Origin of the sequence: Variovorax sp. RO1 (assembly GCF_002849325.1) — a bacterium.
In the GTDB taxonomy this organism is placed as follows: Bacteria; Pseudomonadota; Gammaproteobacteria; order Burkholderiales; family Burkholderiaceae_C; genus Variovorax.
In genome coordinates this window covers 114566-225882 of sequence record NZ_PKMT01000006.1, presented here as the reverse complement: position 1 = coordinate 225882, position 111317 = coordinate 114566, and the positions used below count along the sequence as shown (strand labels likewise).

The following is a 111317-nucleotide window of genomic DNA, read 5'->3' as shown; positions in this document are numbered from 1 at the left end:
GTGCAGGGCCTGCCGGCCGGCGCCTTCGGCTACATCTGGCTGCCCGCGCTCGTGGTGATCGCGGCCTGCAGCGTGTTCACCGCGCCGCTGGGCGCCAAGGCCGCGCACAACCTGCCGGTGAAAAAGCTCAAGCGCGTGTTCGCGAGCATCCTGTACCTGCTGGCCGCCTACATGCTCTGGAAGGGCCTGCGGGGCTGAGGCATATCAAACGTTCACCGGCGTTCCTGTGCCATCCTATGCAGCTGTTGTTCATAGTCGTAAAAGGAAAGCCATGAAAATCCTCATCGCCGTCGACGGCAGCGCCTACACGCAAAAAGCCCTCAACTACCTGCTGACCCACCGCGCCATGTTCGTGGACGGCCATGAGCTGGTGGTGGTGAACGTCTGCACCGGCATCTCCGGCCACGTGGCGCGGCACCTCAGCAAGGAAATCGTCACCGATTACTACGCCGAGGAAAACGCCAAGGTGCTCGACCCGGTGAAGGCCTGGTTCGCCGACAAGGGCGTGACCAACTACAAAGCCGACGCACGCCACGGCCACGCGGCCGAAGAAATCCTCAAGTCGGCCAGCGAATCGAAGGCCGAAATGATCGTGCTCGGCACGCACGGCCACGGCATCCTGGGCCGCGCGCTGATGGGTTCGGTGGCGACCAAGGTCGTGGCCGAGACCGACATCTCGGTGCTGCTGGTTCAGTAAAAGGACCCGTCAACCCGGCAACGGCCGATGCGCCGTTGCCGCGGTCATGGCTGCGAGCGCTGCCGCCGCCATTCGCGCGGCGAACATCCGAAGCGCTCGCGAAACGCGCGGCTGAAATGCGCCGCGTCGTTGAAGCCCCTCCCGTACGCAATTTCTCCCACCGGCCGCCCTGCCAGGCGCGGCTCCAGCAGGTCGCGGCTGCACGCGTCGAGCCGGCGCTCCCAGATGTACTGCGAGGGCGTCAGCGGCTCGCTCTTGAACACGCGGTGGATGTGGCTCACCGACATGCCCAGCTGCGCCGCCAGCGTGCCCACCGACAGCGTCGGGTCGGCCAGCTGCTCGTCGATGCGCTGCTTCACGCGCCCCAGGTGGTACGCCGTGAGGTTGCTGAGCGCCGGTGCGTGCGCCGCGGGCAGCGTCTGCAGGCCGGCCACGAGGATGTTCTGCACGCCATGCGCCACCGCCAGCGCCGAGGCCGGCTGCAGCGCGTCGAAGTCCTCGCGCAGCGTGCGGATCATGCCCAGCAGCAGGTGCCCCGCGCCCTCGCGCCCTGACACCGTGGTGGCCGTGAGCGCCTCGGTGTCGCGCAATTCGCTGCGCAGCCGCTCGCCGGGCAGCTTGAGCACGATCTGCTCGAAGGGCTGGTCGAAGAGCAGCTCGTAAGGCCGCGTGCTGTCGTACAGCGCGAAGTCGCCGGCACCGAGCACGGCGTCGCGCCCGTCCTGGCGCACCACGCCCTGCCCGCGCGCCTGGATGCTGACAAGAAAGCAGTCGTCGCTCGACGCCGCGATGTGGCGCGGCGTGCGCACCACCTTCTGCGCCCGCGAGGTCACGACCGACATGCCGAGGCCGGGCAGCGCGTGCTGGCGGATGCTGCCCTCGAAGTCGCCGCCGTCACCGGGGCGCACCGCATCGCATTCGAGCTGCACGTAGACGTTGCAGATCATGTCGGTCCAGTACGCGAGCCGCTGGTCGCGAGAAACGGCATCGGTGCTGAGCAGATGGGTCATCGGGGTCCTCGGAAGGCCTTCGCAAAGGCACATGCAACGCTGGAACAAGAACGCCGCCAATCCGGGTCAAGGCGTTCCGGCGGCGCGAATCTACGCTTCATGCAACCCGCATGCCACCGCGCAAACCCGGTGCGCACGGCGGGGATTTCGTTACGTTCATTGCCCCTGGAGAACACCTTATGCCGACCACCGTCCACCCCAAGCTGCGCGTCGCCGCCGTGCAGGCCGCCCCCGTGTTCCTCGACCTCGACGCCACCATCGACAAGACCATCGACCTGATGGCGCAGGCCGCGAAACAGGGCGTGCAGCTCATCGCCTTTCCCGAGACCTGGGTGCCCGGCTATCCGTGGTGGGTCTGGCTCGATTCCCCGGCCTGGGGCATGCAGTTCGTGCAGCGCTACCACGACAACTCGCTGGTCATCGGCTCGCCCGAGTTCGAGCGCCTGCAGGCGGCGGCGCGCCAGCACAAGATCTGGCTCTCGCTCGGCTACAGCGAGAAAGCGGCGGGCAGCCTCTACATCGCGCAGGCGCTGATCGACGACCAGGGCCGCACGGTGCAGACGCGCCGCAAGCTCAAGCCCACGCACGTGGAACGCACCGTGTTCGGCGAAGGCGACGGCGCCGACCTGCACGTGGTCGAGACGCCGCTGGGCAACATCGGCTCGCTGTGCTGCTGGGAGCACCTGCAGCCGCTCAGCAAGTACGCGATGTATGCGCAGAACGAGCAGATCCACTGCGGCGCGTGGCCGAGCTTTTCGCTCTACCGCGGCGCGGCCTATGCGCTGGGCCACGAGGTCAACAACGCCGCGAGCCAGGTGTATGCGGTCGAGGGCGGCTGCTTCGTCATTGCGCCCTGCGCCACGGTGTCGAAGGCCATGAGCGAGCTGATGTGCACCGACGACGGCAAGCGGCAAATGCTGGGCGTCGGCGGCGGGCATGCGCGCATCTACGGGCCGGACGGTTCGCCACTGGGCACGCCGCTGGCCGAGGACGCCGAAGGCCTGGTGATCGCAGACATCGACCTCGGCATGATCGCGCTCGCCAAGGCGGCGGCCGACCCGAGCGGCCACTATTCGCGGCCCGACGTCACGCAGCTGCTGCTGAACAAGACGCGCCGCACGCCCGTGGTGGTGCAGCTCACGCCGGAGCCCGAGGGCAGCGTGCCCGAGCCGATCGTGGCCTGAACCGACGACGGAGCCGCACCATGGAATCCGCCATTGCCGAGCATCTGAAATGCCCCCGCACGCGGCACCGCCGCGTCGAGGACGACTACACGCCGCCCTACCCCGTCTGGTCGGCCCGCGCGCCCACCTCGGTCACGCAGGTGGTCATGGGCTGCTTCGGCGTGCAGTCGCGCGGCCCCGACATGCAGGGCCGCGCCTGCGCCGCGCTGCAGAAGATCGTGCGCAGCTTCGCGCTGCCCGACGGGCCGGGCCACCACGACCTGACGCACTTCGTCGATGCCGACGGCTTCGACAACATGATCGCCATCGCGTACTGGCACGATGCGGCCGCCCACGCACGCTGGCTCGCAACGCCCGAGATCGACGCATGGTGGCGTGCCGACGAACGCCTGACGGAAGGCCTGGGCTACTTCCGCGAAATCGCATCGCCGCGCGTCGAGCACTTCGAGACGATGTTCAACACGCCGGATCGCATGGAAGGCATCGGCGTGGTCATGGGCGACGTCAGCGGCGAGTTGCAGGAGCACGGCTACTGGGGTTCGATGCGCGACCGCATTCCACTGTCGCAGACCGATGCGCTGGCGCCCTCGGGCATGCGCGCCGTCGTCGCGGGCACGCCGGCATGGGGGCAACGCGTGCGCATTGCCGGCCACGAGAACATCGCGATGATCCGCTCGGGCCAGGAATGGACCGACACCACGGGCCAGGAACGCACGCTCTACCTCGAAGACATGGAGCCGGTGCTGCGCGAAGGCATGGACTTCCTGCGCGACCAGGGCCTGGCCATCGGCTGCTACAGCAACCGCTACATGCACCACCTCGACGCGGCCGGCGCGCCGCTGCAGAAGTCCTTTGGCCTGAGCTACTGGCGCTCGCTCGCCGACATGGAACGCTGGGCCGAGTCGCACCCCACACACGTCGCGATCTTCGGCAGCTTCATGCGCTACGTGCAGGCACTGAACTTCCAGCTGCAGCTGCGCGTGTACCACGAGGTCTCGGTGCTGAAAGCCGACGAGCAGAGCTACGAGTACATCAACTGCCACGCACGCAGCGGGCTCATGAACGGGCTTGCCATGACCTAGGCACATGCACTGTCGGGCGGTCGGGATGCCGTAGGATGCGCGACCCTATCCCAGGCAACCAAGGCAAGGAGCCCCACCCATGTGGAACGATCTCGACAGCCTCGTCGAAGCCTCGATGAAGGAATGGAAAGTCCCCGGGCTCGCGCTGGCCGTCATCCAGGACGGCGAAATTGCCGTGCTGAAAGGCTACGGCGTGCGAGACACCGACACGGACCTGCCCGTGACCCCCGACACGCAGTTTCTGCTGTGCTCCCTCACCAAGTCGTTCACCGCGGCCGGACTCGGCCTGCTGGTCGACGAACGCAAGCTCGACTGGGACCAGCCCGTGCGCGAGGTGCTTCCCGAATTCCGCCTGCGCGATCCGGTGGTGACCGGGCGCCTGACCGTGCGCGACCTGCTGTGCCACCACAGCGGGCTGCCGCGCCACGACTGGATCCACATGCCCGGCGACCTGAGCAACGCGCAGATGCTGGCGGCGCTCAGGCACCTCGCGCCGAACAAGGACCTGCGCGACACCTTCCAGTACTCGAACCTCGGCTACCTCGTCGCGGGCATGGTCACCGAACGGATCAGCGGCCAGAGCTACCAGGACTTCACCACCGAGCACCTGATGCGGCCGCTGGGCTTCAAGCACTTCGGCTTTTCCATCGAAGCGCTCGGTGCGGCCGAAGACGGCGCGCGCCCGCACGCGATGGACGGCAACGAACGCCACCGCACGCCGCTGTCGCCCATTCGCGCCACACCCGCTGGCGGCATCAACGCGTCGGTCTCGGACATGGCGAAATGGGCGCGATTTCTGCTCGACGGCAAGGCGGGCGAACGGCAACTGCTGTCGGCGCAGGCGCTGCGCGAAATGACCACGCCGCGCGTGCACATGGCGCGCTCCGAGTTCACCGAGATCGGCGACTCGCACTACGGCCTCGGCCTGTTCTGCGAGCACTACCGCGGGGAGCGCACCATCGCGCACTCGGGCTCCTGGGCCGGCTGGGGCACGCTCATGACAATACAGCCCGAGCGCCGCGCCGGCGTGGTGGTGCTCACCAACCGCGCGCCGGGCAGCACCAACGCCATCCTCACCTACGCGGTGCTCGACCGCATCTGCGGCCGCGACCCGATCGACTGGTTCGGCCGGCTGGCGCCCCGGCGCAAGCAGGCCCTCGATCAGATCGAGATCGACAAGAAAGCCAAGGCCGACGTGCGCCAGAGCGGCACGCGGCCGAGCCATGCGCTGGAAGACTACGCAGGCGATTACGACCACCCGGCCTACGGACGGGTCCGCATCGAACAGCAGGCGGACGGGCTCGCGTGGCGGTGGCGCGGTGTCGAAGACACGCTCGAACACCGCCACTACGACGTGTTCGTCACGCCCGACCGGCCGACGCTGCTGCACCCCAGCGACCGCACCGTCACCTTCCGCTACGACCGGCAAGGACGCATCGACCGCCTCGAGATTCCGTTCGAACAGATGGTCGACGACATCGTGTTCCGCCGCGTCGCGGCCGGCGATGTGCTCGATGCGGCCTTCCGCAAGCTCTGCGCCGGCGACTACCTGCACAGCGGCCGCGTGATCGAGATCAGGCTCGACGCCATGGGCCAGCTCGCCATGACGATTCCGGGCCAGCCGACCCACCGGTTGCTGCCGGCCAACGGGCGCAACTTCAAGGTCGACACGCTGGAAGGTTTCGGCGTCGAGTTCCGCCGGCCTTCACCGGGCGAAGTGGACGCGCTGATCTTTCACGAGCCGCGCATCACGGCCCTCGCGCCCAGGATCGCGAAGGCCTAGGCGAACAGCCCCTTGTGCTCGGCGCGCAGCAGCGCCTTCTGCACCTTGCCCATCGTGTTGCGCGGCAGCTCCGGCACGACGAAGCAGCGCTTCGGGATCTTGAAGTTCGCGAGCTTGGCCTTGAGCTCGGCCACGATGGCGTCGGCGTCGATCGTGGCGCCGGCCTTGGGGATCACGATGGCCACGCCCACCTCACCGAAGTCGGGGTGCGGCACGCCGATGACGGCGCTTTCGGCCACGCCGGCCATCTCGTTGATGTAGCCCTCGATCTCGGCGGGGTACACGTTGTAGCCGCCGCTGATGATCAGGTCCTTGCTGCGCCCGACGATGGTGATGTAGCCGCGCGCATCGATCTTGCCCACGTCGCCGGTCTTGAAGAAACCGTCTGCGGTGAACTCTTCCTTGGTCTTCTCGGGCATGCGCCAGTAGCCAGCGAACACGTTGGGGCCCTTCACCTGGATGCCGCCGATTTCGTCGACCGGCAGGTCCTTGCCCTCGTCGTCGCGCACGCGCAGTTGCACGCCCGGCAGCGCAAAGCCGACGGTGCCGCCGCGGCGTTCGCCCTTCTTCGCGTCATACGGGTTGGACGTGAGCATCGCGGTCTCGCTCATGCCGTAGCGCTCGAGGATCGTGTGGCCGGTGCGCTCGCGCCATTCGTCAAACGTCTCGATGAGCAGCGGCGCCGAGCCCGCGACGAACAGGCGCATGGTGCGCACCGCCTCGCGCGTGAGGCCCGGCTCGGCCAGCAGGCGCACGTAGAGCGTGGGCACGCCCATGAACACGGTGGCTTCGGGCAGCTTGGCGACGATGCGCTTGGGGTCGAACTTCGAGAACCAGATGATCTTGCTGCCGTTCAGCAGCGCACCGTGCAGCGCCACGAACAGGCCGTGCACGTGGAAGATCGGCAGCGCGTGGATGAGCACGTCGCCCTTCTTCCAGCCCCAATAGGTCTTGAGCACTTCGGCGTTCGACAGCAGGTTGCGGTGCGTGAGCATCGCGCCCTTGCTGCGGCCCGTGGTGCCGCTGGTGTACAGGATGGCGGCGAGGTCGTCGGGCTTCTTGACCGCCACGGCGTGGCGGTCGCTGCAGCGCGCCGCGGCGTCGAGCAGCGTGCCGGTGCGGTCGTCGTCCAGCGTGAACACATGGCGCGTGCCGGCCGCCTCGGCGATCGGGCGCACCCAGGCCGCATTGCGGCCCGTGCACACGACCACGGCGGGTTCGGCGTTGCCGATGAAGTACTCGATCTCGGCGCTCTGGTAGGCCGTGTTGAGCGGCAAAAACACGTAGCCCGCGCGCAGGGTCGCGAGATACAGCAGCATGGCTTCGACCGATTTCTCGACCTGCACGGCGACGCGCGCGCCCTTCTCGAGCTTCAGGCCGTCGAGCAGGTTGGCGATCATCGCGCTGGCGCGGTCGAGGTCGCGCCACGAATAGTGCAGGCCGTTGTCGGTCTCGACCGCGATGGCGTCGAGGTCGGCGGGAAAGGCCGCGCGCAAGGCGGCGAACAGGTTGGCGTTGGGGGAGGACTTCGTCTTCATCATCTTCGTCATCATCGAACGGCAGGCTCAGGAAGAGCGGAAATTCGGAGGGCGCTTGGCCAGGAAGGCATCGATGCCTTCGCGGTGCTCGGCGGTGTCGGCGTAGTCATACGCGGTGGCCAGCAGCTGCTGTGCCGCCGCGCCACCGCGCTTCAGTGCGGTGAAGGTGGCCTTGTGCAGGCGCGCGGCCTGCGGCGAGAGCGCCGCGATGCGTGCGGCATGCGCCTGCGCGGCAGCCGGCACTTCGGTGTCGGGCAACACGTGCAGCAGAAAGCCGGCGTCGTACAGCCGCTGCGCGCCGTGCACGCCGGCGGCCAGCAACATGTCGCGCGCCAGCACGTCGCCGATGGCGCCATGCACCAATGCGGCTTCGCGCGGCGCCATCGGGAAGCCCAGCTTCGCGATGGGCGCGCCGAACTTCGACGACGCGCCGGCCAGGCGGATGTCGCAGCAGCTGGCAATTTCGACACCGGCGCCCATGCAGGCGCCTTCGATTTGCGCCACCAGCGGCAACGGGCAATCGAGCATCGCCTGCAGCGCGGCCCAGACTTCGTTCTCGTGGAATTCGCGCAGGCTCGCTTCGTCGAAGCGGAACGAGGGGTACTCGGAGATGTCGCCGCCCGCGCAGAAGGCACCGCCCTCCCCGCGCACGACGACGCAGCGCAGCGCGGCGTCACCGTGCAAGCCGCCGAACACCGCACGCAGCTCGCGCCACATGGCGCGCGTCATCGCATTGAGGCGCCCCGGGTTCGACAGCGTGACGACCGCCACGGCGCCTTCGCGGCGCAGCGAGACCTGCCGATCGCTCATTCGAGCTTGGCGCCCGAGGCCTTCACGACGGTCGCCCATCGCTTGATCTCGGCGTTGACGAAGCGGCCGTAGGCGGCGTTCGTGACGTTCGGAATCTCGGAGCCGTTCTGGGCCCAGATGGCTTTGAGCTCGTCGGTGCCAAGCGCCTTCTTCATCGTGTCGATGATCTGCGTCTGCGCTTCGGCCGGCGTGCCCTTGGGCGCCCACAGGCCGTACCAGGTGGTGACGGTGTAGTCGGGCAGGCCCACTTCGGCGGCGCAGGGCACGTCGGGGAAGGCGGGGTTGCGCTTGGCACCGGCGACCATGAGCGCCTTGATGCGGCCGCCCTTGATGTGCTGCGCCGAAGAACCCAGGCCGTCGAACATCAGGTCGACGTTGCCGGCGATCAGGTCGGACAGCGCCGGGCCCGCGCCGCGGTACGGAATGTGGGTAATGAAGGTGCCGGTCTGCAGCTTGAACAGCTCGCCCGCGAGGTGGTGCGACGTGCCCGAGCCGGCCGAGCCGTAGTTGAGCTTGCCGGGGTTGCGCTTGACCGTGGCGATGAGTTCCTGGATGGTCGCGGCCTGCACCCGCTTCGGGTTGACCACCACCACCTGCGGCACGTTGGCCAGCAGCATCAGGGGCACGAAGTCTTTCTCGAGGTCGTAGTCGAGCTTGGGGTAGATCGACGGTGCGATGGCGTGGTGCACGGCGCCCATGAAGAGCGAGTAGCCATCGGCCGGCAGCTTGGCCGCGATGCTCGCGCCCACGGTGCCGCCGGCGCCGCCGCGGTTGTCGATGACCAGCGTCTGGCCTGCCGCGCGGGAGAACTGGGCCGACAGCGGGCGCGCGAAGGCGTCGGTGCCTCCGCCGGCCGGGAACGGCACCACCATGGTCACCGGCTTGGTCGGCCAGCCTTGGGCGCGCGCACCACCGCAAAGGGCCACGGCCCCGGCAGCGGCGGCGACGCGCAGCACATCGCGTCGTTGAAAACTCTGTTGCGTCATCTGTCTTGTCTCCTGTCGTCGTCGTTGTGAAAGTTGCCGCCCTCCGGCGGTCAAGGTGCGGGCCGCAGCGCTGCCGCGGCGAAGCGAACGGACTCAGCCTTTTTTGAGAAACAGGCCTTCGATGTCTCCCGAAACCGCGATCTTGCCTTCGGCCAGCCAGGTGCGATGGCGGTCCAGGCGCTTGAGGTCGTACAGGTAATTGACCATGAGGCCGTACGACTGCTTGAGCCCCTTGGCCGACGGGTCGCCGGCCCAGTTGAGCCGCTCGACGCGTGCGCCGTTGCCCAGGTGGAAGCGCGCCACCGGATCGGCCGGCGTGCCGTCGACCAGCGTGCGGCCCAGGTACTCGGCGGCGACCTGCAGCAGCCACTGGCGCAGCGGCGATTTCGCGTCGAGTTCTGCGGCCGCATCAACTGCTGCGAGCAGGCGCTCGGCCGTCGGCGGCACCGAGCCGACGAGGCGGCCGAGTTCGGCTTCGCGCTTCTCGTCCAGGCGCGGCAGCAGTTCGGCGGCATTCTTGGCGAGCCACGTGCGCAGGCCCGGAATGGGCGACAGCGTGGCAAAGGTCTTCAGGCGCGGCAGCTCGTCCTGCAGGGTCTCGACCACGCGCTTGATGAGCGAGTCGCCAAAGCTCACGCCGCGCAGGCCGGTTTGCGTGTTGCTGATCGAATAGAAGATCGCGGTGGTCGCCTTGGCCGGCTGCACGGGCACGGCGGCCTCGTCGAGCAGCGGCACGATGCCTTCGCTGATGCGGTCGACCAGCGCCACCTCGACAAAGATGAGCGGCTCGTTCGGCAGGCGCGGATGGAAGAAGCCGTAGCAGCGGCGGTCGCTGTCGTCGAGCCGGTTCTTCACGTCAGACCAGCTCTTGATGTCGTGCACCGCTTCGTAGCGGATGAGCTTCTCGATCAGCGAGGCCGGCGAGTTCCAGTCGATACGGCGCAGCTCGAGAAAAGCCACGTCGAACCAGGTGGAAAACAGGTGCTCCAGCTCGGCCTCGAGCGCGAGCAGGCGCTTGTCGGACTTCAGGCACGGCAGCAGATCGGCGCGCAGGTCGACCAGGAAGCGCATGCCACCGGGCTCGACCGCGAAGCGCTGCAGCAGCCGCATGCGCGGCGACACCAGCGCGCGGCGCAGGCGCAGCTCGGCCTGCCCTTCGTCGGGCGTGCCGACGGCGGTCTGGTGCTGGTCGCGCGCGCTGTTGAGCTTGCCCGCGTCGGCGGCGAAATGCTCGCTCATGAGCGCCCAGTAGTCGCGGCGCTCTTCCGGCGAAGCGCCGGCGTAGGCCTGCGCGATGGCATGGGCGCGGCGGCCGCCCTCGACCTCGCTCACGCGCGGATCGATCACGGCCTGCAACTCGGCCAGCACGCGGCGCAGCGTGCGCGGCGACAGCGCCTCGTCGGCCTTGCGCAGCGTGGCCTGCAGCCGCTCGGCGGTGGTGCGGGCGCTGGGCTTGGGCGTGTGGCGGGCCGAGCCCTTCGTGGCGCCGTTGCTCGCCACGGGGACCTTGGACGATTCGCCCATGCGCAGGCGCGCCTGGAACCACTCGGTCGCACTCATCGATCTGCTCCTGTGCCGTTGGTTGCAAGGGTGGTGCGTGTCACGGCATCACCCGGGATTTCTGCTGTTGCATCACTTCGCGCAATGCTTCGCGCTGGCGCGTCATGTGGGTGCGCATGGCGGCGTCGGCGCCTTCGCTGTCGCGGGCCTTGAGCGCCGCGAACACGGCCAGGTGCTCCGACAGGCTCTGGTCGAGCCGCCCCGGCGCGTGCAGCTGCTGCAGCCGCGCGAGCTTCAAGATCTTGCGCAGGTCGCCGATCACCTGGGCCAGCCACTTGTTGTCGGCGAGCTTGATGATCGCCTCGTGAATGATGTGGTTGGTGGCGTAGTAGTCGTTGATGCGACGCGCCTTGGCGTGGCGCACCAGGCGCTCGTGCAATGCGTCGAGCTCGTTCAGCTCGGCGTCGCTGGCGTTGCGCGCAGCCTCGTAGGCGCAACGCCCTTCGAGCAGCGCAATGACCGGAAAGATCTCGTCGAGGTCGCGCTCGGTCACCTCGTTCACGAAGCAGCCGCGGCGCGGCTCGTGGCGCAGCAGGCCTTCGGCGGTGAGCACCTTCAGCGCCTCGCGCAGCGGCGTGCGCGAAATCGACAGCCGCTCGCACAGGGCCGCCTCGTCCACGAAGCTGCCGGGCGCCAGCGTGCCGTCGAAGATCTGCTCGCGCAGCGTGGCGGCGACTTCGTCGTGGAGGGAGTTGGGGACCAGGCGCATGCGTTGAAGACTCGGAAAGTCGGTGGGCGTTTCGCGTAATTTCCTGTAATTACGCATAATTGTGAGTGGACAGTTAACGCAATGCAAGGGCCACGCCCTGCCCTTGCGGCCCGGAATTACCCTGAGACGGACGAAAAAAAGCGGCGCGCACCCGAAGGTGCTGCGCCGCTTTTCGCGGGTGTCTCGCGGGTGTGTGGAGCGTCAGGCGCGCGCGGTGCTGCCGGTCTTGCCGGCCCGGCCGAACCAGATCCACAGCGCGATGCCGCCGATCACCATCGGCACGCTGAGCCACTGGCCCTGGCTCAGGCTCAACGCGCGCAGGCCCAGGAAATCGTCGGGCTCGCGGAAGTACTCGGCCACGAAGCGCAGCACGCCATAGCCGATGAGGAACACGGCGGCCACCTGCCCCTGCTTGCGCTCCTTGCGCGCGTAGAGCCACATCACGACGAACAGCAACAGGCCTTCGAGCAGGAACTGATAAACCTGCGACGGATGGCGCGGCAGCGTCGAACCGCTTTGCGGAAACACCATGCCCCACGGCAGGTCGGGGCTGCTGAAGCGGCCCCACAGCTCGCCGTTGATGAAGTTGCCCACGCGGCCTGCGGCCAGGCCGGTCGGCACGCAGGGCGCAACGAAGTCCATCACCTGCCAGAACGGCCGCGCACGCGAGCGCGCAAACCACACCATGGCGCCGACCACGCCGAGCAGGCCGCCGTGGAAGCTCATGCCGCCCTGCCACACATACAGGATCTCGAGCGGGTGCGTGAGGTAGTACTCGGGCTTGTAGAACAGGCAGTAGCCGAGCCGGCCACCGACGATCACGCCCATGACGCCGAGGAACAGGATGTCCTCGATGTCCTTGCGTTGCCACACGCCGGCCGTGGCCAGCGAGCGGAACGGCTCGTGGCGCAGGCGGCGCGTGCCAAGAAAGTAGAACAGCGCGAAGGCCGCCAGGTAGGTCAGGCCGTACCAGTGAATGGCCACCGGCCCCAGCTGCAAGGCGACGGGATTGATCTGCGGATACATGAGCATCCGACGATTGTGCCGTGGCGCCATGACGCCGCCGGCACGGGGGCATTCAGGGCAATGTCAGCGCCCGAACTTCCACCACAGCAACCCCGCCACCAAAGCGGGCACCGCGAAGATGAACAAGAAGATCGGCAGCTCCTCGGCCACCGAGTACCCGGCCTTGAGCACGCCCACGGCCATGTTGATGCCCGCGCCGACGAACCACGCCGGAATGAACCACTTGGCCGCCGCGGCCAGCGCCATCGACGAGCCGTCGCCCATGAAGCGGCCGGCCAGAAGAAACACCACCAGCAGCGCGAAGCCGCCGCCCATCACCATGACTGTGTGCATCTGCGTTGTCCTCCTGGATCGATCGTGCCCGATGTTGCCGGATCAGCGCGTGGTGTAGCCACCGTTGGCGAAGATCGTCTGGCCCGTGATCCACCAGCCCTCGGTGACCAGGAAGCGCACGATGGGCGCGATGTCCTCGATGTCGGTGAGCCCCTTCTTCGAGTACTTGCTGAGTGCGGCGGCCGTACTGTGGTACGCCACGGCCTCGGGGCTTTCCTGGCCGTAGAAGAACGGCGTGTCCATCGGGCCCGGGCCGATGGCATTCACCGAGATGCCGCGCTCGCCGAACTCCTTGGAGGCCGCGCGCGTGAAGTGCTCCACTGCTGCCTTGGCCGCCGGGTAGATCGCATAGAACGGCGTGTAGGCCGCGAGCAGCGAGCTCACCAGCGTCACGATGCTGCCGCCGTCGGCCATGGTGCGGCCGGCCTGCTGAATGAAGAAGAAGGCGGCCTTGGAATTGGCATCGAAGCTCTTGTCGTAGTCGGCCTCGGTGATGTCGAGGATCGGCTTCTTGATCACCACGCCCGCCGTGTTGATCGCCAGGTCGACCTGGCCGAAGTGCTTCACGGCCTGATCGAACAGCTTCACGTTGTTCTCGACCACGGCGAGGTCGCCCTGTACCAGCAGCGTGTCGGCGCCCTTGGCCTTCAGCGCGGCGGCGGTCTGCTCGGCCTCGCCGCGCGAGCTGTCGCTGTTGTAGTGGATGGCGATGCCGCGGGCGCCGCCGTCGACCAGCAGATGGGCGATAAGCGCACCGAGGTTCTTGCCACCGCCGGCGATGACGGCGACCTTGTTCGTGAGCGTGCGTGCGGACATGGATGAACTCCTCTGGATGAATGAAGAAAACCCGGGACGGGATGTGTGACGAGCCGCCAGTCTATTGATCGCCAAGTTGCAGATAAATCATTCATTCAAGGCTAGACTGTTCTTAAAACAACAAACAATCAGCCACGCCGCCATGGACCGCATCGAACTCCTCCAGGTCTTCCTGCGCGTGGCCGAAACCGGCAGCTTCACGCGCGCCGCCGACCGGCTGGCGCTGCCGCGCGCCACCATCTCGACCGCCATCCAGCAGCTCGAGGCCCGCCTGGGCTCGCGCCTGCTGCACCGCACCACCCGCCGCGTGGGCCTCACGCCCGACGGCGAGGTGCTGCTCGAGCGGGCCCGCGCGCTGGTGGCCGACATGGAAGACATGGAGCAGCAGTTCCAGCCCGCGCACAGCAGCGTGAGCGGACGGCTCAAGGTCGATGTGCCGAGCCGCATCGCGCGCCTGCTGATCGCGCCGGCGCTGCCGGACTTCTTTGCGCGCCACCCGGCGGTCGAACTGGAACTCGGTTCCAGCGACCGCGCGGTCGACCTCGTGCTCGAAGGCGTGGACTGCGCCGTGCGCGTCGGCCCGCTCGCCAGCAGCAGCCTCGTCGCCCGGCCGCTGGGGCATTTCACGCTCATCAACTGCGCGAGCCCGGCCTACCTCGCGCAGCACGGCACGCCGCGCACACCGGCCGACCTGCCGCAGCACTTCGCGATCAACTACGCCTCGCCCACCAGCGGCCGTGCCGCGCCCTGGGAATGGCGGCTGCGCGATGGCGAGACCCAGACGCTGCGGCTGCGCAGCCGCGTGGCGGCGAACAACGCCGAGACCTACATCGCGTGCGCGCTGGCGGGGCTGGGACTGATCCAGATTCCGGCCTACGACGTGCGCGCGCACCTGGCAGCCGGCGAGCTGGTCGAGGTGCTGCCCGACGCGCGCGCCGAGCCGCTGCCGGTGCACCTCGTCTACCCGCACCGGCGCAATCTGTCGCGGCGGGTGCAGGCCTTCGCGGGCTGGCTCGACGGGTTACTAGCGGCCTCGCTCGATGCGCCCTTGCCCTCACCCGCCGGTCGGGCGTCGCGCAGCCCCTGAGCCTTAGGCCGGCACGCGCCCGGCCCGCTCGCGCACGAAGGCCACGAAGCGCGCCAGCGCCGGATGCGACGCCTGCGCGGGCCACACGAGGCTGGTCTCGCACACCGGCAAGGTCACGCGGCGGCGGCCCACGCCCTTGAACTCGTGGACCTGCCGGTAGACCACGCCCGCGCGCCGGAACTGCATCACGCTGTGCGGCACCCAGGCCGCGCCGATGCCGCCCGACACGAGGTTGACGATGGTCTGCATCTGGATTGCCTCCTGCGCCACCTGCGGCGTGCGCCCGGCCGCGTGGTACAGGTCGAAGATCGCGTCGTGCAGCGAGGGCACGATGCGGCGCGGAAAGATCACCAGCGGCTCGTCCAGCACCTCGGCCAGCGGCACGGGCCGCGCCTCGGCCAGTCGGTGCTGCGCGGGCAGCGCGAGCACCAGCGGCTCCACCTCGACCGGCAAGCAGGCCAGCCCCGGCGGCGCGGCGCCCGGCGAATGCAGCATCAGGCCAGCGTCGATCTCGCCGCGCGCAAAGGCTTCGAGCTGCACGTCGCCGGTGGCTTCCACCAGTTCGAGCGCCACTTCGGGGCACAGCACGCGGAACTCGCGCACCCAGGCCGGCAGCTGCTCGAAGCCGACCGTCGAGACAAAGGCGATGCGCACGCGCCCCACCTGCCCCGCCGCCGCCGCACGCGCCCGCGCCGGCAGCGCCTGGGCGCGCGCCAGCAGCTCGCGCACGTCGGGCAGCAGCGCCTCGCCGGCCGGCGTGAGCGCCACGCGCCTTCGCGTGCGATCGAACAGCACCACGCCCAGCGTTTTCTCGAGCTGGGCGATGGCCTGCGTCACGGGCGGCTGCGTCATGTGCAGGCGCAGGGCGGCGCGGCCGAAGTGCAGTTCTTCGGCCACGGCCACGAACTGGCGCCAGGCGCGCAGGTCGATGAGGGCTTCGTTCATATGCCGAGCATATCAATCCTCGCTTCAAATTGGATTGGAACCAATCAATCAGAAGTCCGATACTTGGCGCTTCCCCCTCACGATCTCCCCACGACAGAAGAGACACCATGGACACCAAGACCATCCAGATCAATCGCCGCAGCGCGAACATCACCGAAGGCAAGAGCCGCGCCCCCAACCGCTCGATGTTCTACGCCATGGGCTACGAGGAAGGCGACTTCAAGAAGCCGATGGTCGGCGTCGCCAACGGCCACAGCACCATCACGCCCTGCAACTCGGGCCTGCAGAAGCTGGCCGACGCGGCCATCGAAGGCATCGAGGAAGCCGGCGGCAATGCGCAGGTGTTCGGCACCCCCACCATCTCCGACGGCATGGCCATGGGCACCGAAGGCATGAAGTACTCGCTGGTGAGCCGCGAAGTCATCTCCGACTGCATCGAGACCTGCGTCGGCGGCCAGTGGATGGACGGCGTGCTGGTGGTCGGCGGCTGCGACAAGAACATGCCCGGCGGCCTCATGGGCATGCTGCGCGCCAACGTGCCCGCCATCTACGTCTACGGCGGCACCATCCTGCCGGGCCGCTACAAGGGCCAGGACCTGAACATCGTGAGCGTGTTCGAAGCCGTGGGCCAGAACGCCGCCGGCAACATGAGCGACGAAGACCTGCACGAGATCGAGAAGCGCGCCATTCCCGGCACGGGCTCGTGCGGCGGCATGTACACGGCCAACACCATGTCCAGCGCGTTCGAGGCGTTGGGCATTTCGCTGCCCTACTCGTCCACCATGGCGAATCCGCACGACGAGAAGGCCAACTCGGCCAAGGAATCGGCCAAGGTGCTGATCGAGGCGATCAAGAAAGACCTGAAGCCACGTGACATCGTGACCAAGAAGGCCATCGAGAACGCCGTGGCGGTCATCATGGCCACCGGCGGTTCGACCAACGCGGTGCTGCACTTCCTGGCCATTGCGCACGCGGCCGAGGTCGAATGGACCATCGACGACTTCGAGCGCATGCGCAAGAAGGTGCCAGTGCTGTGCGACCTGAAGCCCTCGGGCAAGTACCTCGCGGTCGACCTGCACCAGGCCGGCGGCATTCCACAAGTGATGAAGGTGCTGCTGAAGGCCGGCCTGCTGCACGGCGACTGCATCACCATCAGCGGCCAGACCATCGAAGAAGTGCTGAAGGACGTGCCCGACGTGCCGCGCGCCGACCAGGACGTGATCCGCCCGATCGACAAGCCGATGTACGACGAAGGCCACCTGGCCATCCTGAAGGGCAACCTGTCGCCCGAAGGCGCGGTCGCCAAGATCACCGGCCTGAAGAACCCCGTCATCACCGGCCCGGCCCGCGTGTTCGACGACGAGCAATCGGCGCTGCAGGCCATCCTGGCCGGCAAGATCGTCGCCGGCGACGTGATGGTGCTGCGCTACCTCGGCCCCAAGGGCGGCCCGGGCATGCCGGAAATGCTGGCGCCCACGGGCGCGCTGATCGGCGCGGGCCTGGGCGAAAGCGTGGGCCTCATCACCGACGGTCGTTTCTCGGGCGGCACCTGGGGCATGGTGGTCGGCCACGTCGCGCCGGAAGCGGCAGCGGGCGGCACCATTGCGTTCGTCAACGAAGGCGACTCGATCACCATCGACGCGCACAAGCTGGTGCTCGAACTGAACGTGCCCGAAGCCGAGATCGCCAAGCGCCGCGAAGGCTGGAAGGCCCCGGCCCCGCGCTACACGCGCGGTGTGCAGGCCAAGTTCGCGTTCAACGCCTCGAGCGCGAGCTCGGGCGCGGTGCTCGACAAGTTCTAAGACGAACTCAGCCCATCATCCACGCGCCGTAGCCGAAGGCCACGAAGCCTAAACCTACGATCGCGAAGATGGCCCGGGCTTCGAAATCCATCGCCGGGGGAAAGCTCTGCACGACGAAGTGCAGCAGCGCCCCCGCGCCGATGGTGAGAAAACCCGCACCGAACTGCTTCATCGCGCTCGCGTCGGGATAGAGAAACACCAGCGCAAAGCCGGCAAGGAACACCACGTTGGCCAGCACCGTGCCGCGTGTGCGCCATCTCTTCTGCAGGGGCGTCGGCTCGCGCACCGGTGCCGGCTGGCCCCTGCGGCCTTCCTTGAGTGCCATGCCGGTGAAGAACAAGCCGAACATCGTCGGAAAGCCGCCGAAGAGGCCAAGCCCCCAGACGATGCCCCACATGTTCTGGAAGTCGGCCACCAGGGCCTTGGCGGGGTCGGCGGTGCTGTAGCGCACCTCGACCGCATCGCCCCACTCTTTCTCGGACAGGCTGCCACCGAGCCCCTTGACGCGGCGCTTCTGGCCATCGGCCGCGGTGTATTCGACGACGGGCGCACGCGTGGTGGTGACGTAACCCTTGCTGTCCTTGCTGCGCTCTTCCACGAATTCGACCAAGGTGCCTTGCGTGGGGGCCGTGCCCGCAATCGACTGGTAGCGCTGCCAACCCACCGTGACCGCGCCATACAGGCCGGCGCAGCCGATCAGCAGTGCGCCGACGCCGGCGCCCCAGAAGAAGGTCTTGAAGCGCCCGACCAAGGCGCCGACGGCCGGCCCGACCAGCAGCGAGAACCCGAAGACGAGCAAGGCGTGGGTGGCGGCTTCGTCGTCCATGGCGCGCGTCCGGTTGGCATGCGGCGCGGGTGACGAGGCCGCGTGGTCAGCGGCGCGGGCGCTGTTGCCCGTTGCTGGTGCGAAGGCCCATGTTGGTCTTCTGGCGGTCGATGCGCGCCTGCTTGCGGCGCTCTTCGCGCTCGATGACCTTGCGCTTGGTGTAGCCCGACGAATCGGCCCAGGCCCACCATGCCAGGGCCAGCGCGAACGGACTCAGCACGATCCACCAGCTCCAGCCGGCGACCATGCCCACTTCGAAATATTTGAGGGCTATGCCAAGCAGGCCCAAGAGCAGAAACCACATCGCGAATACCCTCCGAGTTGGTCGGTATCGCCGCCAGTGCGTGTGCACCGCGCTACCTACAATCGCGTTGGATCGAATGTAACTCAGCCCTTACGAAAACAGTCCCCATGAAAAGAACGATGTTGATGGCAGCCCTGGGCCTCGGCCTCGCGGCGCCCGCCTTTGCCGACCTGGCCCTCGCCACGTCGAAAAACTGCATGAGCTGCCACGCGGTCGAACGCAAGGTGCTCGGGCCGTCGTTCAAGGACATCGCGGCCAAGTACAAGGACGACAAGGGCGCCGCCAACACGCTGGCCACCAAGATCATCAAGGGTGGCTCCGGCGTGTGGGGCCCGGTGCCGATGCCGGCCAACAACCAGGTCAGCGAAGCCGATGCGAAGAAGCTCGCAGCCTGGGTGTTGTCGACGAAGTAATCAGAAGAAGAAACGAAGCGCGCGGCGCGCCCGATCAGATGCTCGGGTTGATGTCGCTGGGCACCGGACGGCGCTCGATGCGGTCCTCGAGTTGCCCGATGTGCGCCGCCACCGTGTTGTCGGTCTGGTCCGAACGCGCCTTGACCGCGCGTTCCAGCTGCTCCATCCGCGCCAGCAGCGCGGTGTGCCGGTCGGCGTTGTGCGACATGTGCTGCTTCTCCTGCGCTTCCAGGAAGTTGCGCAGTTCGGTGAAGCGCGAAGCCTCGGCCTTGTCGGCGAGGTCGCGCTGGGTCTGCATTTCCTTCGTGTGGCGCTTGGTCTCCAGCAGCACCGAGCTGTGCAGGTACAGCACATACACGAGGAAGAAGGCCGCGAGCACGGCCGTGAGCCCCAGCATGATCAGCCCCAGCGGCGCCGACACGCTCATGAAGCCGAGCCACACGTCGGTGGGGGCCGACAACGTGCCCCAGTTCAGCGCGGCAAGCCCCGCGATGAGCAGCACGATGACAAAAAGAAAAGCGGATCTCACGCCCATGTGGCGCCTCCTTGCAAAAGACCGACAAAAGCCGCGCGCCGGTCAGGGCGCACGGTGACGACATCGGTTTTACCTCAGCAAGGAGGCCACTTTGGTGCACATGGCCGCACAAACGGCCATGTCCTACACCTCTCTACAGCCAGTTCGTGACAACTGTTCCGAATCGGTAGGCGCAGATCGCTTTTCGACTCAGTTCGTCTCCGACAACTGATCGAGGATCGCCGGATTTTCGAGCGTCGAGGTGTCCTGCGTGATCGCCTCGCCCTTGGCGATGCTGCGCAGCAGGCGTCGCATGATCTTGCCGCTGCGCGTCTTGGGCAGGTTGTCGCCGAAGCGGATGTCCTTGGGCTTGGCGATGGGGCCGATTTCCTTGGCGACCCAGGCACGCAGTTCGTTGGCGATCTGCTTGGCCTCTTCGCCGGTCGGGCGCGAGCGCTTGAGCACGACGAAGGCGCACACGGCCTCGCCGGTCACATCGTCGGGACGGCCCACCACCGCGGCTTCGGCCACGAGGTCGGTCTTGGACACCAGCGCCGATTCGATTTCCATCGTGCCCAGGCGGTGGCCCGACACGTTGAGCACGTCGTCGATGCGGCCCGTGATGCGGAAGTAGCCACGGTCGGCACTGCGCACCGCGCCGTCGCCGGCCAGGTAGATGGTGCCGCCCATTTCCTCAGGGAAGTAGCTCTTCTTGAAGCGCTCGGGATCGTTCCAGATGGTGCGGATCATCGAGGGCCACGGCCGCTTGATGACCAGCATGCCGCCCGCGCCGTTGGGCAGGTCTTTGCCGGTCTCGTCGACGATGGCGGCCATGATGCCCGGCAGCGGCAAAGTGCACGAACCCGGCACCAGCGGCGTGGCGCCCGGCAGCGGCGTGATGACGTGGCCGCCCGTTTCGGTCTGCCAGAAGGTGTCGACGATCGGGCAGCGCTCGCCGCCGATGTTCCGGTGGTACCACATCCACGCCTCGGGATTGATCGGCTCGCCGACCGAACCGAGGATGCGCAGGCTGGTCAGGTCCCAGTTCTTCGGGTGCACTTTTTCGTCGCCTTCGGCCGCCTTGATGAGCGAGCGGATCGCGGTGGGCGCGGTATAGAAGATCGAGACCTTGTGCTTCTCGATCATTTCCCAGAAGCGGCCTGCGTGCGGGAAGGTCGGGATGCCCTCGAACACGACCTGCGTGGCGCCGGCCGCGAGCGGGCCGTAGGCGACGTAGGTGTGACCAGTGATCCAGCCGATGTCGGCGGTGCACCAGAACACGTCTTCGGGGCGGATGTCGAAGGTCCAGTCCATCGTGAGCTTGGCCCACAGCAGGTAGCCGCCGGTGGCGTGCTGCACGCCCTTGGGCTTGCCGGTGGAGCCCGAGGTGTAGAGGATGAACAGCGGGTGCTCGGCATTGACCGGCACGGGCGCGCACTCGGTGCTCTGCCCTGCCTGCGCTTCGGTGAAGGTCTTGTCGCGGCCCTCGACGCGGTTCCACGCGGTGGGCGTGCGCTCGTACACGAGCACGGTCTTGAGCGTGTCGCAGCCCCCCAGCGCGATGCCGTCGTCCACGATGGCCTTCAGCGGCAGTTCCTTGCCGCCGCGCAGCTGGTAGTTGGCGGTGATGACGGCCACGGCGCCCGCGTCGATGATGCGTTCCTGCAGCGCCTTGGCCGAGAAGCCGCCGAACACCACACTGTGGGTGGCGCCGATGCGCGCGCAGGCCTGCATGGCGACCACGCCTTCGATGGTCATCGGCATGTAGATGATGACGCGGTCGCCCTTCTGGATGCCCTGCGCCTTGAGCGCGTTGGCGAACTGGCTCACGCGGGCCAGCAGTTCCTTGTAGGTGACGCGGGTGACGGTGCCGTCGTCGGCTTCGAAGACGATGGCGGTCTTGTTCTCGACGGGGGTGCCGATGTGCTTGTCCAGGCAGTTGGCGCTGGCATTGAGCTCGCCGTCACCGAACCATTCGTAGAACGGCGCCTTCGATTCGTCGAGGGTGCGGGTGAATGGCTTGGTCCACTGGAGGTTGTCCTTGGCCAGCCGGGTCCAGAAGCCTTCGAAGTCCTGTTCGGCTTCCTTGCACAACGCTTCATAGGCGGCCATGCTGGCAATGCGGGCGCCTTCGGTGGCGCGGGCGTCGGGCGGGAACACACGGTTCTCGACGAGGACGGATTCAATGTTCTTCGATGCGCTGCTCATGCTCTTGTCTCCTGATTGAATGCGGCCGTAATGTCGGGGCACGCACTTACGGGCCACTGACGGGGTCGATGTTAGTTCGCAGGGTTATCACGAGTGCGTCACTGGGAGACCCCTAGAATCGCCCGACTTTTTACATCTGTCTTCTTACTTCATGTCCGCCCCCGATCCTTTCGACGCCCGGAACGCGCCCGTACCAGCGCGCAGTTCCCCGCTGAAGCCCCTGCCCCGGCTCATCTTCGCGAGCCGCTGGCTGCAACTGCCGCTGTACCTGGGGCTGATCGTGGCCCAGGGCGTGTACGTGGTGCACTTCCTGGTCGAGCTGCTGCACCTGGTCGAAGCCGCCTTCGGCAACAAGGATGCGCTGCAGGCCCTCATCGCGAGCATCGGCTACAAGACCACCGCACCGGTCAGCGCGCTCAACGAGACGGTGATCATGCTGGTGGTGCTGGCGCTGATCGACGTGGTGATGATCTCCAACCTGTTGATCATGGTGATCGTGGGCGGCTACGAGACCTTCGTGAGCCGCATGGACCTCGAAGGCCACCAGGACCAGCCCGAGTGGCTGAGCCACGTGAACGCCTCGGTGCTCAAGGTGAAGCTGGCCACCGCCATCATCGGCATCAGCTCGATCCACCTGCTCAAGACCTTCATCAACGCGGACAACTACACCGACAAGGTGCTGATCGCGCAGACCGTGATCCACATCGCGTTCCTGTTCTCGGCCATGGCCATCGCCTACACCGACAAGCTGATGAACGAGGCGGCCGCCGCCAACCCGCGTCACTGAGCCCCGCTAGGGCGCATCCCAGGCCGGCACTTCGGTGAAGCGCTCGGCCAGAAAATCGAGCAAGGTGCGCAGCGCAGACGGCATGTGCTTGCGCGAGGCGTACACCGCGTACACCCCCAGCACCTGCGGCTCGTGATCGGGAAAGAGCGACACCAGCTCGCCCGACTGCAGCAACCCCGACGTCAGATAGGTGGGCAGCATCGCGATGCCCGCTCCGGCCTGCGCCAGCGCCATCAGGCTGGCCGCGTCGTTGGTCGAGAGGTTGCCCGCCACGGCCACCGAAACCGGCAAGCCGTCGGCCTTGCGCGTGAAGTTCCAGAGGCTGCGGCCGAAATACGAATGCGTGAGGCAGTTGCGCTGCGCCAGTTCTTCCACGCGCTGCGGCTGGCCGTGCGCCTTCAGGTAATCGGGCGTCGCGCAGACCACCGAGCGGCACACCGAGAGGCGGCGCGCAATGAGGTTCGGATCGATCTCGGCTGACACGCGGATCGCGAGGTCGATGCGCTCGTCCACCAGGTTCACCGCGCGATCGAGCAGCACCAGGTCGACCGCCACGCCCGGGTAGCGCCGCACGTAGTCGGCCACCGCGCGGGCCAGCTGCGCCTGCGCGAACGAGGTGCTGGCGGTGATGCGCAGCTGCCCGCTCGGCGCCTCGGCCGGATGGCGCACCGCCGCCTGCATGTCGCCCGCGAGCTCCAGCACCTGGCGGCAGCGCGGCAGCAGCTCTTCGCCCGCCGCCGTGAGGCTCAGGCGGCGCGTCGTGCGGTGCAGCAGGCGTGCGCCGGTCCATTGCTCCAGCTCGGCCACGTAGCGCGTGACCACCGGGCGGGACATGTCGAGCTTGTCGGCCGCAGCCGAAAGGCTGCCCGCATCCACCACGGTGACGAACACCCGCATTGCATTCAATCGGTCCATTCGAACGATTTTAGGAATAAAGAAGCGCGGAATTCGAGGTATTTCTTTCGAAACCAGAAACCTAAGATGAGGTTCATCCCCTTCCCAACCTTTTGACTGGAGTCCCTCATGAGCCACATCGCCATCATCGGAGCCACTGGACGCGCCGGCAGCCGCCTTCTCGAAGAAGCGCTGCGCCGCGGCCACACCGTCACCGCCATCGCGCGCAAGGCCAGCGAAAAGCTGTCGGGCCGCGCCAACGTGAAGGCCGTGGATGTCGACGCACTCGACGCCGCCGCCCTCGAAAAGGCCGTGGCCGGCCATGACGCCGTGTTCAGCGCCGCGCACTTCGCCACCGTGCCGCCCGCGGCCGTCATCGAACCGGTCAAGCGCGCGGGCGTGAAGCGCCTGCTCGTGGTCGGCGGTGCCGGCAGCCTGTTCGCGGCGCCCGGCCTGAAGGTGATCGACACGCCGAACTTCCCCGATGCCTACCGCGCCGAAGCCACGGCCGGCGGCGTGTTCCTGGACGCACTGCGCAACGAGAAGGACCTCGACTGGACCTTCCTGTCGCCCTCCGCCGAGTTCGTCGAAGGCGAGCGCACGGGCAAGTTCCGCCTTGGCACCGACGATCTGCTGGTGAGCGCCGAAGGCCGCAGCTGGATCACGTTCGAGGACTACGCGATCGCGTTTATCGACGAACTCGAGAAGCCCGCGCATTCGCGCCAGCGCTACACGATCGGCTACTGATTGATCGATTGCCCGCCAACGAAAAAGGACCCTCGCGGGTCCTTTTTTCATGGGGGCTGCCGAACGGATCAGCGACCGGTCATGTTCTCCGGCACCACCCACGCATCGAACTGCTCGGCCGTCAGATGCCCCGACGCAATCGCCGCTTCACGCAGGCTCGTGCCTTCCTTGTGCGCCTTCTTCGCGATGTAGGCCGACTTGTCGTAACCGATGTGCGTGTTCAGCGCCGTCACCAGCATCAGCGAACGCTGCACCAGCTCCGTGATGCGCTCGCGGTTCGGCTCGATGCCCACCGCGCAGTGGTCGTTGAAGCTCACCATGCCGTCGGCCAAGAGGCGCACGCTCTGCAGGAAGTTGTGCGCCACCATCGGACGGAACACGTTCAGCTCGAAGTTGCCCGAGGCGCCGCCGATGTTGATGGCCACGTCGTTGCCGAACACCTGCGCGGCCAGCATCGTGACGGCTTCGCTCTGCGTCGGGTTGACCTTGCCCGGCATGATCGACGAGCCGGGTTCGTTCTCGGGAATGCTCAGTTCGCCGATGCCGCTGCGCGGGCCGCTGGCGAGCCAGCGCACGTCGTTGGCGATCTTGTTCATGCTGGCTGCCAGCGTCTTCAGTGCGCCGTGGGCATGCACCAGCGCATCGACGCTGGCCATGGCTTCGAACTTGTTCGGTGCGGTGACGAACGGCAGGCTCGTGAGCTTCGCCAGTTCGGCCGCGACCTGTTCCGCATAGCCCTTGGGCGCATTGAGCCCGGTGCCGACGGCCGTGCCGCCCAGCGCTAGTTCGCACAGGTGCGGCAGCGCGGCGCGCACATGCGCCTCGCCGTGCGCGAGCTGCGCCACGTAGCCCGAGAACTCCTGGCCCAGCGTGAGCGGCGTCGCATCTTGCAGGTGGGTGCGGCCGATCTTCACGATGTCGGCAAAGTCTTCGGCCTTCTTGGCCAGCGTGCCGCGCAGCTTGGCGATAGCGGGCAGCAGCTTGTGCGTGATGGCCTCGACGGCCGCAACGTGCATGGCGGTCGGGAACACGTCGTTGCTCGACTGGCTGCGGTTCACGTCGTCGTTCGGGTGCACCAGGCGCCCTTCCCCGCGCTCGCCGCCGAGGATTTCGCTGGCACGGTTGGCCAGCACCTCGTTCACGTTCATGTTGCTCTGCGTGCCCGAGCCGGTCTGCCAGACCACGAGCGGGAACTCGCACGGGTGCTTGCCGGCAATGACCTCGTCGGCCGCGGCCACGATGGCCTGGGTCTTCTTTTCGTCCTGCAGGCCCAGCGCGTGATTGACCACGGCCGATGCGCGCTTGACCTGGGCCAGCGCCTTGATGATTTCGCGCGGCTGCTGCTCGCCGGAGATGTCGAAGTTCTGCAGCGAGCGCTGCGTTTGCGCGCCCCACAGCTTGTCGGCCGGCACGTCGATCGGGCCGAAGGTGTCGCGCTCGGCACGGGTCTTGGGAGAAGTCGTCATGAGAAAAATGGCTCCGCAGTCTTGGATGGTTGCGCCCGCTCACCGGACGCGATGCCGAGTATCGGACCAATAAGAATGGCTCGCATCTGTCGAGGCCATTCGGTCGGGTCCCACAGACACGATACGCCCGTGGGTTGACTCGCGTCATGCCAAAAAGTTATAATCATGGGCTTCCGACGACCAACAAGTCATGTTGGTCACCCTTGCACTACTCGCGGATCTGTGAATCCCGTCGCGGTGCAAGGCCCTCCACGCCGGGCCCAGCCCGGCAAACCGGCCGGATCTTTTTCCGGCCCCATTGCCACGTCACGCTCATCCAGGCGGCGCCCCTCGACCAGGCCCGTTGTCTGCGAATGAAGCATCCGGCGGGCACTGGCTTCGTCGCCACGTCGTTTTCAGTGCCTGTCGGCAGCCCTCGGGGCTCGCCGGGCCATTGCATGCGCATGCGCAATCTTCATGCGCGCTGTCGGGCAGCTCCCTCATCGGGCTGATGGCGTGGCCGTTGCCGTCCTCCGGGGCGGTGCTGTGTCCACCCTTCACTCAAGGAGCCCCGGCATATGGCCAAAGGAATTCTCATCGACCATGTCTTCAAGGTGTTCGGCGATTCGCCCGAACAAGCCCTGGAGCTGGTCCGCCAAGGTTTTTCGAAAAAGGAAATCCTGGCGCAAACCGGCCAGTCGATCGGCGTGTTCGATGCCACCTTCGAGATCCAGGCCGGCGAGATCTTCGTGATCATGGGCCTGTCGGGCTCGGGCAAGTCGACGCTGGTGCGGCTGCTCAACCGGCTGATCGAGCCGACCGCCGGGCGCATCGTGATCGACGGCGCCGACATCAACGAGCACTCCGACAGCAAGCTGCGCGCGCTGCGCCGCAAGGACATCAGCATGGTGTTCCAGTCGTTCGCGCTGATGCCGCACATGACGGTGCGCGAGAACACCGCCTTCGGCCTCGAGCTGTCGGGCACGCGCAAGAAAGACCGCCTCGCGCAGGCCGACCTCGCGCTGGCGCAGGTGGGCCTTTCGGGCTGGGGCGACAGCTACCCCGACGAACTCTCGGGCGGCATGCAGCAGCGCGTGGGCCTGGCGCGCGCGCTGGCGTCCGATCCGTCGATCCTGCTGATGGACGAGGCCTTTTCGGCGCTCGACCCGATCATCCGCACCGAGATGCAGTCGGAGCTGCTGCGGCTGCAGCAGGTGCAGCGCCGCACCATCGTGTTCATCTCGCACGACCTGGACGAAGCCATGCGCATCGGCGACCGCATCGCGATCATGAAGGACGGCCACGTGATCCAGGTCGGCACGCCCGACGAGATTCTGCGCAGGCCGGCCGACGACTACGTGCGCAGCTTCGTGCGCGGCGTGGACGCGGCGGCGGTGTTCAAGGCGGCGGACATCGCACGCAAGTCGCTCACCGTGGTGTGCGAGCACCCCGAGCGCGGCGCGCACGCGGCGCTCAAGCTGCTCGAAGACCAGGACCGTGACTTCGCCTACGTGACCAGCCCGACCAAGCGCTTTCTGGGCGTGGTCTCGGCCGACACGCTGCGCGGTGCGCTCGACGGGCATTCGGGCCCGCTCGGACTGCACCACGCCTTCCTCGACGAGCTGCCGCGCATCGACGCCGAAGCCCCCGTGGCCGGCCTCATCGGCCAGCTCGCGCAGGCGCCGTGCGCCCTGCCGGTGGTGGCCAGCGATGGCCGCTTCTGCGGTGCGATCAGCAAGACGACGCTGCTCAAGTTCCTCGACCGCGACACGCCGCCGATCGAACCCGTCTCGCCGCACGCCGCCCCCGCACTCGCCGCCGAGCCGCACTGAATTCACGAAGGACCTTGAACGATGAACGACACCACATTGCCTTCCGACCTGAACGCGCCCCTGATGGACGCACCCGTCCTGAACACGCCCGCCGCGCCCCCCGCCCTCGACCCGTGGGAAGCGATCTCGGCCGCGCCTGACACCTCGACCGCCAGCGCCTGGCTCGATGCGCCGGCGAACACCGCACACGCCCTCGCCGGGCAGGCCGACACCGCCACCGGCGGCTTCGCATTGCACCGTCTGTGGGACGGCTCGCTGCCCGTCGAGGCCTGGATCAACCAGGGCCTGGGCTGGGTGGTCGAGCATTTCCGCCCCTTCTTCCAGACCGTGCGCCTGCCCATCGACAGCACGCTCAACTCGGTGCAGGGCCTGCTCACCGCCCTGCCCGCGCTGCCGATGATTGCGATCATCGGCCTGCTCGCCTGGCAGTTCGCCGGCCGCGCGCTGGCCATCGGCACCGTCGTGTCGCTGATGCTGGTGACCATGCTCGGCATCTGGCCCGAGGCCATGGTCACGCTGTCGCTGGTGCTGACCTCGCTGGTGTTCTGCATGGTCATCGGCCTGCCGCTGGGCGTGCTGCTGGCCAGCAACGACCGCGCCCAGCGCGTGATGCGCCCGGTGCTCGACGCGATGCAGACCACGCCGGCCTTCGTGTACCTCGTGCCGGTGGTGATGCTGTTCGGCATCGGCAACGTGCCGGGCGTGATCGTGACGATCGTCTTCGCACTCGCCCCGCTGGTGCGCCTGACCAACCTCGGCCTGCGCCAGGTGCGGCCCGACCTCATCGAAGCCGCGCGTGCCTACGGTGCCTCGCCCTGGCAGATGCTGCTGAAGGTGAAGCTGCCGCTGGCCATGCCATCGATCATGGCGGGCATCAACCAGGCGCTGATGCTGTCGCTGTCGATGGTGGTGATCGCCTCGATGATCGCCGTGGGCGGCCTGGGCCAGATGGTGTTGCGCGGCATCGGCCGGCTCGACATGGGCCTGGCCACCGTCGGCGGCCTGGGCATCGTGCTGCTGGCGATCACGCTGGACCGCCTGACGCAGGCCATGGGCAAGTCGCGCCGCAGCGCCGGCCATCGCTGGTGGTACACGGGGCCGGCCGGCCTTGCGCTGCGCACGCTGCAGCGCCTCGTGGGTACGCCCTCGCGCGGCTCGTACGCCGACGACGCCGTGCCTACCCTTTCCACGCAAGCGCACTGACCGTCACGGAGGACATCCACGCATGAAGACCACCCGCCTCTTCTTCGCCCGCAGCCTCCTGGCGCTGGGCTTCGTCGCCTTCGGTTCGGTTGCGCAGGCCGCCAACGACCTGCCCGGCCAGGGCGTCACCGTGCAGCCGCTGAAAAGTTCGCTCGCCGAGGAAGCCTTTCAGACGCTGCTGGTGATGCGCGCGCTCGAGAAGCTCGGCTACAAGGTCGAGCCGATGAAAGACCTCGAGCCCGCCACCGAGCACCTGGCGATTGCCAACGGCGACGCCACCTTCATGGCCAACCACTGGAGCCTGCTGCACGCCGACTTCTACAAGAACAGCGGCGGCGACGCCAAGCTGTGGCACCAGGGCGTGTACTCCGACGGCGCGGTGCAGGGCTACCTGATCGACCGCAAGACCGCCGAGCAATACAACATCACCAACCTCGCGCAGCTGAAGGACCCGGCCATCGCGAAGCTGTTCGATGCCGACGGCGACGGCAAGGCCGACCTCACCGGCTGCAACCCCGGCTGGGGCTGCGAGCTGGCCATCGAGGGCCACCTGAGCGCCTACCAGCTGCGCGACAGCATGACCCACAAGCAGGGCAGCTATGCCGCGCTCATGGCCGACACCATCGCGCGCTTCAAGCAGGACAAGCCGATCCTGTACTACACGTGGACGCCCTACTGGGTCAGCGCCGTGCTCCGTCCGGGCGCCGACGTGGTCTGGCTGCAGGTGCCCTTCTCGCCCACGCAGGCTGGTGCCCAGGTCGACACCCGGCTGCCCAACGGCCGCAACTACGGCTTCCTGGCCAACCAGCAGCGCATCGTCGCCAACCGGGCCTTCATCGAGAAGAACCCCGCCGCCGGCCGCCTGTTCGAAGTGATGAAGCTGCCGATCGCCGACATCAACGCGCAGAACCTGCGCATGAGCGAAGGCGCGAACAGCATGCAGGACGTGACACGCCACACCGACGGGTGGATTCGGGTGCACCAGGCAACGTTCGACGGATGGATTGCCGAGGCGCGCGCCGCCGCCCGGTAACACCGACTCACACCCGCGCCGGCGCCCTTTCGCCCGGCGCCGGCCTGCGGTATTGGTGGCTGAGATAATCGAGGGCGTTCCCCCTCCAATAAGACTCCCCACCATGACGACCACGATCCAGCAGGCCGACCTGATCGAATCGATCAGCGCCGCGCTCCAGTACATCAGCTACTACCACCCCGCGGACTACATTGCCCACCTGGCCAAGGCCTACGAGCGCGAGCAGAGTCCCGCCGCCAAGGACGCCATTGCGCAGATCCTGACCAACAGCAAGATGAGCGCCACGGGCCACCGCCCGATCTGCCAGGACACCGGCATCGTCAACGTGTTCCTCAAGGTCGGCATGGACGTGCGCTGGGGCGGCTTCACCGGTTCGCTGGACGACGCCATCAACGAAGGCGTGCGCCGCGGCTACAACCACCCCGACAACACGCTGCGCGCCTCGGTCGTGGGCGACCCGCAGTTCGATCGCAAGAACACCAAGGACAACACGCCCGCGGTGATCTTCACCGAGATCGTGCCCGGCAACACCGTCGAAGTGACGGTGGCCGCCAAGGGCGGCGGCAGCGAGAACAAGAGCAAGCTGGTCATGCTGAACCCCGGCGACAGCGTGGTCGACTGGGTGCTCAAGACCGTGCCGACCATGGGCGCCGGCTGGTGCCCGCCCGGCATGCTGGGCATCGGCATCGGCGGCACCGCCGAGAAGGCCGCGCTCATGGCCAAGGAAAGCCTGATGGACGACCTGGACATGCACGAGCTGCAGGCCAAGGCCGCCTCGGGCGCCGAGCTGAGCAAGGTCGAGGCGCTGCGCCTGGAGCTGTTCGAGAAGGTCAATGCCCTGGGCATCGGCGCGCAGGGCCTGGGCGGCCTGGCCACCGTGCTCGACGTCAAGATCAAGATGTACCCGACGCACGCGGCCAGCAAGCCCGTGGCAATGATCCCCAACTGCGCCGCCACGCGCCACGCGCACTTCGTGATGGACGGCAGCGGCCCGGTCTACCTCGATCCGCCGTCGCTCGACCTGTGGCCCGACGTGAACTGGGCACCCGACGAAAAGAAGAGCAAGCGCGTCGACCTGAACAAGCTCACGCCCGCCGAAGTCGCGAGCTGGAAGCCGGGCGACACGATCCTGCTGAACGGCAAGATGCTCACCGGCCGCGACGCCGCGCACAAGCGCATCCAGGACATGCTGGCCAAGGGCGAGAAGCTGCCGGTCGATTTCACGAACCGCGTCATCTACTACGTCGGCCCGGTCGATCCGGTCGGCAACGAAGCCGTGGGCCCCGCCGGCCCGACCACCGCCACGCGCATGGACGGCTTCACCGAGATGATGCTGGCCCAGACCGGCCTGATCGCCATGATCGGCAAGGCCGAGCGCGGCCCGGTCGCCATCGAGGCGATCAAGAAGCACAAGAGCGCCTACCTCATGGCCGTGGGCGGCGCCGCCTACCTCGTGAGCAAGGCCATCAAGACCGCCAAGGTCGTGGGCTTTGCGGACCTGGGCATGGAAGCCATCTACGAATTCGACGTGGTCGACATGCCCGTGACGGTGGCGGTCGATGCCGGCGGCACCAGCGCGCACATCACCGGCCCGGCCGAGTGGCAAAAGCGCATTGCCAGCGGCGAGTTCAAGACCATTCCGCTGGAAGTCGCTTGAACCCGGTCGGCGTGTTCGACAGCGGCGTCGGGGGGCTGAGCACGCTCGCCGCGCTGCAGGCCGAGCTGCCGACCGAACGCTTCGTCTACTTCGCCGACACCGCGAATGCGCCGTATGGCGAGCGCGGCGACGCCTACGTCATCGCGCACTCGCGTCAGGTGGTCGAACACCTGCTGCGCGCGCACGGCATCAAGGCGCTGGTGGTGGCCTGCAACACGGCCACCACGGCGGCGATCCATGTGCTGCGCGCCGAATTCCCCGCCCTGCCCATCGTGGGTCTGGAGCCGGCGCTCAAGCCCGCCGTGGCGACGAGCCGCACCGGCCACATCGCGGTGCTGGCCACGCGCGGCACGCTGGCCAGCGCCCGGTATGCGGCGCTGCGCGATTCCTTTGCAGGCACGACGACCGTGCGGCCCGTGCCGTGCGACGGCCTCGTGAAGGCCATCGAAGGCTTCGACAGCCCCACCATCGCCGTGCTGTGCGCGCGCTACATGGCGGAGGCCGGCCCCTTCGGTGACGGCCCGGGCCAGGTCGACACCGTGGTGCTCGGTTGCACGCACTACCCGCTCGTGAAAGACGAACTGCAGCGCCACGCACCGTCGACGCTGCGCTTCATCGACACCGGTGCACCGGTCGCGCAGCAGACCCGCCGCGTGCTGACGTCGCTCAGCCGATTGGCAGATGACAACAGCGAAGGCGGGCTGGTCCTCGAGAGCAGCGGCGTCCTGGCGGTGCTCGAAGCCGCCGCCACGCGTTGGCTCCCCGCACGCACGCAAAGCGCCGCGGTGCCTGCGGCGAACGCCGCCGCCTGACCTCACGACCGGCAATGCGCGCCCTCTTCTTCCTGCGTCATGCACTGCTCCTTCTGGGCCTGGCTTCGGCCGTCGGCCTGAGCCACGCCGCCTGCGAAAGCGGGCTGGCCGAGCGCATGCATGCCAAGCTCTATCCCAGGCAACCGCTCGACGAACGGCTTGCCGCGTGCAAGGTCTGGCCGGCGTTTCCCGGCCGCAGCATCGTGGTGCTGCCGATGCCGCGCGAGACCACCGACAAGGGCGCCAAGGTCTTCGATCTGGCGCTGCTGCTGATCCAGCGGCCCGACAACGGCAACACCGACCGCGACACGGTGATCGGGCGGATCTTCCTGCCCGAGGCGCTCGACGAAGACGCCACCAACGCGATCCAGGAGATCCGCGTCGACACCTCGCGCTACGTGCTGTCGCCCGACACGCGCGCCTTCGGCCTGCGCGTGCGCTACCGCGGCAACAGCCCGAGCTCAGGCCCGCAGGCCAGCGAGACCGTGCGCCTGTACGTGCAGCGCGGCAACAAGCTGCAGCAGGTGCTGCAGGAGGTCGAGCTCGACCACGACAACGGCGGCTGGGACGCCACCTGCACCGGCCACTTCGAGAAGCTGCGCACCATGCTGTCGGTCGCCCGCACGACGAGCAACGGCTTTGCCGACCTGCAGCTGTCGCGCACGCTGGTGCAAAGCCGCGCGCAGGAACAGGAAGACCAGGGCTGCGTCGAGAAGGCGCTGCCCGCGAAGTTCAGCACCGTGACGCTGCGCTACGACGGCGAGCGCTACAAGGTGCCGAAGTCGCTACAGCAGATGCCCTGACGGGCACTTGAAACCCGGCGGGGCTTTCACGGACCCGTCATACGAAAGTAACAGCATGCGCGGTTTGTTCCCAAGAACGGCTACGCACCATGAGTTCGCTTTCCCTCCCGTCCCGCATTCCCTTCCAACCCATGCTGCTCGCCGGCGCCCTCTCGTTGTTGCTCGCTGCCTGCGGCGGCGGCGGCAGTGACGGTGGCGGCTTCAACGGGTTCTTCCCGCCCACGGCCAACCCGCCGACCACGCCCGCCGTGGTGCAGCCCGAACCCGACCAACTCGTCTCGAAGGCCCAGTTCGCGCCCAAGGCAGACAGCACCGAGGGCTCCTCCGACGCATCGACCGCCATCGCCCTGCCCGACGGCTTCATGCTCGTGGCAGACGACGAAGCGAACGTGCTGCGTGTGTACCCGCGCGCCGGCGGCGCCGCAGTGAAGGAATGGAGCTACAAGGACGAAGGCCCCAAGCTCGCCAAGGAACTCGACCTCGAAGCCGGCACACGCATCGGCGACACGCTGTACTTCACCGGCTCCAACAGCAACAAGAAAGACGGCGGCGACGCGGCGGCTGACCGTTCGCACCTCTTCGCAGTGAAGGTCGGCGGGACGGGCGCGGCCACCACGTTCGACTATGTGGGCCAGTTCTCGCTGCTCGAAGCGCAGCTCATCGCCTGGGACAAGAACAACGCCCACGGGCTCGGCGCCAACCACTTCGGCTTTGCCGTGTCGGCCGCTGCCGGCATCGTGCCGGAGCGCATCGACGGCTTCTCGATCGAAGGCCTGACCAGCGCGCCGGGCGACACCGCCCTGTGGCTGGGTTTCCGCGCGCCGCAGACCGGCGCCTCGGTGCGCGCCAAGGCGCTGATCGTGCCGCTGCAGAACCACACCGCGCTGATGGCCGGCACCGCCACGCAAGCCGTCTTCGGCGCACCCATCGAACTGGAGCTGGGAGGCCGCGGCATTCGCTCGATCGACAAGGGCACCGACGGCAACTACCTGATCGTTGCAGGCCCGGCAGGCGCCGCGGTGCCGGAGGTCGACCGCAACTTCGCGCTGTTCACCTGGGACGGCAACCCGAACAACGCGCCGGTCGAACTGTCGAACGACCTCGACGCGCTGCGCAAGGAAACGGGCGGCAGCTTCGAGTCCATCGTGGAAGTGCCGGGCCCGGTGAAGGCCGGCACGCAAGTGCAGCTGCTGCTGGACAACGGCGACACGAAGTGGGACGGTAAGACAGCCTCGAAGGACCTGCCCGCCGCCGAGCAGAAGTTCGACGGCTTCGTCGTGCGCCTGAGCGCCCCATGGGCCGACACCGCCGCACCGAAGCTGAAGAAGGCGTCGCCGCCGGCCGGCCGCGTGGGCGTCAACCTCGACACCTCGATCATCCTGTCGTTCAACGAGGCCGTGCGCCTCGGGTCCGGGCGCATCGTGCTGCACGCGGCCGACGGCACCGTGGTCGAGACCTTCCACGCCAACAGCCCCGCCGCGCGCGTGCAGGTGGCGTTCAACGTGCTGACGCTGGTGCCGACGGCCAAGCTCGCGATGAACGCCGGCTACTACGTCACGGTCGATGCCAACGCCATCACCGACGCCGCCGGCAACGCCTTCGCGGGCATCAACGACACGACGACGCTGGGCTTCACGACGGCCGGCGTGCCCACGCCGCTGGCAGCCGGCGACCTGCTCTTCATGGCCGCCAACGCCGAAGCACCCGACGCCTATGCGTTCGTGCTGCTGAAGGCGGTGAATGGCGGCACGCAGGTGCTGTTCACCGACCGCGACCGCCGGAAAGAGGCAGATGAAAAGCGCGAGTTCACCGACATCACCAACGAAACGGCCTACTTCTGGACCGCGAACCAGAACCTGCCGGCCGGCACCATCGTGACGATCCAGACCGACGTCGTGGGCAGCCCGATCGCGGACCAGGGCTTCACGCTCGGCTCCCCGGGCGGCATCGGCAAGGCGGAGACGGTCTACGCGATCGCGGGCGGCACCATCGAGGGCCTGGGCGAAGGCAAGGCCGGAAAGATCACGGCGGTCGGCAACTACCTCGCGAGCATCACGCTCGGCGGCGCCGCGGGCAGCATTCCCGATGCGCTCACGACGGCGGGCACGGCGTTCAGCTTCACGGTCGATCCGCTCAACCAGACCAACACGATCTACATCGGCTCGCTGGATCGCTCGGACCTGGCGGCCTTCGCGGCACGCGTGAAAAATCCGGCCAACTGGGTCCAGAGCTACGCACCGGCAGCCGGCTACCCGCTCACGCGCGACAGCCTGTTCGGCGACAAGCTGCCTTGAACGTTGACTAGCGCGCCTGCAGTGCGGCCTTGCGGCCGCGCTGCATGTCGATCGGCAGCAGCAGCAACAGCCCGCCGATGAACAGCACGGCGGTCGAGAGGATGGCGATGCGCTGGTTGCCGCCGGTGGCCCAGGTGATGGCACCGAAGCTCAGCGGGCCGATGATGCTGGCCAGGCGCGTGGCGAAGGTCCAGAGCCCGAAGAACTCGGCGAGTTGCTGCGGCGGCGCCAGGTAGCCCGTCATCGCGCGCCCGGCCGACTGGCTCGAGCCCATCGCCAGCCCCGCGATGGCGGCGGCCCACCAAAAGCCGCCCTTGGTCGTGACCCACGCGGCGATCACGCACACCGCGATCCACGCGAGCAGCGTCGCAGCCAGCGACACCTTGTGGCCGATGCGGTCCTGCACGTAGCCGAAGCTGAAGGCGCCAAGCGCGGCCGCGAGGTTGAGCACGAAGATGAGCACCATCGTCTCGCTCGCGACGAAGCCGATCACCTGCTCCGCGTAGATCGCGGCCAGCGTGATCGCCACCGCCACGCCGCCCTGGTAGCAGACGGTGCAGACCAGCAGCCACATGAAGTCGCGGTAGGCGCGGGCCTGCTGGAAGGTGGCGCGCAGCTGCTTCCAGGCGCTGTCCTGGCCACGGCTCGCCTGCGGCACGGCGCGTTCGGGCAGCAGCGCGAAGGTCGCGCAGGCGGCGGCGCCGTAGATGGCCGCCGTGATCAGCATCGTGACCGGCACGAAGTGCGCCGCCGGCAGCCCGCGGGCCTGCGACCACAGCACGTAGGCCAGGCACAGCCCCAGCGCCAGCATGCCGCCGACATAGCCAAAGGCCCAGCCCCAGCCGCTCACCTTGCCCATGCCTTCGGCTGTCGCCAGCTCAGGCAGGAAGGCGCCGGTCAGCGACTCGCCGTAGGAATAGAAAGCGTTGGAGACGATCACCAGGGCCATCGCGAGCGCAACGCCCATCGCGCCGCCCGCAAAGCCCGGCGTGAGCGCGAGCGCCGCGGTGGCGAGCACGCAGCCTGTGGTCGTCATGACCAGCACGCGCTTCTTGGCGCCGTGCAGGTCGGCCCAGGCGCCGATGGCGGGCATCGTGAGCATCACGATGGCGTACGAGGTGCTCAGGGCCGCAGTCCACGCAAAGGTGGCCCATGGCGCGCCCTTGGCGATGCCACCGACGAAGTAGGCGGCGAACACCGCCGTGATCACGACCGTGGTGTAGCCCGAGTTCGCGAAGTCGTACATCGCCCAGCCGAACACCTCACGCTTGCGCACGCCGGGGCGCAACGCGGAGGCTGGGAACAGGGCCATGCGGCCTTAAAACTGGGCGGGAAGTGAGCGGATCAGTGCAGGTGGCGCGGACGACGGCCACCGCCGTGACCACCACCGCCGCTGCCGCCGCCCGCGCCACCGGCACCGCGCGGACGCTTGCCGATTTCGAGCGAGTTCACGAGTGCGTCGAAACGGTCGCTGAAGAGGCGATCGATTTCGGAGACCACGCCGCCCAGCTCGGCGCCGTCGAAGTGGCGTTCCATGAGGTTGACCACGTCTTCGACCAGCAGGTCGCGCTGCACCTGCATGATCGCGGCCGGGTTGGGACCCACGAACAGCATCAGGAAGTCGTCGCGCGACTCTTCGTCGGGGTCGCCCTCTTCTTCATCGAAATCGGTGTCGTAGAAGGTGACTTCGATCGCGGCGCCGCGTTCGGAGAGTTCGTTCAGGGCCATGCACATCTCGTCGAGCGCCTGGCGGAAGTCTTCGTCGCCCGGCACGGTCCAGCAGATCTGCAGCGTGTGGTCTTTTTGCTCGAAGCGGATGCCCGGCTCTTCTTCGTAGGTGCTGGTGGCACCGTCGGCCAGCGATTTGGCGCCCGCGTATTTCCAGAGCGGCTTCAAAGCCTCCTGGATTTGCTCGAAGCTCGCGTCCGAGCGCAGCGGCACATCGCCATGCACATGGATCTCAAATGGAGCGTTGTAGCGAGGCATCAAATACTCCCTTGTAAATATGGTGGTACCCGGAACGGGGGTCGAACCCGTATGCCCCGATCAAGGAAGCGGCGGATTTTAAGTCCGATGTGTCTACCAATTTCACCATCCGGGCCACAGGTTGAACATCGACGATAACCCAAATGAAACAAGCCCCGGCAACGTCGGTTGGCGGGGCTTGTGTATCGGAGCCGATCGGTCTGACGAGAGGGTGGAGGCGCGACCCGGAGTCGAACCGGGCTACACGGATTTGCAATCCGTTGCATAACCGCTTTGCTATCGCGCCACGCTGAATAACGAAATCGAACTGCGAAAAAAAGGGAAGCTGGTTGCTTCCCTTTTTCAAAAACTGGAGCGGGAAAAGAGTCTCGAACTCTCGACCTCAACCTTGGCAAGGTTGCGCTCTACCAACTGAGCTATTCCCGCGTTTCGAGCCTCAAATTATATACCAGTTTTTTGAGGCTTCACAAGTTCTGCAATCAATCGATCAATGCTTGACCGAGCCTTCGGAAGCCGGCGCCCCGGCACGCTGCTTGGCCAGTTCGGCAACCGCAGCAGCCGATGCGGCCACTTCTTCGTCGGACAGCGGCTCGGGCATCTTCTCAAGTGCGATCTCGAGCACCTTGTCGATCCACTTCACCGGGACGATCTCGAGGCCGTTCTTCACGTTCTCGGGAATGTCCTGCAGGTCCTTGGCGTTCTCTTCGGGGATCAGCACGGTCTTGATGCCGCCGCGCAATGCGGCCAGCAGCTTTTCCTTCAGGCCGCCGATGGCCGTGACCTCGCCGCGCAGCGTGATCTCGCCGGTCATCGCGACGTCGGCACGCACCGGGATGCCCGTGAGCGCCGACACGAAGGCCGTCGTCATCGCCGCGCCCGCGCTCGGGCCGTCCTTGGGCGTCGCGCCATCGGGCACGTGGATGTGGATGTCGCGCTTCTCGAACACCTCGTCCTTGATGCCCAGGCGGCGCGAGCGGCTGCGCACCACGGTGCGTGCGGCCTCGACCGATTCCTTCATCACGTCGCCGAGCGAACCCGTGCGGCTGATCACGCCCTTGCCGGGCATGGTGACCGCCTCGATCGTCAGCAGGTCGCCGCCGACCTCGGTCCACGCGAGGCCGACCACCTGGCCGACCTGGTTCTGCTTCTCGGCCAGGCCGAAGCTGTACTTGCGCACGCCGAGGAACTCGTTGAGGTTCTCACCGTCGACCGTGACCTTGGGCGTCAGTTGCTTGAGCAGCAGGCCCTTCACCACCTTGCGGCAGATCTTGGAGAGCTCGCGCTCGAGCGAACGCACGCCGGCTTCACGCGTGTAGTAGCGCACGATGTCGCGCACGGCGGATTCGGTGACGGCCAGTTCGTCGTCCTTCACGCCGTTGTTCTTCAGCTGCTTGGGCAGCAGGTACTTGATCGCGATGTTGGTCTTCTCGTCCTCGGTGTAGCCCGAGAGGCGGATGACTTCCATGCGGTCCAGCAGCGCCGGCGGAATGTTCATCGAGTTCGACGTGGCGACGAACATGACGTCGCTCAGGTCGAAGTCGACTTCCACGTAGTGGTCGCCGAAGGTGTGGTTCTGCTCGGGGTCGAGCACTTCGAGCAGCGCGCTCGAAGGATCGCCACGGAAGTCCGTGCCCAGCTTGTCGATTTCGTCGAGCAGGAACAGCGGATTGCGCGTGCCGATCTTGCTCAGGCCTTGCAGCACCTTGCCCGGCAGCGCGCCGATGTAGGTGCGGCGGTGGCCGCGGATCTCGGCTTCGTCGCGCATGCCGCCCAGCGCCATGCGCGTGTACTTGCGGCCGGTCGCCTTGGCGATCGACTGCCCCAGCGAGGTCTTGCCGACACCCGGTGGACCCACGAGGCACAGGATGGGTGCCTTCACCTTGTCGACGCGCTGCTGCACCGCAAGATATTCAAGGATGCGGTCCTTGACCTTCTCGAGGCCGTAGTGGTCGGCATTGAGTACGGCCTCGGCATTGGCCAGGTCGTGCTTGATCTTGGTCTTCTTGCTCCACGGCAGGGCGATGAGCACGTCGATGTAGTTGCGCACCACCGTGGCTTCGGCCGACATGGGCGACATGAGCTTGAGCTTCTTGAGCTCGCCCTCGGCCTTCTTGAGGCCTTCCTTGGACATCTTGGCGAGCTTGATCTTCTTCTCGATCTCCTCGATGTCCGCGCCCTCTTCGCCTTCGCCGAGCTCCTTCTGGATGGCCTTGACCTGCTCATTGAGGTAGAAGTCGCGCTGGTTCTTCTCCATCTGGCGCTTCACGCGGCCACGGATCTTCTTGTCGACGTTCAGGATGTCGACTTCGCGCTCGAGCTGACCGAACAGGTTTTCCAGGCGCGCCTTGACGTCGTCGAGGTCGAGCACCGCCTGCTTGTTGTCGAGCTTGAGCGGCAGATGGGCGGCGATGGTGTCGGCCAGGCGGCCGGCGTCGTCGATGCTCGAGATCGAGGTCAGGATCTCGGGCGGGATTTTCTTGTTCAGTTTGACGTACTGGTCGAACTGCTGCATCACGGCGCGGCGCAGCGCCTCGACCTCGGTGCCCTTCTCGCCGCCTTCGAGCGCCTCGACGGGCGTCACGTTGGCCGAGAAATGGGTTTCGCCGTCATCGATGCGGTTGACGCGGGCGCGCTGTTGGCCTTCGACCAGCACCTTCACGGTGCCGTCGGGCAGCTTGAGCATCTGCAGGATGGTCGAGACGCAGCCGACCTCGAACATGTCCTCGACCGAGGGCTCGTCCTTGGCGGCGGCCTTCTGGGCTACCAGCATGATGCGGCGTTCGGCTTCCATCGCCAGCTCGAGCGCCTTGATGCTCTTCGGGCGACCCACGAAGAGCGGGATCACCATGTGGGGAAACACCACGACGTCGCGCAGCGGCAGCAGCGGCAGGTCGAGGGCTTCGGGGGGCAATGGGGTATGACCAGACATGAGCGTCCTTGTCCTTTAGGCCTTTTTCGCCGTTTCGCGGTACACGAGCAGCGGGGGCTTGTTTTCGTCGATGGTCGATTCCTCGACCACCACCTTGTCGACATTGGTCGCGTTCGGCAATTCGAACATGGTGTCGATCAGCGACTGTTCAAGGATCGAGCGCAGGCCGCGCGCGCCGGTCTTGCGGGCCAGCGCCTTGCGTGCGATCGCCTTGAGCGCCGCGGGACGGATTTCGAGGTCCACGCCTTCCATTTGCAGCAGCTTGGTGAACTGCTTCACCACCGCATTCTTGGGCTCGGTCAGGATCTGCACCAGCGCGTCTTCGCTCAGCTCGGCCAGCGACGCCACCACGGGCATGCGGCCCACGAGTTCGGGGATCAGGCCGAACTTGATCAGGTCTTCAGGCTCAACTTCGCGGAACACCTCGGTGATGCTGCGCTGGGCCTTGCTCTTGACCGCGGCGCCGAAGCCGATACCCGAGGCCTCGGTGCGGTTTTCGATGACCTTCTCGAGGCCCGAAAAGGCGCCGCCGCAGATGAACAGGATGTTGGTCGTGTCGATCTGCAAAAAGTCTTGATTCGGGTGCTTGCGTCCGCCCTGCGGCGGCACGCTGGCCATGGTGCCTTCGATGAGCTTCAGCAGGGCCTGCTGCACGCCCTCGCCCGACACGTCGCGCGTGATCGAGGGGTTGTCGGACTTGCGCGAGATCTTGTCGATTTCGTCGATGTAGACGATGCCGCGCTGGGCGCGCTCGACCTCGTAGTTGCAGCTTTGCAGCAGCTTCTGAATGATGTTCTCGACGTCCTCGCCCACGTAGCCGGCTTCGGTCAGCGTGGTGGCGTCGGCCATCACGAAGGGAACGTCGAGCATGCGCGCAAGCGTTTGCGCCAGCAGCGTCTTGCCCGAACCCGTGGGGCCGATCAGCAGGATGTTGCTCTTGCTGAGCTCGACCTCGTCGCCCTTGGTGTTCTTTTCCTTGTGGCGCAGGCGCTTGTAGTGGTTGTAGACGGCCACCGACAGCATGCGCTTGGCCGGCTCCTGGCCGATCACGTAGTTGTCGAGGTTGGTCTTGATCTCCAGCGGCGTGGGCAGGTCGCTGCGCGCGTCGCGCGCTTCCTCACCGGCCGGCAGCTCGTCACGGATGATCTCGTTGCACAGGTCGATGCATTCGTCGCAGATGAAGACCGAAGGGCCCGCGATCAGCTTCTTGACCTCATGCTGGCTCTTGCCGCAGAACGAGCAATAAAGCGTTTTTTCGCTGGAGGTGCCTTTTTTTTCGGCCATGGACTTTTGCCTCGTGACAGGGTATGGACAATGATAACTAAACAAAAACGGCGTTTCCCGTGTGGAAAACGCCGTTTTTGCCTTTTGGGCGCCCGAGGCGCCGGGCGGCTTTAACCGCGCTGGGCGACGACCTGGTCGACCAGGCCGTAATCCTTGGCCTCGTCGGCCGTGAGGAAATAGTCTCGCTCGGTGTCCGACTTGACCTTTTCTAGCGGCTGGCCGGTGCGTTCGGCCAGGATCCGGTTCATCTGGTCCTTGGTGCGCAGGATGTCGCGCGCATGGATTTCGATGTCGGTGGCCTGGCCGCGTGCGCCGCCCAGCACCTGGTGGATCATGATCTTCGAGTTGGGCAGCGAGAAACGCTTGCCCTTCTCGCCGGCCGCCAGCAGGAAGGCGCCCATGCTGGCCGCGAAGCCCAGGCACATCGTCGACACCGATGGCTTGATGAACTGCATGGTGTCGTAGATCGCCATGCCGGCGCTCACGCTGCCGCCCGGGGAGTTGATGTAGAACGAAATGTCCTTGTCCGGGTTCTCGCTCTCGAGAAACAGCAGCTGGGCCACCACGAGGTTGGCGGTCTGGTCGTTGACCTCGCCCACCAGGAAGATGATGCGCTCCTTGAGAAGACGCGAGTAGATGTCATACGACCGCTCGCCGCGGCCCGACTGCTCGACGACCATCGGGATCATGCCGAGGCCTTGAATTTCCTGTGCGCTCATGAATTTGCTCTCCGGAAAATGGATTCGTTCGCTCTGATTGAACTGTACGCCTGAGTGAAATGGGGCTCGTGCCGCAAAGCACAAGCCCCATCGGCGTTGCTGCATGCAGCGACGGAAACCAGCTTACTGCTGCTGCGCCATCAGTTCGTCGAACGACACCGACTTTTCGTTGACCTTGGCCTTGGCCAGCACGAAGTCGGTCACGTTGTTCTCGATGACCACGGCTTCGACTTCCGCCAGGCGGTTGTTGTCGCTGAAGTACCAACGCACGACGTCTTGCGGCTTCTCGTAGCTGGCGGCCAGCTCGTCGATGTGGGCCTTGATCTGCTCGGGCTTGGCCTGCAGTTCGTTGGCACGCACCAGCTCGGCCACCACGAGGCCCAGGCGCACGCGGCGCTCGGCTTGCGGGCGGAACACTTCTTCGGGGATCGGGGCCTTGTCGGCGTCCTTGATGCCGCGCTGCTTGAGCTCGGCGCGGGCGCCTTCGATCATGCGGGCGACTTCCGACTGCACGCTGGCGTTCGGCAGGTCGAGTTCGGCGTTGGCCACCAGCGCGTCCATGACGGCGTTCTTGTTGCGGGCCAGCAGGCGGAACTTCACTTCGCGTTCGAGGTTGCGCTTGATGTCGGCGCGCAGGCCTTCCACGGTGGCTTCGGCGATGCCGAGCGACTTGGCGAGCTGTTCGTTGACTTCGGGCAGGTGCGACGCTTCGATCTTCTTCACGGTGACCATGAAGTCGGCTTGCTTGCCGGCCACGTCCTTGCCGTGGTAATCGGCCGGGAACGACAGCGGGAAGGTGCGGCTGTCGCCGGACTTCATGCCGCGCACGGCGTCTTCGAATTCCTTGAGCATCTGGCCTTCGCCGACGACGAACTGGAAGTCTTCGGCCTTGCCGCCCTGGAAGGGCTCGCCGTCGATCTTGCCTTCGAAGTCGACCGTCACGCGGTCGTTGTCTTCGGCCACGGCGTCTTGGGCGCGCTGGGCGAAGGTACGGCGCTGCTTGCGCAGGATGTCCAGGGTCTTGTCGATGGCTTCGTCGCCGACTTCGGCCGACAGCTTCTCGACTTCAGCGCCCGACAGGTCGTTGATCTTGACTTCGGGGAACACTTCGAAGACCGCGTCGAAGGCGAGCTGGCCTTCGGGCGACTCTTCCTTCTCGGTGATGCGGGGCTGGCCGGCGACGCGCAGCTTGGCTTCGTTCGCGGCTTGCGAGAAGGCCTCACCGACCTTGTCGTTCATGACTTCGTAGTGCACCGAGTAGCCGTAGCGCTGGGCCACGACGTTCATCGGCACCTTGCCGGGACGGAAGCCGTCCATCTTGACGGTGCGCGCGAGCTTCTTGAGGCGCGAATCGACTTCGTTCTGGATGGTGCCGACCGGCAGGGTCAGCGTGATCTTGCGTTCGAGCTTCTCGAGAGTTTCAACGTTCACGGTCATGGTGTCTTCCTTGTGAGGGGTGTGGCTGGTGCGCGGGGCCGGACTCGAACCGGCACGTTCTTGCGAACGTCAGGACCTAAACCTGGTGCGTCTACCAATTTCGCCACCCGCGCGATGCCAAATTTCAGGTGAATGCAAAGGCGGACGGCCTCGGCGCTGCAGGAAAACCCGCTGGCCCAAGACCGTCCGCCTGAAATCGGTCAACCGCGCATTTTAAACGCAAGAATGGGGGCCTTCCGGCTTCCCCCTTTCGGGGATTTCACCCACGCTCGCGCAAGGGCTACGGACCGCGCGAAAACGGCCCGTGGAAAGCGCCTTTTCAGGCCGCTTGCGGCTCCCGCTTGATGCGGAAGGCCGCGGCATACATCGCCGGCAGCGCCAGCAGCGTCAGCACGGTGGCCACGATCAGCCCGCCCATGATGGCCACGGCCATCGGCCCCCAGAACACGCTGCGCGACAGCGGAATCATCGCCAGCACCGCCGCCGCAGCGGTCAGCACGATGGGCCGCAGGCGCCGCACGGCCGATTCGACGATCGCGTCCCAGGCCGGCACGCCGGCCGCGCGGTCGCTCTCGATCTGGTCGATCAGGATCACGGCGTTGCGCTGGATCATGCCCATCAGCGCGATCACACCGAGCAGCGCCACGAAGCCGAAAGGCCGGTTCAGCAGCAGCAGCGCGGCGGCCACGCCGGCGATGCCCATCGGGCCGGTGATGAACACCAGCAGCGAGCGGCTGAAGCTGTGCAGCTGCAGCATCAGCAGCGTGAACACCAGGAACAGCATGATCGGCACGCCCGCCACGATGGAGGCCGAGCCCTTGCTGCTTTCCTCGACCGCGCCCGCCACCTCGATGCGGTAGCCGCCCTGCCCGGCTGCATGCCAGCCGGCTTCGAGCTCTCGCAGCTTGGGCAGCAGCTGTTCGGTCACGGTGGCGCCCTGCAGGCCTTCCACCACGTCGCCCTGCACGGTGATCGCGTAGTCGCGGTTCTCGCGCCACATCACACCGGGCTCCCAGGTGAACACCGGCCGGGCGATCTGTGTGAGCGGGATCGAACGGCCCGTGGTCGTCGGGATGTAGGCGTTGCCGATGTCCGAGATGGCCTCGCGCTCGTCGGCCGACTGGCGCAGCACGATGTCGATCAGCTGGTCGTTCTCGCGGTACTGGCCGACCGTGGTGCCACTGAACATGGTGCGCGAGGCCTGCGCGATGGCCTGGCTGGTCACGCCGAGCGCACGCGCCTTGGCCTGGTCGATCTCGAGGCGGATCACCTTGACCGACTCGTTCCAGTTGTCGTTCACGCCGCGCATGTTGGCGCTCCCGCGCAGCACGGCCTTCACCTCGTCGGCGCGGGCGCGCAGCTGGGCGGGCTCGGTGCCGATCACGCGGAACTGCACCGGGTACGGCACCGGCGGGCCGTTGGGCAACAGCTTCACGCGGCCGCGCACCTCGGGGAATTCTTCGGCCAGCAGTGCGGGCAGGCGCAGGCGCAGTCGCTCGCGCACCTTCAGGTCCTGCGCCAGCACGATGAGCTGCGACACGTTCGTCTGCGGAAAGACCTGGTCGAGCGGCAGGTAGAAGCGCGGCACGCCCGATCCGATCCAGGTGCTGACGGTCTTCACGCCCTCTTCCTTCATCACGCGCTGCTCGACGCGCTTGGCCACCTCTTCGTTGGCCGCGAACGAGGTGCCTTCGGGGAACCAGAGGTCCACCATGATCTCGGGCCGGCTCGAATCGGGGAAGAACTGCTGCTGCACCTTGCCCATGCCGAAGATGCCGAGCGCGAAGATCAGCACGGTGGCGCCGATGGTCAGCCAGCGGTGCTGCACGCACCAGTTCACCGCGCGGCGAAAGCCGTTGTAGAACGGGGTGTCGAACAGCTCGTGCGGCGGCGCGTCGGGGTCGTGCGGCTTCACCTTGAGCAGCAGCGTGCCCAGGTACGGCACGAAGTACACCGACACGATCCACGACAGCACCAGCGCGATCACCGTCACCGCAAAAATCGCGAAGGTGTACTCGCCCGTCACCGACTTGGCGATGCCGATCGGCAAAAAGCCTGCCGCCGTGATGAGCGTGCCCGTGAGCATCGGCTTGGCCGTCACGTCGTAGGCGAAGGTGGCGGCGCGCACCTTGTCGTAGCCCTCTTCCATCTTCCGCACCATCATCTCGACCGCGATGATCGCGTCGTCGACCAAAAGGCCGAGCGCGATGATCAGCGACCCCAGCGATATCTTGTGCAGCCCGATGCCGAAGTAGTTCATGGCCAGGAAGGTCACGGCCAGCACCAGCGGAATGGTGATCGCCACCACCAGGCCCGGGCGCATGTCGATGTACCAGCCGAAGCGCCCGCCCTTGTGCAGGCCGAGCGCGATGATGCTCACGGCCAGCACGATGGCCACGGCCTCGATGAGCACGCCGACGAATTCGTTGACCGAGCTGGCCACCGACACCGGCTGGTCCTGCACCTGCGCCAGCTTCACGCCGGCCGGCAGGCGCTGGCCGATGGTGGCGGTGGTGGCCTTCAGCGCCTTGCCCAGCGCGATGATGTCGCCGCCCTTGGTCATCGACACGCCGAGCGCGATCACTTCCTTGCCCTGGTGGTGCACCTTGACGGCCGGCGGATCGACATAGCCGCGGCGAATCTCGGCGATGTCGCCGAGCTTGATCTGGTTGCCCGAGCTGCCGCGGATCGGCATCTCGCGCAGCTGCTCGACACTGGTGAACTGGCCGCCCACGCGCACCTGCACCACGTCGAGCGGTGACTGGATCGTGCCGGCGCTTTCCACCGCGTTCTGCGAGCCGAGCTGTGCCAGCACGGCGTTGAAGTCGAGGCCCAACTGGGCCAGGCGCTTCTGCGAAATCTCGATGAAGACTTTTTCGTCCTGCACGCCGAACTGGTCGACCTTGGCCACGTCCTTCACGCGCAGCAATTGCTGGCGCACGTCGTCGGCCAGCGTCTTGAGTTCGGCGTAACTGAAGCCTTCGCTCTCCAGCGCGTAGATCACGCCGTAGACGTCGCCGAAATCGTCATTGAAGAACGGCCCCTGCACACCCGCGGGCAAGGTGCCGCGCATGTCGCCGACCTTCTTGCGCACCGTGTACCAGACGTTGGCCACCTCGGCGGCCTTCGACGAATCCTTGATCTGGAAAATGATCTGCGACTCACCGGGCTTCGAATAGCTGCGGATCTTGTCGGCGTACGGCGCTTCCTGCAGCGTGCGCTCGATCTTGTCGGTGACCTGCTCGGCCACCTGCTGCGCGGTCGCGCCGGGCCAGTAGGTGCGCACGACCATCGCGCGGAAGGTGAACGGCGGGTCTTCGTCCTGGCCGAGCTGGAAGTACGCGAAGGCGCCCAGCACCATCAACACCACCATCAGGTAGCGCGTGAGCGGCCCGTGGTCCAGCGCCCATTTGGAAAGATTGAAGCCGGCGGGTTTGTGTCCGGGAGTTTCAGGGTTCTCGGGGGTCGCAGGGCCTTCCGTCATTTGGCGGCACCCGTTGCGATCTCCTTCTTCGTCGCGGCCACGGCCTCGACGGCCTGCTGCTGCGCCTGCGCCTGCTGCTGGCCGTTGGCGGCGGCCGCCATGGCCTCCTTCGACTGGTAGACCGTGACCTTCTGCCCCGGCGACAGCACGTGCACGCCCGCGGCCACGACCATCATGCCGGGCGCCAGGCCCGAGCCGATCACCGCTTCGTTGCCGTCGGCCGTGACCACCTGCACCGGCTGCGAGCGCACGGTCATGCTGTCCTTGTCGAGCACCCATACTGCCGAGCCCTTGCCTTCCTGGCGCAACGCGCTGGTCGGCAGCTTGATCACCGCAACGTCGGTGCGCGCCAGGGCCTGCGGCCTTGCGTAGACCGTGGCGCCGAGTGCCGGCGAGGTCGCGGCATCGATCGACACCTTGACCGAGTAGGTGCGCGTGACCGCGTCGGCACTGGCCGCCACCTCACGCACCTTGCCCTGCAGCACCTCGCCGCCGGACCAGCCGCGCACCGCGACCGGCGAGCCGGGCTTGATCAGCGCGGCGCGGTCTTCGGGCACCGCGAACACCACATCGCGCGCGCCGTCCTGGGCGATGCGCACGACCGGCGTGCCGGCCTGCACCACCTGGCCCGGCTCGGCCTCGATGGCGGTGATGACACCCGCCACATCGGCCACCAGCGTCGTGTAGCTGGCCTGGTTGCCTTGCGAAGCGAGCTGCGCCTGCGCCTGTTCGAGCTGCGCCTGCGCGGCCTTCCAGGTGGTTTCGCGACGTTCCAGTTCGGCGCCGCTGATGAAGTTCTGCGAGCGCAGTTCGGTGTAGCGCTTCAGGTCGGCAGCCGCGAGGTCGCGGTTGGTCTGCGCGGCGGCCTGCTGGGCGCGGGCGGCGTCGGCGGCCAGGCGGTAGTCCTGCGGATCGAGCTGCGCCAGCACTTGGCCGGCCTGCACGTGCTGGCCGAGCTCGGCCTGGCGCTTGGTGATTTTTCCGGCGACGCGGAAGCCCAGACGCGACTCCACGCGCGCCCGCACCTCGGCCGAGAACTCGGGCTGGGCGTCGTAGTCGCTGGTGCCGACGGTCACAAACTTGACCGCCCTCACGGGCTCCTGGGCAGGTGGTTTCGGCGAACAGCCGGCCAGAAATATGGCGGGAAGCAGCAGCCAGGCGGCGCTGCGGGCACGGAGTGAGGCGGCGGAGGCGGTCATGAGACACCCAAGAAGAGAGGAACCGGGCCATTAATGACCCACCGGTTAGTAATCTAGGGTAAACGTTAAACAGTGTCAATGACCCGCGGGTCAGTTGAGCAAATGTTTGCTTTGCGCTACGTCCGCTGCCCCATCTCGACCAGCCGGTTGTCGGGAAGCTCGAAGTAATCGGATGCCCGGCCCGCGTTGCGCTGCAGCCAGCCGAACAGCACCCGTCGCACCGGGTTCATGCCCGGCAGGTTCTCCTCACCCACCGAGGCGCGGGAGACAAAGTACGAGGTCTTCATCGAGTCGATGGCCAGCGTCTTCTGGTAGGCCAGGATGCGGATGAACTCGGGCACGTCGGGCCGCTCCATGAAGCCGTGCCGCGCGGTGACCACCCAGATGCCGTCCATCAGCTGGTCGGCCTCGATGCGCAGGCGCGCGTCCACGCGCGGCGTGTCGCACGAGAGCACGCGCAGCACGATCACCTGCTCGTGCAGCACCTGGTTGTGCTTGAGGTTGTGCAGCAGCGCGTGCGGCACCGCCGTGGCGTCGGGGTTCAGGAACACCGCCGTGCCGCTCACCCGGTGCGGCAGGTGGCGCGCCAGCGACTCGACGAACGGGCGCAGCGGCAGGCTGTCGGCCGCCGCCGCTTCCAGGCCCAGGCGCCGGCCCTTGGCCCAGGTCGTGAACAGCACCATCACCCCGGCCGCCACCGCCAGCGTGAGCCAGCCACCCTCGGCCACCTTCAGGCTGTTGGACACCACGAAAGTCAGGTCGACCACCGCGAAGGCCAGCACGCCGACCACCACCGCCACCTTGTTCCAGCGCCAGAGGCCCCAGGCGACGATGCCGGCCAGCAGCGTGGTCGTCACCATCGTGATCGACACGGCAATGCCGTACGCCGCCGACAGCGCGCCCGAACTGCGGAAGCCCAACACCAGCAGCAGCACGCCCACCATCAGCAGCCAATTGACGGCCGGCACGTAGATCTGCCCGATGGCCGTGCCCGAGGTCTGCACCACGCGCATGCGCGGCAGGTAGCCCATGCGCATCGCCTGCGCAGTAAGCGAGAAGGCGCCCGAGATCACCGCCTGCGAAGCGATCACCGTGGCCATCGCGGCGAGCACCACCATCGGCAGCACGCCCCACGACGGAAAGAGCCGAAAGAACGGGTTGTCGATGGCCGCCGGGTTCGCCAGCACCAGCGCGCCCTGCCCGAAATAGTTGAGCACCAGTCCCGGCAGCGCGATGAAGATCCACGCCAGCCGGATCGGCCTGGCGCCGAAGTGCCCCATGTCGGCATACAGCGCCTCGCCGCCCGTGAACGCCAGGAACACCGCGCCCAGCACCGCGAGCGACTGCGCCCGGTGCTCGACCAGAAAGCCCACCGCCCGGCGTGGGTCGAGCGCCGCCAGCACCTGCGGCTGCTGCAGCACCTGCCAGAGGCCGGCCAGGCCCAGCACCAGGAACCACAGCAGCATCACCGGCCCGAAGATCTTGCCGACCACGCCCGTGCCTTTTTTCTGCACCATGAACAGCCCGATGAGGATGGCCACCGTGATCGGGATCACCGCGCGCTGCAGCACCGGCGCCTGCACCTCCAGGCCCTCGACCGCCGACAGCACCGAGATCGCCGGCGTGATCAGGCTGTCGCCGTAGAACATGGCCGCGCCCACCAGGCCCAGCAGCCCGATCCCGCGCCACACCCAGGGCCGGGTCTTCGAGCCCGACACCGCGTTTCGCGCCAGCGCCTGCAGCGCCAGGATGCCGCCTTCGCCGTCATGGTCGGCGCGCAGCACGAACACCACGTACTTGAGCGTCACCACGAACATCAGGCCCCAGAAGATCAGCGAGAGCAGGCCCAGCACCGCATCGGGCGAGAACGGCACGCCGTGCTCGGGGTTCATCGTCTCCTTGAAGGCGTACAGCGGCGAGGTGCCGATGTCGCCGAAGACGACGCCCAGCGCCGCGATCATCAGCCCCGGCCCGGCCGGATGTGCGGTGTCGCCCGAAGCGGGAAGCGAGGTCCCGGAAGCCGCGGCAGTTGCTTTCATCGTCATGGGCGAAAGAGAGATGGAAAGTGGCGACGCCGCCAGCATAGTGCCCGGACATGACGTCGCCGACAATCGTGGCGTGTCCGCCACTCCCCCCCACGCCGCTGCGCCGGCCCATTACGAAAACTTCCCCGTGGCCTCGTGGCTGTGCCCGCCGCACCTGCGCCCGCCGATCGCCGCGATCTATCACTTTGCCCGCACCGCCGACGACATCGCCGACGAGGGCGACGCCTCGCCCGATGCGCGCGTGGCCGAGCTGCGCGCCTACCGCGAGGAACTGGCCGCCGCCGCGCGCGGCGAAGCATTGCCCGACTCGCGCTGGCCCCATGTGTTCGGCCCGTTGGCCTGGGCCATCACCGAGTACCGCCTGCCCGAAGACCTGCTCGCCGACCTGCTCAGCGCCTTCATGCAGGACATCGAGAAGACCCGCGACCGCGGCACGTATGCCGACCGCGCCGAGCTGCTCGACTACTGCCGCCGCTCCGCCAACCCGGTCGGCCGGCTGCTGCTGCACCTGTACGGCGTGACCGATGCGCAGGCGCTGGCCCAGAGCGACGCCATCTGCAGCGCGCTGCAGCTCATCAACTTCTGGCAAGACCCGAGCGTCGACCTGCCGCGCGGGCGCTTCTACTTTCCGCGCACCGACTGCGCGCGGCGCGGCCTGACGTCGGAGCATTTCAAGGTCTTCGAACCGCTGTCGCCGGCCCCGCCGCCGCAGGAGGCGATCAACCTGATCGCCGTGGTGGCCTTCTGGGCCCGCGAACTCATGACCGAGGGCGCCCCGCTCGTGCACCGCCTGCCAGGCCGCGTGGGCTGGGAGCTGCGCCTCGTCGTGCAGGGCGGCCTGCGCATCCTCGACAAGATCGAGGACCTGGGCTTCGACACCTTCACGCAGCGCCCCACCGTCGGCAAGGCCGATGCGCCGGTGCTGCTCTGGAAGGCATGGCGGATGCGGAGACAATCACGCCCCATGAAAGCAGCGCCTCCCCGATGAATCCCGAGCAATACGTGCAAGACAAGGCCGCCGCTTCGGGCAGCAGTTTCTATTACGCCTTCCTGTTCCTGCCCAAGCCGCGGCGCGCCGCGATCACGGCTTTTTATGCCTTCTGCCGCGAGGTCGACGACGTGGTCGACGAAGTGACCGACCCCGGCGTGGCCGCCACCAAGCTCGCCTGGTGGCGCACCGAGGTCGCCCAGGCCTTTGCCGGCACGCCGCGCCACCCGGTCATGCAGGCGCTCATGCCGCATGTTGCGGCCTACGGCATCGAGGCACGCCAGCTCCACGAGGTGATCGACGGCTGCCAGATGGACCTGGACCAGACCCGGTATCTCGACTTTCCCGGCCTCGTGCGCTACTGCCACCTGGTGGCCGGTGTGGTGGGCGAAGTCGCGGCGCGCATCTTCGGCCAGACCGATCCGCAGACCACCGCCTACGCCCACAAGCTCGGCCTGGCGCTGCAGCTCACCAACATCCTGCGCGACGTCGGCGAAGACGCGCTGCGCGGTCGCATCTACCTGCCGGTCAACGAGCTGCAGCAGTTCGACGTGAAGGCGCACGAGATCCTCAACCGCATCCATTCCGACCGTTTTGTCGCGCTCATGAAGTTCCAGGCCCAGCGCGCCCACGCCGCCTACGACGAAGCGCTGGCCCTGCTCCCGCTGGCCGATCGCCGCACGCAGAAGCCCGGCCTGATGATGGCCAGCATCTACCGCACGCTGCTGCGCGAGATCGAAGGCGACGACTTCCAGGTGCTGAACCAGCGCGTCAGCCTGACACCCGTGCGCAAGCTGTGGCTGGCATGGAAAGTCCAGGCGCTGGGCCGGATATGACGCCCCACCCTTCGTGCCCATGAGGCTCGCCGTCATCGGCGCCGGCTGGGCCGGCCTCGCCTGCGCCGTCGAGGCCACGCGCCTCGGCCACGCCGTCACCTTGTTCGAAGCCGCGCCGATGGCCGGCGGGCGGGCGCGGCGGGTCGATCACATGCATGGCATGGCGCTCGACAACGGCCAGCACATCCTGATCGGCGCCTACACCGCCACGCTGGCGCTCATGCGCGACGTGGGTGTGGATGTTGACACCGCCCTCCAGCGCCTGCCGCTCTCGCTGCGCTTTGCCGACGGCGGCGGGCTGCAGCTGCCCGCGGGCCGGCCGCCCCCGCTCGATCTGCTGATCGGCATCTTCACGGCACGCGGCTGGCGCTGGCGCGACAAGGCCGCGCTGCTGTCCACCGCCGTGCGCTGGCGCCTCGCGGGCTTTCGCTGCGCGCCCGGCACCAGCGTCGCCGCGCTCTGCACCGGGCTCACGCCGCGCGTCATGCAGGAGCTGATCGAGCCGCTGTGCGTCTCGGCGCTGAACACGCCCGTGTCGCAGTCGAGCGGTCAGGTGTTCCTGCGCGTGCTGCACGACGCGCTGTTCAGCGGGCGCGGCGGTGCCGACCTGCTGCTGCCGCGCGTCGACCTCGGCGCGCTGCTGCCCGACGCCGCGCTGGCGTGGCTCGCCCAGCACGGCGCCACCACGCGCATCGGGCACCGCGTGCGCGCCATCGCGCCCGAAGGCGGCCAGTGGCGCGTCGATGACGAACTCTTCGACCAGGCCGTGCTCGCCGGCGCCCCCTGGGACGCCGCACGGCTCGCGCGCGCCACCGGCCTGCCCGCTGCGTCGCGCTGGTGCAACGTCACCGAGTCGCTGCGCTTCGAGGCGATTGCCACGGTCTACGTGCGCGGCGCCGCGCCACTGGCCGAACCGATGCTCGCGCTGCGCAGCCAGCCGGGCAGCGCACCGGCCCAGTTCGTGTTCGATCGCGGCCAGCTCGGCGGACCTGCGGGCGTGCTCGCTTTCGTCGTGAGCGCCAACGAAACGCCGCGCGAGACGCTCGAAAAACAGGTGCTCGCCCAGGCCGGCGCGCAGCTCGGGCAACCAGGCCTGACGCCGATCCAGACCGTGGTCGAAAAACGCGCCACCTTCGCCTGCACGCCCGGCCTGGCGCGCCCGCCAGCCATCATTGCGCCGGGGCTGCAGGCTTGCGGCGACTACACCGAAGGCCCCTACCCCGCCACGCTCGAAGGCGCCGTCCTCAACGGACTGGCCGTCGCGCGCGCGCTGGCCACGCCGTGACCCCATGACCACGACCCTGCGTTACCTCGATTTCGACTACAGCGAAGACACCGAAGACCACGGCACCTTCGACGCCATGGCCTCGACCCCGCCCGAGCGCACGCCCGAGGTGGAAGCCGAGATTGATTTGGTGCTGGCCTGGGCCGAGGGCACCTTCCCGGGGGCGCGCGGCGCGCTCGATGAAGGCGCGATGTGGGACTGCGACGTGCAGCGCACGCAGGAAGAGAACCCGCGCCTGGACACCCTCACGCTCTCGCTCAGCGGCACCGCCGACTTCTGCGCGGCGCTGCGCGAGCGCTTCGGGCTCGACTGAAAAGCGACGGCCGACTCAGGCCGTCTTGTTGCGCAGGCGCAGCAGGCTCAACCCCAGCAGCACGAAGGCACCGCCCGACACGCGGTTGAAGAGCTGCGCTCGCTTCGGGTTCGCGAACTGCTTCTTCAGCAGGCGCGCCAGCAGCACGTACGAGCCGTGCGCCAGCACCGAGCCGGCCGCGAAGGTCGTGGTGAGCACGGCGAACTGCGTGAGGATCGGCGCGTCGTGCGTGAGGAACTGCGGGAACAGCGCCGAGAAGAACAGGATGCCCTTGGGGTTGGTCAGCGCCACCGTCACGCCATGCCCGAACAGCCGGCGTGCGGAACGCGAAGGTGCCGGTGCACCCGAAGGCTGCAGCTCGGCGAACACGCTCGTGCGGCTGCGCCACTGCCGGATGCCCAGGTACACGAGGTAGCCCGCGCCCGCCACCTTCAGCACCATGAAGGCCGTGGCCGAGGTGTTGAGCACCACGCCCAGCCCGCCCATCGCGGCGGCCGACACCAGGAAGAGCCCGCAGGCGTTGCCCAGCGAACTGATCATCGCGCGGCGCGGGCCGACGGTGATGGCATTGGAGACCGCGAGCAGCACGGCCGGACCGGGCGTGAAGGCGACGAGCAGGGTCACGCCGCAAAAGAGGAGCCAGGTGGAGAGATGCATGGGAGGAAATTCGCGCGGACGCGATGAAGAAAGCAGTGAAAGGAGGCAGCCGCAAAACTATAGTCCGGGCAGCCGCGTGCCGCTCGGGCCGCGCCGATAGTCCCTAGACCCCCGTCACCCATGATCACCTGCTACCTGCGCTACATCGTCGATCCCTTCAAGCTCAAGGAATTCGAGCACTACGGCAAGCTCTGGATTCCGCTGGTCGAGAAGTTCGGCGGCCAGCACCACGGCTACTTCCTGCCGTCCGAAGGCGCGAACAACGTGGCGCTGGCGATGTTCAGCTTCCCCAGCCTCGCCGCGTACGAAACCTACCGTGCCGACTCGATGCAGGACGCCGACTGCCAGGCCGCCTTCCGCTACGCGGAGGAAACGCGCTGCATCGTCAGCTACGAACGCAGTTTCTTTCGACCCGTGTTCCGCTGACCCGAAGAAAGCTCAAGCGCCCAGCGCGATGCACAGCGCGTGCAGGTTCGGCACGATCAGCTGCGGCCGCGCGCCGTGCTCCCACGGGCGCTCGTCGCGCACCAGCCACGCCGCCTGCATGCCGGCGTTGAGCGCGCCCACCACATCGAGCGCGGCATCGTCGCCCACGTGCAGCACGTCTTTGGGCAGCAGGCCGACCGAGGCCGCCGCGGCGCGGAAGATCGGCGCGTGCGGCTTGCCGCTGCCGAAGGCGCGCGCATTGAAGGCAGTGCGGAACCACCGGCCGACGCCGGTCTTGTGGATGTCGGCGTTGCCGTTCGACACCGCCACCAGCGGGTAGCGCTCGCTGAGCCACTTGAGCGCCGGCAGCGCGTCGTCGTACAGCGTGACGCGCTGGCGCTCTTCGAAGAAGGCGTCGAAGGCCGGGTCGGCCAGCGCCGGGTCTTCGCCCGCGCGCGTGAGCGCCGTGCGGATCGACTCGCGGCGCAGCGCACTCAGGTCGTGCGCGAGGTCGGAACGCTCCTTGGCGGTGGCTTCACGCAGCTCGCGCAGCACGCCCGGCGTGAGCAGCAGCGAGGCCGTCTTGGGCGCCTCGCGCAGCAGCCACTCGTGCAGCACGCGCTCGGCGCGTTCGATGGTCGGCCAGATCGGCCACAGCGTGTCGTCGAGGTCGAGCGTGATCGCCGAAATGCGCGAGATGTCGAGCTGCGTGGCGCCGCCGGGCGCCGGGGAAGCGGAAGTCATGCCTGAGAATATCGCATGCCTCTCGCCCCCCAAGACAGTCAGAACAGCAAGAACGACCGCACCGCCGTGCTCTGGTGCAACCTCGGTTCGCCCGATGCGCCCACCGCCGCCGCGGTGCGCCCCTACCTCGCCGACTTCCTGGGCGACCCGCGCGTGGTCGAGATTCCCAGGGTGCTTTGGGCGCTGATCCTGCACGGCATCATCCTGCGCACGCGGCCCGCGAAGTCGGCTGCGAAGTACGCGAGCATCTGGCTGCCCGAGGGCTCGCCGCTCAAGGTCTGGACGCAGAAGCAGGCCACCCTGCTGGCCGGCTGGCTCGGCGAACGCGGCCACCGCGTGACGGTGCATGACGCGATGCGCTACGCCAACCCGTCGATCGCCTCGCGGCTCGACGCATTGCAGGCCGAGGGCGCCACGCGCGTGCTGGTGCTGCAGGCCTATCCGCAGTACTCGGCGACCACCACGGCCAGCGTGATCGACGCGGTGAACGCGTGGAGCCGCCGCCAGCGCCGCGTGCCCGAATTCCGCTTCGTCAACCAGTACCACGACGACCCCGCCTACATCGAGGCGCTGGCCCAGGGCATCGAGAAGCACTGGAAGACCGAAGGCCGCGGCGAGCTGCTGGTGATGAGCTTCCACGGCATTCCCGCGCGCAACATCGCGCTCGGCGATCCCTACGAGGCGCAGTGCCTCGAAACCGCGCGCCTGCTCGCGGCGCGGCTGGGCCTGGCGTCCACGCAGTACCGCACGACCTTCCAGTCGCGCTTCGGCCGCGCCAAGTGGCTGGAGCCCTACACCGAGCCGACGCTGCGCGAACTCGGCGCCAGCGGCGTGAAGCACGTCGACGTGGTGTGCCCGGGCTTTCCGGCCGACTGCCTCGAAACGCTCGAAGAGATTGCGATGGAAGGTCGCGAAGCCTTCCTGCACGCGGGTGGTGAACGCTTCGGCTACATCCCCTGCCTCAACGACAGCCCGGCGTGGATCACCGCACTCACGGGCATTGCCGAACGCCATCTGGCGGGCTGGCCGACCCGACCAGACACGACAACACCATGAAGAAAGACCTGCACGAAGCCAACCGCCAGTCGTGGAACGCAGCCACGGTCGCGCACAACAGCCACAAGGGTGACCAGGCCGCCTTCTTCCGCGCGGGCGGCTCCACGCTGTTCCCCGAGGAAAGCACCCTGCTCGGAGACGTGAACGGCCTCTCGGTGCTGCACCTGCAGTGCAACGCGGGACAAGACAGCCTGAGCATCGCGCGCCGCGGTGCACACGTGACCGGCGTCGACATCTCCGACGAAGCCATCGACTTCGCCACCAAGCTTTCAACCGACTCGGGCGTTGCGGCGCGCTTCGAACGCGCGGACGTCTACGACTACTTCGAGGCCGCCGCCGCGCGCGGCGAGCGCCACGACCTCGTGTTCTGTTCGTACGGCACGCTGTGCTGGCTGTCCGACCTCGGCGCGTGGGCGCGCGGCGTGGCACAGCTGCTGAAGCCCGGCGGTCGCTTCGTGATCGTCGAGTTCCACCCGTTCGCGCTGGTGTTCGATCCGCAGTGGAAGTTTCACTACGACTACTTCAACGACGCGCCCGTGCCCGAGGAAGGCGTGGGCGACTACGTGGCCGAATCGGGCGACGGCCTCGTGCCGGACGACCGACCGATGCCCGGCGTGCAGGGCTTTCGCAACCCGCACCCGAGCTTCGAGTTCACCTGGGGCGTGGGCCAGGTGACGACCGCGCTCGCGCAGGCGGGCCTGGTCATCGAGCGTTTCGAGGAGTACCCGTACACCAACGGCTGGAAGCCCTTCGAGGGCATGCGTGACATGGGCGGACGGCGCATGGCGCCGCCCGAAGGCATGCCGCGCATTCCGCTGATGTACGCGCTGGCGGCGCGCCGCGTCTGAACAAACTCAGAAGCGGCCGAGGTAATCCATCTTGCCGACGGGCACGCCCTTGTGGCGCAGCACGTCGTAGGCGGTGGTCACGTGGAAGAAGAAGTTCGGCAGTGCGAACTGCAGCAGGTAGCGCTGCGCGGTGAAGTGCGCTTCGCCTTCGCGCGCCTTGATGGTCACGGGGCGTTCTTCCTGGCCGTCGATGAGCGCGCGGTCCACGGTCGCCAGAAAGTCCTGCGTCTTCACGATGCGCGCCAGCAGGTCGTCCCAGGTCTTTTCTTCGTCGGGAAAGCTCGGAGCGGTGATGCCCGCGATGCGCGCCGTGCCCAGCTTCGAGGCGTCGCTCGCGCGCTGGATCTGGCCGGCCAGCGTGAGCATGTCGGGCGCGAGCCGCGCGTCGACCAGCGTCGCCGGATCGATGCCCTGGGCCTTCGCATGCGCGAGGCCCTTGTCGAGCAGGTGGGTGAGTTGGCCGAGTCCGCGCGTGAAAACCGGCACGGACAGGTCGTACATCGAGAGGGCCATGGCGAGGTGGTCTTGGAGTTGAAGTCGGCCGGATTGTGATCCGGCCGTGCCTTCAACGACCGGCCGCGCGAATAAACCCTTCGATCGGGTCCAGTTGCTCCGCCACGTTGAGCGCGGGCGCGTGACCGCAGCCCGCAACCTCGATCACCTGCAGGCGCCCGGCCGCGCCCGGCCCGCGCCGGTGCATCTCGTCGATCACCTCGGGCAGCACCAGGTCGGACTCGGCGCCGCGCAGGCACAGCACCGGCGCCTCGATCACGTCGTAGTGCGGCCAGATCAGGTAGTCGTTGTCGTGCGCGCTGAACTGTTTGACCATCGCCGGGTCGTAGTGCGGCGTGACGCGGCCGTCGGCCAGCCGGCGCGTGGAGCTTTCGGTCAGGCGGCGCCACTGCGCATCACTGAGCCAGCCGTAGGGCTTGTAGACCGTGCGGAAGAACGCCTCGAGTTCGGCCACCGTGTCGAAGGCCGGCGGATCACCGGCATAGGCGCGGATGCGCTCGATGGCGGCCTGCGCGAGCTGCGGCGCGTTGTCGTTGAGCGTGAGGCTGGCGATGCGCGCCTTCATGCGCGGCTCGAACAGGCCCGACGCGCAGACCGTGCCGATCGCGCCGCCCATCGAGGTGCCCACCCAGTGCACGCGGCCCAGCCGCAGCTCGTCGCACAGCGCATTGGCCAGGCGCGCGTAGAACGCGAGCGTGTATTCGTCGTCGGGCGCCGGGCTCCACTGGCTCAGGCCGCGCCCCAGCGTGTCGGGGCAGATCACGCGAAAGCCGCGCGCCGCGAAGTGCTGCGCCAGCTCGTCCATGTCGCGGCTGGTGCGCGCCAGGCCGTGCCAGGCGATGACGACGGGCGCGTTGGCGGCGCCCCAATCGAGCCAGTGAATTTCACGGCCGCAGAGCTGGGCGTAGTGCGATGACGGCGTCATGGTGCTGTTGTTGTTGCCGTCATTCATTTCGCCGCCCTCGCCCTCAACTTGCCAACGATGCCCGTGGGGAAGTAGTAGACCGACAGCACGAACAGCACGCCCAGCCACAGCAGCCAGCGGTCGGGCGACAGCAGCGCCGCGAGCCACGGCAGGCCGCTGGCGGCTTCGCTGCCCATGCGCAGCAGGTCCTGCAGATAGCTCTGCGCCACCACGAACAGCACCGCACCGATGGCCGCGCCGTAGATCGTGCCCATGCCGCCGATCACCACGATGAGAAGCACGTCGATCATGATCTCGAAGCTCAGCGAAGTGTCGGGCCCGTTGTAGCGCAGCCAGATGGCGAGCATCGCGCCGGCCAGCGTGGCGAACAGCGCCGACAGCACGGCCGCCGTGGTGCGGTACACCACCACGCGGTAGCCGATGGCCTCGGCGCGGAACTCGTTCTCGCGGATGGCCTGCAGCACACGGCCGAAGGGCGAGTTCACGATGCGCAGCATCGCCAGCACCAGCACCACCGCCGCCACGAACAGCAGGTAGTAGCACAGCAGCCGCCCGTCGAGCGAGACGCCGAGGAACGGCTCTTCGGCGAACTCGAAGCTCGGCGAGATCAGCTCGGGCAGCTTGAAGGTCAGGCCGTCTTCGCCGCCGGTGAAGTCCGACAGCTGCGAGGCCAGCGTCTGGAATGCCGAAGCCACGGCCAGCGTGATCATCGCGAAGAAGATCGCGCGCACCCGCAGTGAAAAGAGGCCGATGGCCAGCGAGAGCACGAGCGAGATGGCGAGCGACGCACCCAACCCCACCAGCACCGCGCCCCAGTTGGGCCCCAGCCGCGACGCCGAGATGGCGATGCCGTAGGCGCCGATGCCGAAGAACATCGTGTGCGCGAAGCTCACGATGCCGGTGTAGCCCAAGAGCAGGTCGAAGCTCGCGACCAGCACCACGAACACCAGGATCTTGGCCGCGACGCTGAGCGCCTTCACGCCCGGGAACAGGAACGGCGCGAACGCCAGCGCCAGGAACAGCGCCACCAGCAGCAGCGCCAGCAGGCGACTGCGCGGCATGTCGTTGGAGAGAAGTCGTTTCAGGAACATGACGGCTTTCTCCTCAACGGTTCGCCACGGGATACACGCCCTGCGGGCGCCACAGCAGCACGGCCACCATGAGGAAGATGCTCGCGAACTGCGTGAGCGTGGGCAGCAAAAAGCCGATGTAGTTCGTCATGAGCCCCACCAGCAGCGCGCCGAGCAGCGCCCCGCCGGTCGATCCCAGTCCGCCGATGATGATCACGATGAAGATCAGCACGTTGACCTGCGCGCCCATCTGCGGCACCAGGTTCTGCTGGAACAGCCCCCACATCACGCCGCCCAGGCCGGCCAGCGCGCTGCCCACCACGAACACGCCAACGAACAGACGACCGATGCGGTAACCCAGCGACTCGACCATCTCGCGGTCTTGCACGCCGGCGCGAATGAGCAGGCCGATCTTGGTGCGGCCCAGCGTCCAGGCGAGCACGCCGAACACCACCACGCCGACCGCAACGGCGAGCAGGCGGTACTTGCTGATGGCGGCGTCGCCGATCAGCAGCGAGCCGCGCAGCGCCTCGGGCAGCGGCAGTGGAATCTGCGCCGGGCCCCAGATCACCTTGATGAGCTCCTCGCCGATGATCATGCCGCCCATCGTGATGAGGATCTGCTTCAGGTGCTGGCCGTACACCGGCCGCACGATGAAACGCTCGAAGGCCAGGCCGATGGCGCCGGCCACCGCCATTGCGGCGAGCATGGCCGGGAACACGGCCACGAGGTTGCGCCACAGCTCGCCCGAGCCAGTCCAGTCGCCCATGAGGCCGAGCACGCTGCTGGCCACGAAGGCGCCCAGCGCAATGAACACGCCGTGGCCGAAGTTCAGCACGTCCATCAGGCCGAACACCAGCGTGAGGCCCGAGGCGATGATGAAGATGATCATGCCCATCGCCAGGCCCGCCACCGTGAGCGTGAGCCAGGTGGAGAAGGAGCCGGTGAGCGGCAGCGCGACGAGCGCGAGAACGGGGGCAAGAAGCAGTGGCTTCCAGTCGAAGTCGAGTTTCATAGGGCAAGTCCGAGCAGCGATTGCTGCAGTTGCGCATCGGCGGAAAACGCGGCCATCGAGCCGCTGTGCACCACGCGGCCGTTGTCCATCACCGCGACGGTGTCGCCCAGGCGCTGGGCGAAGTGGATGTTCTGTTCGACCAGCAGGATCGTCACGCCGCTGCGCTTGAGCTCGCCGAAGGCTTCGATCATGTTGTTGATCATCACGGGCGCCAGGCCCTTGCTCGGCTCGTCGACGATGAGCAGCTGGCGCGGCTCGACGATGGCGCGCGACACGGCCAGCATCTGCTTTTGCCCGCCCGACAGCTTGCCGGCCGGGTGGTTCCAGAATTTCTCGACCGCGGGGAAGAGCTTGAAGATCCACTTCAGCCGCGTGTCGTCGATGGCGTCGGCGTTCTTCGCGCCGCGCGCGGCCAGCACCATGTTCTCCTTCACCGTGAGGTCGGAAAAGATGCCCATGTTCTCGGGCACATAGGCCACGCCGAGTCCGGCGATCTGCGGCGTGTGCATGGCCGTGATGTCCTTGCCGTCGAACTGCGCCCTGCCCTGCGACGCATGCCACAGGCCCATGATGGTTCGCAGCGTGGTGGTCTTGCCCGCGCCGTTGCGGCCCAGCAGCATGGTGAGCTGGCCCCTGGGCACGGCCAGGTCGACGCCGTGCAGGATGTGGTACGCCCCGATGTGCGTCTGCACGCCTTCGAGGGTCAACAGGTTGTCGGCGCTCATGCGGCCTCCTTCGCGATGCCCAGGTAGGCCTCTTGCACCACGGGCGAGGCAATCACCTCGGCCGGTTCGCCGTCGGCCACGAGCGTGCCGTTGTGCAGCACGATGATGCGGTCCGCGAGTTCGCGCACCACGTCCATCTTGTGTTCGACCAGCAGGATGGTCTTGGTCTTGTCCTGCTTGAGCTTGCGGATCAGGTCGAGGATGACGGGCGCCTCGGCCGCGTGCATGCCGGCCGTGGGCTCGTCGAACATGAAGACCTTGGGCTCGAGCGCCATCAGCAGCGCCACCTCGAGCTTGCGCTGGTCGCCGTGCGGCAGGCTGGCCACCGTGGCGTGGGCGCGCGGCTCGAGCGCCACGTCGGTCAGGATCTGGTCGGCGCGTTCGGTCAGCGCCTTGTGGTCGCTCCAGATGCTCCACAGGTTGAGCCCGTTGCGGTGCGCGCCGGCACGCGTGGCCTGCACGGCGAGCCGCACGTTCTCCAGCACCGTGAGGTTCGGGAACAGATTCGTGAGCTGGAACGCGCGCCCCAGCCCGGCGTGCGTGCGCGCCGACGGCGACAGGTGCGACAACGGTTGCCCGTCGAGCGACACCGTGCCGGCCGTGGCCTTGAGCTGCCCGGAGATCAGGTTGAAGTAAGTGGTCTTGCCCGCACCGTTGGGGCCGACGATGGCCGTCAGCGTGCCTGGCGCGAATGCGCAGCTCACGCTGTTGACGGCCACGTGCCCTCCGAAGCGGATGGTCAGATCCCGGGTCTCAAGCATTGTGGAAAGGTCCTTGCGAATCGAAAAAAATCAGTGTTCGGTGAGCGGCCTCAACAGGTGCCGATCACGTAGTAGTTGGTGCCCGTCTGCTTCAGCGTGGTCATGGCGTAGATGTTCCACAGGCCCATCGACTGGCCCGAGCCGTTGGCATAGGTCAGGCCCCACAGCGCATAGGCGCGCCCGGCCATGGTGTGCGTGTAGTTGCTCGCGGTGTAGCACGTGCCCCCGCCGCCGCCCGGGCCCGCTGTGGTCGCGCCCGTGGCGGCCGCCGACATCGCGCCTTCGACGTTGCTCGCGTTCAGCGCGGCCACGGTCCAGCTGTAGGTGGTCGACGCGGCCAGGCCGGTGTCGGTGTAGCTGGTGCCGGCCACCGGCGAGGCGTTGACCTTGCTACCGCCGCGGTACACGTTGTAGCCACTGGCGCCCGAGACGCCGGCCCAGCCGACGACCATGCTGCTGCTGGTCGCGCCCGAGGTGCCCACGCCCGTGGGCGCCGGCAGCCCGCCGCCGCCGGCCGAACCGGTCACGCGGTCGATCATGGCCTTCATGGCCGCCATCTGCGGGCCCGACTTCTTGGCGTAGTTGGCGCTGTCGTAGCCCCACCAGTCCCAGCAGCTGTTGGTGGCCGCGGTGCTGGTCTGCGGATAGATCAGGATGATGTTGTTGGTGTCGGCCCAGCGGTTGTAGCCCGTCTTCTTGACGTACTGGTCGCTCACGTCGGTGTAGTTCTGCTTGCAGCCGTGCAGCACCAGGTGCACGCGGCACGAGGTAGTGGTGCAGGCCTGCGGCACGTAGAGCCAGCCGGTGGCGGCCACGCCATGGCCGGTGACGAACTCCGACTGGTTGAACTCGGTGAAGGTGCCGCCGAGCGTGCCGTTGTTGCGCGGGTTCAGCGGCCCGTACAGCTGCGTGAGGATCTCGCCCGCGAGGTCGAAGCCGCAGTTGTTGATGTACGGCGCGGCCGTGGTGCTGCAGGCGCCGCCGTAGTCGTCGGTGACCATCGCGTGGCCCGCGCCGAGGTTGTTCTTGTAGACCGTGTTGGCGGCCGGCACGAAGCTCTGGTAATAGGTCTTCAGGTCGTCCATCACCGGCTGCTTGACGGTGTTGTCAGACGTGCCCGAGAACAGGTAGACCTTGGAGTTGGTGAGGTTCGACACCGGGTCGATCGCGCCGCTGGCAGCCCAGCTGTTGGTGGTGCTCACGAGCGTCGACACCGGAATGCTGGTGCTGTGCGTCATGCAGCGCCCGGTGGCGTTGAGCACCGAGCCTTCGGCGCAGTAGTACGGGCCGCCTGCGACCACGCCCGCGCCGCGCTTGAAGGTGGCCGAGTAGGCCACGTGCAACTGCACCGCCATGAAGCCGCCGGCCGACAGGCCGGACACGCTCACCTCCGCCGGGTTGGCGCCGAGCGCCGGCAGTGGCACGGCCGCCGTGGCGGCCTGCGCCGCCGCCGTGATCACCGCTGCTGCGGCAAACCCCTTCCAGTTGTTCCATCGCATCGCTGGCATCGCTGTCTCCTATTGGTTTATGTATCGAACGCTTGCTTGCAGACTGACGAATCGGCCGTGGAGCGCGGCAACTTGCGCGGACGCAGGCTGGCGCTTCGCCCGGCGGCCATCCGGGGCGAAAAGGGGGCGGCGCCTGCATGCGCGCCGCGGGTTCAGGGGGCGATCAGCGCGTGTTCAGCGCTTATTTTTGATGGGGATGTCCATCTCTTCAGGCTTGATCTCGTGCACCAGCTCCGGCACGCCCCACGCGAAGGCGGGGTCGGCCTTGATCTTGAAGTGGTACATCGACTGCATCGCCTGATGGTCTTCCTTGCGGAAGGTCATCTTGCCCTTGGGCGTGTCGAAGCTCATGCCTTCCATCGTGCTGATGAGCTTGTTGGTGTTGGTGTCGCCGTTGGTCTTCTTCAGCGCCGTCACCACCGCCATTGCGGCCGAGAAACCGCCGGCCGTGAAGAAGTCCGGCGGCGTCTTGAATTCCTTGTAGTGGGCCGCGACCAGCGCCTCGTTCACCGGGTTCTTCGGGATGCCGAAGTAGTAGTAGGCCGCGCCTTCCATGCCCGGCAGCGACTTGTAGGCCGCCATGGCCGGCAGGATGTTGCCGCCGGTGGCGATCTCGATGCCGTAGCGCTTCAGGTCGAGGTCGACGATCTTGAACGGATTGCCCGCGCCGGCCCAGACGATCCAGATGATCTTGCGGCCCGGCTGGTCCTTCAGCTTGTCGATCAGGCGCTGCGCGCCGGCCGTGAAGTCGGTGGTCGTGGGCGGCAGGTATTCCTCGTGCGCGAGCTTGGCTTTCTTCAGCGCGGCGCCGAAGGCCTTCACGCCGTCGCGGCCGAAGGCGTTGTCTTGTGCGAGCGTGGCGACGGTGACGCCGGCCTTGTCGATGGCCACGGCGTTGGAGATGGCGTCCTGGCTCGAGTTGCGGCCGGTGCGGAAGATGTACTTGTTCCACTTGTCGCCGGTGATCGAGTCGGCCACGGCGGGCTCGACGATCAGGATCTTCTTGTATTCCTCGGCCACCGGCAGCATGGCCAGCGCCACGCCCGAAGCGGTCGGGCCGACCGCGAGCGCGGCCTTGTCGTCGGAGTACGCGGCAGCCAGCAGCGACTTGCCCAGGTCGGGCTTGCCCTGGTCGTCCTTCTCGAGGACCACGAGCTTCTTGCCGTTGACCATCATCGTGCCGCCGGTGGCGTAGTTCAGGCCCATCATCAGGCCGGTCTGCGTCTGCTTGCCATAGGCCTCCAGCGCGCCGGTCTTGCTGTAGACGTGGGCGATGCGGATCTCGTTCGATTGGGCCCAGGCGGGCAGGGTTGCGGCGGTGGCGCCCAGGGCGGCCAGGGCGATGAGGTGGCGACGGTGCATGTCTTGTCTCCTGATAAAGGTGACTGAATATTGCACAGTTCGTGCCACCCACCTAAGCCATTGATAACAAAGGCTTCCTCATTCGGGCGCAACCGGTTTCGCCTGATTTCAGTGCATTCGTGTTGCCTTGTTTTCAGACAACTGTCTTTTAATCAGTCAGGGTTTCCCAGCAGAGTCGCGGCGCGCCGCGAGCCAGCCTTCGAACTCGCGTTCGGCCCGCATCCGCAGCGCGTTGCGCGTGTGGTTGCACACCGCGTGCGCGAGGCGCCGGTGCTTCTGCTGGCGCATGCCGCCCAGCGTGGCGTCGAGCAGGTGTTCGATGGTGGCCGACTCGGGCCGCCCATGCGGTTCGTCGAAGTCCATCGGCAGGCCGCACCAATGGCAGTTCGGGCCGAAGGTGGAACGCAATGCCTTCACGCTCATGACAAGCCCATCCCGGTCATGCGCTCGTACAGCGTGGCGCGCGAGATGCCGAGCAGCCGCGAGGTCGCGAGCTTGTTGCCGCCCGTGCTTTCGAGCGCGGCGGCAATCGCCTTGCGTTCCAGCTCGGCCACCTGCTGCGACAGCGGGCGCAGCAGCGCAGCCTCCTGGTCGACATCACGCAGGCTGTGCGAAGTGTCGGGCGCCTCGATCTGTTCCAGCCCCGCCTCGCGCAGGATGCGCTCGAGCTGCGCGGCATCGATGCGCTGCGAGTCGCTGCGCATCGTCACCTGCTCCAGCACGTTGCGCAGCTCGCGGATGTTGCCGCGCCAATGCTGGCCGGCCAGCAGCGCGAGCGCGTCGGGCGTGAGTTCGGGCGGCGCCTCGCCGCTGCGCAGCGCCATGTCCTCGCCCAGCGCCTCGACCAGCGCCGGGATGTCGCTGCGCCGCTCGCGCAGCGGCGGCACGCGCAGCGGCAACACGTTGAGGCGGTAATACAAGTCTTCGCGGAACAGCCCGCGCCGCACCAGCTCGGGCAGGTCGCGCGAGGTGGCGGCGATCACGCGGGCGTCGAAAGGAATCAGCTTGTTGGAGCCCAGCGGTTCGATCTCGCCTTCCTGCAATGCGCGCAGCAGCTTGGCCTGCAGGCCGAGCGGCATGTCGCCGATTTCGTCGAGGAACAGGCTGCCGCCGTCGGCCAGCTTGAACTTGCCTTCGCGCCCTCGCTTGTCGGCGCCGGTGAAGGCGCCGGGGGCGAAGCCGAAGAACTCGGCTTCGAGCAGCGTGTCGGGCACGGCCGCGATGTTGACGCTGACGAACTGGCCCTTGGCGCGCGTAGACGAGGCATGGATCGCATGCGCCAGCAATTCCTTGCCGGTGCCGGTCTCGCCGAGCAACAGCACCGGGCTGGTGGACTGCGCGGCGCGGCGCGCATGGCGCTTCACCTCCACGGCCGCCGGGCTGCTGCCGATGAAGCTCGCGAAGGTGTACTTGGAACGGCGTTGGCCGTCGGGCGCGTGCTGGTAGAGCGGGTTGTTGCGCTGGCTGGCCAGCTCGCGCCGCGCGTCGTCGAGGTCGCGCTGCAGCAGCGCGAACTTGCTGATGAGCGGCTGCAGCGTGGTCTCGGGCTGGTCGAACAGCACGATGCCGATGGCGCCGATCACTTCGCCCAGGCCCCGGTCGCCGTCTTCACGCTCCTCGCGCAGCGGGATGCGGCTCACGACGAAGGTGCCGGCCTTGTTGGTCAGCAGGTCGATGAGGATCGGCTCGCCCGTGTCGAGTACGCGGCGCATCATGGTGTTGGGAATCACGTCCTCGACCATGTGCCCCATGAACTCGTCGATGGACGAGAAGCCCAGCGCCGGCAGGAAGCGCCTGTAGCCCTCGTTCACCCAGACGATGCGCCCGCTGCGGTCGACCAGGAACATGCCCTGGCTGATGCTCGAAAACAAATGAAACATCGAGCGCGCGGCGAGCGCGAGGATGCCTTCGGCGTCCAGGGGCAAGGCGGGCGGCGGTGCGGCGGCGGAGGGAGCAACGGGCATGCGCGGATCGTACTGTGTGCGGCGCCCTCCCCTGCGCGGGGCCGGCCCTCGCTCACCCCCGACATGCAACCAAAAACAAAAGCCTTCAGCAAGCCTTAAGTAAATCAATCGTTTGATTTCGACCGTGCTCTAATCGCGCCGATGAACGCCCGGGACCCCCTTACCCCAGCGCCCACGCCGCCCCCGCGCCGCGCCCCCCGAGCCGACGGCGCCGAGGCGCGCCACCGCCTGCTGCACACCGCGCTGCGGTTGTTCGCCCAGAACGGTTTCGCCAAGACCTCGATCCGCGAAATCGCGCGCGAGGCCGGCGTGAACGTGTCGGCCATCAGCTACTACTTCGGCGACAAGGAGGGGCTGTACGGCGCCACCTTCAACGAGCCGATGGGCAGCGATTCGAACGACCTCGTGGCCGCCTGCAACGTGCCCGGCCAGTCGCTCGAGGACACGCTGCGCATCTGCATGGCGGCCATGATCGATCCGCTCAAGCAGGGCGAAATCGTGCGCCAGTGCATCCAGCTGCACATGCGCGAGATGCTGGAGCCCACCAGCCAGTGGGCCAAAGAGCTGGAGCGCGACATCAAGGGGCCGCACCGCGCCATCGTTGAACTGCTGTGCCGGCACCTGCAGATGGCGCGCGCCGACGACGACATCCACCGCCTGACCTTCGCGATCACGGGGCTGTCGATGCAGCTGTACGTGAGCCAGGATTTCATCGAGGCCCTGCGCCCGTCGCTGCTGCGCACGCCGCGCGCGATCGACACCTGGGCCGACCGGCTCACGGGCTACGCGATGGCGCTGGTCCAGGCCGAAACCGCACGCCGCCGCCAGGTGGCCGCCGAGCAAAGAAAGAAGCCATGAGACGACTCCGACGGATTGCCCTTGTTCTGAGCCTGCCGCTGGGCCTCGGCCTGGCAGGCTGCGGCCTCACGCGCCCGCCCGCCTCGGTGCCGGCGCCCTTCCCCGCGCAGTGGCATGCGCCCCTGCCCCACGGCGGCTCGCTCACCGCGCTGGCCGACTGGTGGCGCCAGCTCGACGATCCGCTGCTGGTCGAGCTGATCGCCGCCGCCGAAACCGCCAGCCCCAACCTCGCAAGCGCCGCCGCGCGCGTCACCGAGGCGCGCTTCACGCGCGTTCAGGCCGGCGCGGCGCTGCTGCCCAGCCTGGACGGCACGGCGTCGGCCAGTCGGGGTGTCTCGGGCTCGTCGTTCGGATCGGGTGGTTCTTCGAGCAGCAGCACCGCCATTGCGCCCGTCACCACGCTGCAGGCCGGCCTGCAGTCGAATTGGGAGATCGACCTGTTCGGCCGCCTGCGCGCCGACCGCGACGCGGCCCAACAGAAGCTCGACAGCGCCACCGCCAAGTGGCACGACGCCCGCGTCGCCGTGGCGGCCGAAACGGCCAATGCCTATTTCGCCGAGCGCGCGTGCCAGCTGCAATTGAACGTGTCCGAGTCCGATGCCAAGTCGCGCGGCGAAACGGCACGGCTCACCGACCTGTCGGCGCGCGCCGGCTTCACCGCACCGGCCGACGCCGCACTCGCACGGGCCAGCGCCTCCGACGCCTCCGGCCGTCTCACGCAACAGCGCGCCCTGTGCGCGGTGCAGCGCAAGGCGCTGGTCGCGCTCAGCGGCCTCGACGAACCCACGCTCGTGCAGAAGCTCGCAGCCTCGCCCACGCAGCGCGCGCTGCCGGTGGTCGGCGCCATCGCCAGCGTGCCGGCGCAGGCGCTCTCGCAGCGGCCCGACGTGTACGCGGCCGAACTCGGCGTGGCCTCGGCCAGCGCCGAGGTGGGCTCGGCCGAGGCCGAGCGCTACCCCAAGCTCACGCTCTCGGGCTCGATCGGCCGCATGCAGATCCGCACCAGCGGCTTTCGCGAATCGCTCGACACCTGGACGGTCGGGCCGCTGTCGCTCACCGTGCCGCTGCTCGACGGCGGCGCGCGCGCGGCCAACTCCGAGGCCGCCAAGGCGCGCTACACCGAGGCCGTGTCGCTCTACCGCGCGAACGTGCGCCAGGCCGTGCGCGAGGTCGAAGAAGCGCTGGTGAACCTCGACGCCACCACCGCACGCAGCACCGACGCCGACAGCGCGGTGAAGAACTACCAGGCCTCGTTCGACGCCACCCAGGCCCGTTTCAGCAGCGGCCTGGCCAGCCTGTTCGAGCTCGAAGATTCGCGGCGCACGCTGTTCGCCGCGCAGACCGCGCGCGTCTCGCTGCAGCGCGAGAGCACCGAAGCCTGGGTTTCGCTGTACCGCTCGATGGGCGGCGGCTGGAGCCGCCCCACTGAAGCATCGTCCCCAATGACCTCCACCCCGGCCGCCAAGGTCGCGACGTCGCCATGAAAACAATGAAGCGTTCCACCCTGTTCTTCGCGCTGCTGGCGCTGATCGTCGTCGTTGCCGCAGGCCTGTGGCTCACGCGCAAGCCGGCCGACGACAAGGCCGCATCGGCCGCCAAGACCCCGGCCCAGCGTCCCGCGCTGACCGTCTCGGTCGCCAAACCCGAAGCCACCGAACTGACCGTCACGCTGGCCGCCAACGGCAACGTGGCGGCCTGGCAGGAGGCCGTGATCGGCTCCGAGTCGAACGGCCTGAAGCTGGCCGAGGTGCGCGTCAACGTCGGCGACACCGTGAAGAAGGGCCAGGTGCTCGCGGTGTTCTCGCCCGAGACGGTGCAAGCCGACATCGCGCAGGCGCGGGCTTCGCTGGCCGAGGCCCGCGCCTCGGCCGCCGACGCCGCCGGCAACGCCGCGCGCGCCCGCACGCTGCAGGCCACGGGCGCACTGAGCCAGCAGCAGATCAACCAGTACCAGACCACCGAACAGACCGCCAAGGCGCGCGCCGAAGCGGCCGAGGCCGTGCTGGCCGCCCAGCAGGTGCGCGGTCGCAACACGCAGGTGCTGGCGCCGGACGAAGGCGTCATCTCCGCCCGCACCGCCACGGTCGGCAGCGTGGTCGGCGCCGGCACCGAGCTGTTCCGCCTGATCCGCCAGGGCCGGCTCGAATGGCGTGCCGAAGTCACCTCGGCCGAGCTGGGCCGCATCGCCGTCGGCACGCCGGCCTTCGTGGTCAGCGCCAGCGGCGCGCAGGTGAAGGGCACCGTGCGCAGCATCGCGCCCACGGTCGATCCGCAGACGCGCGCGGCGCTGGTCTATGTCGACCTGCCCAACGTGCAGCAGAACACCGGCGTGAAGGCCGGCATGTTCGCGCGCGGCGACTTCGAGCTCGGCCGCAGTTCCGCGCCGACCGTGCCGCAAAGCGCGATCGTGCCGCGCGACGGCTTCAACAACGTCTTCACGCTGCTGCCCGACGGCCGCGTGGCGCAGGTCAAGGTGCAGACCGGCCGCCGCCTGAAGGACCGCGTGGAAATCACCAGCGCACTGCCCGAGGGTGTGCAGATCGTGGTGCAGGGCGCGGGCTTCCTCAACGACGGCGACCTGGTGCGCGTGGTGGACGCCACGCCCACGGCCGCTGCACCTGCCACCCCGGCGAAGGCAGCGGCATCCGCGCCTTCACCTAAATAAGCAAGCACAAAGGACACGCCATGAACGTTTCCGCCTGGTCCATACGCAACCCCATTCCGGCGGTGATGCTGTTCGTGCTGCTCACCTTCGGGGGGCTGCTGTCGTTCAACGCCATGAAGGTGCAGAACTTCCCGGACATCGACCTGCCGACCGTCACGGTCTCGGCCTCGCTGCCCGGCGCCGCGCCGTCTCAGCTCGAAACCGACGTCGCGCGCAAGCTCGAGAACTCCATCGCCACCATCCAGGGCCTGAAGCACATCACGACCAAGGTGCAGGACGGCGCCGCCACGCTGATCGTCGAGTTCCGCCTCGAGAAGCCCGTGCAGGAGGCCGTCGACGACGTGCGCTCGGCCGTGCAGAAAGTGCGCGCCGACCTGCCCGCCGACGTGCGCGACCCGGTCGTCACCAAGCTCGACTTCGCGGCCCAGCCGGTGCTGGCCTTCACCATCGCGTCGTCGCGCATGGACGGCGAGGCGCTGAGCTGGTTCGTCGACAACGACATCACCAAGAAGCTGCTCGCGCTGCCCGGCGTGGGCGCGGTGAACCGCGTGGGCGGCGTCACGCGCCAGGTGCACATCGATCTCGACCCGAGCAAGCTGCAGGCACTGGGCGCCTCGGCGGCCGACATCTCGCGCCAGCTGCGCCAGGTGCAGACCGAAAGCGCGGGCGGTCGCATCGACCTGGGCGGCAGCGAACAGCCGGTGCGCACCATGGCCACCGTGCAGTCGGCCGACCAGCTCGCCGACATGCAGATCGCGCTGAGCGACGGCCGCCGCATCCGCCTGGACCAGGTGGCGCGCATCAGCGACACCATCGCCGAGCCGCGCGCCGCCGCGCTGCTCAACGGCAAGCCGGTGGTGGGCTTCGAAGTGGCCCGCAGCCGCGGCGCCAGCGAGGTGGAAGTGGGCCGCGCCATTCAAAAGGCGTTGGCCGACCTGCGCGTGCAGCGCCCCGACATCGAGCTGACCGAAGCCTTCAACTTCGTCGACCCGGTGGAAGAAGAGTACGACGGCTCGCTGCACCTGCTGTACGAGGGCGCCATCCTCGCGGTGATCGTGGTGTGGCTCTTCTTGCGCGACTGGCGCGCCACCTTCGTCTCGGCGGTGGCGCTGCCGATGTCGGTGATTCCGGCCTTCATCGGCATGCACCTGCTGGGCTTCTCGGTCAACGTGATCTCGCTGCTCGCGCTCTCGCTGGTGGTCGGCATCCTGGTCGACGACGCCATCGTGGAGGTCGAGAACATCGTGCGCCACCTGCGCATGGGCAAGTCGCCCTACCAGGCGGCCATGGAGGCGGCGGACGAAATCGGCCTGGCCGTGATCGCCACCACCTTCACGCTGATTGCGGTGTTCCTGCCCACGGCCTTCATGAGCGGCGTGGCCGGCAAGTTCTTCAAGCAGTTCGGCTGGACCGCGTCGCTCGCGGTGTTCGCTTCGCTGGTGGTGGCGCGGGTGCTCACGCCGATGATGGCGGCCTACATCATGAAGCCCATCCTCACGCAGGAGAAGGAGCCGGGCTGGCTGCGCTGGTACATGCGCGCCGTGGAGTGGAGCACGCACAACCGCTTCAAGACGATGGTGATGGCCACCCTCTTCTTCTTTGGCTCGCTGGCGATGATCCCGCTGCTCAAGACCGGCTTCATTCCGGCCGACGACAACTCGCAGACGCAGGTCTACCTGTCGCTGCCGCCGGGCTCCACGCTGGCGCAGACCACGGCCGCGGCCGAGGAAACGCGCCGCCGCGTGATGCAGATCAACCACGTGAAGAGCGTCTACACCACCGTGGCGGGTGGCAGCGCCGGCGGCGACCCGTTCGCGAACTTCGGCACGCCCGAGACGCGCAAGGCCACGCTGACGATCCAGCTCGACCCGCGCGGCGACCGGCCGCGCAAGCAGCTGATCGAGAAAGAGATCCGCACCGCGCTCGAGACCCTGCCCGGCGTGCGCAGCACCGTGGGCCTGGGCGGCTCGGGCGAGAAGTACATCCTGGTGCTCACCGGCGAAGACCCGGCGGCGCTGTCGGCGGCCGCGGGCGCGGTCGAGAAAGACCTGCGCACCATTCCCGGCCTGGGCAACATCACCTCGACCGCGAGCCTGATCCGTCCCGAGATCGCCGTGCGCCCCGACTTCGCGCGCGCCGCCGACCTGGGCGTGACCAGCTCGGCCATCGCCGAAACCTTGCGCGTGGCCACGCTGGGCGACTACGACCAGGCGCTGGCCAAGCTCAACCTCGCGCAGCGGCAGGTGCCGATCGTGGTGAAGCTCGAAGACTCGGCGCGGCAAGACCTCGACCTGATCGGACGCCTGTCGGTGCCGGGCGCGCGCGGGCCCGTCATGCTGAGCCAGGTGGCCTCGCTCACGATGGAAGGCGGCCCGGCCGTCATCGACCGCTACGACCGTTCGCGCAACGTCAATTTCGAGATCGAGCTGTCGGGCGTGGGCCTGGGCGACGCCAAGACCGCGGTCGAGGCCCTGCCCTCCATCCAGAAGCTGCCGCCCGGCGTGCGCATCGCCGAGGTGGGCGACGCCGAAGTGATGACCGAGCTGTTCGCCAGCTTCGGCCTGGCGATGCTCACGGGCGTGCTGTGCATCTACATCGTGCTGGTGCTGCTGTTCAAGGACTTCCTGCACCCGGTGACCATCCTGTGCGCGCTGCCGCTCGCACTGGGTGGCGCCTTCGTGGGCTTGCTGATCGGCCAGAAGGCGCTGTCGATGCCCTCGCTGATCGGCCTGATCATGCTGATGGGCATCGCCACGAAGAACTCGATTCTTCTGGTCGAGTACGCCATCGTGGCGCGCCGCGACCACGGCATGAGCCGCTGGGACGCACTGCGCGACGCCTGCCACAAGCGCGCGCGGCCCATCATCATGACCACGCTCGCCATGGGCGCCGGCATGCTGCCGATTGCCGTCGGTTTCGGTGCTGCCGACTCGAGCTTCCGCTCGCCGATGGCGATGGCGGTGATCGGCGGGCTCATCACCTCGACCGTGCTGAGCCTGCTGGTGGTGCCGGCGGTGTTCACCTACGTGGACGACATCGAGCACTGGATACGGCGCACCGTGCGCAAGCTGCGCGGGCAGCCGGCCGATCCGCACATCGACGACGACCTGGTGGAGGCGCCGCAGCGCTGAGCGGAGCGGAGCGGAGCGGCCAAAAAAAAATGCCGCGGGCGCCAATCGCCCGCGGCATATGAATCAGAAAAAACTCTGTCTGGCGCGTCAGGCGTCCAGCTGCGCCAATCGCTTCAGCTTGCGTTCGCTCATGCGCTTGGCCAGGCGCGGCAGCACCAGCACGGCGACGATGACGACGATCACGACGATCGACTCGGGGCGCTGGAAGAACACGACCGGGCTGCCCTGCCCCATGGCGATGGCGTTGCGCAGGTTGGCTTCGGCGAGCGGGCCGAGGATCATGCCGACCACCACGGGGGCGGTCGGGAAATCGAAGCGCCGCATCACCACGCCGAGCAGGCCGATGCCGAACAGCAGGAACAGGTCGAAGGTGTTCTGGCGCATGCCGTAGGCACCCACGGTCGCGAAGATCAGGATGCCGGCGTACAGCTGCGGCTTCGGAATCTTGAGCAGCTTCACCCACAGGCCGACCATCGGCAGGTTGAGCACCAGCAGCATCAGGTTGCCGATGTACAGCGAGGCGATGAGCGCCCAGACCAGCGCGGCCGAGGTGGTAAAGAGCTGCGGGCCCGGCTGGATACCGTAGTTCTGGAACGCGCCCAGCATGATGGCCGTGGTGTTCGACGTGGGAATGCCCAGCGTGAGCAACGGAATCAGCGCGGCGGTCACGGTGGCGTTGTTGGCGGCCTCGGGGCCGGCCACGCCTTCAATGGCGCCGGTGGTGCCGAACTCGGCCTTGGCGTCCTTGTCCTTGGCCAGCTTCTTCTCGGTCGCGTAGCTCAGGAAGGTCGGGATCTCGGTGCCGCCAGCCGGAATGCAGCCGAAGGGCGTGCCGATGGCCGCACCGCGCAGCCACGCGGGAATCGAGCGCTTCCAGTCGCGCGCGGTCATGTGCACGCGGGTCAGCTTGTTCTGGCCCTCGACCACGCGGCCTTCGTACAGCACCGCGTACAGCACTTCGGCCACGGCGAACAGGCCCACCGCCACCAGCACGATCTCGATGCCGTCGAGCAGCTCGGGCATGTTGCCGGTGTAGCGGCCCTGGCCGGTGATCTGGTCCAGGCCCACGCAGCCCATGGCCAGGCCGACGAACAGCGCCGTCATGCCGCGCAGCGTGCTCTTGCCGAGCACCGCGCTCACCGTGGTGAAGGCCAGCAGCATCAGCAGGAAGTACTCGGGCGCCGCGAGGCGCACCGCGTAGTCGGCCACGAAGGGTGCGAACAGCGTGACGACCACGGTGGCAATGGTGCCGGCCACGAAGGAGCCGATGGCCGCGGTGGCAAGCGCAGCGCCCGCGCGGCCGCTCTTGGCCATCTTGTTGCCCTCCATCGCCGTGACCATGCTGGCGGTTTCACCGGGCGTGTTCAGCAGGATCGAGGTGGTCGAGCCGCCGTACATGGCGCCGTAGTAGATGCCCGAGAAAAAGATCATCGAGGCCGTGATGTCGACCTTGCCGGTGATCGGCAGCAGCATCGCCACCGCCACGGCGGGGCCGATGCCGGGCAGCACGCCCACGGCCGTGCCCAGGGCACAGCCAATGAGGCACCACAGCAGATTGATGGGGGTGATCGCGGCCGCGAAGCCGGTCATCAGTGCGTTGAAGATATCCATGACGTCGCTCCGCTCAGATCCAGCCGGTGCTGGTGAGACCCGGCAGGCTGATGGCCAGGAACTTGGTGAACATCCAGAAGACCGGCGCCGAGATCGCCAGGCCGGTCAGGAAGTCGGTGACCCAGGTGGCGGGCGCATTGACCTTCGCCTGCCCGGCGGCGCGGCGCAGGCCTTGCACAGCCAGCAGGTAGCACAGCGTGCAGCTCAGGATGAAGCCGATGCTGGTGATGAGCGCTGCATTGAGCAGCAGGCCCGCCGCCACCCAGACGAAGCCGGGCCAGTAGCCCTTGTCGGCGCCCGAGGGTGCGTCGAGTTCGCGGAAGCCGCCACTGAACGCTTCCCAGGTGATCCACGCCCCGCAGACCATCAGGACGATCGAGACCATCCAGGGGAGGAAGTTGGGGCCGACGCCGCCGTAGCCGGCTTCGGAAGATATGTCGATGGCGCCGTAGGCCAGCGCAGCGCCGGTCAGCAGCACGCCGACGCCGACGAGGTATTGCGGCCAGGGGGCCGCGCCGGAGGTGGCCTCAGCAGCGTGAGAGACCGAGGATTCTGGAGTTGTCATTTTTTGCTCCCGCAGTCGTGGGGGAAAAGAACGGCCTCCTTCCAGAAACACCGCGGAACTGGCTCTGCCGGGCCGCAGGTGTTGCCCCCGGAAGGGGGAAGGCGCGCGCGACACGAAGTGCGCGCAGCCTGGGGGCGAGCCTGGTTCAGACCATGCCGGACTTGACCATGATGGCGCGCAGCGCGGCAAAGTCGTCGTCGACGAACTTGGCGAAGGCGTCGCCCGAGAGCACGGCCGGCGTCCAGGCGTTCTTCTTGAGCGATTCGGCCCACGAGGCGCTCTTGAGCGCAGCCAGCACCATCTCGGTCAGGGCCTTGCGCTGCTCGGCCGAGATGCCGGGCGCGCCGTACACACCGCGCCAGTTGCCGATCTCGACGTCGATGCCCTGCTCCTTCAGCGTGGGCACGTTGATGCCCGGCAGGCGCTGGGCCGAGGTGACGGCAATGGCCTTCATCTTGCCGGCGGCGATGTACTCGGCGAACTCGCTGTAGCCGCTGCCGCCGATGGTGACGTTGCCGCCCAGGATGGCGGCGGTGGCTTCACCGCCTCCGCGGAAGGCCACGTAGTTGATCTTCGACGGGTCGGCGCCGACCTTCTGCGCGATCATGGCCGCGGCGATGTGCTCGGTGGAGCCGCGCGAACCGCCGCCCCACTTCACGCTGCCCGGGTCCTTCTTGAGCTGCTCGACCACGTCCTTCATGGACTTGAACGGCGAGTTCGACGGCAGCACGAACACGTTGTATTCGGTGGTCAGGCGCGCGATGGGCGTGGCCTGCGACAGGTTGACCGGCGGCTTGCCGGTGATGATGCCGCCCAGCATGACCGAGCCCATGACCATCAGCGCGTTGGCGTCGCCCTTGGAGCCGTTGACGAACTGGGCCAGGCCCAGTGCACCGGCGGCACCGCCCTTGTTGTCGTAGGCGACGGTGTCGGCGGCCTTGGCGTCGGTCAGGGCCTTGCCCAGCGCGCGACCGGTGGTGTCCCAGCCGCCGCCCGGGTTGGCGGGGATCATCATCTTGACGTTGGCGGCAGCACGCGCCGACAGCGGCAAGGCGCCGGCAGCGGCCAGTGCGGCCAGGGACTTCAAAAAGGTATCGCGACGCATCGTTGGTGTCTCCTCAAAACTTGGGAACGGGTGGAACCTGACTTGGACCTGAGCCGCTATCATGCGCCGCCCCGCTGTCAGTTGGCTGTCCACCAGACTGGGGAAAACACCGAAGCAGCACCCACCGACCACCCACCGATCCGCGCCCCGTATGAAGCTGCTGCTCGTCGAAGACGACCCCTCGATGCAACTCACCCTGCAGCGCACGCTCGGGCGCCGGCACATCGACGTGCGCATCTGCGGCGACGGCGCGCAGGCCCTCACGCAATGGCGCGCCATCGAGCCCGACGTGGTCGCGCTCGACCTGAGCCTGCCCAACGTCGACGGCCTGCAGGTGCTGGCGCAGGCGCGCTCCGAAGGCCTGCGCACGCCGGTGCTGCTGCTCACCGCGCGCGGCACGGTGGGCGACCGCATCATGGGCCTGAACGCCGGCGCGGACGACTACCTGCCCAAGCCCTTCGACCTGGACGAACTCGAGGCCCGCATTCGCGCGCTGCGCCGGCGCAGCCAGAGCGCCGGGCCCGAGGCGGCAGTGATGACTCCGATGGAGGTCGGCGGCCTGCGCTTCGAGCCCGACAACGGCGCCATCTATCACCGCGCCGACCTGCTCGAGGTCACCCCGCGCGAGCTGGCACTGCTCAAGGCGCTGATGATGAAGCCCGGCCACGCCGTCACGAAGGAGCGCCTGTTCGAGCTGGTGTTTCCGGGCGAGGCCAACGTGCAGTACGAAGCCATCGAGGTGGTCGTGTACCGCCTGCGCAAGAAGCTGGTGGGCACGGGCACGGTGCTGATGACGATGCGCGGCCTGGGTTACCTCTTGCGGGCCGAGAGTTGACGGCAGGCATGCGGCAGATGATGTCGTCCCTGCGCGCACGTCTGCTGCTCGGCATCCTCGTGCCGGTGGCGGTGTTCGTGGTGATCAACAGCGTGAGCCTGTACCGACAGAGCCTGGCAGCGGCCACTACGGCCTACGACCGCACGCTGCTGGCCTCGGCCAAGACCATCGGCGAGCAGCTCGACGTGGAAGGCTACGACGACATGGCGCGGCTGCGCGCGATCGTGCCCTACTCAGCACTCGAGGCCTTCGAGGCCGACAACCGCAGCCGCCTGTTCTACCGCGTGTCGGCGCTCGACGGCGAAATGGTCTCGGGCTTTGCCGAGCTGCCGTTCTGGCGCGGCCGCATCCCCGACCGCGGCGCGTATGCGGCGCTGGTCGATTTCTACGACGCCGAGTTTCGCGGCCAGCCGGTGCGCGTCGCCGTGATGCTGCAGCCGGTGGCCAGCGCGCGCGGTCGCGGCATGGCCGTGGTGCAGGTCGCCGAAACACTGGAGCTGCGCGAAACGCTGGTGCGCAAGCTGCTGCTCGACATGCTCTGGCGCCAGCTGCTGCTGATGGGCGTGATCGCACTCGTCACCGTGGTCGTCGTGCAGCGCGCCACGCGGCCGGTGCGCGAGCTTGGCGAAGCCATCGAGCGGCGCCCGGAAGACGACCTGTCGCCCATCGACGCGCCCGGCGCCCCCGCCGAGCTGCGCCCGCTGATCGACGCCACCACCGAGGTCATGGGCCGGCTGCAGCGCCTGCTCGACCACCAGAAGCGCTTCGTGCGCGACAGCGCCCACCAGCTGCGCACGCCTCTGGCGGTGCTCAAGGCGCAGGTTCAGTCGGCGCGCCGCGGCGACGTGGCGCCCGAGCAGGCGCTGGTCGAGATCAGCCAGACCGTCGAGCGCGCCACCGCGCTGGCCAACCAGATGCTGTCGCTGGCGAAGGTGGAGCAGCTGCGCCAGCAGCCCGAATCCGCGGTGCTCGACCTGGGCGACGCGGTGCGCCACATCGCGCTCGACCTGTCGCCGCTCGTGGCCGACAAGGCGCTCGACTTCGAACTGGCCGCCGACGACGCCGTGACCGTGCGCGCGCACCAGTGGATGCTGCAGGAGCTCACGCGCAACCTGCTGCACAACGCCATCAAGCACAGCCCCCTGGGCGCCCCGCTCTCGGTGCGCGTGCACGCCGAGGGCGACGACGCCGTGCTCACCGTGCGCGACGACGGCCCGGGCATTTCGACCGAGTTGCGTCAGCGCCTGTTCGCGCCGTTCGCGGCGGGCAACACCTCCAGCGGCTCGGGCCTGGGCCTGGCGATCTGCCGCGAGATCGTTCTGGCGCTGGGCGGGCGCATCAGCCTGGACAACCGCACCGCGCCCGGCGCCGGCGGTACCGTGATCGGGCTCGACGCCGTGGTGCGGCTGCCGCTGTCGCGCCACAATGGCTGATCTTTCTTTTCCAACCTTCATGGACCGTCTGCGCATCGACAAGTGGCTCTGGGCCGCCCGCTTCTTCAAGACCCGTTCGCTGGCCGCGGACGAAATCGGCAAGAACCGCATCCAGGTGAACGGCGACGTCGCCAAGGCCTCGCGCGAGGTCAAGGCCGGCGACACGGTCGCGCTGCGCATGGGCCCGCTCACGCGGACCGTGACCGTGCGCGGCCTCAGCGGACAGCGTGGCCCGGCGCCCGTGGCCCAGCAGCTGTACGAGGAAACGCCCGAGAGCCTGGCGGCGCAGGCCGCCTTCCGCGAGCAGCGCCGCATGGGCAGCGAGCCCGCACTGGCCATCGAGCAAGGCCGGCCGACCAAGCGCGACCGGCGCGAGATCGACGGCGTGCGCCACCAGGCCGAGTGGGACAACCGCTGGAGCGCGTCGATCGACGACAACGACGACCCGCACCCGCCGCCGACCGGCCGCCCGCAGCGCTGATTCGCGTACCCTGCGGGCTTCGTTTCTTTTTTGACGGAGCGCCTGCAGATGTCCAAGTTCAAGAAGTACCGCGTCGGCGACAAGTTCAAGCTCTCGCGCATCGACCCCGACGACACGTCCTTTCTCACGGGCGACGAGGCGGCCCAGCGCGCCGCGCTCGATGCGATGGCGCTCGAACTCGACGAACTGCAGGACGTGCTGCACGCCGAAGGCCGGCGCAAAGTGCTGCTGGTGCTGCAGGGCATGGACACCAGCGGCAAGGACGGCACGGTGCGCTGGGTGTTCTCGCGCACCTCGCCGCTGGGCGTGCGGGTGACGGCCTTCAAGGCACCGAGCGAAGAGGAGCGCGCGCACGACTACCTCTGGCGCTGCCACGCCGCCGTGCCGCGCACCGGCGAGATCATGGTGTGGAACCGCAGCCATTACGAAGACGTGCTGGTGCCCGTGGTCGAAGGCTGGATCGACGGCGAGGAAGCCCGCCGCCGCTACGCGCAGATCAACGATTTCGAACGGCTGCTCACCGAAACCGGCACGGTCGTCGTCAAGTGCATGCTGCACATCGACAAGGACGAGCAGCGCGAGCGCCTGCAGGCCCGCATCGACACGCCCGGCAAGCAGTGGAAGTTCAGCATGGGCGACCTCGAAGTGCGCACCAAGTGGGCCGACTACCAGAAGGCGTATCAGAACGCGCTGGCCGCCACGTCGAGCGACCACGCGCCGTGGCACGTGATTCCGGCCAACAGCAAGCGGCACCGCAACATGGTGATCGCGCAGCTGCTCGTGAAGACGCTGCGCGACATGAAACTGAAGGCCCCGCCGCCCGACCCGGCGCTCAAGGGCATGGTCGTGAAGTGACCTGATCCGCGAGGGGTTCGCGGAAGGTGCGGGCTCAGGAGCGGCGCACGGGCGCCGTGGAGCGCATCGGCGTCTGCGCCAGCACGCGGCAGTTGCCGAACTCGCAGCGCACGGCCCAGGCCACGCCGTTCGCGCACGGCACGCTGTAGTTTTCGTAGCCCGGCCCCTTGGCCGTCATCTCGGCGCGCGGCAGCACGTTGCAGCGGCCAGCCTTGGCCAGTTGCTCGACGTTGTAGGTGTCGACACCCGTGCGGCGCGGCTTGAGCGCGAGCACGGGGTTGAAGCTGTTGCCGTAGAACGTGTCCTGCACATTCGGGTCGAGGTTGCGGTAGCCGCGCTTGGCCATGCAATGGACGATGGCGATCTGCTGGTGCTCGGCAATCAGCGCGCCACTGGGGCGGCTGTTCCAGTCGATGACGGCGGCGGTGATGCCGGTGTACGAGGCCGCGGCAACGATGCCCTGGCCGTGCACGGTGATGAGGCCCAGGCCCAATGCGGCCCACATGGCGTCGCCCGATTCGCTGCGCGCGGTGATGCGGGTGGCGGCCGTGCGGCAGTCGGCCACGTCGCTGTCGTAGCGCACCTTGTCCACGCCTTCCATGGCGACCATCGGCATGTACGACATGCCGGTACCTTGCACGGGCCCGGTCGGCGGTGCGCTGGCGCATCCGGCCAGAACCACGGTGGCCAATGCCATGCTGAGCAGCAACTTCATGGGATCCCTCGTCCTCTTCGCGGTAGTTGCGAAGGATTTAACCATACATATAGTTACTTCTGAATCGACTTGTCGCGAATGAGCGACGGCCTTCGGGCGGGGCATTCGGCCCGCGATCCGGGGTACGCAAAAGGGCAAGGTACAGTTTTCACCTGCTCCGAGTTCCCCCGTCCATGCACCGCACGTCCCGACTTCCCGCTTCCCACCTGCTCCCGCTCGCACTGGCCGGCCTTCTGGCCACCGCATCCTTCGGCGCCGCGGCCCAGCAGCCGCAGCCTTCCCCCGTCGACCTGGCGCGCAAGAACGCCTGCATGGCCTGCCACGGGCTGGTGCACAAGCAGGTCGGGCCGGGCTTCGCGCAGATCGCCGACCGCTACCGGAACGACGCCACTGCGCCCGCGCGCCTGGCCGACAAGATCCGCAACGGCAGCGTCGGCACCTGGGGCCGCGTGATCATGCCGCGCCAGAGTTTGGTCACGGAGGCCGACGCGCAGGTGCTCGCGCGCTGGGTGCTGGCGCAGCAGCAACCACCCGCCCGCTGAGTCGGCGCGGTGTCGCTCAGCGCGACAGTTGCGGCTGAGGCCCCGAAGACGCCACCCGGAAATCCGCCGGGAAGGTCCAGGTGGCGGGCGCATCGCGCGTGCCCAGCTGGCTCAGCTGGTAGCCCATGCCCCAGACCGCATGCAACGACAGGCCGTGCGGCTGATCGACATACAGCCCGAGCTTGCGGCGCAGCTTCGACACGTTGGCGTCCAGCGTGCGCGAGCCGACGGCGACACCGCTTTGCCAGCCGATCATTTCGAGGTGCTCGCGGCCCAAGGGCCTGTTCATGTGGCGGAAGAATTCGGCCGCCAAGTCGAATTCGATGGGTGTCAGGCGAATTTCCGTGCCCGCCAGATCCACCATGTCGAATGGCGACAACAGGCTGAATTCATTCCATTCCAGGCTGCGCGGCACCACCGGCCGATTGCGCTGCCGCAGGAAGAATTCGAGCATGAAATACATCTCTTCGAAGGTGGACGGCTCCGGCAATACGGCGTCGTCTGGCCCCGCATGCAGCAGCGACAGCCCGCGGATTTGCCGTTTGCGCGCGCTCATGATCAATGGCGTGTTGTAGCGCAGCGTTTCGCGCACCTGGCCAATGAGCTTTTGCACGTCGTCGGGCGCCGACGGAATTGAAAGCAGCAGCGCTTCGAATTTACCGCCGGCCGGCACCTTCTCGATCAATTCTTCGATATTGGCAAATGCAAAGGGCGTATAACCCAGCATCTTGATGGCGCGGCTCGCGTGCCAGCGCATTCGGGGGGAAGAATCCAACACTGCAATGTGCGGGGAGTTTTGTTCAAGCATTGAAAATTACCTTGCACACCGTGGCGTTACAAACCTCTATTTTTGTCGAGTTGGCCAAAAAATTAACCTTTGACACTCAACCCTCGGGCAATAAATTGCTCCGAATTGTTGGAGGCGGATTCATTTTTTTACAAATGCACTGCCATTCGGAGGAATTTCCTGTGAAGGCAATTTAAGCCCGAACAAAATTTACAGGTATCAATAAAAGGAACAGAAATATGAAAATCGGGCACGGCCGCATGGCGGAGCCCGAAACAAGCCGGTCGACGCGGTGGTCGGCGGCGCACCGGTCAGCGCAGGAGCAGCGCGCTGTCTTCCGCGACCGGCCCTTGCTGCAAAGCAAAGGTGCGCGGCGTGCAGCCGTACTTCTTGCGGAAGACGAGGCCGAAGTAGGCCGGGTCCGCAAAGCCGCAGTCATAGGCGACCTGGGCGACGAACTTGCGCGCGCCCGCGGCGCTGCGAAGCATCCGGGCCGCGGCTTCCAGCCGGTCGCCCTGCAGGGTTTCCAGGAAGGTCATGCCGCGCCCGGCCTTGGCGAACACCTTGTGCACGTAGCGCACCGACACATTGAAGCTGACGGCCAGCTTCTGTGCGTCGATCTCGGTGTCTGCATGGTGGTCACGAATCCAGGCCCGCATGCGGGCGTGCAGGTCGCCGTCGCGCGGTGACACGGGCTCGCCCAGCGCGCCCGGCTGCGCCGACAGCCCGTTCTGCTCCAGCGCGAACGACAGCATCGACATCAGGTGCTCGCCCAGCAGTTGCCGCTCCGCCGGGCTCTGGATGCTGCACAGGTGGTCGACGTCGAGCGCGCGCAGGTAGCCCGACAGCATGCCGGCCCAGCCCTTGCCGCCGGCCAGCCGCAGGTCGGTCGTCTGGTCCGCGTGCGGCAGCCAGCGGTTCACCACGGCTTCCGACAGGCCCAGCGTCCACGAGTTGGTGAGCTCTGTAGAGCGCAGGCGCAGCGGCTGCCAGGAGTCGATCAGCACCATGTCGCCCGCGCCGAGTTCGATGCGCTGGCGCTGCTCGCTGATGGCCAGGCCGCCGTCGAGCTTGAGCAGCAGGTGATAGGGATAGACCTCGGCCCCCATCAGCTGGCTCGGGCCCTTGCGCTCGATGCTCGCGCCGCTGCCGTGCACCCGCATGAAGGCCAGCCCGGCCGTGTCGACGATGGTGAGTTCCTGCTGGAAGTCCGTGCGCTCGGGGCTGTCCAGCGACCCCACGTGCGGACCGATCTCGTCGGCCCAGAAGGCGAAGCCGTCCTTGCGCGACACCATGCCAGTGTGAAAGCGCTGGATGCGACTGTCGGTCTCGGCCATGTGGCACGCCCTTCCTCCATGCGGCCGGCGCAACGCCCAAAGCCGCGGGTCACAGACGGAAATTCCCCGAATTTTTCCTGACAGGTCCGCCCGGACCCCGGATAATTTTTACAAACAATAACAGAGATAACAGAAACGAAAACCCGTGAGTTCGAGGGGATGGAACAGCGCACGAACCGGCCCACCCACCACCCGCCGCCCAGGGCATCGATCCGGCGCTGCCTGGCCCCCAGCGCAGGCACCCGGCGGGCAATTGCATCTGAATGTGACTCGCGACACATCCGTGCCGCGAAAGCGAATGTCAAAGAAGGGCGCGATTCGTAGCATTCATTCGAATCGAACGTCAACCGGAACTTTCTCTACTGGGGATGAAATGGCTGCTCTGTATTTCACGGAAATCGAACCTTTCGGCGCACGATGGCGCGCGGCGCTGGCGTCCTGCCTGCCGGGCCCGCGCCGCGATGCCGAAGTGGTGCGGCCTTCTTCTCCCCTGCCGCCAGCGGGCCGGGTGTGCGCGCTGGTGTTCATTGCCAACCTTTCGCAGCTCGCCGACAGCGACGGCCCGGAGGTGGCGGCGGGCGTGAGCCGCGAGATCCGGCGCCGGCTCTTCGCGGCCTTTCCGCCGTCGCCGGTGGCCGACACCGACCTCACCTGCCTGCGCGACGACTGCTTTCTGCTGCGAACCCGGCACACACGGCTCGACGACCTGCTAGCGGCGCTCGGGCGCGAGCCCATCCTCGTGAAGGGCGTCGCCGCGCTGCCGCAGTTGCATGCCGACTGGATCGCACTGCGCGACAGCGGCCCCATGAGCCCGGCCGAGATCGAACTGGCGCTGTGGGCCGCACAACCGCACCCCGCGCCCACGGCCAGGGTGCGGCCTGCGGGCGACGTCGTGGTCGACGACATCGAGCATGTGTACGACCTGCGCATCGCGCGACAGGGAGATGCCCTGTGGCTGCGCGAGCGCTGTCTGCGAGGCGCCGAGGAACGGGCCCGGATCGACACGCTGTTCGCGCAGCTCCAGCCCGGCTGACATGGCATCGTTCCCCGCAGCCCGTCGCAACCCGGTCCGGCGAAGGGGCGCTCGATGGCGAGCCGCCCCGGGGGCGCCGCACCGTCCCGTTCCTTGACCGCCGCCCGTGGATTCGCGCATGCGCATGAACCGCCGCTGGTCTCGCAACCGCCCTGGCCATGTATCTCCATCCCCTGATCGCCAGCGTGCCGCCCGACGAGCGCGCCGCCCTGGTTCGCAGCAGCGCGCTTCATTCCTACCGGCGCAACGAGATCGTGCTGCAGGCCGACACGCACACCGACCGCATCTACTGCGTGGCCACGGGCCTGCTGCGCGCGGTCGACCGGGACGTGACAACCGACTTCATCCGCCGGGGCGATTTCTTCCTCGGCCCTTCGCTCGGCGAGAACAGCTACCAGGCCACCTCGACACTGGTGGCCGCCCTGCCCTCGTCGGTCTACCACCTGCCGGTGGCCGCGGTGCGCCGGCTGTGCGCGCTGTACCCCGAGGTGACCATGGGCCTGCTGGAGATCGCGATGAAGCGCGTCGCCATGGTGCGCGGCCAACTGCGCCGCATCTCGTCGCTGTCGTCCGAAAACCTGGTGAGTCGCGTGCTGCACGAGCTGACGCAACTGGCGCCCGCGGCCACCGGCGGCTACGACAAGCGCATCACGCAGGCGGTGATCGCGTCGTACTCGGGGCTGTCGCGCGAGGTCGTCAACAAGACCATGCGCGACATGGAAAGCCGCGGGCTCGTTCGCCGCGACGACCAGGGCATGCACGTGCCGCCGACCTTCGCCTCGACCGATTTCGGCAGCCTGCCGCCGGAAGCGCGCGAACTCTCCGACGAGCTCTGTGCGTGGGACGGCGACCGCCCCGAAACGCCATGACGCGCCGCATTCATCTGCCCTGAAAAAAGTACAGCACCGACGATGCCCAAAGGTATTCCGAACCCCGTCGACATGTACGGCATCTCCCCGCGCCCCTGGGGCTTCGAGGTGTCGCTCGTGCGAAACGGCGTGCGCTACGCGCGCCTCTTCGGCCACGCCAGCTACGGCGGCACCCAACAAGCGCTGCGACGCGCCCAGGCCTGGCGCGACAGCATCGTGAAAGAGCACCCGCCGGTCGCGCGCAAGGAACGCGCGCAGGCCCTGCGCAGCAACAACAAGACGGGCGAGCCCGGCGTCTTCCCTCGGCTGTCCGCGCAAGGCAAGCCAGTCGCCTGGCTGGCCAAAACGTATCTCGGCCACGAAGAGATCCTGCGCACCGAATTCGAACTCACCGACTGGGGCCACGCCGCCCGCGCGCAAGCCGTCGGCGAGCGGCAACGCCAGCTCGGCCGCATGGTCGGCCTGGCGCGGCTGCATCCCGCCGAAGAAGCCATCCGCCAACGCCCGCCGCCCGACGACGAAGCCGAGCTGCCGGCGAAGCGCTCGAAGTCGGAGATCGTGCGACGCAACAACACGAGCGGCGTCAGCGGCGTGCAGTTCAAGACGCCGCGCGCGGGCCATCCCGGTTACTGGGTGGCGATCACCTACACGGCGGGCAAAGGCAGCGTGAGCAAGTCGTTCTCGGTGCGCGCGCTCGGCCACGACGTGGCGCGCGAGATGGCGATCGCCGAGCGCCAGCAGCAGCTGCGCGACAAGCCCCCCTGAACACCGCTGGCAGCCTGCATCGCGTCAGCGCTGGTTCTGCTGCCCGCTCCTGTGCGCGATGACCGCGTCGCGCACTGCGCGCTTCGACGCCAGTTGCGGCTTGCCGCAACTGCTGCAGCGATAGAAGCGCAGAACGGGCAGGAACTTCATCCACGGCCGGCGGTGGATGCGCTCCAGGCCGGCCAGTCCGCATCGGCAGCGGACGAAGGGATTGCCGAAAGACCGGCCCGACGCGGGAGCGTGGCCTTGGCGTGTCGTTGCGTACCCAGGGGTATCGGTGTGCATGCGGGTCATCGTGCCAACCCGAAGGCACGCCGCGCGCCCGACTGTGATCCCGCTCACTTGCCGCCGCAACAAAGCTGCGCGCGGTGATCCGCGCCTAGGCGGCAGCAGGCTCCTGCGGTTCACCCAGCGACAGCATCAACCGGTTGGCCCAGTTGAAGAAAGCCGCGCCATGCACGACATCGGCAATCGCCAGATCGTCCAGCCCCTGCGCGCGGAGCTTGTCGATGTTCGCAGGCCCGAAGGTCGATGGCGTGGCCGACAGCACGACCGACGCCTCCACGATCGCATTCCAACGCGCGCCCAGGTCGGCCTGCACGCCCTCGTCGAGCAACCGCTGCACATCGTCCGTGCGCTGCGAGAAGTGCGAGGCAAAGCGCGCATGCACCGACGCGCAGTAAATGCAGCCGTTGAAACGCGAGGCGGCAGCGGCCGAGAGTTCGCGCTCGGCGCGCGGCAGGCCGGCGTCGGGGTTGTAGAAGATGTCCTTGTCGGTGCGGGTGCGCGCACCGAGGATGTCGGGGTCGCGCGCCAGCAGGCGGAAGTACGGCGACTTGGCACGCGATGCATCGACGAGGCCTGCGAAGTGGCGCTCGGTCAGTTCGTCCTCCGGCAGCGGTTCAAGCCAGGGCAGCCATTCGAGCTGCGCCTGCGTGAAGGTGCGCGGGTGCGTGTTGTAGGGATGGCTCAGGGTCGATTCGGTGCTCATGGGGACGCTCATGCAGAGGTGGAGGCCAGCGCGCGCAGGCCGATGACGACGCGGATCTGGAACGCGAGGAACGCCACCAGTTGCGACAACGTGACGATCTCGGTGGTGCGCCATCCCGCATCGAGCAGCGCCTGCAGCGCCGCCGGGCTGGCGTCGCGCGGATGGAAGACGAGCAGGTGCGCATGCGCGAGAGCCGCCGACAACCGTTCGCCGAGCACCGCGCGGTGTGCGGCATCAACGGTGTAGACCGGGCCGGCTTCGTCTTCCACGCTGAGCGGACCTTCCGGATAGCGGCCGTACGGCCCTTGCGCGGCACCGCGTGCGACCTCGGTTTCGATGGCCTGCGCCACGCCCTTCCCCGCCAAGGCTTCGGCATAGAAGCGCGCCACATCAGACTGCCCGTGCAATCCTGCGACGAGGGCCGCGACGGCGAAGCGGTCCGCGATCTCGAAGTGCCCGGCCACGGGTTCGGCCGGCGCGAACAGCGCGAGATAACTCTGTTGCGCCTGCGTGCGCGCCTGCTCGCGCTGCGCGCGCAACCGGTCGAGCGCACTGCCGGGCGCGATGCCCACCAGCTGGTCGATCACGTCGACGGTCTGAAGAACGGGAGAAGAAGAGACAACGGCATTCATAAAAAATAATCTAGAGAAGCGCGAGCGATTGAAGGTCCGGCACGCCCGCATCGCGCGTCCAGCCCAGGGCGGGAGCGACGACGGTGGCGGTCAGTTCGATGGAACGCAGGATGGCCGCGTGCGGCGGATCGACCGAGTGCACCTGGCACACGAGGTCGGTCACGCGCGCGAGCGTGCGGTCGGCGCGCAGCGAGGCGATGACGTCGTCGGGTGAGCCGACATGCACGTCGTAGGCGGCGATCAGTTGGTCGAGCGGCGCATCGGCGCGAACGCGGTCGGCAAGGCCAACCTGCCCTGTGGCAGCGGCTTGCACCACCGCGCGGCGCAACCCGATCTCGGCGAGGCGCAGCGCCTCCTTGCGGGTGTCCGCCACGAAGACGCTGCGCGAGCCCACGATGCGCGGCGTGCGGCCCGGCGGCAGCGCGGCGAGGTAGGCGTCGATGATCGGGTCCTGCAGGTCGGCCAGCGAGGCGTCGGGCGCCTGCGCCGTACGCGGCTGCGTGCGCGAGAGCATCAGCCCGTCGCCGGCCGTGCCCGCGCGCGTGCCGCCGCTCACCGAGAACGTGGCCTGCCAGAGCCGGCCGAGCAGTTGCGCGCCCGCCGGGTACAGCGTGTCGCCGCCGGGCAGCGGCCGGCCGGCCCAGGCATCGCGCACCGTGGCGAGCTGTCGCTCGAACAGCGCCGCTCGATCGTCGCTGTCCAGCCCGAAGGCCGCGAAGGACGCGGGTGTGCCGCCCGTGCCGACGCCCACTTCGAGACGGCCGCCCGAGAGCAGGTCCAGAACGATCGCGTCTTCGGCCGTGCGCACCGCGTTCTCCAGCGGCAGCGTGACGATGCCCGTGCCCAGGCGGATGCGCCGCGTGCGCGAGGCCACGTGCGCGAGAAAGACAAAGGGCGACGGCAGGCCGCCCTCGTGTTCATGGAAATGGTGCTGCGCCACCCAGGCGGAATCGAAGCCGAAGGCCTCGGCGTGGGCAATCTGCGCAGTGACGAGGCGGTAGCGCTCGGCGGCGGGAACATCGTCGAGCAACCGGCTGAAAAAGCCGAGCCGCTTGCGCGGGGAAGTGAAGGTACCGGGCATCCGAAGGCCTGCGTGATCGAGAGCCTTCGAGTGTTGCGCCGCAAGCCGGTCGAATGGAAATCCGGTTTTCGCGCTTGCTTATGCGCTTTGCGCGGATCGCGCGTTCAATGCGGCATCACAGGCGATCGCCGAGCGAGGCGCCGCAACCAGCCGATGCCCGCACCGACGCCGACGGCCATCAGCCCGGTGGTCGCGAGCATCGCCGCCGTGTGGACCGCGACGGCCGCGAACGCCAGCACGAGCGAGCCACTCATCGCGCCCTTCGATGCATCGCCCATGCACAGCGGGATCAGCGCCGGCACCAGCATCAGGCCGGCACCATGCGCGGTGGACATCATGAAAGACCACAGCGCCAGCCCTGCATGCCCCGCCGGCGCACGCGCCATGGCAGGCAGCCGGCCCGACAGGTGAACGAGCGCGACCACCGCGAACAACCCGCCGGCCAGCCACTGCAGCAGGCCCCGGTCCATCGACAGGCCGAAGGCCACCGCAACGACCACGAGCCCCACCGAAGCGACATGCCCGACCGCGATCGGCCACAGGGCCCGCAGCGCCTGCGCCTTGTCGTGCGAGCGCAGCCCCCACGCGGCGGCGAACATCCAGCCGGTGGTGGGATTCAGGCCGTGCAGCACGCCCATTCCCGCCACCGCCAGCCAGGGCCAGAGGCTTGCCATGATGCGGACCGATCAACAACACGCCAGGTCGCGCGCTGCTTCACGACTGCGCGTGGCAGCAGCCACCGGCTGCCGCAACGGGCGCGGGCTCGTAGCGGTCGTGGTGACGGATCCAGTCCATCGTGTAGGACGGGTTGTGCTCGTCGCGGCCCTTGGGCACGAGGTCGAGCATGTTGTACGTGCCCATCATCACTTCCACGCCGCGACCGTAGGTCGAGTAGGTGTGGAACACGTCGCCGGCATCGTCCTTGAAGAACACGCTGACGCCGGGCGCTTCTTCGCTCGGGAACGGTTGCTTCACATAGTTGTAGGCGACGGCGCCACTGGCCATTTCATCGGGCGTGAAGCTCACGCCGAAGTCGTGGTTGAAGTCGTTGTCGTGCGACGAGACCCAGGTGAACTGCCAGCCCATGCGCCGGCGGAAAGCCTCGATGCGGGCCAGCGGCGCACGCGACACGGCCAGCAGCGTGACGTCGCGGTGTTCGAGGTGCACGCGCATGCCGTCGGAATGGTCGGCCATGAACGAGCAGCTCTGGCAGCCCTGCTCCCAGTCGGGGCCGAACATGAAGTGCTGCACCAGCAACTGGCGGCGGCCTTCGAACAGGTCGGCGAGCGAGCGGCGGCCTGTGGGGGTCTCGAAGACGTAGGCTTTCTCGACGCGTGTCCAGGGCAGCGAGCGACGCTCCTCGGCGATGCGGTCGCGCAGCTGGGTCAGCTCCTTCTCGCGCGCCAGCAACGACTTGCGCGCGTCCATCCAGCGGTCGGGGGTTACGACGGGGTGATTCACTGTGGTGTTCATGGTGTGTGTACTCGTTGGCTTGTGTTTCGTTCAGGCCGTGGCGGCCTTCGGGCGGCGCACCGCGCGGACCTTGCTGGCCCGGCCGTCGCCGGCATAGAAGAGCCCCGCGCCGTCGGACTCGAGGCCGCTCACGCCGACGCCGTTGGGCATTTCCAGCCGCGCGATCACGTCGCCGCTGGCGGGGTCGACGCGGCGGATGTCGCTCTGGTCGCCTTCCCAGGTGCCGTGCCAGAGTTCGCCGTCGACCCAGGTCACGCCGGTGACGAAGCGGTTCGATTCGATGGTGCGGCGGATCGCGCCGGTCGCCGGGTCGATCTGGTGGATCTTTCGGTCGCGGTACTCGCCCACCCACAGGCTGCCTTCGGCCCAGGTGAGGCCCGAGTCGGAGCCGTTGCCGGGCGCGGGAATCGACGCCAGCACCTTGCCGGTCGCGGCATCGATCTTGTCGATGCGCGCCTCGACGATTTGATAAAAACACGTGCCATCGAAGGCGGTGCCGGCGTCGCAGGCCACGTCGATGCGGCGTGTCGCTTCGCCGCTTGCGGGGTCGAAGGCGACCAGTTGCCCGCCGGTGGCGGCCCACACCTGGTGGCCGTCGTGCGTCACGCCGTGGATGCGTTCCACGCCTTCGAACGGGCCGTATTCGCGCACGATCTCCGCGGCCTGCACCGCGCCTTCGAAGCGGTCCTTGCCTGCTTTCCTGCTCTGACTGTTGCTGCTGCTCATGGTGGGCTCCTGTAGGTGCGCCACAGGGGGTAGCGCATGAGCCCGACTCTATTCAATCGGCAGCGCAGCGGGGAGTAACAAGATCGTCGTGAATCCCGCCAGCGGCGGGGCCAGCCAGCGGCGCGCCCGCGTCTGTCCGATGGCACGCACGCGCCGCTCGGCCTCGAGCTCGGCCAGCGCGCGCTGCACGGTGCGCTGGCTCGCGCCCAGGGCCAGCGCGAGGGCCGAGGTCGACCACGCCGCGCCGTCGGACAGCAACGCCACCAGCGAGGCCTGGTCGCCGTCGATGGGCGGTGCCAGCACCACGACCGGCCGCGCATCGTGCGGCGTGAGGATGAAGCCCTGGGGCGTGGCCTCGATGCGCGCCATCGGCTTGACGAGCGCGCGCAGCCGGCCGATCTCGACGCGCAGCCGCGCGCGGTGCGTTTCGTCGGGGTCGCGGGTGCGGAAGGCGTCGGCGATCAGCGCGTCGCGGTCGACATCGCCGGGCCAGGCCGCAGCCAGCGCACGCGCCAGCGAGAACAGCACGGGCCGTCGTGCGAGCGAACGCCAGGTGTCACCGCCGCCGACACCGCGGCGGCAGGCATCGACGACGAGCGCATCGGATGCAAGCAGCGCCTCGACTTCATCCAGGCGCAAGGGCTGTTCACTGTCTGCGGCAATGCGCCGTGCGGCGGGACGTTCGAGCGCGGCGCGCGCCTCCGCCACTTCGGCCAGCAGTGCCGGCACGCGCGCACGCAGCGCCGCGTCGTGCGCGCGGGTAAGCGCCGCCCGTGCCGTGCCGGTGCGCAGCGAACGCAACGCGAGTTCCGCCGACGCCAACTCGGCCACCGCCGCCAGCGACGGCGGCAGGTTGTGCCCATCGAGCAGCGACAGTGCGGCGGCAGCCTCGTCGAGCCGGCCGAGCAGCAGCAGCCGACGCGCCGCGATGAGCCGCGCTTGCAGCGCATTGGCCAGGTCGTCGCGCGCCTCAAGCGTGACGGCCGCTGCGATCAGCGCGCGCGGTGATCCGCCCAGGTCGCGCATCGCGAGCGCCACCTCGGCCTCAGCGACGACGCAGCGGGCGCGGGCCAGTTCTTCGTGCGATCCGAAGCCGCTCGCGGCACGTCGCAGCAGCTCGCGCGCACGCGGGTGCTCGCCGAGCTGCGCCATCGCAATGCCGCGCAATGCAAGCGCCGGCGGGTCGTCGCGCAACGCCACGCGCTTGAGGGCACCCAGCGCGTCGCCGGCAGCGAGCGCGCGCGCGGAGGCGGCGATGAGGGAATCCATGGGGCGACAGGCTACAACACCGCCGGCACCCTCGCCTCCAGCCGTGTGCCTTGAGCACCCGCATCGATCTGCAGCGTGCCGCCGATGCGCGTCATGCGCGCCTGCATGCTGCGCAGGCCGATTCCACCGATCGACGAGGCGACCGCCACCGCGTCGAAGCCCACGCCATCGTCCTCGACGCTCAGGAGCACGCCGGCCTCGCCATCGGCCAGCAGCTGCACGCGCAGGGTGCGCGCGCGGCTGTGCTTCACGACGTTGGCCAGCGCTTCTTCGAGCAGGCGCGTGAGGCCCAGCACCTGGCGCGCGGACAGCGCGCAGGGCCAGGCCGCGGGCGTCTGCCAGTGGCTGCGCATGCCCATCTCTTCGAACAGCCGGCCGAAGCGGTGGCGCATCGGCGCCAGCCATTGCGTGGGCGTGGCAGCCACCGGGGCCGCGCCGCCGCTGTGGGTGTCGATGATCTGGCGCAGGTCGTCGCGCAGCGACTTGAACATCGACAGGTACTGCGGCCGTTGCAGCGCCTCGCCCGACTGCTCCACGAGCGCGATCGAACGCACCAGCGAACTGCCCAGCCCGTCGTGCAGGTCGTGCGCCACGCTCAGGCGCTCGTTCAGCCGCACATTGTCGAGCTCCAGACGGTGTTCGCGGCTGAGCGTATCGGCCAGCTCGGTGCGCGCACCGCGCACTTCACGCGCCAGGTCGTCGTTGAAACTCTCGACGCGGCGCAGGCTGCGCGTGAAGCCGCCCGCCAGGATCAGCGACATGCCGATCATGATCAGCGGCGCCGTGACCACGGTGTAGCCGAAGCGGTCGTCGATGACGCGCAGGATCATCAGCGCATCGTGCACGGCGGCCACCAGGAAACCGAAGGCGCACAGCGCCAGCAGCAGGTGCTCGGTTTTCTTGGTGTCGAGCGCCCGCAGGATGAACTGCACGCAGGCCGCCATGAAGAGCAGCGCGTACGCGATGAACGCCGCCAGCGTCGCGACCGACAGCGCAGGCTGCGGCAGCAGCGCAATCGCCGTCACGACCAGCGCGGCCACCGCCCACAGCGCGCGGCTCAATCGTGGAAAGCGCTGGTCGCCGAAGTGCCACATGAACATGCAGAAGCAGCTCACGTACAGGACCATCCAGGCCGTGATCCAGCGCGACCACGCGTCGGTGGAGTCGAACGGCCACGGCAAGGTGCTGACCACCGTGTTGCTCGCGAACACGATCCAGGCGATGGCGCTGAGCGCGTACCAGCCGTAAGCGGTTTCCTGGCGGCGCATGAGCCACAGCACGAGGAAGAAGCAGCCCAGCGTGATCGAGATGACGAGGTTGATCGCGGGCAGCACGCGCGCGAACAGGCGGCGTTCGTCGTAGTAGGCCACCGCCTCGTCCGCCGGGCCGAGCACCACGCGACCCAACCCCGAGCCGTACATGCTGCCGCCCACCACCTGCACCCACAGCGTGTTGGTACCGGCGTTCAGCGCGGCGGCCGGCAGGAAGAACAGGCGCGGCGTGTTCCAGCTGCGGCTCAGCGGCTCCACCAGGCTGGCGTCGCGCCAGAGCAGGTTGTCGTTCAGCGAGATCGCACCGGCCATGCTCAGGTAGTCGAAGGCCACGCCCAGCTGCGGCGCGTCGTCGCGGCCCGCGCACGGGCGCTGCCAGTCGATGCGATACCAGACCGTGCCTTCGAAGCCGGACCAGTGCGCGTTCCAGTGGTGGGGCAGCGTCACCGGCTGCCAGCCGTCGATGGGAGGCGGCGCCTCAGGCCCGGCGCCGGCCGCGGCACGCACGGCCCGCACGCTGTCGATGCGCGGCGCGCACGCCTCGGTCGCCCCGGCCGCCGAAGCCGCGTGGGCGAACAACCACCACAGGCTCAGGCCAGCAAGCCACGCGAACGTGCTGCGAAAACGGCGCGCGTGCGCGAAGAAACGGTGAGCTTGCGGTAGATGTTCTTGATGTGGCATTCGACGGTGTGCCGCGACAGGAAGATCTGCTCGGCTATCTCGCGGTTGGTCAGGCCTTCGGCAACCAGCTGGAGGATCTGCAGTTCGCGTGCGGTGAGCACATCTTCGCCGACGCGCCCCGGCGTGGCGGGCGGCGCCTGCGTCAAGTCGAGGATGCGGCGCGCAATGAACGGATCGATCGGCGCCCCGCCGCGCAGCACGCTGCGAATCGACAGCAGCAGTTCCAGGTCGTCGCGCTCCTTGAGCACGTAGCCGGTGGCGCCGGCGCGCAGCGCATTAAGGATCAGGTCGTCGGTGCTCCAGGCGGAGATCACGAGGATGCCGGGGCCATCGTCCGCATTCATCGATGCGTTCGATGCACTCATCTGCGTGATCAGTTCGACGCCGTTGCCATCGGGCAGGCCCAGGTCGACAAGCACCAGCGCAAACGGCTGCCGCGCGAGTTCGATGCGTGCATCGGCCAGCGTGGCCGCGAGCACCAGCACGTCGTTGGCGTAGCCCAACTGGTTCAGGATGCCGACGATGCGCCGCTGCATGAGCGCGTCGTCCTCGACGATCAGCACGGGCACCGGCAAATCGGGACTGGGCGGCGGCGTCATCGCCGGAGCTTCGGGCTGGGGAGAGAAAGCGGACATCAGGACGGTTCGGACAAGGTGGGACGCATGCCCGAATCATCACCCAGGCCCCGCGCGCGCGGGGAGGCAGTGTCCCCTGGCGGCCGGTGGCCTGCCATCACCAGATCTGGGGGTTCTGGCAGTGCGGCGCGGCATCGGTCGGTCTTCGCCTACAGACAGGCGGCGTGCGAGCGACCATGGTGGGGTCATGACACATCCGATCGAACTCATCATCGACGAGCCGGCTCCCGGATCTTTTGTCTGGCGGCTGCTCGAAACCGACAACGACGGTGCGCCTTCCACCGTCCTGCGCTGCGCCTTCGACCCGGCCGAGAGCTACGAGCTCGCGCTGGCCTCGGGACAGCGCGCCCTGCGCAGCGAAATGCGCGCGCACGCTACAACGGAAGGCCACTGAGCGTCAGCATGCGCTGACGGCGGCTTCGCGAGGCGTCCTACCGCTGCGGCGCTGTCGGTTCCTAGGATGGCTTTCGGGCGCCGGTTCTCTTGCGCTTGTTGCAATGAGGCAACCGCCGGTGTCTTCAAGGAGATGACCATGCAAAGAAAGCTCATGTGGATGTGCGCCGCTGCCGTGTCCTGTTTCACGGCCGTGTCGGCGCAAGCGCAAGTGAACCCGCCGCCCGCCGCTCCCGTCGATCCGGCAGTTGCCGAGTTCAAGGCGGCCCGCGACAAGATCTCGGCCGACTACAAGACCGACCGCGCCGCCTGCGATGCCATGAAGGACAACGCCAAGGACGTCTGCGTCGAAGAAGCCAAGGGCAAGGAAAAGATGGCCAAGGCCGAGCTCGACCAGAAGATGAAGCCCAGCGACGGCAACGCGCGCAAGGTGGCCGAAGCCAAGGTCGAAGTGGCCTACAGCATCGCCAAGGAAAAATGCGACGACCAGAAGGGCGAAGCCAAGTCGACGTGCGTGAAGCAGGCCAAGGCCGACGAAAGCAAGGGCAAGGCCGAAGTCAAGGCGATGAAGAAGTAACCAACCGGGCCGCAGCCCTTCCCGTTGGCGCTTCGCGGGGGCGGTCGCATACTCGACAGATGCCCTCTTCCCCCACGCGTCCGCGGGTCTACCTCGCCGGCCCCGACGTGTTCCGGCCCGACGCCGCGCAGTACTTTGCCGCGCTGGCGCTGGCCTGCGACGCGCTCGGCATGACGGCCGTGCCGCCGTTCAACGGCAAGGAGGCCGGCCCAGACCCCGCGCGCCGGATCTACGAGGAAAACATGAAGCTGCTGCGGTCGGCGGACGGCGTCATTGCCAACCTCGCGCCGTTTCGCGGGCTCGAGCCGGATTCGGGCACAGTGTTCGAGGTCGGCGTGGCCATCGCCCTGGGCCTCCCGGTGGCCGCCTACGGCGTTCCGCCGGGCACCTACGCGCAGCGCGCCGGCACGGCAGGCCTCGTCGGCCGCGACCCGGACGGCACCTTGCGCGACCCCGAAGGCACGCTGATCGAAGACTTCGGGCTGCCGCTGAACCTCATGCTGGCCTGCTCGGTGCGCTTTTCAGACCTGGCGACCGACGCACTGCGGGTGCTGGCCGAGGTATTGGGGTCCGCGCCTGCCCAGCGGCAGTGAGCCTGAATTCGTGACATAAGTCACAGATAACAGGCAGGACATCACCAATTTCGGGGAAGAATCCCCTCGAAGTAATCCTTTAAGCCTCTTTTTGCGTTGGACATGCCAACGCCCCAAAAAGGAGGCCAGGATGCCCCCCTCAGACCAACAAGCAGTTTTCGAAGCGGCGGGCCGCCTGGGTTCCATGGAGGTCCTGACCACGCAGATCAGCGCCGTCGTCTCGATGCTGCGCGCCCTGTACGCCGCGCACCCCGAGCCGGCAAAGGTCCGGTTCCACTTCGACCGGCTGATCGGCCAACTGCTGACCAGCCCCTACCTCAGCCACGACCCGGATCACGCGCTGATCCTTCAAGACACAGCCGCGACCCTGCTCCGGCCACCGATCGAATCCGACCCGGTGCGCTGAGCATCGGATGCACTCCAGGAGACTCTGAAATGAGCTTTGAAAAAATCAGGCTTCGGTTCGGTCGGTCGTTCCGTCGCGGCGATCGCGTCGTCTGCGAAGGCCGGCCCGGCACCATCACCGGAACGACCTTTCCGCATGTGCGCGTGCGCTTCGACGGGCGGCAGATTTCGGTGCCTTGCGATCCTTGCGAACTGCATGTGGGTGCAGCACCGATCGCAACGCTGTCCGCGCTGGTACCGCAGCCGTCCTGAAGACATCGCCTCGCCGTTTCGGCGGAGCGGTCGCGCGTTGCGAGCAGACGCAAAAAAGCCCCGACTGGCGGGGCTCTTAAGGGCTGTTTGATCACTGCAAAGTGATCAGGAAGCCAATCCTGGCGGAACCGGAGGGATTCGAACCCTCGATGAGGCTCTACACCCCATACTCCCTTAGCAGGGGAGCACCTTCGGCCACTCGGTCACAGTTCCTGAAAGCAACCGCAATTATGCCATTACTTAAGCGGTCGGTTGGTCGAGATCGAACGCTTTATGCAGCGCGCGCACGGCCAATTCCATATATTTTTCGTCGATCACGACCGAGGTCTTGATTTCGCTCGTCGAGATCATCTGGATGTTGATGCCCTCTTCGCTCAACACACGGAACATCTTGCTCGCCACACCCACGTGGCTGCGCATGCCGATGCCCACGATGCTGACCTTGCAGATCTTGGTGTCGCCCACGATTTCGGTGGCGCCCAACGAAGGCATCACCTTCGACTCGAGCAGCTCGACCGTGCGCGCGAACTCGTTGCGATGCACGGTGAAGCTGAAGTCGGTCTTGCCGTCCTTGCTGAGGTTCTGGATGATCACATCGACTTCGATGTTGGCGTCTGCCACGGCACCGAGGATGTGATACGCGATGCCCGGCTTGTCGGGCACGCCGAGCACCGAGATCTTGGCTTCGTCGCGATTGAATGCGATGCCGGATACGACGGCTTGTTCCATGTTTTCGTCTTCCTCGAAAGTGATCAGCGTGCCGGACTTGGCCTCTTCATTGATGTCGATGTCCCACGGCGTGAAGCTCGAAAGCACGCGCAGCGGCACCTTGTACTTGCCGGCGAATTCCACCGAGCGGATTTGCAGCACCTTGGAGCCCAGGCTGGCCATCTCGAGCATCTCTTCGAAGCTCACGGTGGTCAGGCGGCGCGCATCGGGCTCGACGCGCGGGTCGGTGGTGTAGACACCGTCGACGTCGGTGAAGATCAGGCACTCGCTGGCCTTCATGGCCGCCGCGATGGCCACGGCCGAGGTGTCGCTGCCGCCACGGCCGAGCGTGGTGATGTTGCCCTCGTCGTCCACGCCCTGGAAGCCGGTGATGACCACGACGCGGCCGGCCTCGAGGTCGGCGCGCACCTTGGCGTCGTCGATGCTCTCGATGCGGGCCTTGGTGTACGAGTTGTCGGTGCGCACCGACACCTGCCAGCCCGCGTAGCTCACCGACTCCGCGCCCTCGGCCTGCAGCGCCATCGCCAGCAGCGCCGACGAGGCTTGTTCGCCGGTGGAGGCGAGCATGTCGAGTTCGCGGTGATAGGCCACGCCGGGTTTGCCCGGGGAGAGCTCCTTGGCAAGACCGAGCAGGCGGTTGGTTTCGCCGCTCATGGCGCTGGGCACCACGATCATCTGGTGACCCGCACGCGCCCATTTGGCGACGCGCTTGGCGACGTTGCGGATGCGCTCGGTCGAGCCCATCGACGTGCCGCCATATTTGTGAACGATCAATGCCATGGATGAAATCAGAGAAAGATAAAGGGCCGCTTGGAAAGCGGCGCCCTGCAAGCCGTCAGAGCGAAGTCTTCAGCGAGGGCGGGGCATTGTACCAATGCAGCTGATCGCCCCTGCGCTCGGCGAAGCCTGCGCCCACCTTGAGGTGGATGCGGTGCCCGCGCGTGGTGCAGGCACGGACCTGGTCCAGCAGCTGGTCGAGTTGCGCCGCGCTCGGCGCGCAGCCGTGCGACTGCATCAGCCAGTGGCGCAGCACGTTGGCCTGCCGCGCGCGTGAGAGCGTCTGCAGCGGCCGAATCTGTGGCGGCTCGCCCACCACGGCGAGGTCTTGCGCCGCAAGTTCACTCAGCAGTTGCTGGGCCTGGGCCGCGTGGCCGATGCTGCGGGCGAAGGTGGCGCGGAACTGAGGAAAGGCATCCGCCAGTGCCGGCAGCAGCACAGCGCGAATGCGGTTGCGGGTGTAGCGCGCATCGATGTTGCTCGGGTCTTCGATCCACGGCAACTGCTGCTGCGCAAGCCAGTCGCGGATATCGGCCGCCGGTACCGTGAGCAGCGGTCGGTGGATGTTCAATCCGTCGCGCACGGCACGAGCAGGCATCGCGGCCAGTCCCGGCAGACCGGCGCCGCGGGACAGCGCCAGCAGCAGCGTTTCGACCTGGTCATCGGCGTGGTGCCCCAGTGCGATCGACGACACCGCAGGCCGTGCCCCATCGGCTCGCGCCATCGCCACATACGCCTGATAGCGCGCGCGTCGCGCCGCATCCTCGGGACTGTCGCCTGAGGCATGCCGCGCGTCGATCCGGTGCGTCACCAGCGGCACACCGAGCCGTTCACAGACCTGCGCGCACTGCCGCTCGAAGTCGTCGGCCGCGGCCTGCAGGCCGTGGTGCACGTGAAAAGCGATCACCTGCCCCGGCCAGCGTGCCGCGCAGGCCGCGAGCAAGGCGGTCGAGTCCGCACCGCCGCTGAAGCCGACGGCCAGCGGCAGGCTCGCCGGTTCGAACGCGGCCATGGCGCGTTCGAAGGCTTCGCTCATGATCGAAAAAGAAAAAGCCGCTCAGCGGCTGATGTCGGCCTTGGTGTCGTTGAACCGGCCGTAACTCTGCAGGCGCTCGTAGCGTCGGTCCAGCAGTTCCTTCGTCTTCAGGTCGCTGACCTGGCGGAAGGCGTCGTTGAGCGCGCGCTTGAGAAACGCGGCCATCTGGCGATGGTCGCGGTGCGCGCCGCCGACGGGTTCGTTGACGATCTTGTCGACCAGGCCCAGCGCCTTCAGGCGGTGCGCCGTGATGCCCAGTGCATCGGCGGCTTCCTGCGCCTTGTCGCTGGTCTTCCAGAGAATGGACGCGCAGCCTTCGGGGCTGATCACCGAGTAGATCGAGTACTGCAACATCACGAGCTGGTCGCCGACCGAAATGGCCAGCGCGCCGCCCGAACCGCCTTCACCGATGATGGTGACGATGATGGGTACCTCGAGCTGCGCCATCTCGAAGATGTTGCGGCCGATGGCTTCCGACTGGCCGCGCTCTTCCGCGTCGATGCCGGGGTAGGCACCGGGCGTGTCCACGAAGGTGAACACCGGCAGCTTGAATTTTTCGGCCGTCTTCATGAGACGCAGCGCCTTGCGGTAGCCCTCGGGCTTGCTCATGCCGAAGTTGCGCGCGGTGCGCTCCTTCGTGTCGCGGCCCTTCTGGTGACCGAGCACCATGCAGGGCACGCCGTTGAAGCGCGCAAGGCCACCGACGATCGACAGGTCGTCCGAGAAATGACGGTCACCATGCAGCTCGACGAAGTCGGTGAAGATTTCGTTGACGTAGTCGAGCGTGTACGGGCGCTCCGGATGCCGGGCGATCTTGGTGATCTGCCAGGGCGTCAGGTCGCTGTAGATGTCCTTGGTGAGCTGCTGGCTTTTTTTGCCGAGCTGATCGATTTCTTCCGAGATGTCGACCGCCGATTCGGTCTGTACATAGCGCAGTTCTTCGATTTTTGTTTCGAGTTCAGCAATGGGCTGCTCGAAGTCGAGGAAGGTTCGTTTCGCCAACGTCTTCTCCTGTTTTGTTCAATATGCGACCGGCACGGGGTCCAGCGATCGCCAAATATACCAAGTCGCCACGCTGCAATACGGCGCCCAGGCCACGGCGACGTCGCGGGCATCGCTGCGGCTGACCGGATCGCCCGAAAAATAGTTCACGCTGATGCCATTGAGCAGGCCCTGGTCGTCGACCGGCAGCACGTTCGGGCGCATCAGGTGAAAGATGAGAAACATCTCGGCGGTCCAGCGGCTGATGCCGCGGATGGCCACGAGCTCTTCGATGATGAGCTCGTCCGACATGTCTTGCCAGCGGTCGACATGCACGGTGCCCGAATCGAAATTCAGGGCTAGGTCGACCAAATATTCGATCTTGCGCGCCGACAGCCCGGCGCCGCGCATGTCGTCGACCTTGAGCTTGAGCACGTTGGCCGGCGTCAGCTTGCGCGGCAGCGTGGCGAACTTGTCCCAGGTCGACTGCGCGGCCTTCACCGAGATCTGCTGACCAACGATGCTGCGCGCCAGCGTGGTGAAGGCGTCGCCGCGCGACTCGAGGCAGGCCTCGCCGAACTTCGGAATGAGCCGCTTCATCACGCGGTCTTTCTTGGCCAGGTGCTTGCAGGCTTCCTCCCAATAGTCCGGCGTGTAGATGCGCACGCTGGTCTGCTGGGTTGCGGGTACGGGGTTGGTCGTTCCGTTCACTGTGCAGCCGCCCAGGTCGTTCCCGTGGGCGAATCCTTGAGCACGATGCCCTGCTCGAGGAGTTCCTGGCGAATGCGATCGGCCTCGGCGAAATTCTTCGCCGCCTTGGCCGCCGCGCGTGCATCGATCTTCGACTGGATGGTGGCTTCGTCGAGCGTGGTGCCGGCTTGCAGAAACGCCTTCGGGTCGCCTTGCAGCAGGCCCAGCGTTCCGGCCAGCGCCTTGAGCAGGCCCGCGGTGTCTGCGGACTTCGTGCGATTGACTTCGCCGGCCAGCTCGAACAGCACGGCAATGGCTTCGGGCGTACCGAAGTCTTCGTCCATCGCCGCCTTGAAGCGCGCGGCGTGGGGCTGTGTCCAGTCGATGGCCACGGTCCCTGGCGCCACCAGGTCGAGCGCGGTGTACAGGCGCTTGAGCGAGTTGCGCGCGTCGTCGAGGTGCGCGTCGCTGTAGTTGAGCGCGCTGCGGTAATGCGTGCGCACCAGGAAGAAACGCAGGCTTTCGGCGTCGTACTTCTGCAGCACTTCGCGAATGGTGAAGAAGTTGCCCAGGCTCTTGGACATCTTCTCGTTGTCCACGCGAACGAAGCCGTTGTGCACCCAGAAGCGCGAGAGCGGCTTGCCGTTGGCGCCTTCGCTCTGCGCAATTTCGTTCTCGTGGTGCGGGAACTGCAGGTCGGCACCGCCGCCGTGGATGTCGAATGTTTCGCCGAGCGTGGCGCAACTCATCGCCGAGCACTCGATGTGCCAACCCGGACGGCCGGTGCCAAAGGGGCTCTCCCACTTGGCGTCGTCGGGCTCGGTCGGCTTGGCGGATTTCCAGAGCACGAAGTCGAGCGGGTCCTGCTTGCCGTCCAGCACCGCGACGCGTTCGCCCGCGTGCAGTTCGTCGAGCGACTTGCCCGAGAGCTTGCCGTAGCCGGGGAACTTGCGCACCGCGTAGTTCACGTCGCCGTTGTCCGAACGGTAGGCCAGGCCCTTGCGTTCCAGCGTCTCGATGATGCCGAGCATCTGCGGCACGTATTCGGTGGCGCGCGGCTCGATGGTGGGCGGTTCGATGCGCAGTGCACCGATGTCCTCGTGCATGGCCGCGATCACCTCGTCGGTCAGCGCGCGGATCGTGATGCCGCGCTGCACGGCGCGGGCGATGATCTTGTCGTCGATGTCGGTGATGTTGCGCACGTAGGTCACGGCATAACCGCTGGCACGCAGCCAGCGCTGCACCACATCGAACGCCATCATCATGCGGGCATGGCCGATGTGGCACAGGTCATAGACCGTCATGCCGCACACGTACATGCGAACCTGTCCAGGTTGCAGGGGGGAGAATTCCTCCAATTCACGCGACAGCGTGTTGTAGATGCGCAGACTCATGGGACTCGGAAAGCGTTGATTCGCGCACGTGCGGTACGGGCGAGCAACGGTGTATTTCAGGGGTGACGGAGGGTGTGGCTACGAGGGGTTCGACGTGGCCCCTCGGCTACAATGCGACGCAGTATAAACGGCTGCCGCCGCGCAGCGTCCGGGTGTTCTCCAGGCCCGCTCCCCCCCATCCTGCCGAGACTTCATGAAGCACGCCGTGTTCTCCAAACTCCCCATCGCCTTTGCACTGCTGTTCGGTCTGTGGGGCTTTGCCGCGCACGCCAACGACTACGACGACGTCAACCTTCTGCTGCGCCAGGGCAAGTCTGCCGAGGCGCTCGCCAAGGCCGACACCTACATCGCCGGCAAGCCGCGCGACCCGCAGATGCGCTTCCTGCGCGGCGTGATCCTCACCGAGCAGAACAAGACCGCCGAAGCGATCACCACGTTCACGCAGCTCACGCAAGACTTTCCGGAACTGCCCGAGCCCTACAACAACCTCGCGGCGCTGTACGCGTCGCAGAGCAAGTTCGACCAGGCCCGCGCCGCGCTCGAAACCGCGCTCAAGCTCAGCCCCAACTACGCCACCGCGCACGAAAATCTCGGCGACGTGTACGCACGCCTGGCAGCCCAGGAATACCAGCGCGCCCAGCAGTTCGCCACCACCAACGCGAGCGTGGCGCCCAAGCTCTCGCTGATCCGCCAGATATTCACGCCCAAGGCCGCGGCCGATGCGGCCGTGCTGCCGGCGGCGCCGCCCGAGGTGCGCAAGCCCGTGGGCCGCGCGACCAAGTAACAGCTCAACGGCCCAACAGCCCACAGCCTCTTGCAATCCGGTGGTGCGCACACAGTTGCCTCCCAGGCTGCGCCACCGCAGGCCCACTGCCCTCCCCTCCACCCGCACACGGAGCCTCATTTGACGACCTCTGCACTTTCCCGTTTCAGCCGCCGCGGCGCCCTCGCCCTGGGTGCGGCCCTGGCCTTCGGTGCCGCCGCCGGCGCGCACGCCCAGCAGGCCGCGCCGCGCGTCAAGCTCGCCACTTCGGCGGGCGACATCGTGATCGAGCTCGATGCCGCCAAGGCGCCCAAGACGGTCGAAAACTTTCTGCAGTACGTCAAGGACAAGCACTACGACGGCACGGTGTTCCACCGCGTCATCGACGGCTTCATGATCCAGGGCGGCGGCTTCACGGCCGACCTGCAGCAAAAGCCCACGCGCCCGCCGATCCCGCTCGAGGCCAACAACGGCCTGAAGAACGACAAGTACACGATCGCGATGGCCCGCACCGGTAACCCGAATTCGGCCACCTCGCAGTTCTTCATCAACGTGAAGAACAACGACTCGCTCAACGCACCCAACCCCGACGGCTACGGCTACACCGTGTTCGGCAAGGTCGTCGCCGGCACCGACGTGGTCGACAAGATCCGCGCCGTGCAAACCGGCAACAAGGGCGGCATGCAGAACGTGCCCGTCGAAACCCTCACCATCAAGTCCGCCACGCTGGCGAAGTAAATTTCCGTAGAAGGAGCTATCCCATGAGCAACCCCCAAGTCGAACTGCACATCAAGAACTACGGCGTCATCACGCTCGAACTCGACGCCGAAAAGGCACCGAAGTCGGCCGCCAACTTCATCGAGTACGTGAAGAAGGGCCACTACGACAACACGGTGTTCCACCGCGTGATCCCCGGCTTCATGGTGCAAGGCGGCGGTTTCGAGCCCGGCATGAAGCAAAAGCCCACCGGCGCCGAAATTGAGAACGAAGCCAACAACGGCCTCAAGAACGCCAACTACACCGTGGCCATGGCCCGCACGAGCGCACCGCACTCGGCCACCGCCCAGTTCTTCATCAACGTGGCCGACAACGGCTTCCTGAACCACACCGCCCCCTCGGCCCAGGGCTGGGGCTATACAGTGTTCGGCAAGGTCACGGGCGGCGCCGATGTGGTCGACAAGATCAAGGCCGTGAAGACGGGCCGCAAGGGCTTCCATGACGACGTGCCGCTCGAAGACGTCGTGATCGAAAAGGCCGTCGTCACCGCGGAATAAATTGAGCCCCCCGGCTTGCCACTTCGTGTGCTTCGCCACCCCCCAAGGGGGAGGCGCGGCTCGCCTTGGGGCGGCCCGGCGGCAGCCGCCGCATCTCAGGCACGGCGGGGCGGCATGACCCCGATGGCGAACCCGGCTTTCTCCGAGCTGGTGGCGCCGCCCGCGTGGCGCACCGTCGACCTGATCTCCGACCTGCATCTGCAGGCGAGCGAGCTGGCCACCTTCGAGGCCTGGCAGGGCTACCTGCAGACCACGCCGGCTGATGCGCTGGTGATCCTCGGCGACCTGTTCGAGGTGTGGGTGGGCGACGACGCCGCCGACCAGCCCGGCTTCGAGGCGCAATGCGTCGAGTTGCTGCAGCGCACGGCGCAACGCATGCCCGTGTTCTTCATGCACGGCAACCGCGACTTCCTCGTCGGCCAGGCCTTTGCGGCGCAATGCGGCGTCACGCTGCTCGACGACCCCACGGTGCTGGTGCTGCACGGCGAACGCTGGCTGCTGAGCCATGGCGACGCCCTCTGCCTCGAAGACACCGAGTACCTCCAGTTTCGCGCCCAGGTGCGCACGCCCGAATGGCAGGCCGCGTTCCTTGCGCGCCCACTCGAAGAGCGCCGCGCCCTCGCGCGCGCCATCCGCACGCAAAGCGAAGACCGCAAGCGCGATCCCTCGACCCTCTGGGCCGACGTCGACGCCAACGCTGCCCGCGAATGGCTACAGCATGCAGGCGCCAGTGCGCTGATCCACGGCCACACCCACCGCCCCGCCGTGCACGACCTGGGCCACGGCCTACGCCGCATCGTGCTGAGCGACTGGGATGTCGCAGCCCATCCGCCGCGCGCGCAGCTGCTGTGCCTGTCGGCCGCCGGCGCACAACGCGTCGACCTGCGCTAGACGCACCGCTGCCGATGTTCAAGTGGCTGCGCCGTCTGCGCACCCTGCCCCCGATTCCCGACGCCGCCTGGCGCGCCACGCTCACGCGCTACGCGTTCCTGGGCGAGTTGCCGCCTGCCGAGCAGCAACGGCTGCGCACGCTCGCAGCCGAGTTCCTGCGTGACAAGGAATTCCATGGCACGCAAGGCTTCGTCATCACCGACGAGGTGGCGCTGGCCATCGCGGCGCAGGCCGTGCTGCCCGTGCTGCACCTGAAGGACGGGCTCGACTGGTACGACGATTTCGTCGGCATCGTGGTGCACCCGTCCGAGGTGGTGGCACCGCGCAAGGTCGTCGATGACGCGCTGGTCGTGCACGAGTACGAAGAGGTCGTCGCCGGCGAGGCGATGGACCAGGGCCCCGTGATGCTCAGCTGGCAGGACGTGCTCGCAAGCAGCGTCACCAGCGAGGGCGGCTACAACGTCGTGATCCACGAGTTCGCCCACAAGATCGACATGCGCAACGGCATCGCCGACGGCTGCCCGCCGCTGCCGGCCGGCTTCATGGGCCGGCGCAGTGCGCGCGAGGCACGCGCAACCTGGATGGCGGTGCTGCAACCGACCTACGACGACTTCCGCGAGAAGACCATCCTCGCCGAGCGCTTCGGTGCCGAGCCGCCCTGGCTCGACGACTACGGCGCAACCTCGATCAGCGAATTCTTCGCGGTGGCCTGCGAGGCCTACTTCGTGAACCGGCCGAACTTCGCGCGCGACTTTCCGCAAGTCGTGGCGCTGTTCGACGCCTTCTTTCTTCCATCGAAGTCTTGAACTGACGCGGTTCAGACAAAGAAAAAGGCGCCTCGATGAGGCGCCTTTTTCATGCATGCGGTTGCTTCGCCGCAATGCTTCGTCTTACTTGCGCAGCAGCGCCTTCAGCGCGTTCTGCAAACGGCGCGCGGTGGTGGCGTCGTGCGCAGCAGCCAGCACCTTGCCGGCGTCCTGGCCCCAGGTCTGGGCCGGCGTCGGATCACCGCGCTTCGTCAGCAGCTTGAGCTGCAGCGCGCGGCGTGCGTCGAGCTGTTCGGCGGGCGTCGGCACTTCGGCGGCCATCTCGAGGCGCAGCAGCGCTTCGGCGGCATCGCTCGCGGCGGCCGTCGGTGCGGTACCCACGGCTTGCGACCACTGGCCGCGCACGGCCGGTGTCACGGCACGACCCAGCTCCTGCACGCTCGGCAGGCGGGCGGCGTCGCGCTGCTCCCAGGCGCCAAGCACCTGCGTGAGCGCTTCGCCGTGGGCCTGTGCGGCCAACTTGCGCAGCGCAAAGTCGGCGCGCTCGAGCGCTTCGCGCTGGGCGCGGAAAGCGGCATCGCCCAGACGCGGACCACGGTCTTCGCGCGGCGGACGGTCGCCGAAGCGGCCACCACCGCCGGGCGCACCGCGATCGCCACCGCGGGCATCGGGACGCGGACCGCCACGGTCGTTCGGACGACCCGGGCCACCGGCACCAGGACGGCCTGCATCGCGGCGGTCGCCGAAACGGCCCGTACCGCGAGCAGCCGGTGCGGCTTCGCCCTTCTTGCTGCTGGGCCGATCGTCGCCACGCATGGCCACCACAGGCTTGGGTGCAGGCTTCGGCGGCGCTGCTGGCGCGGGCGCCGGGCTGTCGACGCTGGCGGCTTCGCCAGCTTCGTGTGCGGCGCTGTCGCTGCGGGCCGAGGCATCGGCGCCGTCTGCGGGAGCAACCAGATCGGGCGCGTCGGCCGATGCCGTCGCGGGTGCGGACGGCGTGGCTTCTGCATCGCTCGAACCCGGCGTCTGCTCGGCGCTTTCGCCGAACTCGGCGGCAGCCTGGCCGGGGGCTTCGACACCGGTCGCGCCGACCGCGGGGCCGTCGCTCGGGGTGGCCGGAGCCGGTGCGGGCGCTGGTGCCCGAGCAGGCGCTTCACCGCGCAGCGCGGCTTCGAGGCCGGCGATGGCGGCGCGGATCTTCTGTGCGTCGCCGCCGGCATTGGCCGCGTCGAGCGCCTTGGACGCGTCGAGCACGTAGCGGTCGTGCTCGCTCATGGCCGACGACGCCTTTTCGCGCTCGGCGGTCTTGCGGTTGAAGGCTTCGTCGATGGGCGCGCGGAACGCGTCCCACAGCTTCTGTTCGTGGCGGCGGTCGAGCGGCACGCTCTGCGCCTCGGCCTGCCAGCGCTGCTGCAGCGCCTTGACGGCGTCGATGCGCAGCATCGGCTGGGCGCCCAGCTCGGCGGCCTCGGCGATCATGGCCTGACGACGTTCGACGCTGGCCTTCTGTGCCGTTTCGAACGGGGCGCGAGCGGCACCGAAGGCTTCGTTCCACAGCGGTTGCAGCTCGGCGAACACCTTCTCGCCCACGTGGCCGGCATCGCGCCAGCGGTCGGCGAACTGGTGCAGCGCGCGGTTGTGCGCCTTCAGGTCGGTGGCGCCGGCATGTTCGGCGGCCCAAGCCTTGACCTCTTCGATCAGCGCGACGCGCAGGCCGCGGTGCTCGGCGGCGTCGGCGCGCACCTTCTCGAGCCAGGCCTCGACGACCTTGTGGGCTTCGTTGCAGGCTTCGTCGAAACGCTTCCACAGCGCGTGGTTCGGCACGCCGCCCTGGTCGGCCTGCTTCCACTGGTCGCGCAGGGCGCGCAGGGTTTCCTGCATCTTTCGGCCGCCGAGGGCCTGGCCTTCGGGGCGCTTGAGCAGGCCTTCGGCCTTGGCGACGAGGTCTTCGCGGACCTTGTCAGCGCTCCAGCGCTGCCAGCCTTCGAGTTCACCGGCGGCAACCAAGGCGGCGTGCACGCGGGCTTCGAGCGGCGCGTCGACCAGCTTGCCGTGCTCCTTGAGCACAGCGCGCAGTGCGGCGGCGGCGCCGGCACTGGCCTTGCCGTGGCCTTCGGCGGTTTCCTGTTCGAGCTTGGCGAGGGCGGCCTGCACGGCGTCTTGCGCCGCGGCGCGCACGGCCGGGTCGACCTTGGGTGCGGCGGGGCGGGCGGGTGCGGCAGCCTTGGGAGCCACCACTTCGCCGCGTGCGGCGCGCAGTTCGTCGGCCCAGACGGGCACGGGCGGCAGCGGTGCGGCGGCGTCGGCGGCTGCGGCAATGGCTTGCGCCAACGCGCCGTGGAACGAGTCGGACACCACGAGCAGCTGCGACTTGGAGGCGTCGAGCTGGGGGGCGAACTTGGCGTCGAGGCTGTTCCAGTTGGCATCGGCCACGATGTCGGCGGCCTGCTGTTGCCAGTGGGTCACGTCGGCGCGCAGCGATTCCTCGGCGGCCTGGGCGTCTTTCCAGCCCTTGGTGGACAGCACTTCAAAGCGCTGCGCCAGCAAGACAGCGGCTTCACGGTGGACCTGCGCACGGTGCTGCAGGTCTTCGATGCCCTTGACGCGCTCAGCCAACTGGGCCTTCAGCCCGGCCAGCGGTTCGCGCGACAGCGGCGCGCCAGCCTTGGCGGCGTCACGCTGCCAGGCCAATGCGTCGGCGATGTTGAGCTTGGACTGCGCCAGCAGCGTCTCGGCTTTCTGGGCCCATTCGGCGGCAATGGCCTCCTGGCCCTTGGCGCGTTTGATTTCGTCGAGCTTTTCGCGCAGCAGGCGCGCGGCGCCCTTGTCGCGGCCGCTCAACTCCTTGAAGACCTCTTGCATCAGCTCGGGCGTGGGGTTGCCCGCGAGCCAGTCGCGGATGCGCGCGGAACGCTCGCCCGAGGTTGGCGCGGTGAAGGCGCCACCGGTGAGCGTATCGAGGGCCTGGAGGTCGTGTGGCTTGGAAGAAGTAGAGGTCACTGCGCGAAATCGTTGTCTTGGTAGAGAAAGCGAAGGCGCCGGCAAAGGCCGGCGCACATCGACATTTTCACCCAGTTGGCGAACAGCCCGCCGAATTCCGTATCGGAAGCTCGGCGCGCACCGTTCGGCGGGCTGGAAAGGGCCCGCTGGATATATGGCAAGGCGAGGCGAAAAGCCAAGCCCCGCCGGCTATTTCATGGTCAGGCTCAGCTCGGCGCCGGGCTTCCAGTCGGCACCGCTGGCCGTGGTGCGCACGGCTCCCAGGAACAGACGCTCGCTCGGCAGCTTCTGCGCCAGCAGGTAGTCGCGCACCACCGCGCCGCGCTCGACCGCGAGCTGGCGCATCGACTCTTCGTCGACCGGCACGCTGGTCAGCAGCAGGTTTTCCATTTCCTTCACAGGCAGGTCTTTGGCTAAGCCGACCATGTTGCGCGGCTTGGTGACGTCGGAACGCTTGTAGACGGCGGTGAGCAGCGCCGGGTATTCGGCATCGGTCACCGGCGGCACCTCGGTGCCGGTCTGGCCGCCGCGCACGGCGACGCGGCGCTTCTCGGCCTGGGTCAGCTGGCGCAGGCGCTGGCGCTGGTAGGCATCGCGCTCCTTCTCGAGGCTGGAGGTGCCCACCACGGTCATCTGCAAGGTCGGCCGGTCGGTCAGGGCCTTCACGACCTTGTCCAGGCTTTCCTTCGCGCCGGTGCTGAGCGCCGAGCTGCCGGGCTCGAAGGTGATGGCGCTCGAATCGCCGCCGCCGCCACCACCGAGGCCGCCCGTGAGCAGGCTGAACGGCGCGGTCACGGCCTTGACGATCAGGTTGACCACCGCCTTGAAGATCAGCGGGCCGATGCTGAACTGCGGGTCGTTGAGCGAGCCGCTGAGCGGCAGGTCGACGTCGATCACGCCGTTGCGGTCGGCCAGCAGGGTCACGGCCAGGCGCACGGGCAGGCTGTTGGGCGCACCGGCCACTTCGTCGCCGAACTTCAGCTGATTGAGCACCAGCTTGTTGGTGGCGGTGAGCTGGCCATCAGGCGCGATCTTGTAGTTGACGTCCATGCTCATCTTGCCGCGCTCGATGCCGTGGCCCGCGTAGCGCACCGAGTACGGCGACAGCGGCGCGAGGTCGAGGTCGCGCATCTTGGCGGTGATGTCGAGCTCGAGCGGCTTGGCCAGCGGATTGAGCTTGCCAGTGATTTCCAGCGCCGCGGTCTGCTGCGCCTTGCCGCGCAGTTCGAG

107 protein-coding genes and 5 tRNA genes (2 of these 112 running past the window's edge) are annotated in these 111317 nt (G+C 67.6%); 46 read left to right on the top strand and 66 right to left on the bottom strand.

The genetic code is table 11. From position 1 onward, the window contains the following. Window positions 1-198, top strand: the 3' end of a protein-coding gene (locus CY658_RS26135; RefSeq protein ID WP_101492961.1) for a sulfite exporter TauE/SafE family protein. 630 nt of this gene lie to the left of the window's left edge; only the last 198 of its 828 coding nucleotides appear in the window; the start codon falls outside the window, past its left edge; the stop codon is at window positions 196-198. A gap of 73 nt (window positions 199-271) precedes the next feature. Beyond that, window positions 272-697: a universal stress protein gene (locus CY658_RS26130; RefSeq protein ID WP_101492960.1), complete on the top strand. Its 426-nt coding sequence runs from the start codon at window positions 272-274 to the stop codon at window positions 695-697. Between the two features lie 44 nt (window positions 698-741). Here CY658_RS26130 and CY658_RS26125 read toward each other — a convergent pair whose 3' ends face one another. Then, on the bottom strand, window positions 742-1707 hold the full coding sequence (locus tag CY658_RS26125) for a helix-turn-helix domain-containing protein (RefSeq protein ID WP_099796750.1): 966 nt from the start codon (window positions 1705-1707) through the stop codon (window positions 742-744). A 179-nt stretch (window positions 1708-1886) separates the two neighbouring features. Between CY658_RS26125 and CY658_RS26120 the strand changes: the two genes are divergently transcribed. The 3 genes from CY658_RS26120 (at window position 1887) to CY658_RS26110 (ending at window position 5756) form a co-directional block, all read left to right on the top strand. Continuing rightward, a complete protein-coding gene (locus tag CY658_RS26120) occupies window positions 1887-2891 on the top strand; it encodes a carbon-nitrogen hydrolase family protein (RefSeq protein WP_101492959.1) in 1005 nt (334 codons plus the stop codon). Between the two features lie 20 nt (window positions 2892-2911). Continuing rightward, window positions 2912-3973, top strand: a complete 1062-nt coding sequence (locus CY658_RS26115) for a phenylacetaldoxime dehydratase family protein (protein WP_101492958.1) — start codon at window positions 2912-2914, stop codon at window positions 3971-3973. Window positions 3974-4052: 79 nt separating this feature from the next. Beyond that, window positions 4053-5756: a serine hydrolase gene (locus tag CY658_RS26110; protein ID WP_101492957.1), complete on the top strand. Its 1704-nt coding sequence runs from the start codon at window positions 4053-4055 to the stop codon at window positions 5754-5756. Here CY658_RS26110 and CY658_RS26105 read toward each other — a convergent pair. The 8 genes from CY658_RS26105 to CY658_RS26070 all read right to left on the bottom strand — a co-directional run bounded on the left by CY658_RS26105 (window position 5753) and on the right by CY658_RS26070 (window position 13534). Beyond that, window positions 5753-7294, bottom strand: coding sequence for a malonate--CoA ligase (locus tag CY658_RS26105; RefSeq protein WP_101493092.1), 1542 nt, complete (start codon window positions 7292-7294; stop codon window positions 5753-5755). The genes CY658_RS26110 and CY658_RS26105 overlap by 4 nt on opposite strands. Window positions 7295-7321: 27 nt before the next feature. Then, window positions 7322-8104: an enoyl-CoA hydratase/isomerase family protein gene (locus tag CY658_RS26100; RefSeq protein WP_101492956.1), complete on the bottom strand. Its 783-nt coding sequence runs from the start codon at window positions 8102-8104 to the stop codon at window positions 7322-7324. Continuing rightward, window positions 8101-9090, bottom strand: coding sequence for a Bug family tripartite tricarboxylate transporter substrate binding protein (locus tag CY658_RS26095; protein ID WP_101492955.1), 990 nt, complete (start codon window positions 9088-9090; stop codon window positions 8101-8103). The genes CY658_RS26100 and CY658_RS26095 overlap by 4 nt, the downstream gene beginning before the upstream one ends. Before the next feature lie 93 nt (window positions 9091-9183). Then, window positions 9184-10650, bottom strand: a complete 1467-nt coding sequence (locus CY658_RS26090) for a malonyl-CoA decarboxylase (RefSeq protein WP_101492954.1) — start codon at window positions 10648-10650, stop codon at window positions 9184-9186. 40 nt (window positions 10651-10690) lie between these two features. Then, window positions 10691-11359, bottom strand: coding sequence for a GntR family transcriptional regulator (locus CY658_RS26085; RefSeq protein WP_101492953.1), 669 nt, complete (start codon window positions 11357-11359; stop codon window positions 10691-10693). 201 nt (window positions 11360-11560) lie between these two features. Beyond that, entirely contained in the window at window positions 11561-12391 is an 831-nt protein-coding gene (lgt, locus tag CY658_RS26080) for a prolipoprotein diacylglyceryl transferase (protein ID WP_101492952.1), read from the bottom strand. 57 nt (window positions 12392-12448) lie between these two features. Further along, on the bottom strand, window positions 12449-12718 hold the full coding sequence (locus tag CY658_RS26075) for a hypothetical protein (RefSeq protein WP_062480550.1): 270 nt from the start codon (window positions 12716-12718) through the stop codon (window positions 12449-12451). 42 nt (window positions 12719-12760) lie between these two features. Then, window positions 12761-13534, bottom strand: a complete 774-nt coding sequence (locus CY658_RS26070) for an SDR family oxidoreductase (RefSeq protein ID WP_101492951.1) — start codon at window positions 13532-13534, stop codon at window positions 12761-12763. A gap of 142 nt (window positions 13535-13676) precedes the next feature. On the opposite strand from CY658_RS26070, the gene CY658_RS26065 reads away from it, so the two are divergent. After that, window positions 13677-14621, top strand: a complete 945-nt coding sequence (locus CY658_RS26065) for a LysR family transcriptional regulator (protein ID WP_101492950.1) — start codon at window positions 13677-13679, stop codon at window positions 14619-14621. 3 nt (window positions 14622-14624) lie between these two features. On the opposite strand, the gene CY658_RS26060 is transcribed toward CY658_RS26065, so the two are convergent. Continuing rightward, a complete protein-coding gene (locus CY658_RS26060) occupies window positions 14625-15566 on the bottom strand; it encodes a LysR family transcriptional regulator (protein ID WP_101492949.1) in 942 nt (313 codons plus the stop codon). 107 nt (window positions 15567-15673) lie between these two features. Between CY658_RS26060 and ilvD the strand changes: the two genes are divergently transcribed. After that, window positions 15674-17368: a dihydroxy-acid dehydratase gene (gene ilvD, locus CY658_RS26055; protein WP_099796739.1), complete on the top strand. Its 1695-nt coding sequence runs from the start codon at window positions 15674-15676 to the stop codon at window positions 17366-17368. A 7-nt stretch (window positions 17369-17375) separates the two neighbouring features. On the opposite strand, the gene CY658_RS26050 is transcribed toward ilvD, so the two are convergent. Continuing rightward, window positions 17376-18194 (bottom strand): DUF3592 domain-containing protein, encoded by an 819-nt coding sequence (locus CY658_RS26050; RefSeq protein WP_101492948.1) that lies wholly within the window; start codon window positions 18192-18194, stop codon window positions 17376-17378. 46 nt (window positions 18195-18240) lie between these two features. After that, entirely contained in the window at window positions 18241-18498 is a 258-nt protein-coding gene (locus tag CY658_RS26045) for a TIGR04438 family Trp-rich protein (protein WP_101492947.1), read from the bottom strand. 107 nt (window positions 18499-18605) lie between these two features. On the opposite strand from CY658_RS26045, the gene CY658_RS26040 reads away from it, so the two are divergent. Further along, window positions 18606-18911, top strand: a complete 306-nt coding sequence (locus CY658_RS26040; protein ID WP_062482639.1) for a c-type cytochrome — start codon at window positions 18606-18608, stop codon at window positions 18909-18911. A 34-nt stretch (window positions 18912-18945) separates the two neighbouring features. Here CY658_RS26040 and CY658_RS26035 read toward each other — a convergent pair whose 3' ends face one another. Both CY658_RS26035 and acs read right to left on the bottom strand, forming a co-directional pair. Next, the gene (locus CY658_RS26035; RefSeq protein ID WP_101492946.1) at window positions 18946-19446 is read right to left on the bottom strand and encodes a Signal transduction histidine kinase; all 501 of its coding nucleotides are present in this window, start codon (window positions 19444-19446) and stop codon (window positions 18946-18948) included. Window positions 19447-19635: 189 nt separating this feature from the next. Further along, on the bottom strand, window positions 19636-21633 hold the full coding sequence (gene acs, locus CY658_RS26030; RefSeq protein WP_101492945.1) for an acetate--CoA ligase: 1998 nt from the start codon (window positions 21631-21633) through the stop codon (window positions 19636-19638). 151 nt (window positions 21634-21784) lie between these two features. Here acs and CY658_RS26025 point away from each other — a divergent pair, with 151 nt between their 5' ends. Beyond that, window positions 21785-22420, top strand: coding sequence for a YqhA family protein (locus CY658_RS26025; protein ID WP_101492944.1), 636 nt, complete (start codon window positions 21785-21787; stop codon window positions 22418-22420). Between the two features lie 6 nt (window positions 22421-22426). Here the strand turns inward: CY658_RS26025 and CY658_RS26020 are convergent, their stop codons facing one another. Next, entirely contained in the window at window positions 22427-23335 is a 909-nt protein-coding gene (locus tag CY658_RS26020) for a LysR family transcriptional regulator (RefSeq protein WP_101492943.1), read from the bottom strand. 108 nt (window positions 23336-23443) lie between these two features. On the opposite strand from CY658_RS26020, the gene CY658_RS26015 reads away from it, so the two are divergent. Then, window positions 23444-24061, top strand: a complete 618-nt coding sequence (locus CY658_RS26015; protein ID WP_101492942.1) for an NAD(P)-dependent oxidoreductase — start codon at window positions 23444-23446, stop codon at window positions 24059-24061. Window positions 24062-24129: 68 nt separating this feature from the next. Here CY658_RS26015 and fumC read toward each other — a convergent pair whose 3' ends face one another. Beyond that, window positions 24130-25527, bottom strand: a complete 1398-nt coding sequence (gene fumC, locus CY658_RS26010; RefSeq protein WP_101492941.1) for a class II fumarate hydratase — start codon at window positions 25525-25527, stop codon at window positions 24130-24132. Window positions 25528-26084: 557 nt separating this feature from the next. Here fumC and proV point away from each other — a divergent pair. From proV to CY658_RS25975, 7 genes are all read left to right on the top strand, one after another. Next, a complete protein-coding gene (gene proV / locus CY658_RS26005; RefSeq protein ID WP_101492940.1) occupies window positions 26085-27338 on the top strand; it encodes a glycine betaine/L-proline ABC transporter ATP-binding protein ProV in 1254 nt (417 codons plus the stop codon). Window positions 27339-27359: 21 nt separating this feature from the next. Next, window positions 27360-28541 carry a glycine betaine/L-proline ABC transporter permease ProW gene (gene proW / locus CY658_RS26000; protein WP_101492939.1) on the top strand — a complete coding sequence of 394 codons (1182 nt, stop codon included), beginning with the start codon at window positions 27360-27362 and terminating at the stop codon, window positions 28539-28541. Between the two features lie 22 nt (window positions 28542-28563). Then, a complete protein-coding gene (proX, locus tag CY658_RS25995; RefSeq protein ID WP_101492938.1) occupies window positions 28564-29574 on the top strand; it encodes a glycine betaine/L-proline ABC transporter substrate-binding protein ProX in 1011 nt (336 codons plus the stop codon). Window positions 29575-29677: 103 nt separating this feature from the next. Next, window positions 29678-31231, top strand: coding sequence for a fumarate hydratase (locus CY658_RS25990; protein WP_101492937.1), 1554 nt, complete (start codon window positions 29678-29680; stop codon window positions 31229-31231). Then, window positions 31228-32043: a glutamate racemase gene (gene murI, locus CY658_RS25985; protein ID WP_101492936.1), complete on the top strand. Its 816-nt coding sequence runs from the start codon at window positions 31228-31230 to the stop codon at window positions 32041-32043. The genes CY658_RS25990 and murI overlap by 4 nt, the downstream gene beginning before the upstream one ends. A 14-nt stretch (window positions 32044-32057) precedes the next feature. Next, window positions 32058-32846, top strand: coding sequence for a hypothetical protein (locus tag CY658_RS25980; protein WP_101492935.1), 789 nt, complete (start codon window positions 32058-32060; stop codon window positions 32844-32846). Window positions 32847-32935: 89 nt separating this feature from the next. Further along, window positions 32936-35140: an Ig-like domain-containing protein gene (locus tag CY658_RS25975; protein WP_101492934.1), complete on the top strand. Its 2205-nt coding sequence runs from the start codon at window positions 32936-32938 to the stop codon at window positions 35138-35140. A 7-nt stretch (window positions 35141-35147) separates the two neighbouring features. On the opposite strand, the gene CY658_RS25970 is transcribed toward CY658_RS25975, so the two are convergent. The 13 genes from CY658_RS25970 to CY658_RS25910 all read right to left on the bottom strand — a co-directional run bounded on the left by CY658_RS25970 (window position 35148) and on the right by CY658_RS25910 (window position 50217). Continuing rightward, window positions 35148-36452, bottom strand: coding sequence for an MFS transporter (locus CY658_RS25970; RefSeq protein ID WP_101492933.1), 1305 nt, complete (start codon window positions 36450-36452; stop codon window positions 35148-35150). A 32-nt stretch (window positions 36453-36484) separates the two neighbouring features. Continuing rightward, window positions 36485-37126, bottom strand: coding sequence for a DUF6806 family protein (locus tag CY658_RS25965; protein ID WP_101492932.1), 642 nt, complete (start codon window positions 37124-37126; stop codon window positions 36485-36487). A gap of 23 nt (window positions 37127-37149) precedes the next feature. Continuing rightward, window positions 37150-37241, bottom strand: a tRNA-Leu gene (locus CY658_RS25960). A 97-nt stretch (window positions 37242-37338) separates the two neighbouring features. Next, a tRNA-Cys gene (locus tag CY658_RS25955) sits at window positions 37339-37412 on the bottom strand. A 64-nt stretch (window positions 37413-37476) separates the two neighbouring features. After that, window positions 37477-37552, bottom strand: a tRNA-Gly gene (locus CY658_RS25950). A gap of 61 nt (window positions 37553-37613) precedes the next feature. Next, window positions 37614-40055, bottom strand: a complete 2442-nt coding sequence (gene lon / locus CY658_RS25945) for an endopeptidase La (protein WP_101492931.1) — start codon at window positions 40053-40055, stop codon at window positions 37614-37616. A 15-nt stretch (window positions 40056-40070) separates the two neighbouring features. Beyond that, window positions 40071-41339 carry an ATP-dependent Clp protease ATP-binding subunit ClpX gene (gene clpX, locus CY658_RS25940; RefSeq protein WP_099796720.1) on the bottom strand — a complete coding sequence of 423 codons (1269 nt, stop codon included), beginning with the start codon at window positions 41337-41339 and terminating at the stop codon, window positions 40071-40073. Window positions 41340-41449: 110 nt separating this feature from the next. Beyond that, a complete protein-coding gene (clpP, locus tag CY658_RS25935) occupies window positions 41450-42058 on the bottom strand; it encodes an ATP-dependent Clp endopeptidase proteolytic subunit ClpP (RefSeq protein WP_095745077.1) in 609 nt (202 codons plus the stop codon). A gap of 123 nt (window positions 42059-42181) precedes the next feature. Beyond that, entirely contained in the window at window positions 42182-43495 is a 1314-nt protein-coding gene (gene tig / locus CY658_RS25930; protein WP_101492930.1) for a trigger factor, read from the bottom strand. A 26-nt stretch (window positions 43496-43521) separates the two neighbouring features. Then, a tRNA-Leu gene (locus CY658_RS25925) sits at window positions 43522-43608 on the bottom strand. Window positions 43609-43814: 206 nt separating this feature from the next. After that, window positions 43815-46979 carry an efflux RND transporter permease subunit gene (locus CY658_RS25920; RefSeq protein WP_101492929.1) on the bottom strand — a complete coding sequence of 1055 codons (3165 nt, stop codon included), beginning with the start codon at window positions 46977-46979 and terminating at the stop codon, window positions 43815-43817. Beyond that, the gene (locus CY658_RS25915; protein WP_101492928.1) at window positions 46976-48178 is read right to left on the bottom strand and encodes an efflux RND transporter periplasmic adaptor subunit; all 1203 of its coding nucleotides are present in this window, start codon (window positions 48176-48178) and stop codon (window positions 46976-46978) included. The genes CY658_RS25920 and CY658_RS25915 overlap by 4 nt, the downstream gene beginning before the upstream one ends. A gap of 116 nt (window positions 48179-48294) precedes the next feature. Beyond that, window positions 48295-50217, bottom strand: a complete 1923-nt coding sequence (locus tag CY658_RS25910) for a potassium transporter Kup (protein ID WP_441351221.1) — start codon at window positions 50215-50217, stop codon at window positions 48295-48297. A gap of 19 nt (window positions 50218-50236) precedes the next feature. Here CY658_RS25910 and hpnC point away from each other — a divergent pair, with 19 nt between their 5' ends. The 4 genes from hpnC to CY658_RS25890 are packed head-to-tail and all read left to right on the top strand — an operon-like array spanning window position 50237 to window position 53645. Continuing rightward, on the top strand, window positions 50237-51211 hold the full coding sequence (hpnC, locus tag CY658_RS25905; RefSeq protein WP_180839057.1) for a squalene synthase HpnC: 975 nt from the start codon (window positions 50237-50239) through the stop codon (window positions 51209-51211). Next, window positions 51208-52047 (top strand): presqualene diphosphate synthase HpnD, encoded by an 840-nt coding sequence (gene hpnD, locus CY658_RS25900; RefSeq protein WP_101492926.1) that lies wholly within the window; start codon window positions 51208-51210, stop codon window positions 52045-52047. Before hpnC ends, hpnD begins: the two co-directional genes overlap by 4 nt. A 19-nt stretch (window positions 52048-52066) precedes the next feature. Continuing rightward, window positions 52067-53332: a hydroxysqualene dehydroxylase HpnE gene (hpnE, locus tag CY658_RS25895; RefSeq protein WP_101492925.1), complete on the top strand. Its 1266-nt coding sequence runs from the start codon at window positions 52067-52069 to the stop codon at window positions 53330-53332. A gap of 4 nt (window positions 53333-53336) precedes the next feature. After that, window positions 53337-53645 carry a hypothetical protein gene (locus CY658_RS25890; RefSeq protein ID WP_101492924.1) on the top strand — a complete coding sequence of 103 codons (309 nt, stop codon included), beginning with the start codon at window positions 53337-53339 and terminating at the stop codon, window positions 53643-53645. Between the two features lie 15 nt (window positions 53646-53660). Here CY658_RS25890 and CY658_RS25885 read toward each other — a convergent pair whose 3' ends face one another. Beyond that, complete coding sequence (locus CY658_RS25885) at window positions 53661-54302, bottom strand: LysE family translocator (RefSeq protein WP_101492923.1); 642 nt, start codon at window positions 54300-54302, stop codon at window positions 53661-53663. Window positions 54303-54422: 120 nt separating this feature from the next. Here CY658_RS25885 and CY658_RS25880 point away from each other — a divergent pair, with 120 nt between their 5' ends. Then, window positions 54423-54728, top strand: coding sequence for an NIPSNAP family protein (locus tag CY658_RS25880; RefSeq protein WP_062475864.1), 306 nt, complete (start codon window positions 54423-54425; stop codon window positions 54726-54728). A gap of 12 nt (window positions 54729-54740) precedes the next feature. Here CY658_RS25880 and CY658_RS25875 read toward each other — a convergent pair whose 3' ends face one another. After that, the gene (locus tag CY658_RS25875) at window positions 54741-55472 is read right to left on the bottom strand and encodes an HAD family hydrolase (RefSeq protein ID WP_101492922.1); all 732 of its coding nucleotides are present in this window, start codon (window positions 55470-55472) and stop codon (window positions 54741-54743) included. A gap of 15 nt (window positions 55473-55487) precedes the next feature. On the opposite strand from CY658_RS25875, the gene hemH reads away from it, so the two are divergent. Both hemH and CY658_RS25865 read left to right on the top strand, forming a co-directional pair. Continuing rightward, on the top strand, window positions 55488-56528 hold the full coding sequence (hemH, locus tag CY658_RS25870) for a ferrochelatase (RefSeq protein ID WP_101492921.1): 1041 nt from the start codon (window positions 55488-55490) through the stop codon (window positions 56526-56528). Beyond that, entirely contained in the window at window positions 56525-57376 is an 852-nt protein-coding gene (locus CY658_RS25865) for a class I SAM-dependent methyltransferase (RefSeq protein ID WP_101492920.1), read from the top strand. Before hemH ends, CY658_RS25865 begins: the two co-directional genes overlap by 4 nt. A gap of 6 nt (window positions 57377-57382) precedes the next feature. Here CY658_RS25865 and CY658_RS25860 read toward each other — a convergent pair whose 3' ends face one another. The 10 genes from CY658_RS25860 to CY658_RS25815 all read right to left on the bottom strand — a co-directional run bounded on the left by CY658_RS25860 (window position 57383) and on the right by CY658_RS25815 (window position 67219). Continuing rightward, window positions 57383-57889 carry a DUF1993 domain-containing protein gene (locus CY658_RS25860; RefSeq protein ID WP_101492919.1) on the bottom strand — a complete coding sequence of 169 codons (507 nt, stop codon included), beginning with the start codon at window positions 57887-57889 and terminating at the stop codon, window positions 57383-57385. 52 nt (window positions 57890-57941) lie between these two features. Next, entirely contained in the window at window positions 57942-58814 is an 873-nt protein-coding gene (locus CY658_RS25855) for an alpha/beta fold hydrolase (protein ID WP_101493090.1), read from the bottom strand. Window positions 58815-58837: 23 nt separating this feature from the next. Next, window positions 58838-59905 carry a branched-chain amino acid ABC transporter permease gene (locus CY658_RS25850; protein WP_101492918.1) on the bottom strand — a complete coding sequence of 356 codons (1068 nt, stop codon included), beginning with the start codon at window positions 59903-59905 and terminating at the stop codon, window positions 58838-58840. A 13-nt stretch (window positions 59906-59918) separates the two neighbouring features. Further along, the gene (locus CY658_RS25845) at window positions 59919-60899 is read right to left on the bottom strand and encodes a branched-chain amino acid ABC transporter permease (protein WP_101492917.1); all 981 of its coding nucleotides are present in this window, start codon (window positions 60897-60899) and stop codon (window positions 59919-59921) included. Further along, window positions 60896-61624: an ABC transporter ATP-binding protein gene (locus tag CY658_RS25840; RefSeq protein WP_101492916.1), complete on the bottom strand. Its 729-nt coding sequence runs from the start codon at window positions 61622-61624 to the stop codon at window positions 60896-60898. The genes CY658_RS25845 and CY658_RS25840 overlap by 4 nt, the downstream gene beginning before the upstream one ends. Next, window positions 61621-62385, bottom strand: a complete 765-nt coding sequence (locus tag CY658_RS25835; RefSeq protein ID WP_101492915.1) for an ABC transporter ATP-binding protein — start codon at window positions 62383-62385, stop codon at window positions 61621-61623. The genes CY658_RS25840 and CY658_RS25835 overlap by 4 nt, the downstream gene beginning before the upstream one ends. A gap of 50 nt (window positions 62386-62435) precedes the next feature. Next, window positions 62436-63893, bottom strand: a complete 1458-nt coding sequence (locus CY658_RS25830; protein ID WP_101492914.1) for an extracellular catalytic domain type 2 short-chain-length polyhydroxyalkanoate depolymerase — start codon at window positions 63891-63893, stop codon at window positions 62436-62438. 174 nt (window positions 63894-64067) lie between these two features. Further along, window positions 64068-65255, bottom strand: coding sequence for a substrate-binding domain-containing protein (locus tag CY658_RS25825; protein ID WP_101492913.1), 1188 nt, complete (start codon window positions 65253-65255; stop codon window positions 64068-64070). A gap of 156 nt (window positions 65256-65411) precedes the next feature. Continuing rightward, the gene (locus tag CY658_RS25820; protein WP_101492912.1) at window positions 65412-65678 is read right to left on the bottom strand and encodes a hypothetical protein; all 267 of its coding nucleotides are present in this window, start codon (window positions 65676-65678) and stop codon (window positions 65412-65414) included. Further along, complete coding sequence (locus tag CY658_RS25815) at window positions 65675-67219, bottom strand: sigma-54 interaction domain-containing protein (RefSeq protein ID WP_101492911.1); 1545 nt, start codon at window positions 67217-67219, stop codon at window positions 65675-65677. Before CY658_RS25815 ends, CY658_RS25820 begins: the two co-directional genes overlap by 4 nt. Before the next feature lie 141 nt (window positions 67220-67360). On the opposite strand from CY658_RS25815, the gene CY658_RS25810 reads away from it, so the two are divergent. The 4 genes from CY658_RS25810 to CY658_RS25795 are packed head-to-tail and all read left to right on the top strand — an operon-like array spanning window position 67361 to window position 73873. Next, window positions 67361-68077 carry a TetR/AcrR family transcriptional regulator gene (locus CY658_RS25810; RefSeq protein WP_101492910.1) on the top strand — a complete coding sequence of 239 codons (717 nt, stop codon included), beginning with the start codon at window positions 67361-67363 and terminating at the stop codon, window positions 68075-68077. Further along, window positions 68074-69561, top strand: coding sequence for an efflux transporter outer membrane subunit (locus tag CY658_RS25805; protein ID WP_101492909.1), 1488 nt, complete (start codon window positions 68074-68076; stop codon window positions 69559-69561). Before CY658_RS25810 ends, CY658_RS25805 begins: the two co-directional genes overlap by 4 nt. After that, window positions 69558-70742 (top strand): efflux RND transporter periplasmic adaptor subunit, encoded by a 1185-nt coding sequence (locus tag CY658_RS25800; RefSeq protein ID WP_101492908.1) that lies wholly within the window; start codon window positions 69558-69560, stop codon window positions 70740-70742. Before CY658_RS25805 ends, CY658_RS25800 begins: the two co-directional genes overlap by 4 nt. Window positions 70743-70762: 20 nt before the next feature. Beyond that, window positions 70763-73873 carry an efflux RND transporter permease subunit gene (locus tag CY658_RS25795; protein ID WP_101492907.1) on the top strand — a complete coding sequence of 1037 codons (3111 nt, stop codon included), beginning with the start codon at window positions 70763-70765 and terminating at the stop codon, window positions 73871-73873. An 87-nt stretch (window positions 73874-73960) separates the two neighbouring features. Here CY658_RS25795 and CY658_RS25790 read toward each other — a convergent pair whose 3' ends face one another. The 3 genes from CY658_RS25790 to CY658_RS25775 all read right to left on the bottom strand — a co-directional run bounded on the left by CY658_RS25790 (window position 73961) and on the right by CY658_RS25775 (window position 77154). Next, complete coding sequence (locus CY658_RS25790) at window positions 73961-75484, bottom strand: tripartite tricarboxylate transporter permease (RefSeq protein WP_101492906.1); 1524 nt, start codon at window positions 75482-75484, stop codon at window positions 73961-73963. A 13-nt stretch (window positions 75485-75497) separates the two neighbouring features. Then, window positions 75498-76049 carry a tripartite tricarboxylate transporter TctB family protein gene (locus CY658_RS25785; RefSeq protein ID WP_101492905.1) on the bottom strand — a complete coding sequence of 184 codons (552 nt, stop codon included), beginning with the start codon at window positions 76047-76049 and terminating at the stop codon, window positions 75498-75500. A gap of 145 nt (window positions 76050-76194) precedes the next feature. After that, window positions 76195-77154: a tripartite tricarboxylate transporter substrate binding protein gene (locus CY658_RS25775; RefSeq protein ID WP_101492904.1), complete on the bottom strand. Its 960-nt coding sequence runs from the start codon at window positions 77152-77154 to the stop codon at window positions 76195-76197. A 151-nt stretch (window positions 77155-77305) separates the two neighbouring features. Here CY658_RS25775 and CY658_RS25770 point away from each other — a divergent pair, with 151 nt between their 5' ends. The 4 genes from CY658_RS25770 to CY658_RS25755 are packed head-to-tail and all read left to right on the top strand — an operon-like array spanning window position 77306 to window position 80758. Beyond that, window positions 77306-77989 carry a response regulator transcription factor gene (locus tag CY658_RS25770; RefSeq protein WP_101492903.1) on the top strand — a complete coding sequence of 228 codons (684 nt, stop codon included), beginning with the start codon at window positions 77306-77308 and terminating at the stop codon, window positions 77987-77989. Between the two features lie 17 nt (window positions 77990-78006). After that, window positions 78007-79422 carry a sensor histidine kinase gene (locus CY658_RS25765; protein ID WP_374221134.1) on the top strand — a complete coding sequence of 472 codons (1416 nt, stop codon included), beginning with the start codon at window positions 78007-78009 and terminating at the stop codon, window positions 79420-79422. Window positions 79423-79441: 19 nt separating this feature from the next. Continuing rightward, a complete protein-coding gene (locus CY658_RS25760; RefSeq protein ID WP_101492901.1) occupies window positions 79442-79903 on the top strand; it encodes an RNA-binding S4 domain-containing protein in 462 nt (153 codons plus the stop codon). Window positions 79904-79951: 48 nt separating this feature from the next. Beyond that, on the top strand, window positions 79952-80758 hold the full coding sequence (locus CY658_RS25755) for a PPK2 family polyphosphate kinase (protein ID WP_101492900.1): 807 nt from the start codon (window positions 79952-79954) through the stop codon (window positions 80756-80758). 34 nt (window positions 80759-80792) lie between these two features. Here the strand turns inward: CY658_RS25755 and CY658_RS25750 are convergent, their stop codons facing one another. Further along, entirely contained in the window at window positions 80793-81473 is a 681-nt protein-coding gene (locus tag CY658_RS25750) for a hypothetical protein (protein WP_101492899.1), read from the bottom strand. A gap of 173 nt (window positions 81474-81646) precedes the next feature. Between CY658_RS25750 and CY658_RS25745 the strand changes: the two genes are divergently transcribed. Beyond that, the gene (locus CY658_RS25745; RefSeq protein WP_101492898.1) at window positions 81647-82015 is read left to right on the top strand and encodes a c-type cytochrome; all 369 of its coding nucleotides are present in this window, start codon (window positions 81647-81649) and stop codon (window positions 82013-82015) included. 16 nt (window positions 82016-82031) lie between these two features. On the opposite strand, the gene CY658_RS25740 is transcribed toward CY658_RS25745, so the two are convergent. Together CY658_RS25740 and CY658_RS25735 are read right to left on the bottom strand one after the other, a co-directional pair. After that, window positions 82032-82823, bottom strand: a complete 792-nt coding sequence (locus CY658_RS25740; protein ID WP_101492897.1) for a winged helix-turn-helix transcriptional regulator — start codon at window positions 82821-82823, stop codon at window positions 82032-82034. A 290-nt stretch (window positions 82824-83113) separates the two neighbouring features. After that, complete coding sequence (locus CY658_RS25735) at window positions 83114-84139, bottom strand: helix-turn-helix domain-containing protein (protein ID WP_101492896.1); 1026 nt, start codon at window positions 84137-84139, stop codon at window positions 83114-83116. A gap of 373 nt (window positions 84140-84512) precedes the next feature. Here CY658_RS25735 and CY658_RS25730 point away from each other — a divergent pair, with 373 nt between their 5' ends. The 3 genes from CY658_RS25730 to CY658_RS25720 all read left to right on the top strand — a co-directional run bounded on the left by CY658_RS25730 (window position 84513) and on the right by CY658_RS25720 (window position 86806). Further along, entirely contained in the window at window positions 84513-85172 is a 660-nt protein-coding gene (locus CY658_RS25730; RefSeq protein WP_257884994.1) for a hypothetical protein, read from the top strand. A 158-nt stretch (window positions 85173-85330) separates the two neighbouring features. Beyond that, window positions 85331-86041, top strand: coding sequence for a Crp/Fnr family transcriptional regulator (locus tag CY658_RS25725; RefSeq protein WP_101492895.1), 711 nt, complete (start codon window positions 85331-85333; stop codon window positions 86039-86041). 42 nt (window positions 86042-86083) lie between these two features. After that, on the top strand, window positions 86084-86806 hold the full coding sequence (locus CY658_RS25720) for an AP2 domain-containing protein (RefSeq protein ID WP_257884993.1): 723 nt from the start codon (window positions 86084-86086) through the stop codon (window positions 86804-86806). Window positions 86807-86830: 24 nt separating this feature from the next. Here the strand turns inward: CY658_RS25720 and CY658_RS32570 are convergent, their stop codons facing one another. The 10 genes from CY658_RS32570 to CY658_RS25675 all read right to left on the bottom strand — a co-directional run bounded on the left by CY658_RS32570 (window position 86831) and on the right by CY658_RS25675 (window position 95565). After that, window positions 86831-87091: a hypothetical protein gene (locus CY658_RS32570; RefSeq protein ID WP_143713791.1), complete on the bottom strand. Its 261-nt coding sequence runs from the start codon at window positions 87089-87091 to the stop codon at window positions 86831-86833. A gap of 94 nt (window positions 87092-87185) precedes the next feature. After that, on the bottom strand, window positions 87186-87797 hold the full coding sequence (locus CY658_RS25715) for an alkylhydroperoxidase domain protein (protein ID WP_101492894.1): 612 nt from the start codon (window positions 87795-87797) through the stop codon (window positions 87186-87188). A gap of 8 nt (window positions 87798-87805) precedes the next feature. Next, on the bottom strand, window positions 87806-88429 hold the full coding sequence (locus CY658_RS25710) for a CMD domain protein (protein WP_101492893.1): 624 nt from the start codon (window positions 88427-88429) through the stop codon (window positions 87806-87808). A 10-nt stretch (window positions 88430-88439) separates the two neighbouring features. Further along, complete coding sequence (locus CY658_RS25705; RefSeq protein WP_101492892.1) at window positions 88440-89510, bottom strand: putative FMN-dependent luciferase-like monooxygenase; 1071 nt, start codon at window positions 89508-89510, stop codon at window positions 88440-88442. A 104-nt stretch (window positions 89511-89614) separates the two neighbouring features. Further along, window positions 89615-90184, bottom strand: coding sequence for a hypothetical protein (locus CY658_RS25700; RefSeq protein WP_101492891.1), 570 nt, complete (start codon window positions 90182-90184; stop codon window positions 89615-89617). Window positions 90185-90224: 40 nt separating this feature from the next. After that, the gene (locus CY658_RS25695; protein ID WP_101492890.1) at window positions 90225-90983 is read right to left on the bottom strand and encodes a DUF899 domain-containing protein; all 759 of its coding nucleotides are present in this window, start codon (window positions 90981-90983) and stop codon (window positions 90225-90227) included. Window positions 90984-91013: 30 nt separating this feature from the next. Beyond that, the gene (locus CY658_RS25690; protein WP_101492889.1) at window positions 91014-91709 is read right to left on the bottom strand and encodes a Vgb family protein; all 696 of its coding nucleotides are present in this window, start codon (window positions 91707-91709) and stop codon (window positions 91014-91016) included. Window positions 91710-91757: 48 nt separating this feature from the next. Continuing rightward, window positions 91758-92978 (bottom strand): helix-turn-helix domain-containing protein, encoded by a 1221-nt coding sequence (locus CY658_RS25685; RefSeq protein ID WP_101492888.1) that lies wholly within the window; start codon window positions 92976-92978, stop codon window positions 91758-91760. Between the two features lie 11 nt (window positions 92979-92989). After that, the gene (locus CY658_RS25680) at window positions 92990-94828 is read right to left on the bottom strand and encodes a sensor histidine kinase (RefSeq protein WP_180839056.1); all 1839 of its coding nucleotides are present in this window, start codon (window positions 94826-94828) and stop codon (window positions 92990-92992) included. 11 nt (window positions 94829-94839) lie between these two features. Then, on the bottom strand, window positions 94840-95565 hold the full coding sequence (locus CY658_RS25675) for a LuxR C-terminal-related transcriptional regulator (protein WP_101492886.1): 726 nt from the start codon (window positions 95563-95565) through the stop codon (window positions 94840-94842). Between the two features lie 187 nt (window positions 95566-95752). Here CY658_RS25675 and CY658_RS25670 point away from each other — a divergent pair, with 187 nt between their 5' ends. From CY658_RS25670 to CY658_RS32565, 5 genes are all read left to right on the top strand, one after another. Further along, window positions 95753-95959: a hypothetical protein gene (locus tag CY658_RS25670; RefSeq protein WP_101492885.1), complete on the top strand. Its 207-nt coding sequence runs from the start codon at window positions 95753-95755 to the stop codon at window positions 95957-95959. A 138-nt stretch (window positions 95960-96097) separates the two neighbouring features. After that, a complete protein-coding gene (locus tag CY658_RS25665; protein ID WP_101493087.1) occupies window positions 96098-96535 on the top strand; it encodes a hypothetical protein in 438 nt (145 codons plus the stop codon). 59 nt (window positions 96536-96594) lie between these two features. Continuing rightward, window positions 96595-97128, top strand: a complete 534-nt coding sequence (locus tag CY658_RS25660; RefSeq protein ID WP_101492884.1) for a nucleoside 2-deoxyribosyltransferase — start codon at window positions 96595-96597, stop codon at window positions 97126-97128. Window positions 97129-97258: 130 nt separating this feature from the next. After that, window positions 97259-97534 (top strand): hypothetical protein, encoded by a 276-nt coding sequence (locus CY658_RS25655; protein ID WP_101492883.1) that lies wholly within the window; start codon window positions 97259-97261, stop codon window positions 97532-97534. 29 nt (window positions 97535-97563) lie between these two features. Next, a complete protein-coding gene (locus CY658_RS32565; protein WP_143713789.1) occupies window positions 97564-97785 on the top strand; it encodes a hypothetical protein in 222 nt (73 codons plus the stop codon). 120 nt (window positions 97786-97905) lie between these two features. On the opposite strand, the gene CY658_RS25650 is transcribed toward CY658_RS32565, so the two are convergent. From CY658_RS25650 to cysS, 6 genes are all read right to left on the bottom strand, one after another. After that, window positions 97906-97998, bottom strand: a tRNA-Ser gene (locus tag CY658_RS25650). 27 nt (window positions 97999-98025) lie between these two features. Beyond that, the gene (locus CY658_RS25645) at window positions 98026-99294 is read right to left on the bottom strand and encodes an aspartate kinase (RefSeq protein WP_101492882.1); all 1269 of its coding nucleotides are present in this window, start codon (window positions 99292-99294) and stop codon (window positions 98026-98028) included. Between the two features lie 55 nt (window positions 99295-99349). Next, complete coding sequence (tilS, locus tag CY658_RS25640; protein WP_101492881.1) at window positions 99350-100327, bottom strand: tRNA lysidine(34) synthetase TilS; 978 nt, start codon at window positions 100325-100327, stop codon at window positions 99350-99352. A gap of 21 nt (window positions 100328-100348) precedes the next feature. Beyond that, on the bottom strand, window positions 100349-101329 hold the full coding sequence (locus tag CY658_RS25635; protein ID WP_101492880.1) for an acetyl-CoA carboxylase carboxyltransferase subunit alpha: 981 nt from the start codon (window positions 101327-101329) through the stop codon (window positions 100349-100351). A gap of 18 nt (window positions 101330-101347) precedes the next feature. Beyond that, a complete protein-coding gene (locus CY658_RS25630; RefSeq protein WP_099796660.1) occupies window positions 101348-102019 on the bottom strand; it encodes a DNA-3-methyladenine glycosylase family protein in 672 nt (223 codons plus the stop codon). Then, window positions 102016-103392: a cysteine--tRNA ligase gene (gene cysS / locus CY658_RS25625; RefSeq protein WP_101492879.1), complete on the bottom strand. Its 1377-nt coding sequence runs from the start codon at window positions 103390-103392 to the stop codon at window positions 102016-102018. The genes CY658_RS25630 and cysS overlap by 4 nt, the downstream gene beginning before the upstream one ends. 193 nt (window positions 103393-103585) lie before the next feature. On the opposite strand from cysS, the gene CY658_RS25620 reads away from it, so the two are divergent. The 5 genes from CY658_RS25620 to CY658_RS25600 all read left to right on the top strand — a co-directional run bounded on the left by CY658_RS25620 (window position 103586) and on the right by CY658_RS25600 (window position 107126). Continuing rightward, window positions 103586-104176, top strand: coding sequence for a tetratricopeptide repeat protein (locus CY658_RS25620; protein WP_101492878.1), 591 nt, complete (start codon window positions 103586-103588; stop codon window positions 104174-104176). A gap of 120 nt (window positions 104177-104296) precedes the next feature. Beyond that, entirely contained in the window at window positions 104297-104893 is a 597-nt protein-coding gene (locus CY658_RS25615; protein ID WP_101492877.1) for a peptidylprolyl isomerase, read from the top strand. 23 nt (window positions 104894-104916) lie between these two features. Then, window positions 104917-105429 carry a peptidylprolyl isomerase gene (locus tag CY658_RS25610; RefSeq protein ID WP_101492876.1) on the top strand — a complete coding sequence of 171 codons (513 nt, stop codon included), beginning with the start codon at window positions 104917-104919 and terminating at the stop codon, window positions 105427-105429. Window positions 105430-105543: 114 nt separating this feature from the next. Further along, on the top strand, window positions 105544-106320 hold the full coding sequence (locus tag CY658_RS25605; RefSeq protein WP_374221133.1) for a UDP-2,3-diacylglucosamine diphosphatase: 777 nt from the start codon (window positions 105544-105546) through the stop codon (window positions 106318-106320). 14 nt (window positions 106321-106334) lie between these two features. Next, window positions 106335-107126 carry a zinc-dependent peptidase gene (locus CY658_RS25600; RefSeq protein ID WP_101492874.1) on the top strand — a complete coding sequence of 264 codons (792 nt, stop codon included), beginning with the start codon at window positions 106335-106337 and terminating at the stop codon, window positions 107124-107126. A gap of 84 nt (window positions 107127-107210) precedes the next feature. Here CY658_RS25600 and CY658_RS25595 read toward each other — a convergent pair whose 3' ends face one another. The 3 genes in view from CY658_RS25595 to CY658_RS25585 are tightly spaced (at most 10 nt apart) and all read right to left on the bottom strand, a layout consistent with a single transcriptional unit that may run on beyond the window. Beyond that, entirely contained in the window at window positions 107211-110087 is a 2877-nt protein-coding gene (locus CY658_RS25595; RefSeq protein WP_101492873.1) for a DUF349 domain-containing protein, read from the bottom strand. After that, on the bottom strand, window positions 110084-110266 hold the full coding sequence (locus tag CY658_RS25590) for a hypothetical protein (protein WP_101492872.1): 183 nt from the start codon (window positions 110264-110266) through the stop codon (window positions 110084-110086). The genes CY658_RS25595 and CY658_RS25590 overlap by 4 nt, the downstream gene beginning before the upstream one ends. Before the next feature lie 10 nt (window positions 110267-110276). Further along, window positions 110277-111317 carry the end of a DUF748 domain-containing protein gene (locus tag CY658_RS25585; RefSeq protein WP_101492871.1) on the bottom strand. 2769 nt of this gene lie beyond the right edge of the window, so 1041 of the gene's 3810 nt are visible here — the last part of the coding sequence; its start codon lies off the right edge, out of view — the gene reads right to left on this strand; its stop codon occupies window positions 110277-110279.

Bases quoted from the DNA above. Each gene is read 5' to 3' on its own strand.
- CY658_RS25850 (WP_101492918.1), bottom strand. From the start codon at position 59,905: ATGTTCCTGAAACGACTTCTCTCCAACGACATGCCGCGCAGTCGCCTG.
- CY658_RS25805 (WP_101492909.1), top strand. From the start codon at position 68,074: ATGAGACGACTCCGACGGATTGCCCTTGTTCTGAGCCTGCCGCTGGGC.
- fumC (WP_101492941.1), bottom strand. From the start codon at position 25,527: ATGACGACTTCTCCCAAGACCCGTGCCGAGCGCGACACCTTCGGCCCG.
- hemH (WP_101492921.1), top strand. From the start codon at position 55,488: ATGCCTCTCGCCCCCCAAGACAGTCAGAACAGCAAGAACGACCGCACC.
- CY658_RS25990 (WP_101492937.1), top strand. From the start codon at position 29,678: ATGACGACCACGATCCAGCAGGCCGACCTGATCGAATCGATCAGCGCC.
- CY658_RS26035 (WP_101492946.1), bottom strand. From the start codon at position 19,446: ATGGGCGTGAGATCCGCTTTTCTTTTTGTCATCGTGCTGCTCATCGCG.
- CY658_RS25965 (WP_101492932.1), bottom strand. From the start codon at position 37,126: ATGCCTCGCTACAACGCTCCATTTGAGATCCATGTGCATGGCGATGTG.
- CY658_RS25820 (WP_101492912.1), bottom strand. From the start codon at position 65,678: ATGAGCGTGAAGGCATTGCGTTCCACCTTCGGCCCGAACTGCCATTGG.
- CY658_RS25735 (WP_101492896.1), bottom strand. From the start codon at position 84,139: ATGGCCGAGACCGACAGTCGCATCCAGCGCTTTCACACTGGCATGGTG.
- CY658_RS25790 (WP_101492906.1), bottom strand. From the start codon at position 75,484: ATGGATATCTTCAACGCACTGATGACCGGCTTCGCGGCCGCGATCACC.
- CY658_RS25705 (WP_101492892.1), bottom strand. From the start codon at position 89,510: ATGCCCGGTACCTTCACTTCCCCGCGCAAGCGGCTCGGCTTTTTCAGC.
- hpnD (WP_101492926.1), top strand. From the start codon at position 51,208: ATGAATCCCGAGCAATACGTGCAAGACAAGGCCGCCGCTTCGGGCAGC.
- cysS (WP_101492879.1), bottom strand. From the start codon at position 103,392: ATGAGTCTGCGCATCTACAACACGCTGTCGCGTGAATTGGAGGAATTC.
- CY658_RS25740 (WP_101492897.1), bottom strand. From the start codon at position 82,823: ATGCTTGAACAAAACTCCCCGCACATTGCAGTGTTGGATTCTTCCCCC.
- CY658_RS25610 (WP_101492876.1), top strand. From the start codon at position 104,917: ATGAGCAACCCCCAAGTCGAACTGCACATCAAGAACTACGGCGTCATC.
- CY658_RS25755 (WP_101492900.1), top strand. From the start codon at position 79,952: ATGTCCAAGTTCAAGAAGTACCGCGTCGGCGACAAGTTCAAGCTCTCG.
- CY658_RS25675 (WP_101492886.1), bottom strand. From the start codon at position 95,565: ATGTCCGCTTTCTCTCCCCAGCCCGAAGCTCCGGCGATGACGCCGCCG.
- CY658_RS25845 (WP_101492917.1), bottom strand. From the start codon at position 60,899: ATGAAACTCGACTTCGACTGGAAGCCACTGCTTCTTGCCCCCGTTCTC.
- CY658_RS25795 (WP_101492907.1), top strand. From the start codon at position 70,763: ATGAACGTTTCCGCCTGGTCCATACGCAACCCCATTCCGGCGGTGATG.
- CY658_RS26050 (WP_101492948.1), bottom strand. From the start codon at position 18,194: ATGGACGACGAAGCCGCCACCCACGCCTTGCTCGTCTTCGGGTTCTCG.
- CY658_RS26060 (WP_101492949.1), bottom strand. From the start codon at position 15,566: ATGAACGAAGCCCTCATCGACCTGCGCGCCTGGCGCCAGTTCGTGGCC.
- acs (WP_101492945.1), bottom strand. From the start codon at position 21,633: ATGAGCAGCGCATCGAAGAACATTGAATCCGTCCTCGTCGAGAACCGT.
- CY658_RS26090 (WP_101492954.1), bottom strand. From the start codon at position 10,650: ATGAGTGCGACCGAGTGGTTCCAGGCGCGCCTGCGCATGGGCGAATCG.
- CY658_RS25810 (WP_101492910.1), top strand. From the start codon at position 67,361: ATGAACGCCCGGGACCCCCTTACCCCAGCGCCCACGCCGCCCCCGCGC.
- CY658_RS26075 (WP_062480550.1), bottom strand. From the start codon at position 12,718: ATGCACACAGTCATGGTGATGGGCGGCGGCTTCGCGCTGCTGGTGGTG.
- hpnE (WP_101492925.1), top strand. From the start codon at position 52,067: ATGAGGCTCGCCGTCATCGGCGCCGGCTGGGCCGGCCTCGCCTGCGCC.
- CY658_RS25730 (WP_257884994.1), top strand. From the start codon at position 84,513: ATGGCTGCTCTGTATTTCACGGAAATCGAACCTTTCGGCGCACGATGG.
- CY658_RS32565 (WP_143713789.1), top strand. From the start codon at position 97,564: ATGAGCTTTGAAAAAATCAGGCTTCGGTTCGGTCGGTCGTTCCGTCGC.
- lgt (WP_101492952.1), bottom strand. From the start codon at position 12,391: ATGCTCATGTATCCGCAGATCAATCCCGTCGCCTTGCAGCTGGGGCCG.
- CY658_RS25890 (WP_101492924.1), top strand. From the start codon at position 53,337: ATGACCACGACCCTGCGTTACCTCGATTTCGACTACAGCGAAGACACC.
- CY658_RS25975 (WP_101492934.1), top strand. From the start codon at position 32,936: ATGAGTTCGCTTTCCCTCCCGTCCCGCATTCCCTTCCAACCCATGCTG.
- CY658_RS25980 (WP_101492935.1), top strand. From the start codon at position 32,058: ATGCGCGCCCTCTTCTTCCTGCGTCATGCACTGCTCCTTCTGGGCCTG.
- CY658_RS25690 (WP_101492889.1), bottom strand. From the start codon at position 91,709: ATGAGCAGCAGCAACAGTCAGAGCAGGAAAGCAGGCAAGGACCGCTTC.
- CY658_RS25785 (WP_101492905.1), bottom strand. From the start codon at position 76,049: ATGACAACTCCAGAATCCTCGGTCTCTCACGCTGCTGAGGCCACCTCC.
- CY658_RS25720 (WP_257884993.1), top strand. From the start codon at position 86,084: ATGCCCAAAGGTATTCCGAACCCCGTCGACATGTACGGCATCTCCCCG.
- CY658_RS25885 (WP_101492923.1), bottom strand. From the start codon at position 54,302: ATGCATCTCTCCACCTGGCTCCTCTTTTGCGGCGTGACCCTGCTCGTC.
- CY658_RS25760 (WP_101492901.1), top strand. From the start codon at position 79,442: ATGGACCGTCTGCGCATCGACAAGTGGCTCTGGGCCGCCCGCTTCTTC.
- CY658_RS25600 (WP_101492874.1), top strand. From the start codon at position 106,335: ATGTTCAAGTGGCTGCGCCGTCTGCGCACCCTGCCCCCGATTCCCGAC.
- hpnC (WP_180839057.1), top strand. From the start codon at position 50,237: ATGGAAAGTGGCGACGCCGCCAGCATAGTGCCCGGACATGACGTCGCC.
- CY658_RS26025 (WP_101492944.1), top strand. From the start codon at position 21,785: ATGTCCGCCCCCGATCCTTTCGACGCCCGGAACGCGCCCGTACCAGCG.
- CY658_RS25970 (WP_101492933.1), bottom strand. From the start codon at position 36,452: ATGGCCCTGTTCCCAGCCTCCGCGTTGCGCCCCGGCGTGCGCAAGCGT.
- ilvD (WP_099796739.1), top strand. From the start codon at position 15,674: ATGGACACCAAGACCATCCAGATCAATCGCCGCAGCGCGAACATCACC.
- CY658_RS26020 (WP_101492943.1), bottom strand. From the start codon at position 23,335: ATGGACCGATTGAATGCAATGCGGGTGTTCGTCACCGTGGTGGATGCG.
- tilS (WP_101492881.1), bottom strand. From the start codon at position 100,327: ATGAGCGAAGCCTTCGAACGCGCCATGGCCGCGTTCGAACCGGCGAGC.
- CY658_RS25800 (WP_101492908.1), top strand. From the start codon at position 69,558: ATGAAAACAATGAAGCGTTCCACCCTGTTCTTCGCGCTGCTGGCGCTG.
- CY658_RS25880 (WP_062475864.1), top strand. From the start codon at position 54,423: ATGATCACCTGCTACCTGCGCTACATCGTCGATCCCTTCAAGCTCAAG.
- CY658_RS25745 (WP_101492898.1), top strand. From the start codon at position 81,647: ATGCACCGCACGTCCCGACTTCCCGCTTCCCACCTGCTCCCGCTCGCA.
- CY658_RS25700 (WP_101492891.1), bottom strand. From the start codon at position 90,184: ATGGCAAGCCTCTGGCCCTGGCTGGCGGTGGCGGGAATGGGCGTGCTG.
- CY658_RS25645 (WP_101492882.1), bottom strand. From the start codon at position 99,294: ATGGCATTGATCGTTCACAAATATGGCGGCACGTCGATGGGCTCGACC.
- CY658_RS25655 (WP_101492883.1), top strand. From the start codon at position 97,259: ATGCCCCCCTCAGACCAACAAGCAGTTTTCGAAGCGGCGGGCCGCCTG.
- clpP (WP_095745077.1), bottom strand. From the start codon at position 42,058: ATGAGCGCACAGGAAATTCAAGGCCTCGGCATGATCCCGATGGTCGTC.
- CY658_RS25710 (WP_101492893.1), bottom strand. From the start codon at position 88,429: ATGAATGCCGTTGTCTCTTCTTCTCCCGTTCTTCAGACCGTCGACGTG.
- tig (WP_101492930.1), bottom strand. From the start codon at position 43,495: ATGACCGTGAACGTTGAAACTCTCGAGAAGCTCGAACGCAAGATCACG.
- proW (WP_101492939.1), top strand. From the start codon at position 27,360: ATGAACGACACCACATTGCCTTCCGACCTGAACGCGCCCCTGATGGAC.
- CY658_RS25920 (WP_101492929.1), bottom strand. From the start codon at position 46,979: ATGACGGAAGGCCCTGCGACCCCCGAGAACCCTGAAACTCCCGGACAC.
- CY658_RS25765 (WP_374221134.1), top strand. From the start codon at position 78,007: ATGATGTCGTCCCTGCGCGCACGTCTGCTGCTCGGCATCCTCGTGCCG.
- proV (WP_101492940.1), top strand. From the start codon at position 26,085: ATGGCCAAAGGAATTCTCATCGACCATGTCTTCAAGGTGTTCGGCGAT.
- CY658_RS25665 (WP_101493087.1), top strand. From the start codon at position 96,098: ATGCAAAGAAAGCTCATGTGGATGTGCGCCGCTGCCGTGTCCTGTTTC.
- CY658_RS25695 (WP_101492890.1), bottom strand. From the start codon at position 90,983: ATGAACACCACAGTGAATCACCCCGTCGTAACCCCCGACCGCTGGATG.
- CY658_RS25660 (WP_101492884.1), top strand. From the start codon at position 96,595: ATGCCCTCTTCCCCCACGCGTCCGCGGGTCTACCTCGCCGGCCCCGAC.
- CY658_RS25860 (WP_101492919.1), bottom strand. From the start codon at position 57,889: ATGGCCCTCTCGATGTACGACCTGTCCGTGCCGGTTTTCACGCGCGGA.
- CY658_RS25670 (WP_101492885.1), top strand. From the start codon at position 95,753: ATGACACATCCGATCGAACTCATCATCGACGAGCCGGCTCCCGGATCT.
- CY658_RS25875 (WP_101492922.1), bottom strand. From the start codon at position 55,472: ATGACTTCCGCTTCCCCGGCGCCCGGCGGCGCCACGCAGCTCGACATC.
- CY658_RS26125 (WP_099796750.1), bottom strand. From the start codon at position 1,707: ATGACCCATCTGCTCAGCACCGATGCCGTTTCTCGCGACCAGCGGCTC.
- CY658_RS25825 (WP_101492913.1), bottom strand. From the start codon at position 65,255: ATGCACCGTCGCCACCTCATCGCCCTGGCCGCCCTGGGCGCCACCGCC.
- CY658_RS25770 (WP_101492903.1), top strand. From the start codon at position 77,306: ATGAAGCTGCTGCTCGTCGAAGACGACCCCTCGATGCAACTCACCCTG.
- CY658_RS26095 (WP_101492955.1), bottom strand. From the start codon at position 9,090: ATGACGCAACAGAGTTTTCAACGACGCGATGTGCTGCGCGTCGCCGCC.
- proX (WP_101492938.1), top strand. From the start codon at position 28,564: ATGAAGACCACCCGCCTCTTCTTCGCCCGCAGCCTCCTGGCGCTGGGC.
- CY658_RS25685 (WP_101492888.1), bottom strand. From the start codon at position 92,978: ATGGATTCCCTCATCGCCGCCTCCGCGCGCGCGCTCGCTGCCGGCGAC.
- CY658_RS26070 (WP_101492951.1), bottom strand. From the start codon at position 13,534: ATGTCCGCACGCACGCTCACGAACAAGGTCGCCGTCATCGCCGGCGGT.
- CY658_RS26115 (WP_101492958.1), top strand. From the start codon at position 2,912: ATGGAATCCGCCATTGCCGAGCATCTGAAATGCCCCCGCACGCGGCAC.
- CY658_RS26120 (WP_101492959.1), top strand. From the start codon at position 1,887: ATGCCGACCACCGTCCACCCCAAGCTGCGCGTCGCCGCCGTGCAGGCC.
- CY658_RS26110 (WP_101492957.1), top strand. From the start codon at position 4,053: ATGTGGAACGATCTCGACAGCCTCGTCGAAGCCTCGATGAAGGAATGG.
- CY658_RS25830 (WP_101492914.1), bottom strand. From the start codon at position 63,893: ATGCCAGCGATGCGATGGAACAACTGGAAGGGGTTTGCCGCAGCAGCG.
- CY658_RS25910 (WP_441351221.1), bottom strand. From the start codon at position 50,217: ATGAAAGCAACTGCCGCGGCTTCCGGGACCTCGCTTCCCGCTTCGGGC.
- CY658_RS26085 (WP_101492953.1), bottom strand. From the start codon at position 11,359: ATGCGCCTGGTCCCCAACTCCCTCCACGACGAAGTCGCCGCCACGCTG.
- clpX (WP_099796720.1), bottom strand. From the start codon at position 41,339: ATGGCCGAAAAAAAAGGCACCTCCAGCGAAAAAACGCTTTATTGCTCG.
- CY658_RS25620 (WP_101492878.1), top strand. From the start codon at position 103,586: ATGAAGCACGCCGTGTTCTCCAAACTCCCCATCGCCTTTGCACTGCTG.
- CY658_RS25775 (WP_101492904.1), bottom strand. From the start codon at position 77,154: ATGCGTCGCGATACCTTTTTGAAGTCCCTGGCCGCACTGGCCGCTGCC.
- CY658_RS26065 (WP_101492950.1), top strand. From the start codon at position 13,677: ATGGACCGCATCGAACTCCTCCAGGTCTTCCTGCGCGTGGCCGAAACC.
- CY658_RS25750 (WP_101492899.1), bottom strand. From the start codon at position 81,473: ATGAAGTTGCTGCTCAGCATGGCATTGGCCACCGTGGTTCTGGCCGGA.
- CY658_RS25815 (WP_101492911.1), bottom strand. From the start codon at position 67,219: ATGCCCGTTGCTCCCTCCGCCGCCGCACCGCCGCCCGCCTTGCCCCTG.
- CY658_RS25835 (WP_101492915.1), bottom strand. From the start codon at position 62,385: ATGCTTGAGACCCGGGATCTGACCATCCGCTTCGGAGGGCACGTGGCC.
- CY658_RS25605 (WP_374221133.1), top strand. From the start codon at position 105,544: ATGACCCCGATGGCGAACCCGGCTTTCTCCGAGCTGGTGGCGCCGCCC.
- CY658_RS26130 (WP_101492960.1), top strand. From the start codon at position 272: ATGAAAATCCTCATCGCCGTCGACGGCAGCGCCTACACGCAAAAAGCC.
- CY658_RS25915 (WP_101492928.1), bottom strand. From the start codon at position 48,178: ATGACCGCCTCCGCCGCCTCACTCCGTGCCCGCAGCGCCGCCTGGCTG.
- CY658_RS32570 (WP_143713791.1), bottom strand. From the start codon at position 87,091: ATGCACACCGATACCCCTGGGTACGCAACGACACGCCAAGGCCACGCT.
- CY658_RS26045 (WP_101492947.1), bottom strand. From the start codon at position 18,498: ATGTGGTTTCTGCTCTTGGGCCTGCTTGGCATAGCCCTCAAATATTTC.
- lon (WP_101492931.1), bottom strand. From the start codon at position 40,055: ATGTCTGGTCATACCCCATTGCCCCCCGAAGCCCTCGACCTGCCGCTG.
- CY658_RS26100 (WP_101492956.1), bottom strand. From the start codon at position 8,104: ATGAGCGATCGGCAGGTCTCGCTGCGCCGCGAAGGCGCCGTGGCGGTC.
- CY658_RS26105 (WP_101493092.1), bottom strand. From the start codon at position 7,294: ATGAAGACGAAGTCCTCCCCCAACGCCAACCTGTTCGCCGCCTTGCGC.
- CY658_RS25855 (WP_101493090.1), bottom strand. From the start codon at position 58,814: ATGACGCCGTCATCGCACTACGCCCAGCTCTGCGGCCGTGAAATTCAC.
- CY658_RS25725 (WP_101492895.1), top strand. From the start codon at position 85,331: ATGTATCTCCATCCCCTGATCGCCAGCGTGCCGCCCGACGAGCGCGCC.
- CY658_RS26040 (WP_062482639.1), top strand. From the start codon at position 18,606: ATGAAAAGAACGATGTTGATGGCAGCCCTGGGCCTCGGCCTCGCGGCG.
- CY658_RS25865 (WP_101492920.1), top strand. From the start codon at position 56,525: ATGAAGAAAGACCTGCACGAAGCCAACCGCCAGTCGTGGAACGCAGCC.
- CY658_RS26015 (WP_101492942.1), top strand. From the start codon at position 23,444: ATGAGCCACATCGCCATCATCGGAGCCACTGGACGCGCCGGCAGCCGC.
- CY658_RS25840 (WP_101492916.1), bottom strand. From the start codon at position 61,624: ATGAGCGCCGACAACCTGTTGACCCTCGAAGGCGTGCAGACGCACATC.
- CY658_RS25715 (WP_101492894.1), bottom strand. From the start codon at position 87,797: ATGAGCACCGAATCGACCCTGAGCCATCCCTACAACACGCACCCGCGC.